This window comes from Rhizobium sp. L43 (assembly GCF_002531725.1).
Classification (GTDB): domain Bacteria; phylum Pseudomonadota; class Alphaproteobacteria; order Rhizobiales; family Rhizobiaceae; genus Rhizobium.
In genome coordinates this window covers 1-115,343 of record NZ_NWSQ01000006.1, presented here as the reverse complement: position 1 = coordinate 115,343, position 115,343 = coordinate 1, and the positions used below count along the sequence as shown (strand labels likewise).

Genomic DNA, 115,343 nt, shown 5'->3' with positions numbered 1-115,343 from the left:
GCCGCCATGAATCGCCGCCTCACCTGGCCGCTGATCCGTGAAGCGATGACATCGACCACGCACATCACCTCGATGGTGGTGATGATCCTGATCGGCTCCACCTGTTTCAGCCTGGTCTTCCAGGGCATGGACGGCTCGCGCTGGATCGAGCACATGCTGTCGGGCATACCCGGCGGCCCGGTCGGTTTCCTGATCTTCGTCAACATCTTCATCTTCGTGCTCGCCTTCTTCCTCGATTTCTTCGAGATCGCCTTCATCGTCATCCCGATGCTCGCCCCCGTCGCGTCCAGTCTCGGCATCGACCTGATCTGGTTCGGCGTGCTGATCTGCGTCAACATGCAGACGAGCTTCATGCACCCGCCCTTCGGCTTCGCGTTGTTCTACCTGCGTTCGATCGCCGGCAAGGACGTCAAGACCTCCGATATCTACATGGGCGCGCTCCCCTGGGTCGGCATGCAGCTGATCCTGGTGGCGATCGTGATCTTCTGGCCGCAATCGGTGACCTATTGGCTGGATCACGGCCCGAAGGTCGACCCGAACTCGATCAAGATCGAAATCCCCGCCTTCGGTGGCGGTCAGCTCGGCCTGCCGCCGCTGGGCGGTGGCAACAACGACTCACCGCAGATTCCCGGTCTGACCTTGCCGCCGCTGAATGGCCTGCCCGGCGCACCGCCGGCGCCCGCCAAATAGCGTGGAAACGAAAAACCCCCGGACCGAAGATCCGGGGGTTTTGACATCGGTTGAAATCAAGCGTCGGCGAAAGCTTAAAGCTTCCCGGCCCGCTGCTGGATCATCATGAACGTATCGAAGGTGTATTCCGAAAGCTGCATCCAGAGATAGGCGTCCCGCTTGAAGGCGGTCTGATCGTCGTAGATCTTCTTGAAATACTGGTTGGTGCCCGAGATTTCGGCGTAGATGCCGGTCGCCGCCTGGAAGCAGGCTTCCATGATTTCCTGGCTGAACGGGCGCAGCGTCGCGCCTTCCGCAACCAGCTGCTTCAGCGCCGTCGGGTTCTTCGTGTCGTACTTCGCCAGCATGTTGGTGTTGGCGAAGGCGCAGGCATCGGTCAGCGCTGCCTGATAGTGCTTGGGCAGGCTGCTCCATTTTTCGAGATTGAAGAACCCGTGCACCGTCGGGCCACCTTCCCACCAGCCCGGATAGTAGTAATACTTCGCCACCTTGTGGAAGCCGAGCTTCAGGTCGTCATAAGGACCGACGAATTCCGCCGCATCGATCGTGCCCTTTTCCAGCGCCGGATAGATGTCGCCGCCGGCGATCTGCTGCGGGATGACGCCGACTTTCTCCATGACGCGGCCGGCAAGGCCGGCAATGCGCATCTTGACACCCTTGAGGTCGTCGAGCGTGTTGATTTCCTTACGGAACCAGCCGCCCATCTGCGCACCGGTATTGCCGGCCGGCAGCGCATACATGCCCTGTGTGGCATAGAATTCGTTCATCAGCTTGTTGCCGTTGCCTTCATAATACCAGGCATTGGTCAGGCGGCTGTTCAGGCCGAACGGGATGGCCGTTCCGATGGCATAGGTCGGGTCCTTGCCGACGAAATAATAGGAGGTGGTGTGAGCTGCCTCGACCGTACCGGCCGCCACCGCGTCGACGGCTTGCAGGCCGGGTACGATTTCACCGGCCGCGAAGGGCTGGATCGTGAAATTGCCGTCCGTTGCGGCGGCGACATGCTTGGCGATATCCTCGGCACCGCCATAGATCGTGTCCAGGCTCTTCGGAAACGACGACGTCATGCGCCATGCGATCTTCGGATTTTCCTGCGCGATCGCAGGCGCGGCCAATGCCGTTGCGGCGACCGCACCGGCGCTGGCGGTCCCCGCCTTCTTGAAAAACGAACGACGATCCATCAAAAACCTCCCGTATAGATGGCACTGCGCGGCCGATCTTCACCCCTACCCGCAGCAAGGGCAAACCTAAGCATGGCAAAGGCCGCGATTCAAGCTTTAGTCTATTAGCCTTTGGCATCAAGACGACAATAAGACAATGCGAACGTGCCCATCAAAATCAGCGGCTTAGCAGCAAGCATGGCAGCCCCGGCGCCATTTCCGCCGCAATTTGGCCGCCTGATACAGCCAAGCGTTGACTTGACCACCGTTCTGGCGGCAGAAACGACAAGCATAAAGATTTGACCGGGGCTGATATGACGAAACCAATCGTTGCCATTCCTGCCGATATCCGCAGCTTCGACGGCGCGACCTGGCATGCCGTGCAGCATCAATATCTCAGCGCCGCATTGAACGCGGCCGGCGTCATGGCCTTCATCATTCCGGCCTTCGAAGAGGGTTACGACACCGACGCGATCCTCGACCGTGTCGACGGCCTCTTGGTTTCCGGCTCGGCCAGCAATGTGCATCCCTCCCTCTACGGCGCCGAGGTCAATGACAAGGACGGCCCCTTCGACCCCGCCCGTGACGCCACCAGCCTGCCGCTCATCCGCCGCGCCATCGACCGCGCCATCCCGCTGCTCGCCATCTGCCGCGGCATCCAGGAGCTGAACGTCGCGCTCGGCGGCTCGCTGGCAAGCGAGATCCAGGAGCAGCCCGGCATCTGGGACCACCGCCGGCCGGAAGGCGTCGACCGGGACGGCATGTACGCCATTCGCCAGAGCGTCCACGTCAAGGAGGGATCCTGCATCGCGGGCATTCTCGGCCCGGGCGAGGTCCGTGTGAACTCTCTGCATCGCCAGGCAATCGCCAGGACCGCGCCGCGCCTGCAAGTGGAAGCGATCGCCGAAGACGGCACGGTGGAAGCCGTCTCCGTCATCGACGCCAAGGCCTTCGCCGTCGGCGTGCAATGGCATCCGGAATATTGGGCCGAAACCGACAAGCCGTCGAACAAGCTGTTTGCCGCTTTCGGCGACGCCGTCCGCTCCCATGCCGCCGGCAAGCAGCCGGTCATCCCGGTGCAGGCGATCGCCTGACGGCACAGGCGCAGAACGCAGGCTAGCCCCTTTGCGGCGTCTCGGGCACCGGCGTCAGCGCCGACCCCTTCTCGAACCAGGCGATGAGATTGTCGGCGACGAGATCCGCCATCGCGTTGCGCGTCGGCACCGACGCGGAGGCGACGTGCGGCAGCAGCACGGCATTCTGAGGCGCGAGCAGATCCGCCGGCACGGTCGGCTCGTCATAGAAAACGTCCAGGCCGGCTGCCCCCAGCGCGCCGGAGGCAAGGGCGGCACTCAGCGCCTCTTCGTCCACGGTCCAGCCGCGGCCGACATTGACGAGAATGCCGTTTGGGCCGAGTGCGGCCAGAATATCGGCATCGATGGTCTTATGCGTCTGCGGCGTCTTCGGAACGATGGCGATTAGCGTATCCACCGCCTCCGCCAGCCCCCTCAGCGTCGGGTGATAATCATAGGGCGCATCGGCATGGCGCGAACGGGTGTGATAGCTGATCTTCACCTTGAACGGCTCCAGCCGCTTGGCGATTTCGAGCCCGATACGGCCAAGGCCGTAAAGCCCGACATGACGGCCCTTGAGCGAGAAGCGCGACAGCGGATAGGCCGTGCCCGGCTTCCAGTTGCCGGCGCGCAGCCAGGCTTCGGCCCGCGGCAGTTCGCGGATGGTATTCAGGAGCAGGCCGATCGCCGTATCGGCGACCTCGTCGTTCAGCACATCCGGCGTGTTGGTGACGACGATGCCCTTTTCGGCGGCACGTTTCACATCCATACCGTCATATCCGACGCCGAAGCTGGCGATCACCTCGACTCCAGGCAGTTGATCCATCCAGGCACCGGGAAAGGCGCCGGAAACGGCAACGCCGCGGATGCGGGCGGCGGTCTCACGGTCGAGCGCAAGCCTTTCCGCGCGCGGAACGGCGACAATCTCAAAACGATCCTTCAGGCTATCGAGAACACGATCGTGTATCTTCCCGGGAACGAGAATGGCGATGCGGGACACGGTTTTTCCTCTTGGGTGGCGGTCTGGTTCAGGCGCGGGGCCGATGGGGACTGGTGGACTGGCGAATGCGCATTTCCGGTTTGATCAGATGCATGCCGTCAGGCTCGTGGCTGCCGGCAAGGCGATCGAGCAGCGCCCGGGCCGCCAGGCGCCCGACCTCGGCCTGGCCGTTCCAGACAGTCGTCAGCGCCGGCGTGGCAATCGAGGCCTCCTCGAGATCGTCATAACCGGTGACGGAAATGTCGCGTCCCGGCATCAGGCCGGCGCGGGCAATGCCGTTCATCAGCCCGATCGCCACGAGATCGTTCCAGCAGACGGCGGCCGTCGGCTTCTGCGGCAGCGACAGGAAATGCACGGCGGCCTCGAAGCCGCCCTGTTTCGAGCGCGGGCCGGGAATGCGCAGGTTCGGATCGACCTCGATCCCGGCCTTGCGCAGCGCATTGACATAACCCTGGTAGCGGTCACGACCGGTGGAGGTCTGGTCCGTGCCGCCGATCATGGCGATCGAGCGGTGGCCGAGGCCGATCAGGTGGTTGGTGGCAAGCGAGATGCCGTAGCTGTCGTCGCCGCGATAGGTCGGCAGGTCCTGCCCTTCCATCGAGCGGGCGACCAGGATCGCCGGCATGCCGTTTTCTTCCGCTAGCTGCACATCTTCCGGCGGCGTGCCGATCGCCGGCGACATGATGACGCCGTCACCGCCGAGCTGCAGCAGCGTCTCGATAAAGGTGCGCTGCTTTTCGACATTGTCGTAGTGATTGGAAAGAATGAAGGTGTGGCGGCTGCGATCGAGCTCGCTTTCGATCGCCTTCAGGATCTCCCCGTAGAAGGGGTTCATGATGTCGTGCACGACGACGCCGATGATGCCGGAGCGCGAGGTGCGAAGACTGGCGGCGCGGCGATTGTAGATATAGCCGAGCGCGCGCGCCTGTTCCTTGATCTTCTCCCGCGTATTGCCGGCGACGAGCGGGCTGTCGCGTAAGGCAAGCGATACGGTCGCCGTTGAAATGCCGAGCGTTTCGGCAATCGTCGAAAGCTTGATCTTCTGGACCACGTGTCCTCCTCCAGGCAGCACGCAAGACAGCGAGACCCCGCCGGAAAACCGGCGCGGCCCTTAAAATGTTTAATTAAAAGATTTAATCGGCGGAGGCAATTCGTCTTTCAGGGAAATTTCAGTCTTCGTCCGGTTCTTCGATGTGAAGGGCCTCGGCCTGCAGATTGCCGTCGATCGCTTTCAGCAGCCGGACGAGATTGCGGATTTCCTTGTCGGAGAATTCCAGCGTCGCCAGCCTGTCGCAGGCAGACGCCGCCATCTCGATCGCCTGCACGCTGCCGCGGCCGAGTTCGGTGAGATAGACCTTGGTGAGGCGCGCATCCTCGGCATCGGGCTTGCGCTCGAGGAAACCCTGCGCCTCCATGCGGCCGATCGTGCGCGTCATCGTCGGCGCCTTGACGCCGAGCTTCTGGGCAAGGCCGCCGGCCGTCATGCCGTCGCTTTCGGCGAGCGAGAGAATGACGCCGTCCTGGCCGGCATAGAGGCCGCTTTCGAGAAGGTTGCGCGACAGCACCGTACGCATGGAACGAGCCGCCTGGGTCAGCGCCGGAGAGAGGTCGACGAGCGTATACTCGGTCTGGTCCTTCTTCTTGGACTTGTTCTTTTTGCCGTCCTTATGCTTCTTTCCCATAGCCATCCCTTTGATCTTTAAGCCCCGGCGCCGCTGCGATATGACATTGCCCAGGATCTCGTCATAAACAAGAGGCTACGACCGGATGATGACGCCTTCGCCGCGCTTCGAGGACAGCAACCCGGCCTTTGCTCCCGATGGAGGGCGGCTGATCGCCGTGCTGCCGCTCGGCGCCCATGAACAGCACGGCCCTCACCTGCCCTTCGATACCGACACGCTGATTGCCGAAGGCATCGCCGGACGATTGCAGATGGCCTTGCCCGCCGGCCTGCCGGTCACCTTCCTGCCCGCCGAATCCGTCGGCTACTCCATAGAGCATATGGATGTTGAAGGAACGAAGACGCTTGATTTCGACGAAGCGGTCACCCGCTGGCTCGGCATCGCCGAAGACCTGGCGAAGCAGGGCATCCGCAAATTCGTGATGCTGAATGCCCATGGCGGCAATTCGCCCGTCATGACGATCGTCGCCACCGAGGCGCGGGTCCGCTTTGCCATGCTGGCGGTGGCAACGAGCTGGACCCGCTTCGGCCTGCCGGATGGCGTGATCACCCCTGAGGAGAAGGCGATCGGCATCCATGGCGGCGATATCGAGACCTCGGTGATGCTGGCGCTTCATCCCGATAAGGTCGATATGGCGAAGGCGGCGGATTTTCCCTCGCGGCAGACGGAATTTTCCGAGCGCTTCAAACATCTGCGCGCCTACGGGCCGCATGCCTTCGGCTGGAAGATGTCGGATCTCAATACCACCGGCGCAGCAGGCAACGCCGCGGCTGCGACGGCTGAAAAGGGTGAGGCGCTGATTGCGCATGCGGTGAGGGGGCTGGTCGAATTGCTGGAAGATGTCGATGCCTTCGACGTCACGCAGCTCCGCTGAAGATGGAATCTGTACCGGCCAGACGATGTGATCTTATAACATTATAAAACCCTTTGAACTGCCACGCTCAAGCCATTATATGAGACCAACCGTTCAAGCAGCCGATCCCAAGCCGCTCGGCCGCACGCCTAATCCTAGAGGTTCTCATGACCGACGCGATCTCCACCCAGAAGCCTATTCCCGTTACCGTGCTCACCGGTTACCTCGGTGCCGGCAAGACGACCTTGCTCAACCGCATCCTTTCCGAAAATCACGGCAAGAAATATGCGGTCATCGTCAATGAGTTCGGCGAAATCGGCATCGACAACGACCTGATCGTCGAGTCGGACGAAGAAATCTACGAGATGAACAATGGCTGCGTCTGTTGCACGGTGCGCGGCGACCTGATCCGCGTCGTCGAAGGCCTGATGCGCCGCCCCGGCCGCTTCGACGGCATCATCGTCGAAACGACGGGCCTCGCCGATCCGGTGCCGGTCGCCCAGACCTTCTTCATGGATGACGACGTGCGTGCCAAGACCGAACTCGACGCCGTCATCGCGCTCGTCGACGCCAAGCACCTGCCGCTGCGGCTGAAGGATAGCCGCGAAGCCGAGGACCAGATTGCCTTCGCCGACGTCGTCGTCATCAACAAAAGCGACCTCGTCACCCCCGAAGAACTTGATGTGATCGACGACATCGTCCGCGCCATCAACCCGGCCGCCCGCGTCTACAAAACCAGCCGCTCCGGTGTCGACCTCGCCCGCGTGCTCGACCAGGGCGCCTTCAACCTCGAGCGCGCGCTGGAAAACGATCCGCATTTCCTCGAGCACGGCCATGACGATCATGTCTGCGGCCCCGATTGCGATCACGACCACCACCATCATGATCACGATCATCACGGTCATGACCATCATCATGATCACCACCATGGCGCCCACGGCGCAATGTCGGCGATCCACGATGTGACGGTGCAGTCGGTGTCGCTGCGCGGCGGCCAGATGAATCCGGAGCGCTTCTTCCCCTGGATCCAGAAGGTCACCCAGACACAGGGGCCGAATATTCTCCGTCTCAAGGGCATCATCGCCTTCAAGGACGATCCCGAGCGTTACGTCGTCCAAGGCGTTCACATGATCATCGAGGGCGATCACCAGCGGCCGTGGAAGGAAGGCGAGAAGCATGAAAGCCGTCTCGTCTTCATCGGCCGCGATCTCGACCGCGACAAACTCGAAGCCTCCTTCAAGGCCTGCGAGGCAGCCGCCTGATGCCGACAGTTGCACCGCTTGATCTCGACGGCCACGTTCTGGCCGTCGAATTTTTAGGTGATGTTCCCTTCTTCGCAAGCGCAGCCGGCACGTTTCACCGGCTGGACGGCGGCGACAGGGTCTCAGAAGCCCATCAGGGCATGCTCACCGTCATCCGCGATCCCTATAGCGAGAGCCTGATTTCGGGCGGTGAGGACGGTAAGGTGCTGCGCATTGCCGCCGACGGCAGCGTCAGCGAGATCGCCACGGCGCCGCGCAAGTGGATTTCGCAGGTCGCGGCCGGCCCGCAGGGCGCCGTTGCCTATTCCTACGGCAAGAGCTCGCTGGTGCGCCTTGCCGACGGCACGACCAAGGAATTTCCCGAGGAGCGCACGGTCGAAGGCCTTGCCTTCGCGCCGAAGGGCCTGCGCATCGCGGCCGCGCGTTACAACGGCGTGTCGCTGCACTGGATCGGCATGACCGCCAAGCCGGTCGATCTCGAATGGAAGGGCGCGCATACCGGCGTCACCTTCTCGCCTGATGGCAATTTCCTCGTCACCTCGATGCAGGAAAACGCGCTGCACGGCTGGAAGCTCGACATCAAACCCGGCGCCGAAGCCCGCCACATGCGCATGACGGGCTATCCCGCCAAGGTGAAATCGCTTTCCTGGTCGGTAAAGGGCAAATGGCTTGCCTCCTCAGGCGCACCGGCGGCGATCGTCTGGCCCTTCCAAGGCAAGGACGGGCCGATGGGCAAGGCGCCGCTCGAACTCGGCACTCGCGCCAATATCATGGCGACCGCGGTGAAATTCCATCCGCTGGAGGATATCCTCGCCATCGGCTTCATCGACGGCATGATTCTGGCCGTGCGCATCGCCGACAGCAAGGAGGCGCTGCTGCGGCGCCCCGGCAAGGGCGCAGTCACGGCGATGAGCTGGAGCAAGGACGGCAAGCTGCTCGCCTTCGCCTCCGAAGCCGGCGATTGCGGCGTCGTCGATATTTCGGCTTGAGCTATATCGGCGGCAATGGACGACGCCCTGACGGAAGCTGAGATCGTAGCGCTCTCGGCCGAGCACATGCAGGCGGCCGCAGCGATCAGGCGTGTCGCCCTGTGGCAGCGGCTCCCCTGGCTGCCGGATCTGCATACGCTTGGCGAAGATGAGCGGTACTGGCGTATGCACCTGCTGCCGAACTGCACCCTGTTAGGTGCCGCCATGGGCAACCGGCTGGTCGGCGTCATCGCCTATGGCGACAACTGGATAGAGCAGCTCTATATTCTCCCCGATTTTCAGGGCATCGGCATCGGCTCTCTGCTTCTCGGCTGCGCCAGGGAGGAAATGGACGAGATCAGGCTCTGGACGTTCCAGCGCAATATCGGCGCACGTGCTTTCTACGAACGCCACGGTTTTATCGCCGCGGAGGAGACCGATGGTGCCGACAACGAGGAAAGAGAGCCGGATGTGCTGTATCATTGGCGCCGGCTTCCGGAGTTGACCCCGGTCCTCCAGCCGTCAGGTGGCTAGACTATCGGGCTTGCCAAATGCCTTGCCCGGGCGAAACATGAACTGCACACAGCAGGCGCTTGCCCCGCCGCTGACAAAGGAAACGGGAATGGCGAAATCAACCGGCCTCGGTTTGGCCGAGCAACAGCCGCAGCCTTTGGGCAGCGCATCGGTCTGGGCCGTGATCCGCACCGAGGCGGCCGAGCTTGCCACGCGCGAGCCGATATTGCAGCGGCTGCTTGCCGCAGAGGTAACGGACGCCACCGACAACAAGGAGATCATCGCCCGTGTTCTGGCCGCGCGGCTTTGCGTGGCGCAGGTGGAAACGGGCAATCTGTTCGATCTCATCCTCTCCATACTGAACGACGATATCATGCGGAAGGTCGAGGCCGATCTCGCAGCCGTGCGCGAGCGCGATCCCGCCTGCACGACATTTCTGCACGCGCTTCTGAACCTCAAGGGCTTTCATGCGCTTGAGACGCATCGCATCGCCCATGCGCTCTGGAACGCCGGCCGGCCGGAGATCGCCAGCTGGCTCGCCAATCTCGCCTCGCTGGTCTTCGGCCCGGATATCCACCCCGCCGCTCGGATCGGCGCGTCGATCATGCTCGACCACGGCTCGGGCATCGTCATCGGCGAAACGGCTGTCATCGAGGATGAAGTCTCCATCCTGCAGAATGTCACGCTGGGCGGCACCGGCAAGGAAACCGGCGACCGCCACCCGAAGATACGCCACGGCGTGATGATCGGCGCGGGCGCCAAGATCCTCGGCAATATCGAGATCGGCGCCTTCAGCAAGATTGCCGCCGGCAGCGTCGTGCTAAAGCCGGTCCCCGAGCATTGCACGGTCGCCGGCGTGCCGGCAACACTCGTGCGCGTCCACCGCGCCGACGAAATCCCGGCCGAGACGATGGACCAGAATATCTAGGTGGCGTGGAGCGGCGGATGCAAGAATGCAGGCATCTCGACCCCCGCCGATAGATATAGCCGTGCCGTGTCCAGCGCCTCGCGGATGGTGACGTCCATGTCGAGATAGCGGTAAGTCCCCAGCCGACCGACAAAGGTGACAGAGGTCTCCCGCAAGGACCTTATCACATATTGGGCAAGCTGCTCCTTTTCCTCCATGAGGCGGATCGGATAGTAGGGAACGTCGTCGGGGCCACAGGCTCTGGAGAACTCTCGATAACAGACGGAGCCGGCAAGGTCTTCCCATGGGGAGAAATGCTTGTGTTCTGTCACACGGGTATAGGGTACGGAAACATCCCCGTAGTTCATGACCGCGCACCCCTGATAGTCACCCTCATAGGTAAAGCGCTCGAAATCCAGCGTACGATATCCCAAACGGCCATATTCGTAGTCGAAATAGCCGTCGAGCGGACCCGAATAGAATATGTGATCGAAGTCCTTGCAGAGAGCGCTGTGAAACCGCGTTTCCAGATGAACTGCTATATTTCTGTGATCGAGAATGCGTCCGACCATCTCGGTATAGCCGTTTTCCGGCATTCCCTGATGTTTATGAAAGAAATAGTTGTCGTCGTAGTTGAAACGGACGGGAAGTCGTTTCAGGATGGAAGCCGGAAGCTCGGCCGGAGAACATCCCCATTGCTTCTGGGTATAGCCTTTAAAGAACGCTTCGTAGAGATCCCTGCCGACGAAGCGCAGCGCCTGCTCCTCGAAAGTCTTCGGTTCCCTGATGGTTTTGTCTGCGCATTCATCAATGAACGCGCGCGCCTCGTCCGGCCTGAACGCCTTGCCAAAAAACTGATTGATCGTGTGCAGATTGATGGGCAGAGAATATATCTGTCCTGAACTCGTCGTCTTGACACGGTTCTTATAGGGCAGGAATGTCTGAAAGCGGTTCACATAATCCCAGACTTCCGTGTCGTCCGTGTGAAAAATGTGCGGCCCGTAGACATGAACCATGACGCCCGTGGCCGCGTCACGCTCCGTATGGCAATTTCCGGCAATATGACTTCGCGTGTCGAAAACATCGATCTCGTGACCCGCCAGGGCAAGTTCACGCGCGATGACCGCCCCTGAAAGCCCGGCACCGACAACGGCAATTTTTTCAATCCGCGGCATTCCCAATCAGCTCTTTCCGGTGCGCATATTGCCGTGACCCCTCCGCTAGCCCAATCGGCTGTCGTGCGGAAAAGGCGCATAATTGCGCCATTCGGTCAGCTTGTTGCGGTAAGCCTGCCTGTAAACCCGATCGTCCGAAAACGCGATATTGTCCTGAACGAGTTCCACCCCTATGTCGTAGTAAATGTCCAGATTGCTCAAGTCCGGCACCGGCGTTTCACCACGTTCGCATTCTGCCTGCATTTGCCAGAAAAGTTCTTCGAGACGGGAAGCGACAGCTGGGATGTCGCGCAATACACTGGTCTCCCGTTTTGCACGCAAGGATTCCCTGATCTTTCCCAGGCTCTCGGGGTCATTTGCAAAACCGATGGCCCTTTCGATGTAGCTTTGCGGTCCCGAGCAGATCAGTTCCGAAACGCCGGCGGCGGCAACGATGCTATGGCAGAAGCGTGCTGCAAAGCTCTTGCCGGGGAATGTCAGGACTGGCAGCCCGACGGTCAGGGCGTCGGCTGCGGTGGAGTGCGCTCCATAGGGGAACGTGTCGAGGAACAGATCGGCGAGCTGGATTCGGGCGAGATGTTTTGCATTCGGCGCCTTGGGTGCGAAAATGAGGCGTTCGGCTGCGACACCGGCATTTTCAGCCGCCTGGCGCAGACGTTGATCCACATCGTCGTTTCCAGCCAGCAGCCAGAGCACGCTGCCGGGCGCCGCAAGGAGAATTTTCATCCAGTGGGCAAACGTCTCTTGCGTGACTTTTTGCGAGCCGTTGAAGCAGGCAAAAACGAAACCGGCTTCCGGCAGCCCCGCTTCCGCGCGTGACGGCCTTTCGGCAATCACCCTCTTGCGATCGAGCGGCTGGCTGCAGGCGAGCCTCCGCACTTTTTCCGAATAGTAGATCTCGTTCTCGGGCGGGATTATGTGCTCGTCCGCGATGATGTAGTGGTGGAACGGGCTGCCCATCGTTCCGGGATAACCGCAAAAATTGACCACCACAGGCGCCGGTCGATAGGCAAGGATCTTTGTTCGCGCATGCTTGGTGTAACCGTTGACGTCGACAAGAATGTCGATGTCGTCGGCGGCGATCTGCCTTGCAGCGTCCGCATCATCGAGTGCTGCAATGTCGCGCCAGCAATCGACGGCAGCTTTCATACGCAGCTGGGTCGCATCGCCTTCCGCCGGCTCGCCACAATAATAGGCGTAGATTTCAACGCTCTTCTTGTCATGCAGCTCCAGCACCTCTCTGAGCGCAAAGCCGACCGCGTGGTCGCGCAGATCCGAGGAGAGATAGCCCACACGAAGGCGCTGACCGGTTCCCGTCTTCTGCTTCGCCACCTTGAGCGAGAAGCCGTCAGTATCCGGACGTCCCGCGAAAGACTTGTTGTAGCGGTAGGCTTTGGCGAGCTGGAACAACGGATCGTCGGAAAAGCAGGCGAGCGCCAGCGGCGACATGGCATCGAGCAGCTGACGCATGGAGACATGGTCCGACGGCACCAGCGTTGGCCACTTGCACTGGCGCTGGCGCAGCGCACTCCAATGTTGCCCGGCTTCGGTCTTGTCGGGCCGCAGTTCCATTGCTTGCCATAACGCAGTTTCAGCTTCTTCCAGAAGACCTGCATTTTCCATGACGCGCCCGACGTGCTGAAGCGCCAGCAGGCGATGCGTCAGCACGTCAGCCGTGATCTCCCCGGTCATCTCGACAAAATTCCGCCATTGCAGAATTGCCCCTGTGGCGATGCCGCTGTCTTCCAGCGCACGTCCGAGATTGATGTGTGCCGGCCCGAAGCGCGGCTCAAGTTTCAAGCATGCACGCAATGCGTGAATCGATCCCGCAACATCGCCCAATTGCCGCAGAGTGACGGAATAATTGAAATAGACGAGATGCAGGAACGGATGAGCATCGTTGAAAGCGATCCAGACTTTGTAGACCTCTGCCGCCTCGACCGTTGCTCCGGCAGCACTCCGGCTTTCCGCAAACTGAAACAGATCGGTAAAGGAAAGGCGTTGAGCGCGCGCAAGATCCAATATTCCCACGAGAGACGGAACAGGAATTTGAACTGAGGGATCATTGGTGACCATGGATACATCCCACGAATAGACGGCCGGCGTTGCAACCGTTTGCGAAAGCTGAGGGACGGTAACCGGGCTAGCTTGCTTTAAACATGTGTTGAGCGCTGCGGCAGACGGGTTTGGGACCATCGCTCGTTTCGAGTGGTGTCCCCTCGTCATTCACTTCCGGCAGCATTGCGCGGGGTGGACGCCACTCGATCGAGATTGCACTTACGCCGTAAGATAGGCCGAGATGACGGCCGCCATCTGATCCGAACTCAGATATGCCATCTGGGACTTCATCAGAGCATCCAACTGCTCGCTCGACAGGCTGGCAATGTCTTGCGTGGACAATCCCGCGACGCCGGTCGAGCTGAACGCGGCGATGTCCTTGGTCGAGAAGACCGCGACCTCCTGTGTCGTCAACGCCGCAACTTGCAGCGACGTCAGCCCGCTCACCTGGGCTGGTGTCAGAGCTTCGGCCTGTGCTGTCGTCAACGACGTGATGACGCTCGTGGTCAATCCCGCGATCGCTTTCGAACTCAGAGCGGCGATGTCATCCGTCGTGAAGACAGCCATGTCGTCAGCATCCAGCGCGGCGACCTGCAGCGCGTTCAAGGCGGTGATCTGCGCGGTGGACAGAGCAACGATTTGATCGGTGCTCATTGCCGCTATCTGGTTGTAGGTCAGCGAGGCAACCTGGCCTGTCGTCAAGGTCGCGACCTGATCGCTGGTAAGGGCTGCGACAGCGGCGGTGGACAAGCCTTGAATCGAGTTCGAGCTGATTGCCACAAGCTCGGTGGTGGAGAGGGTTTCCAGATCCGCCGTGGTCAATCCCGCAACTCCGGACGAGCTCAATGCGGCGATCTGGGTCGTCGAAAGCGCCTCGAACTGTTCGATGCCAAGCGCTCCGATCTGAGCGCTGCTGAGGCCGGCGATGCTGCCCGTTGCCAAGGCGGCGATCTGAACCGTGGATAGCGACGCAACGAAGTCCGTGGCCAGGCCCTGTATGGAACTGGAACCGATCGCCGCGATATCGGCGGCGGAGAACGTTGCCAGGTCGAGCGTGCTGAGGCCGGCGATGCCTGCCGAACTCAACGCGGCGATCTGAGTGCTCGAAAGCGCTGCGACCTGGTCCACGCTGAGGGCAGCAACCTGCGCGCTGCTCAAGCCGGCGATGCCGGCCGTGCTCAAGGCCGCGATCTTTGCTGTCGACAGAACCGTGAGATCGTCAGTGCTCAACGTGGCAACCTGCTTGGAGCCAAGTGCAGCGATCTGCGTGGCCGTTAGAGCCTCGACCTGGTCGGTGCTGAGCGCGGCAACCTGCGCCGTTGTCAATCCTGCAATACCCTTTGTTCCCAGGGCCGCGATCTGGACCGTCGTCAGCGCTGCGACAATAGCGGTCGACAGGCCCGATATGCCGGTCGCACTGATCGCCGCAATGTCGGCCGTCGATAGAGCTTCGAGGGCGCCGGTTCCGAGAGCCGCAATCTGGGCGGAACTGAGAGCTTCGACTTGGGTGGGCGTCAATGCCGCCGCCTGATCGGTGTCGAGCGCTCCGAGTTGATCGGTGGTCAAACCTGATATGCCGGCCGTGCTCAGCGCTGCAACCTGCGCTGTCGACAAGGCTGCGATCACAGCGGTTGATAAGCCCGATATGGAAAGCGAGCCAATTGCCGCGATATCGGCGGTCGAGAAGGTTTCGAGATCATCGGCCCCGAGGACCGCAATTTGCTTGGAAGTCAGGGTAGCGACCTGAACGGACGTCAGGGCCTGGGTCTGGTCGGCGCTGAGCGCGGCGAGCTGATCGGTGCTCAAGCCGGCAATGCCTGATGTGCTGAGCGCGGCGATCTGAGCGGTAGAGAGAGCCGTTATCCCGGTCGTCCCGATGATTGCGGTCTGCTTGGAACTGAGGGCTCCGATCTGAGCGGTGGTCAAGACTTCCAACTGGTCGGAATTCAACGCGGATATCTGCGCAGTGGTCAGGCCAGCGATGCCAGCCGTGCTCAATGCAGCAACCTGCTTCGTCGACAAGGCCGCGATCGTGTCCGTCGACAGACCCGATATCGCGCTTGTGATTGCCGCGATCTCAGCGGTCGAGAAGCTTTCCAGATCATCGGCTTTGAAAGCCGCTATCTGGGTCGAACTCAACGTGCCGACCTGGGCTGAGGTCAGGGCTTCTGCCTGGTCGGCGCTCAGCGTCGCGATCTGCGCAGTCGTCAGACCGGAAATGCCACCGGTATTGAGAGCCGCAATCTGTGCGGTCGACAGGGCGGCGATATCGTCGGCACTCAGGACCGAGACTTGTTTGGAGCCGAGAACGCCGATCTGGCTTGTCGTCAAGGCTGCCACCAGCGTGGTGCTCAGGGCAGCAATCTGCGCGGTGGTCAGGCTGGCGACGCTGGCCGTGCTGATCGCCGCAATCTGGTCCGTCGAGAAGGCGGCGAGCGTCGTCGTCGACAGACCGGAAATGGCGCTTGAACTGATGGCCGCGATATCCGCGGTCGAAAAGGCTTCCAGATTGGCGGCATCGAAGGCGGCAATCTGAGCTGAATTCAAAGAGGCGACCTGAACCGATGTCAGGGCCTCGGCCTGGCTGGTACCCAACGCCGCGATCTGAACCGTGGTGAGACCGGCAATGCCGACGCTGCCGAGGGCAGCAATCTGCTCGGTCGTCAGGGCCGCAATATCGGCGGTCGTCAGGGCGGCGACTTGCGCGGAGCCAAGAACCCTGATCTGCGCCGTCGTCAGGGCGTGCACCTGAGCAGTCGTCAGAGCGGAAATCTGCACACTGCTGAGACCGGCCGTCCCGGACGTGCTGAGCGCTGCGATCTGTGACGTCGACATCGCAGCGATATCGGCGCTGCCGAGTGCTTTAACCTGCGTGGAACTCAGCGCCGCAAGCTGCTTGCTCAGCAGGGCTTCGACCTGACCGGTGTTCAAGGCAGCGATCTGCCGGGTGGACAGACCAGAGATTCCCAGCGTGCTGAGCGCGGCAATTTGGGCGCTCGTCAATGCCGCGATCGCTTCGGTGGGCAGGCCTGAAATAGCACTGGAGCCGATGGCCGCGATGTCCTGGGTCGAGAAGGCCGCCATATCGGCGGTCGGCACGGCTGAAAGTTGCGTTGAACTGAGGACCGCGACCTGGGTGCTCGTCAATGCCTCGGCTTGATCGGTGCTCAAGGCGGCGATCTGCTTGGTGGTCAGGCCGGTAATGCCTGAAGCGCTGAGAGCTGCAATCTGATCCGTCGACAGGGCCGATACGGCTGCCGTGGACAGGCCGGATATGGCGCCGGAGCCGATTGCCGCGATGCTCCTGGTCGACAAAGCCGCGATATCGGCGGTCGTCAGCACCGAAAGCTGAGCCGAACTGAGGGAGGCGATCTGCGTTGTTGTCAGAGCCTGAAGCTGGCCTGAAGTCAACGAACTGATCTGCTGAGTGGTCAGTCCGGTCACGCCGGATGTGCTGAGGGCTGCGACCTGTGCCGTCGACAAGGCTGCAATAGCGTCCGTTGACAGGCCGGAAATGGCGGCCGAGCCGATGGCCGCGATGTCCTTGGTCGAGAAGGTGACGATATCGGCCGCGCTCAGGCTGTGAATTTGCTTGGAGCTCAGAGCCGCCACCTGAGCCGAGGTCAGAGCTTCGGCTTGGCCGGTGCTCAAGGCCGCGATCTGAGTTGTGGTCAATCCGGCAATACCAATGCTGCTCAGCGCCACAATCTGTGCGGTGGAAAGGGTTGCTGCGGCGCTCGGGCTCAAGACGGAGACCTGTGCCGAGCTCAAACCCGCCATCTGCTTGGTCGTCAGGGCGCTTATCTGGCTGCTGTTCAAAGCGAGAAGCTGATCGCTCGTTATGCCGATGATGCCGGCGGGACTGATGGCGGCGATCTGAGCCGTCGACAAGGCGGCAATAGCCGCGCTGGACAAGCCGGAAATGGCGCTCGAACCGATTGCTGCAACATCCGCGGTCGAGAATGCGGCGATGTCGTCGGTGGTCAGCACGCCGAGCTGCGTCGAGCTCAATGCCGTCACCTGGTTCGTCGCCAGTGCGGCGACTTGCGCACCGTCCAAGGCATTGACCTGATCCGTGCTCAAGCCGGAAATCCCGGCCGTACTGAGGGCCGCGATCTGGCCGGTGGCAAGCGACGCGATCGCTGTCGTGCTCAAGGCCGACACCTGGGCCGAACTCAGTGCCGCAATCCGGGTCGTCGCGAAGGCCGCAAGCTGCGCTGTGCCGAGCGCGGCAACCTGATCGGTCGACAAGGCCGCAATGCTGCTTGTGTTGAGGGCGGCGATCTGAGCGGGCGAGAGCGTGGCAATGACTGACGTGGCCAGGCCCGAAACCGCTTTGTTCGAAATCGCAGCGATATCGCCGGTCGAGAAGGTGGCGATGTCTTCCGTGCTGAACGCGGCAAGTTGGGTCGAATTGAGGGCCTTCACCTGCGAGCCGGTGAGGGCTTCGGCCTGCGCAGTGCCCAATGCGTCGATCTGGCTCGTTGTCAGGCCGGCAATGCCGGATGCGCTGAGGGCGGCAATTTGGGCCGTGGAGAGCGACGCGACGACATCCGCATCCATGGCGGCAATTTGCGCTGAGCTCAAGACCGCAATCTGGCTCGTCAGCAGGGCATCGACCTGAGCCGTACTCAATGCCTCAATCTGCCCGGTGCTCAGTCCGGCAACACCTCCCGCGCTCAAGGCGGCAATCTGGCTGGCCGACAGAGCTTCAATCGCACCCGTGGACAATCCCGACATCGCAGCTGAGCTGATCGCCGCGATTTCGGCGGCCGACATCGCGGCGATATCATCCGTTCCTAAAGCGGAGAGCTGAGCCGATTTCAGGGCCGCGACCTGGCTTGTCGTCAATGCGGCGATCTGCGTTGTATCAAGCGCGTTGACCTGATCGGCCGTCAAACCGGCAATGCCTGATGTGCTGATGGCGGCGACCTGAGCGGTAGACAGAGAATCGATGACGCCGATATCGAATGCAGCAATCTGGGTTGCGCTGAGCGCCGTCATCCATGCCGCGGGCACAGCGGCGATCTGCGTTGTGCTCAACGCGGTGATCTGGTTCGAGGTCAATCCGGCGATCCCGGCGGCGCTCAACGCTGCGATCTGGTTCGTCGAAAGGGCTGCGATGACGTTCGTGCCCAAACCCGTTACGGCCTTGCTTGAGAGCGCAGCGATTTCGGCGGTCGTGAAGGTTGCGATATCGTCCGTTCCGAGCGCGGAGAGCTGGGTGGAACTCAACTTGCCGATCTGGGCCGCCGTCAATGCCTGGGTCTGAACGGTGCTGAGAGCCGAAATCTGATCGGCGGTCAGGCCGCCGACGCCTGCCGTGCTGAGGGCGGCGATCTGTTCGGCGGAGAAGGATGCGATCACACTTGTGTCGAGAACTGCGACTTGGCTCGACGTCAGAAGCGCAATTTGCGTTGCGTTCAAGGCCGCGACCTGATCGGTTCTCAGGCTGGCGATCTGGCTGGTGGTCAGAGCTGGAAGGACACTCGTATTCAGGGCAGCAATCTGGTTGGTGGAAAGAGACGCGATAACGTCCGTGCTCAAACCTTTTATGGCATTGCTGGCAATTGCCGCCATATCGGCAGTCGAGAAAGCGGCAAGATCGTTCGCCGTCAGGGCTGCCATTTGAGTTGAACTCAATGCCGCGACCTGGCTGGTCGTCAGATTGGCCAGCTGAGCGGTGTTCAGAGTTGATATCTGATCGGTCGTCAGGCTGGTGATCGCACCGGTCGCCAGTGCGGCAACCTGAGCCGTGGAAAGCGACGCAATGACGCCGGTCGTCAAGCCACTGATCGCTTTGCTGGAAATCGCCGCGATTTCGTCGGCCGTAAAGGTCGCCAGGTCCTCCGAACTGAGGGCGGCGAATTGCGTCGAACCGAGCGCTTTGATCTGGGTCGACGACAGCGCCGCGATCTGTGCCGTGCTTGCGGCCGCGACTTGACCCGTGGTCAGGCTTGCAATCGCGCTTGTGGTGAGTGCGGCGATCTGCGCGCTTGAAAGGGCCGAAACCTCATCCGTACTCATGGCCGCAACCTGCGCTGCTTTCAAGGCGCTGATCTGGGTGGCCGTCAAAGCTGCAACCTGTACCGTGCTCAGGTTCGCGATCTGGTTTGTCGTCAGGCTGGCAACGGCACCCGAGCTGAGAACGGCGATTTGCGCGGTTGAAAGGGCTGCAACCTGGCTCGTCGTCAGGCTGGCGGCAGCGGTCGCATTTAGGGCGGCGATTTGATCACGTGAAAGAGATGCAATGACGCCGGTGCTCAAGCCGGGGATGGCGCTACTGGTGACGGCTGCCATTTCGGCGGTCGAGAACGTGGCGATGTCGTCCGTGGACAGGACGGAAAGCTGCGTCGAACTCAGCGCAGCAATCTGTGCGCTGGTGAGAGCTTCGGCCTGCTGCGTGCTCAACGCGACGATCTGGGCGGCCGTCAGCCCTTTAACGCCCTTCGCGCTCAAGGCGGCCACCTGCGCGGTCGAAAGCGTCGCGATGGCATCGGTTCCAAGCGCAGCAATCTGTAGGGAACTCAGCGCGGCGACCTGCGTCGTCGTCAAAACACCCGTCTTCGCCGGGGTCAGGACGGCAACCTGATCGGTGCTGAGGCCGGCAATTCCCCTCAAGCTCAAGGCGGCGACCTGAGCCGTCGAGAGAGCGGCGACCGCAGCCGTGCTCAGGCCCGATATCGCCGCGCTGCCAATCACCGCAATGTCGTCGGTCGAGAGGCTGGCGATCTTGTCCGTTCCCAACGCGGAAATCTGGGTCGAACTCAAAGCGGCGACCTGTGCTGTCGTCAGCGCCTCAACCTGGGCTGTTGTCAGTGTGCCGATTTGACCCGTGGCAAGGCCTGAGAGGCCACTGAGACTGAGGGCCGCGATTTGCGCGGTTGAAAGCGCCGCGATGTCATCAGCGCTCAAGATCTCTGTTTGGGTCGCTTTTAGCGCGGCAACCTGGCTTGTCGTCAAAGCAGAGATCTGCGTTGTGCTCAATGCGGCGATCTGGCCCGTCGTCAAGCCGGTGACCGCAGCCTTGCTCACGGCGGCAATCTGCGCGGTCGTCAGCATGGCGATATTGTTCGTGGCCATGACCGCAATCTGCGTCGCTTTAAGGGCTTCGATTTGCGTCGTGGTCAGGGCGCCGGTCTGTGTCGTGCTCAACGCCCCGATCTGAGCCGTCGTCAGGCCGGAGACCGCGGCGGCGCTCAGGGCCGCAACCTGGTCCGTCGAAAGAGAGGAAAGAACTGCCGTCGACAGGCCCGGAACGGCAGAAACGGTAATCGCCGCCATATCTGCAGTGGAAAAGGTCGCAAGGTCGTCGGCACCCAGGACGGAAAGCTGCGCCGAACTCAGTGCCTTCACTTGGTTGGAGCTGAGTGCCTCGGCTTGCGCAGTGCTCAAGGAGGCGACTTGCGCAGTGTTCATGCTGGCGGTGGCGCTCGTGCTCAAGGCGGCGATCTGCGCGGTTGAAAGCGCGGTGATGCCGCTCGTCCCCAAGCCAGCGATCTGGGTGGCTTTGAGTGCAGTGACCTGCGCGGTCGTGAGGGCGCCGATCTGTGCCGTTGTCATGGTCGCAATCTGGCTGGTCGTCAGATTGGAAATGGCGCCCGTACTGAGAGCAGCCACCTGGCCCGTCGAAAGAGCCGCAACCGCGGCTGTCGACAAGCCGGTTATCGCTTTGCTGACAATCGCCGCCATATCGGCGGTCGAAAACGTCGCCACATCCGCGGTGCTCAGGGCCGCAATCTGCAGCGAACTGAGGACGCCGATTTGAGATGACGTCAAAGCCTCTGCTTGCGCCGTCGTCAGCGCGCTGATCTGCTTGGTCGTGATTGCTGCGATCTGCAGCGAGGTTAAACTTTCGATAGCGGACGTCGTCAGTACGGCCAGCTGATCAAGAGTGAGGCCGGATACGGCACCTTGCGAAATTGCGCTCAACTGTTGAGAGCTGAGGACCTCAACGTCTTCGGTATCCAAGGCGGCGATTTGAGCCGACGAGAGGACACTGATCTGCTTGGTGGAAAGAGTTGCCACGTCTTCCGTCGTCCAGGCAGCGACAGCCGCCGTCGAAAGCGACCTGATCTGAGTGAGACTGTAGGAAGAAACGATCGAAGTCATAGGCAAGACTCTTTCAGCAGCCGATATGAACAGGATCGGAATGTCGCAGCCTGGCAAGGCGCGTCTTACCGATTCGCAGGAAATGAATGTCTCCAAAATTCCTAGCCAGCCTAGGTTGGCTGGCTTGCGTGAACCTGTGATTGTTCCTGCTGGAGTCCTGATCGCCGCTTAATATCAACCCAACCGTCTGCAGCTGGAAAGCGGCCATAAGCGAGCTGGAAACGGGCAATCGACCAGATGGGTGTCCGCGGCTCCGATGACGCTCTCCTCAAAACCCGGCTTGCCACGCGTCGCGTTATGGAAGCCGGCAAGACGCCCGATCATCGCAGATTTTTCGCCAGTGCGGATTGAGCGGACGGAGACGCAATGTCCACGCAAGCGATTCAATCTGGCAGAGATGGGGAGGGAATTTGGCTGCGCGGCGAAGGCGTAGCGCGGCGCGCCGACAAGGGCTACGACGCGGAAGGCTGGGGCAAGGCGAAGCCGGGCTGGCGCAGCGCAAGCTGCGCGGCCTGGATGGAAACGCGTCGCATCAAATTTGATTCATGCGACGCGCTTCAGCTGTTCGTTTTATGATGTCGTTATCCCGGAACCGCTGCACACGTCCCGGCGACACGCATTGGCTTCAGGCGGCGCGGCGAACCGGCGCGCTGGCCAGCATGCGTCCTGAAGGGACGATCATGCCGGCCGCGCCGTCAAGCCAGCCTTCCGTGAGCTCGAGCGCAAGGAAGCGCGAGCGTTCGAACGGGCCTGGCATGACAAGATGGCGAGCCTTCTCGGCAAAAAAGCCGAAACGCTCGTAATAGGCAGCATCGCCGACGAGCAGGACGGCGCCATGCCCGCGCTTCTTTGCTTCGAGGATCGCCGCGCGCATCAGCGCCGAGCCGATGCCCTTGCCGCCGCAATGCGGCGCAACGGCGAGCGGCCCCAGCAGCAGCGCATTGATCGGCGTACCTTCGTCGTTGACGCCGGCTTCGATGTTCCAGAGCCGCACCGAGCCGATGACATGGCCGTCGCGATCGCGCGCGACGAGCGCGAGGCCCTCGGCCGGCACGCGATTGCGGCGGATCTTCTCCGACGACTTCTTGCGGCGATCCGAGCCCATGACGCGGTCGAGCAGGTTTTCACGGGCAACGACATCCGAGGGATTCTCAGCGTCGATGGCGAAAGTGGTGGGCGCAAAGAATGCGCGGACAGAATCAAGAACAGCGGCCATCTTGGCCTCCCGTACCCAATACCGTTATCAGCGGCGATGAAGGAAAATTGTGAAGTTGCCGCCCCGGCTGGTTACGGGGCCGGCGGAAACGACCTTAGATGACGTAGGCCTTCAGCGGCTCGAAACCGTTGAAAGCGACCGCCGAATAGGTCGTCGTATAGGCGCCGGTGCCTTCGATCAGGACTTCGTCGCCGATCGAAAGGGAGATCGGCAGCGGATAGAGGTTCTTCTCGTAGAGCACATCGGCCGAATCGCAGGTCGGGCCGGCGATGACGCAGGGCTCCATCTCGTCGCCGTCGTGCTCCGTGCGGATCGGATAGCGGATGGCTTCGTCCATCGTCTCGGCGAGACCGCCGAACTTGCCGATGTCGAGGAAAACCCAGCGCGCATCGTCATTGTCCGACTTCTTCGAAATCAGCACGACTTCAGCCTTGATGACGCCGGCATTGCCGACCATGCCGCGGCCCGGCTCGATGATCGTCTGCGGGATCTGGTTGCCGAAATGCGTGCGCAGCGCCTGGTAGATCGACTTGCCGTAAGCTTCTGCGGACGGAACGTCGCGCAGGTACTTGGTCGGGAAGCCGCCGCCCATGTTGACCATCTGCAGGTGGATGCCCTGCTTGGCGAGCGAGACGAAGACGCGCTTGGCATCGGCGAGTGCCGAATCCCAGGCATCGACTTTGGTCATCTGCGAGCCGACATGGAACGAGACGCCGTAGGACTGCAGGCCGAGCTGATGGGCGTAGACGAGAACGTCGACAGCCATCTGCGGCACGCAGCCGAACTTGCGCGACAGCGGCCATTCGGCGCCTTCGCCATCGGTCAGCACGCGGCAGAAGACGCGGGCGCCGGGAGCGGCGCGCGAGATCTTCTCGACTTCTTCGTGGCTGTCGACGGCAAAGAGGCTGACGCCGAGCGCATGCGCACGGGCAACGTCGCGTTCCTTCTTGATCGTGTTGCCATAGGAGATGCGGGCGGCGGTCGCACCGGCTTCGAGCGCCATTTCGATTTCGGCAACGGATGCGCAATCGAAATTGGAGCCGAGGCTGGCGAGCAGCTTCAGCACTTCCGGGGCCGGGTTGGCCTTGACGGCGTAGTAGATGGCGCTGTCCGGCATGGCGTGACGGAAAGCGTGGAAATTGTCTCTGATGACGTCGAGGTCAACCACGAGGCAGGGACCGTCGGGACGTCGGGTTGCGAGAAAGTCGCGGATGCGCTGGGTGGTCATATCGATTCCCTCTTCCAATTCCAGAGCTCCGGCATGAACCGGAGGACAAAGGGCATACGGGAACTCGCATTGGAACCAGCCGGTGGAGACCCCGGAACCATAGCAAGCGCTCGATGCGCGGATAGTGAACCAACGCCGCGGATGCGGTGTAAGTTCGGCTTTGTCTGCCATGGATTGGAGGGAGAATCCCAACCGCACTTCCGGCAATGATGGTGTGCCTCTTCAGTAACCCCCGCTGATGGAAAGCAGGGAGAGAACAAAAAGGCCCGCACCGTCGTTGCTTCAGGCGTCCTCGCATTTTCCGGTTGGCCGGAATAGCGACTGGAGGGGTTAATTCCAGGTACCTTACCGATTTCCTCACCAATTCGAGGGTTCGGCGGACACCCATGGGCACGTGCGACTTTGGGCTGAGTGGGAAATAAGAATATTCGCATTCATAATCAAGCGTTTTTTTGACCTCGGGGCCAAAAAAATAATTGAACAAAACAAGCCAATTTGTTCAATATTCCGAAACAGCCTGGAGGGGTGCCATGGATACCTTGACCCGCATACGCGCCTTCATCGATGTCGTCGAGGCCGAAGGCTTTTCCGCCGCCGCCCGGCGCACCGGCCGCTCGAAGGCGCTGCTCTCCAAATATGTGCGCGAGTTGGAGGATGAGCTCGGCGCTTTGCTGCTCAATCGTACCACCCGGCAGTTCTCGATGACCGAGGCCGGCCATACCTATTACCGCACCGCTTCCGATATCCTCAAGGAGATCGACAACCTCGCCGATCTCGTGCGCGAAAACAATGCCCAGCTCAAGGGACGGCTGCGCATCTCGGTGCCGCGCACCTTCGTCGACGCCGATGTCGGCCAGTCGCTGATCGATTTTTCCAAGGAGAACCCCGATCTTTCGCTGGAGATCGCCGCCGACGACCGCTTCGTCGATCTGATCGAGGAAGGCTTCGACGTGGCGATCCGCGTCACCAAGCTTGAGGATTCCGGCATGATCGCCCGCAAGATCTCGGATTTCCGCGTCCATCTCTGCGCTACCCCGGAATTTCTCGAGCGCTATCCGAACATCGAGCATCCGACCGATATTTCCAACGTCCCCTTCATCATCGATACCAATGCGCGCAGCCAGGCGAGCATCCGCTTCCACAATCCCGACAACACCTCGTTCGCCGTCGCCGTTTCCGGACCGATCGAGGTCAACAGTCCGCATGCGACATTGCGCGCAGCCCTCGTCGGCATCGGCATCGCCCTCATTCCGGATTTCATCGCCCGCAAACCGATTGAGAGCGGCGAACTGGTAACTTTGTTCAACGACTACCTCCCGACCGACCGCGGCATCTACGCCGTCTATCCGCACCGGCGCTACCTGCCGGCCAAGGTGAGGATCTTCGTCGACTACCTGCACAACTGGTTCAAGAAGCATCCGTAATGCCACCCTTATGGAGCGATGCGACATTCCGTCCCGCTTCAGCCTCCGGTTCCGCGAATCCGATGCGGAGCCCGGTCCCAATTCCGTCCCAATTTCTGGCAAGAAGTCAGGGTCACCGAACAGGGCAGCGGGATAGATGAGATATTCGACGATACTGATGGCCGCGCTTCTTTCGCTGACGCCGGCCGCCGCCTTTGCCCATCCGCACATCTTCGTGGAGGCTCGCCTCGAGGTCGTGGCCGACAAGGACGGCAGCGTCGAAGAATTGCGCAATGTCTGGCGCTTCGACGAGGTCTTCTCCTCCTCGGTGGTCATGGATTTCGACAAGAACACCGACCTGAAGCTGGAGCCGAACGAACTCGCGGAGGTCGGGAAGACGGTGAAGCAGTCGCTTGCCGAATACGATTACTACATGAACCTGACGATCAACGGGAAGAATATCACCGTCCAGAAGCCCGATATCATCCATGTCGACTACAAGGACGGTCAGCTGCTGATGTTCTTTGCGGTGAAACCGGCGGAGAAGATGCCGCTCAAGGGCAGGCTCACCTTCGGCGTCTACGACCCGTCGCTCTATACCTCGATCGATTTTCCGACAGACAACGAACTTTCAATGGTCGGCGACGGCTTCAAGGCTTGCAAGCATCAGGTGGTAAGACCTGATGCCGACCAGGTGATCTCGCAGAACAAGCAGTCGCTGACCGACGCCTTCTTCAACGATCCCACCGGCACCAACATGTCCAAACTCTTCGCCACCCGGCTGGAGGTCACATGCTGACGAAACGCCTGCCCTTCGCCCTTTCCGCTGCAGTCCTCGCGCTCCTGACGGCGGCAAGTCTTGCCCATGCGCAGTCGCCGCTCGGCATCGGCACGGCGGAGCCGAGTTTCCAGCCGACCGGCGGGCCGCTCGCACCGCTCTTGCTCTATGTGAATTATGAACAGCAGGCCTTTTACCGGGCGCTGACCGATGCCTTGAAGGCGATGCGCCAGGATCCGTGGCAGCTGGCATCGCTGATCGGCCTCTCCTTCGCCTACGGCGTCTTCCATGCCGCCGGCCCCGGCCACGGCAAGGCGGTCATCTCCTCCTACATGATCGCCAACGAGATCGAGCTGAAGCGCGGCGTGGTGATTTCCTTCATTTCGGCTTTCATTCAGGGCGCAGTCGCCGTGGCGCTGGTCGGCGGCGCCTGGCTGGTGCTGCGCGGCACCGGCATCACCCTGACGGCGGCCACCCACGCGATGGAGATCGCAAGCTTCGTCATGGTCATCCTCTTCGGCGGCTGGCTGCTGTTGCGCAAACTGCGCTCGATGGTCGCCAACATGCCGCGCCGCCGGCTGATGGCCACCTCTGCCGGTCCGGTCAGCATGATGCTCGACTGGAAGGACAATGCCGCCGAACGCCAAACCTATGCCTTCAACGGCAAGGCGCAGGCCGTCGAAGCCGGCCACACCTTCGTTCCCGGCATGGCCTGCGAGACTTGCGGCAATGCCCATGCGCCAGATCCGGCCATGCTTTCCGGCGACAGGTTCAGTGCCCGCGAGGCCTGGTCGGCGATCGTTGCCGTCGGCCTTCGCCCCTGCTCCGGCGCGCTGCTGGTCATGACTTTCTCGCTGCTGAACGGACTTTATCTCGGCGGCGTGCTTTCCGTCGCGGCCATGTCGCTCGGCACGGCGATCACCGTTTCCCTGCTTGCCACCCTTGCCGTCACCGCCAAGAGTGCCGCCGTCCGCCTCTCCGGACGCGGCTCGACCGCCTCGGTCTGGATCGGCAACGCCATCGAAATCCTCGGCGCCGTGCTTGTCATAGCGATGGGCGCCCTGCTGCTCGGGGCCTCGCTGCAGGGCTAACAATTCCAGCAAAGGTGCGCAGCGGCTTTGCCAGGCAAAGCGTGAAACGCTTTTGCCGGGAATTGCGAACGCTCAATGCTGTCGGCCTATTTCTCCCGGCCGCGCTGGTAGCGCGCCCGCAGCCAGAAGACTGCAAAGAACGCCAGGATCAGGCAGACGCCGACGGCAATCGCCAGCGTCGGCGAGAAATTGCCGATCCACAGCACGATGGTCGGCAGGAAATAGATGACGAGGCTGGCGCCGAGCAAGATGATGCCGGCGGCAATCGCCTGCGAACGGCTTTCCGGGCTCATGCGAGCCTTTCCTTTTCGAGATCGGCGCGGATATCCTGCAGGCGGCGGATCTGGTTGCCCTCGGCGTCGAAATTCCCCGGCGAAAGCCAGGCCTCGAAGGCATCGTTGATCATCGGCCATTCGGCATCGATCATCGAGAACCAGGCGGTGTCGCGGTTGCGATGCTTGGAGATCATGTGCTGGCGGAAGACGCCCTCGAAGCTGAAGCCGTAACGCGCGGCCGTCGTCTTGCTCGCCTCGTTCTTATTGTCGCATTTCCATTCGTAGCGGCGGTAGCCGAGTTCCTCGAAGACGTGCTTGGCCATCAGATAATGCGCTTCGGTGGAAAGCGGCGACCGCTTCATCTCAGGACCATGCGCCACGCCGCCGATCTCGACGACGCCGTTTGCCGGGTCGGCGCGCATATAGTTCGCCATGCCGACAATCTTGCCGGTGGCGTTGTCGCGGAAGATATGGGTGAGCCAGCCGGACTTCGTGTAGACAGTTTCCAGCCAGTTGGCGAAATCGTCGATCCCGGAAAAATCGTCCTGCGCGAAATAGAGAAGCAGCGGGTTGATGCCCATGCCGCCGAGCCCGTCCCACAAGGCCTCAAGATGCTCCGCGCGCCGATAGGGTTCGACGGTGACGAAACGGCCCTTCAGCGTGACCGGCTTCGGCGCCGGGCAGCCTTTGAAATTTGCAAGATCGCGCATGTTCACTCCCCTGTTCGGAAGAGTGGATAGGCCAGCCGCCCGACAAAGGCAACCGGCCTAAAGCGCGCCGCAATCTTTCAGATTCGGTCCTCGCGCTTTAGGTCTTATTTCCAACGCATGCCGTTTTCGCAAAACCGCTGCACACTTTTGCGCGACATGCTTTCGATGTCACTGTGACAAGGTCACCTTGGCGGAGGAGACCGTCGCCTCGATATGGTCGACCAGTTGGTCGGCAAGGCCGAGCCGGCCGGCGAGCAGATCGAGATAACCGCGCTCGGCGCGCGAATCCGGCTCGATGGTGAGCCGCGAGGCGGTGTAGAGTTCGACGCGCTGTTCTTCCGTCCTTGCGGCGGCAACGAGTGCATCGAGATCCGTCGGCGAAGCGAGTTCGCGCTCGATGAAGGCCGCCGCCTCGCCGCTGACATCGGCGGCCTTGACCTTGTCCATGATGAGGGCGCGTTCGGCATCGTCGATATGACCGTCAGCCTTGGCGGCGGCGATCATCGCGCGGATCAGCACCAGCACGAATTCATTGCTGCCGGCAGGCGACGCCGGCCCGAAACCGGATTCGACAGGCGGCGGCAGCAGAACCGGATTGTTGGCCGAGGGCGCATCCGAAGGGGCTGCGGGCGCCTGCCCCGCCTGGTAATTCTTGTAGGCCTGGTAGCCGAGGCCGGCAATGGCGGCAAGACCGCCGATCGCCAGCGCATTACCGGCAATACCCCGGCCGGTCTTGGTGCCGAGAAGCGCGGCTGCAATCGCACCTGTCGCCAGCGGGTTGTTTTTAGCCGTCTGAACGGCGTCGCCCGCCCTGTCGCGGACCGAACCGCCAAGACCCGGCACCTGCGAACCCAAGAACTGGTCGAGAAGCTTCTTTGCGTCGAACATTCCTCGTCGTCTCCCTGTTTGAAGCTGGAGACGTACATAGGTTTGCGACGGAGGAAATACAAATTGAGGAGTGGGGTTTATGCCCGAAGGCCGACCCCACCCCTGCCGAAACTCAGGCCTTCAGTGCCGCCGCTTCTGCCGCGAGCCTGGTAATGCCAGCCCAGTCGCCGGCTGCGACCAGTTCCTTCGGCGCCACCCAGGAGCCGCCGACGCAGATGACGTTCGGCAGCGACAGATAATCATTGGCGTTCTTCAGCGAAATGCCGCCGGTCGGGCAAAACAGCGTGCCGGCGAGCGGCGAAGAGAGCGCCTTCAGCAAGGCCGCGCCACCGGCCTGCTCCGCCGGGAAGAATTTCAGCACCTGATAGCCTTCTTCGCGCAAAGCCATGACTTCACTGGCGGTCGCGGCCCCCGGAAGCAGCGGCACATCGGAATCGGCGGCGGCATCGAGCAGTTCCTGTGTCGTGCCCGGGCTGACGATGAACTTCGAGCCGGCCTCGACGGCGGCTTGCCAATGGGCGGCATTCAGGATCGTGCCGGCGCCGACTTCGGCACCCTCGACCTCGGCGGCGACGGCGCGCACGGCATCGAGTGCCGCCGGCGTGCGCATGGTGATCTCGATCGCCTTCAGGCCGCCCGCGACGAGCGCGCGGGCCAGCGATACCGCCGACTTCGCATCGTCGACGATCAAGACCGGAACGACAGGCTGGAGTTTCAGGATGGAAAGGAGCTTTTCTGTTTTCTCGCCCATGGTCGTGCGACTTCCTTGAAACGATTGAATTCGGATCCCGAATAACGCCCCCACCGACCCTTGTCGAGATAAAACCAGACCATTTGACAAGATGGGTATGAAATGCGTGGAAATTGGTCTACCGTGCCGCAATCGTCACAAAAGGTTCACCGATATGGCGAAAGAGATCGAGCGGAAGTTTCTTGTACGCAGCGATGGATGGCGTTCCGCCGTCGAGGCGAAGTCTGTCCTAAGGCAGGGTTACATCGCTTCGATGGACGACCGTTCCGTCCGGGTTCGTATCCTCGACGACAGGAAAGCCAAGCTGACGATCAAGATCGGCCGCAGCGCCATCACCCGCGACGAATTCGAGTACGACATCCCGATCGCCGATGCCAAAGAGCTGTTGCAGAACGCGATCGGCATCGTCATCGAGAAGACGCGCTACCGCGTCCCGCATCAGGGTTTCGTCTGGGAGGTCGACGTCTTTGCCGGCGAACATCGCGGGCTTGTCATCGCTGAGGTGGAGATGACGGCCGAAACCGATAATCCCGCCCTGCCCAGCTGGCTCGGCCGCGAAGTGACCGGCGATTTCCGCTATTCCAATCAGGCCCTTGCCACAGAATACGAGCACGACAGGCATGGCCTATCGCATTCGGCCTGACGCCGATTTCACCGACGAGTTCCGCAGTGTCGCGACGGAGCAATTGGAACGCGCCGCCGCGGTTCTCGAGGAACGGCCGAACGGCGCCCATGAAGCGATCCATGCCTTCCGCAAGAACCTGAAACGATTGCGTTCGCTCTACCGCCTCGTCGCCCGCGAGGTACCGGATTTCCAGGCCCAGGAAAACGCCAGGCTGCGCGATGCCGCGCAGTCGCTGTCAGCGATCCGCGATGCGGCCGCTCTCATCGGCACCGCGCAATATCTGCAGCAGTCGGCCCGTGGGCCGGAGGAGAGCGAGGCGCTCGCCCGCATCGTCACGATTCTTGAAGGACGCCGCGACTGGATGGCGGATGCCGAAAGCGACCTGGAACAGCGGCTGACGGAAACCTCCGGCATTCTGCAGGAGGCGATCGCTGCCCTGGATGGAGTCTATTTTGATGGCGGCCATCGCAAGAATGCCCGCAAGCTGGCGAAGAGCTGGCGCCGAACCGCGCGGAAGGCGAAGGCAGCACTGGCGGCCTGCCACGGCGAGGCATCGGCCGACGACTTCCACTCTCTGCGCAAGCGCACCTACGACTACCGGCTCTATCACGGCCTTTTGCGCGATGCCTGGCCTGGCGCGATGAAGGCCAAGCGCGATGCGGCCAAGGAACTCGTCGAGGATCTCGGCCATATCCACGATCTCGCCGTGCTCTCCGAACTCGTCGAGGCCGAACCGCAGCTCTTCACCCGCAACGACGACCTGGCCCATCTTCTCGATGCCATCATCTTCCGCCAGCAGGAAGACCGGCGGCAAGCGCTTGTCAAAGCCGAAACCGTCTTCACCGATGATCCAGACGAGGAAGCGCAGCGCATCGAACTTCTCTGGCTGACGGCCGGGAGTTAAGAGGCAGCGCTATCCGTCACGGCCGCCGCTGGCGAAGGCAATTGCGCGGCCGGCCGATTTTCTGTATTTCCGGGCACATGACCGACAGCCTCACACATACCAGCCCGTTCCTCGTGGCGGCACTCTACCATTTCGTTTCCGTGCCGCGCTTTGCCAGCCTGCAGGCATCGCTGCAGGCGCTTTGCGAAGAGAACGGCGTCAAGGGAACGCTGCTCCTGGCGCATGAAGGCATCAACGGCACGATCGCAGGCCCGGATGCCGGCATTCACGCCGTGCTTTCCTTCCTGCGCGCCCAGCCGGAATTTTCGGGCCTGGAGCACAAGGAAAGCCGCGCCTCGAAAATGCCCTTCCTGCGCATGAAGGTGAAGCTGAAGAAGGAAATCGTCACCATGGGCGTCGAAGATATCGACCCCAACAAGGTGGTCGGCACCTATGTGGCGGCCAAGGACTGGAACACTCTGATTTCCGATCCCGACACCATCGTCATCGACACCCGCAACGACTACGAGACGGCGATCGGAACCTTCCGCGGCGCGCTCGACCCGAAGACCAAGAGCTTCCGTGAGTTTCCGGAATGGGTGCGTCAGAATCCCGGTCTGCACAACAAGCCGAAGATCGCTATGTACTGCACCGGCGGCATACGCTGCGAGAAGGCCACCGCCTTCATGAAGGCTGAGGGCTTCGACGAGGTCTATCATCTGAAGGGTGGCATCCTGAAATATCTGGAGGACGTGCCGCAGGAGGAAAGTCTCTGGGACGGCGCCTGCTTCGTCTTCGACGAGCGCGTGTCGGTCGAGCACGGGCTGAAGGAAGGTGAACACCGGCTCTGCCATGCGTGCCGCAACCCGATCACCGCCGAAGAGATCACCTCGCCGCTCTACGAGGAAGGCGTTTCCTGCAGCCACTGTTATCCCAAGCGCACGGAAGAAGACCGGCTGCGCTACCGTCAGCGGCAGCACCAGATCGCCCTCGCCAAAAAGCGCGGCCAGCGGCATATCGGCAGCTGAGCCGAATTCCGTGTGGATCAAGCCTGCTGTCTGAAGATCAGGCAGCGCCGATGCGGCGCCAAGCCGCCGGCGGCGGCGTTGCACGCCGCTCGTTCAGCATCTCGGTGATCAGGTCTGATGTAACCGGCTTTCCGAACAAATAGCCCTGCAGGCAATCGCAGCCGAAGAGGCGCATGGCGATGGCCTGCTCCTCGGTCTCGATGCCTTCGGCCGTCACCGGAATGTCGAGCGAGCGGGCAAGCGCCACCGTCGCCTGCAGCATCTCGCGCTGGCGCTTGTCCTCGTTGACACCCATCACCAGCGAGCGGTCGATCTTGATCCGGTCGAAGCCGAACTGCCGGAGATAACCGATCGAGGAGAAGCCGGAGCCGAAATCGTCGAGCGCCACCTTGACCCCGAGCGCCTTCAGCCGTTCGATCGACTGGCGGGTGCGCTGCGGGTTCTGGATCATATAACCTTCGGTGATCTCAAGCGTAATGCGCCCGGTCTCGATCTCCGTCTGCTTCAGCACGTAGCGCACATAGTCGGCGAAGGCCGGATTGCGGAACTGGCCAGGCGAGACGTTGACCGAGACGTTGAGTTCCGGCCACTGCTTGGCCGTCTCGCAGGCCTTGCGCAGCACGAACAGGCCGAGCGATTCGATGAGGCCGCTGGTTTCGGCGATCGGGATGAACAGCTCTGGCGATACAGGGCCATGGCCCGGACGGTTCCAGCGCACCAGTGCCTCGACGCCGGTGATCGCATGTGTGCTTGCATCGATCAGCGGCTGGTAGGCGAGCGTCAAGTCGCCGCTTTCGATGGCGATCCTGAGATCGAGCTCCAGCGCATTCCGCTGCTCTCGATCCGCATCCATCGACGGATCGTAAAGCATCATGCGCGCGCGGCCGGCCTCCTTCGCCTTGTACATGGCAAGGTCGGAGCGGCGCACCAGTTCTTCCCGCCCGATCGTACCGAGAGACGACATGGCGATGCCGATGCTGGCCCCGACGACGACGACGCGGCGGCCGATCTCCAGCGGCTCGACAAGAAAATCAAGGATCTGCTCGGCAAGCTGCAGTGCGGCGGCATTCTCGCCGTCGGAGAGAAAGGCGATTGCAAATTCATCGCCGCCGATACGGGCGAGGACCGCCCCTTTCGGAATGAGCACGTCGAGCCCGGCCGCGACGGCGCGGATCAACTGGTCGCCGGTGCCGTGGCCATAACTGTCGTTAACTTCCTTGAAACCATCGAGATCGAGATAGAGGAGCAGCACGTTGCGCTTGGTCTGGCGCGCCTCGACGACAAACCGGTCGACGGCGAGCCCGAGACCATCGCGATTGGAAAGGCCGCTCAGCCGGTCGCGCAGCGCCTCTTCGCGGGCGTTGTTTTCCTCGCTTTTCAGCCTGCGGCCGGCAAGCCAACCGATGACCAGCAGCACCACGAAGAACAGCCCTACGAGACCGAGCGCCTGAATGACCATCGGCCGCACCTGTGCATAGCCGACATCACCAGGCGAACGCGAGGTCCAGACGAGCTTCTTGAGCGTCACCCCCGCCGGGTCGGCGATCGGCACGAAATAATCGGCCTCGAAGTTCGCCGGCGCCAGCCTCAGCCCGCCGATGACATAGGTCTGGCCGAGCGCCGCCACCCTGTCGTTATCGAGATGGCGGGCGAAAACCAGATAACGGTGCTGGCCGGCGGGCACGTCAAGCGCACCGGATTTTTTCCGCACCAATGCCACGCCGACAGCCGCAATACCCCTTCTGGTGGTGACGAAGCCAACCGCCTGCGGAGTACCGGTCGGGCCGGCGGCCTTCACCGTCTCGAAGAGGGTCCAGAGCGACGGCGTGAAGAAATCCGTGAGCGGCTCCTCCATCGGCTTGCCATCGCGATAGGCCATGATCGCCTTCTTCTCGTCATCGATGACGATGGCCATGTCAAACAGCGAGCTGTTGGCGGACATTTCGCCATAATTGCTCACGGTCCAGGCCCTACCATCAGGCGCGTAGACATTGAGGGCGGCATCGTCCCAGGCGGCGTAATCGTCGAGCGTCGCACCGAGCTGATCCTCGAAGGTCTTTACCGCGCCGATCGTCGTTTCGCGCGAGCGCTCGTCATCGAGGAGATTGGCATTTTCGGCCACCCGTTCGAGCGCCGTCAGCACCATGAAGGTGACGACGGCGACAATGACGGCGAAGGAGAAGAGCACGCCCGTGACGGTGATGTGACGGCCTATTCCCGATCCCTTGCTCTGCGATTTTCCGGCTGTCTGCATCACGGCTCCCTGACCGTCGGACTTTGCCAGTCAAGGGTTCAAAAACGTTTAAGCAACCGCTGCAGATCTTGGTGCCCGCTGCCTGAGGGCAACGATCAACCCGCCTTGTGATTGCCCTTCGGGAATTGCGCCGCGAGTTCGCTGTACCACCTGCCGCTGTTCTTCACCGTGCGCAGTTGCGTCTGATAATCGACATGGACGAGGCCGAAGCGCATGCGATAGCCTTCCGCCCATTCGAAATTGTCCATCAGGCTCCAGGCGAAATAGCCGCGCAGGGGATAACCGTCCTTGATCAGGTCGGCCACGATATCGAGATGGTCGCCGACATAATCGAGACGCATCGTATCATCGACCGCGCCGTCGACGACGCCGGTGTTGTCGCAGGCGCCGTTTTCGGTGATGTAGCATTCCGGCAGGTCGTAGCGGCGATAAAGGTCCTCGACCGAGAGCTTCAATGCCGGCGCATAGATTTCCCAGCCGATATCGGTCTTGACGTCGCTTGCCGGCGGCGCTTTCACCGTCCAGGGGAAATCGCCTTTTCGTTCGGCATCGTCGGTGACACGCTCGGGCGTATAGTAATTCAAACCCCACCAGTCGAGCTTCTGGCTGATCAGCTTCAAGTCGCCTTCCTCGATAACAGGCATGCGATCACCGAGCGCCTCGACGAACTCCTTCGGATATTCGCCCTTGAAGACCGGATCGAAGAAGGCACCGTTGTGGAACTGATGCGCACGTTCGGCGGCTGCCAGATCGGCCGGGCTGTCGGAGCCGGGAATGATCGAGGCGGCGTTGAGCACAAGGCCGACGGGCACGTTGGGCGCTTCGGCGCGGATCGCCTCGACGCCGAGGCCGTGGGCGAGGTTCATGTAATGCATGGCATGCAGGGCCGCCTGCATGTCGCGTTCGCCCGGAGCATGAATGCCGTAGAGGTGGCTCAGCCAGACGATGCACCAGGGCTCGTTGAAAGTCGCGACGGCGTCGAGGCGGTCTCCGAGGCGGTTCATCACCGTCTTCGCATAGCGCTGAAAAGCATAGGCGGTCGAGCGCGCCGTCCAGCCGCCGTCGCCGGCAAGCAGCAGCGGCAGATCCCAGTGGTAGAGCGTCGCGAAAGTCTTGATCCCGCGCGCCTTGCAGCCGTCGATAAGCCGGTCGTAGAAATCGAGGCCGGCCTCGTTCACCGGACCCGTACCGTCCGGGATAATGCGCGGCCAGGCAATCGAGAAGCGATAGGCTTCGACACCCATCTCCTTGATGAGATCGAGGTCCTGCTCCAGCCGGTTGTAGTGGTCGCAGGCAACGTCGCCGTTATCGCGATTATAGACGCGGCCGGGCATGTTGCAGAAGGCATCCCAGATGGATGGCTTGCGGCCATCGGCCTTGCTGGCGCCCTCGATCTGGAAGGCGGCGGTGGCAACGCCGAAGGTGAAATCGCCTGGAAGGCGGGCTGCAAGCATCTTCGCATCGATCATCTGGAAACCCCGTCCTTCACCTTGTTGGCTGACCGTTGGTCGGGATTTAGCCAAGCCGGAAAGCAAAGTACAGGCCCGGAAGAAGAAAAACTGCAACGTTACAGTTACGGCAACAGAGCAGCGGCAACTGCACCGTTCCGTCGCCCGGAGCTGCCGCACTTTCCGCATGTGACTGCTCTCATAACGCGAATGTCAGCAGTCGTGATTTGCTGTCGAGCCCGCGATTCCCGACACAGCCAAGATATCAAACATGAAAGGAATCCGATGCTGTCTTCGATCCATCTGCTGCAGCCCCACCTGCTGAGCCTGCTGCGCATCGTCTCGTCACTCGTGCTGTTCAGCTACGGAACGCAGAAGATCCTGCATTTTCCGGTTGCAGCAAGCGTACCGCCCGTCGGCTCGCTGTCCTGGGTTGCCGGTCTGATCGAACTCACCCTCGGCTTCCTGGTCCTGGTCGGATTCCAGACCCGGATCGCCGCCTTCGTGCTCTCAGGCCTCATGGCCTTTGCCTATTTCATCGGGCATGCGTCGAAAGGCATCTACCCCGCGCAGAATGGCGGCGTCGCGGCGATCCTGTTCTGCTTCGTGTTTCTTTGTCTGGTGGCGGCAGGCGCCGGACCATTGAGCGTCGACAACCTGCTGAAGCGCGGCCGCACGGCCGCGGCCTGATCGACCATAAACAAGAACACCGAGGCGATTTGAGGCCGCCTCGGCGTTTTTTCATTGGGCAACCGGGATCGATAGACTCAGACCTTGACCCATGCGCCGTTCTTCTTGGAAGACGCGACGCAAGCCTCGACGAAGGCCACGCCCTTCACGCCGTCATCCACCGTCGGGTAGACCACAGCCTTGTCGATGGCCTTGCCCTTCTTGCGGGCATTGATCGCATGAGCGGCTTCGGTATAGATCGTCGCAAAGGCCTCGAGATAACCTTCAGGATGCCCTGATGGCACGCGCGAGACGCGGCCGGCGGCCGCGCCTGACCCGGCCCCGCCCCGGGTGATCAGCCGCTTCGGTTCGCCGAATGGCGTGTACCAGAGATAGTTCGGGTCCTTCTGGGTCCATTCCAGCCCGCCCTTGCTGCCGTAGACGCGGACCATCAGGCCGTTTTCATGGCCAGGCGCCACCTGGCTGCACCAGAGCATGCCCTTGGCCGGCTTCTCCGAGCCCTTCGCCTTGAAACGCAGCATGACATGGGCATTGTCGTCAAGCCGCCGGCCGGGAACGAAGCTGTCGAGATCGGCGGCCAGGCTGTCGAGTTCCAGGCCTGATATGAAGGAGGCGAGATTATAGGCATGCGTGCCGATATCGCCTGTGGAGCCGCCGACGCCGGACTGCGCCGGATCGGTGCGCCAGGCCGCCTGTTTCTGGCCGGTCTGCTCGACGGCTTCCGTCAGCCAGTCCTGCGGATATTCGGCCTGGACGACTCTTATATCGCCGAGTTCGCCGTTCGCGATCATCTCGCGCGCCTGGCGGACCATCGGATAGCCGGTGTAATTATGCGTCAGCACGAAGAGCGCGCCGCTCTCGTCGGCGATCTTCTTCAGCTTCTTCGCATCGGCAAGGTTTGATGTCAGCGGCTTGTCGCAGATGACGTGGATGCCGCGCTTCAGGAATTCCTTGGCCGCATCGTAGTGCACATGGTTCGGCGTGACGATCGCCACCGCCTCGATGCCGTTCTTCAGCTTCGCCTCGCGGATCGCCATCTCGCGATAGCTGGAATAGGTCCGCGACGGATCGAGGCCGAGATCGCGGCCGGACTGCACCGCCTTTTCGGGCGTCGACGACAGCGCCCCGGCGATAAGATCGTACTGATCGTCGATGCGGGCCGCGATACGGTGCACCGCGCCGATAAACGCGCCCGCGCCGCCGCCCACCATGCCGAGCCGGATGCGCGGCTCGCGGGTCTGTTCGGATGATGCTTCGATTGCCATTCTGTCCTCCTGAAATTTAAACTTGGTGCGGATGCGTGCCCCTCATCCGGCTGCCGCCACCTTCTCCCCGTAAACGGGGCGAAGGGACTGTGGCGCACCCTCTCCGTTTGACCCACTCTCGCAAGGCACGTCCCCTCTCCCCGTCAGAACGGGGGTCCGAAGGACGGGTCGAGACGAGTGGCTCGACCCCGGTACGGTTAGGGTGAGGGGCAGCCTCGCGGTAAGACCTATATCTTAAAGCCCCAGCATCCGCCGGTTCGCCGCCTGGTCCGTGCCGCTGCCGGCGAAATCGTCGAAGGCCTTTTCCGTGACGCGGATGATGTGGGCGGCCACGAATTCGGCCCCTTCGCGGGCGCCATCCTCCGGATGTTTCAGCGCGCATTCCCATTCGACCACGGCCCAGCCGTCGAAATTATTGGCTGTCATCTTGGAAAAAACCGCGCCGAAATCGACCTGGCCGTCGCCGAGCGAGCGGAACCGGCCGGCGCGCTCCACCCAACCCTGGTAGCCGCCGTAGACACCCTGGCGCCCGGTCGGATTGAACTCCGCATCCTTGACGTGGAACATCTTGATGCGGTCCTTGTAGATGTCGATATTGTCGAGATAATCGAGGCACTGCAGGACGTAGTGCGACGGATCGTAGAGCATGTTGGCGCGCGGATGGTTCTTCACCCGCTCCAGGAACATCTCGAAGGTGATGCCGTCATGCAGGTCTTCGCCCGGGTGGATCTCGTAGCAGACGTCGATGCCGTTTTCATCGGCATGGTTGAGGATCGGCGTCCAGCGGCGGGCAAGTTCGTCGAAGGCCGTCTCGACCAGACCGGCAGGACGCTGCGGCCAGGGATAGATGAAGGGCCAGGCAAGCGCGCCGGAGAAGGTCGCATGCGCCTTGAGGCCGAGGTTTTTCGATGCCGTCAGCGCCAGTTTGACCTGCTCGACCGCCCATTCCTGGCGAGCTTTCGGATTGCCCCGCACCTCGGGTGCGGCGAAGCCGTCGAAAGCTTCGTCATAGGCCGGGTGAACGGCGACGAGCTGGCCTTGCAGATGGGTGGAGAGTTCGGTGATCTCGATGCCGTTTTCGCGGGCCTTGCCGGCGAATTCGTCGCAATAATCCTTGGATGTGGCAGCCTTTTTCAGATCGATCAGCTGGCTGGCCCAGGTCGGCACCTGGACGCCCTTGTAACCGATGTCGGCCGCCCATTTGGTGATGGCGTCCCAGGAATTGAAAGGAGCGGTATCGCCCGCGAACTGGCCAAGGAAAAGGCCGGGGCCCTTGATCGTCTTCATGTCAGATTCCTCCCTGAATATCGACCGTAAACGTTTCTGAAGTGTTGTAGCACGCAATTTGGCGGGCGCAAGGCGCCTCCTCGCCCTTGGCTCTCGATTTGGCGCGAAGCCAGATCCGATATGGCCGCGAGCTAATCATGATGGGCTTTGGCGAGCAAGAGGTACGTGCAGCATTTTCGGCGGGGCACGGTATGGACGCATAAAAAATGCGCCCATCCCTGACGAATGGGCGCATCTTTCCGATCGATGATCAGAACGGAGAATCGGGGAAATAGAAGTCCTTGGCATTCTCCTTGGTGACGAGCGTTGCATCGAGGATGTAGCTGCCGTGGACCGGCACCTGATCGTAGAGCGCCGCCGCCGTCAGTTCCATGGCCGTACCGACCATTGCCGGCGGATAGAGAACGTCGACCGGGATCAGCTTGTCGCCGTCCATGACTTTCTTGACCATGTCCTTGGAGCCAGCGCCGGCAACGACATACTGGATGTCGGTGCGCTTGGCCTGCTCGATCGCCTGCAGCACGCCGACTGCCATGTCGTCGTCCTGGCACCAGACGACATCGATCTTCGGGTATTTCGTCAGGTAGTCCTGCATGACCTTGAAAGCATCGTCGCGGTTCCAGTTGCCGTACTGACGGTCGAGAACCTTGACCTTGGAGCCGGCAATACCCTTGTCGAAACCGTCCTGGCGCTGCTGGTCGATCGGGATCGGCAGACCGCGGATGATAACGACCTCAGCTTCCGGGGTCTTTTCGGCAATGTACTTGCCCGCGACTTCGCCGAGCGCCGGGTTGTTGCCGGCGACATAGAGGTCGCGCACGGAATTGTCGTTGTTGCTCGGCGCACGGTCGACGAGGGCGACGAACTTGCCCTTGCCTTTGACTTCTTTGATGGCGTTGACGAGCGGATCCGGATCTGACGGCAGAATGACCAGGGCGTCGATGCCCTGCGTCTCGAGATCCTGCACGGCGTTTGCCTGGCTTGCGGCATCCGGCGAGGTCTTGACGATAACGTTGAGACCGGGATGTTCGGCCATCAGCAGTTTGGCGACGCGTTCGGCATGGAAGACAACGCCCGAGGTCCAGCCGTGGTCGGCGGCCGGGATGGAGACGCCGATCGTGAATTTCTTGTCCTGGGCGTAAGCGGTGCCGGCGAACGTCACCGCCGCAACCGCGAGACCCAACATCAATTTCCGCATGTTATTTCCTCCCAATGATTTCAGGGACTTTTCCATACCGGACCGGACGCCCTGTAAACCCGGTCAAAGGCAAGCGGTCAGATCATGATTTGCGCACCAGCGAGCGCTGGACGAACATGGCGATGATGATGATCGCACCCTGGATGGCGCCGATCAGATATTCGCTGATGAAATTCGAAAGCAGCATGATGTTGCCGACGAGCTCGAGAATGAACGCGCCGCAGATCGTGCCCCAGACCCTGCCGGCGCCGCCCTTCAGCGCCGTGCCGCCGACCACGACAGCGGTGATCGCCTGCAGCTCCCACAGGATGCCTGTCGTCGCCGACGTCGAGCCGAGACGGGGCACGTAGAGCAGCACGGCGATGGCGACGCAGAGCCCCTGGATGACGAAGGCGATCGTCCGCACACGGTTGACCGCGATACCCGAATAGCGGGCGACATCGCTGTTCGATCCCACAGCGACGACGTGGCGCCCATAGCGGGTGCGATAGAGGATGAAGGCCGCAACCGCCGTCACCGCCAGGATCACCACGATCGGCACCGGCACGCCGGCGATATTGCCGAAATAGGCAGGACGATAGAGCGTCTGGATATCGGCGGAGCGAAGGGTGATCGCGCCGCCCTGCGACAGCCATGTCGTCAGACCGCGATAGATGCCCATCGTGCCGAGCGTCGCGATGAAAGGCTCGATCTTGCCCACCGTGGTAATCAGGCCGTTCGCCAGACCGCAAAGCGAACCGGCGACCATCGTGAAGACCACCGCAACCGTCAGCATCAGGGCCGGGTTTTCGATGGCGCCCGAATTCATCAGCAGGATCATCAGGCTGGCGACAAAGGCCACCATCGAGCCCACCGACAGGTCGAGATCACCGGCCGAAATCACGAAGGTCGCGCCGACCGCGATGATGGCGATGAAGGCGCTGCGCGTCGCGACATTGGCAAGGTTGGTGATGCCGATGAAATTGGGATTGACCAGGGCTCCGACGATCAGAAGCAGCGCCAGGGCGACGAAAGGCGCCACCGCACGCAGGTCGACATCCCGCCAGGACCGGCGCCGGATTTCCCTGGTCTCCTCGTTGACACTCATTTCCAAAACCAACCTCCCGTCCCGTATTTTCCGGGCATCTTTTCTCTAGTCCTGATCGGCGAAGCCCTGCTATCGCCCTCAGGCGGCCGCCTTCTTCTTGAGCCCGGCGGCGTAACGCATGATCTCCTGCTCGGAAATCTCGTCTCCCTCGAGCATGCCGACGATACGCCCTTCGCGCATCACCGCTACTCTGGTGCAAAGGCCGATGACCTCCGGCATCTCCGACGAAACGACGATGATCGACCGGCCGTCCCGGGCGAGTGCCGAGATGAAATGATAGATCTGCTGCTTGGTGCCGACGTCGATGCCGCGCGTCGGCTCGTCGATGATGATAATCTCAGGCTCGGTCTCCATCACCTTGGCGAGCAGCAGCTTCTGCTGATTCCCCCCTGACATCCGGCCGGCGACAATATTGCCGTCGCGAACCCTGATATCGAAGCGGCGCTTGGCCTTTGCCATCGCGGCCGCCTCGCTGCCCGGGCTGAGATAGCCGTGACGAGCATGCCTTCCGAGCGATTGCAGTGTCAGATTGGTCACCATGCCGGAGCGCAGCAGCAGGCCTTTCGACTTGCGGTCCTTGGTCATATAGGCGAGCCCGCAGCGATTGGCGGCATGCACGTCGCCGGAGGGAACCGTTTCCCCCTTGATGATCACCTCGCCCTCGAGACGGGTCCGCAACCCGGCGATCGCTTCCATCAGCTCGGTGCGACCAGAGCCGATCATGCCTGAAAAACCGATGATCTCGCCCTTGCGCACCTCGAAGCTTGCATCCCTGACATAGCCCGTCGACACCGAGGCAACGCGGAGAACGACCTCCTCGTCGACATCAGGCTCGACCTTGGCGGGATAGAGGCTGGAAAGTTCGCGGCCGACCATCAGCTGCGCGATCGATTCCCCGTCCAGAATGGAGGTCGGCGATGTTTTGATCCACTGGCCGTCGCGCAGCACCGTGACCCGGTCGGTCAATTCCATGACCTCGTCGAGCTTGTGGGACACGAAGACGAAGCTCGTCCCCTGATCGCGAAGCTTGCGGACCTGCTTGAAGAGCATATTGGTCTCTTCCCGCGACAAGACGGCGGTCGGCTCATCCATGAACACGACCCGCGCATCGCGGCTGATTGCCTTGGCGATTTCGACCATCTGTTTGTCGGCGATGGAAAGCGTGCTGATCAGCGCATTCTCGTCGACATGCGAACCAAGCACATCGAGAACCTTGCGCGTTTCCGACCGCATATATTTGCGGTCGAGGACACCGAAACGCGTCACTTCTCGCCCGAGAAACAGGCTCTCCGTCACGGTTAGATGGTCGGCCAGGTTGAATTCCTGGTGAATAATGACGATGCCAAGCGCCTCGGCAGCGCCGTTGGGCGGCAGCACCACGGGCTTGCCGTCGAGCAGGATCTCGCCGGAACTTGCCTGTTCGAAACCGGACAATACCTTGACGAGAGTGGATTTGCCGGCGCCGTTTTCACCCATCAGCGCATGGATTTCGCCGGCACGGAGATCGAAGTTCACGCTGAAGAGGACCTGCACCCCACTGAAGGACTTGCATATGCGCCTGGCGGACAGCACCACGGGTGCGGTGTCGGCGGCTTCCACGGTCATCTGATCCTCCCCAAAGCGGCTCTCCATCCGCGCCGGACCTTATGTAAACCTTTACATACATCGTGTAAAGGTTTACATCGTTGATTTACACAGATCAGTTGAAGCCTGCCTTTGACCTCTCGACAAGTCTGTGTAGTGTCGCGGCGAAGACAGCCCAAGGCAGAGCTCAGTGTCGAATTCCACGCCCGCAACAATCGAAGACGTCGCCCGGATCGCCGAGGTCTCCATTGCGACGGTGTCCCGGGCGATCCACATGCCCGAGAAGGTTGCCAATTCCACCCGCCTCAAGGTCAACCAGGCGATCGCCATCACCGGTTATACGACCAATGCCATGGCCCGCAGCCTGAGGCTCGGCCGCTCCAACATGATCCTGGTCGTGGCGCCCGATATCGGCGACCCCAATTTCTCCAATATTCTCGTCGGGCTGGAGAACGAGGCGCGCGCGCACGGCTACGGCATCCTGATCGGCCACACCCAGAACGACGCCCAGCGCGGGCTGGAATATCTGAAATTCTTGAATTCCAACCAGGCTGCCGGGCTGATCCTGTTCACCGGCATCCTGCCCTTCGGCCATCAGACGATGACGGCGCGGCTGCCGCCGAGCGTCGGCGTTTTCGAGCCCGTCTTTAATGGCGGCATTCCCTATGTCGGCGTCGACGACACCGAGGGTGCTCGCAAAGCCGTGGACCTGCTCCTGGCCGAAGGCCATCGCAAGATTGCCTTTATCGGCGATTCCCGTACCCGGCTTGCCTATACCAGACGCCGCATGGGTTATGAGGCCGGCCTCGACGCCGCCGGTATCCCGCCCGACTTGAGGATCGTGCTCGAAGGCGACGGCACGATCGAAAGCGGGCGGCATGCGGTCGAACAGCTTTTCATGCGCGACACGCTTCCCACAGCCTTCATGTGCGTCAACGACCAGACGGCGATCGGCGTCATGGTCGGGCTCGGCGCGCGAGGTTACGATATTCCGCGGGATTTCTCGGTGACCGGTTTCGACGACGTGCCGCAGGCCGTCTTCATATCCCCGCCGCTGACCACGATCCGCCAGCCGAGAACGGCAATCGGCAAGCAGGCGATGGCGCTGCTGCTGGAGCTCCTGTCCGATGGCCGGCCGACCGAAACGGAAATCCTGCTGAGGCCGGATCTGGTGGTTCGAAACTCCGTCTCCGCGCCGTCGCGCAACTGGTCGAAGCGTTGAACCAATTAGCCTGAGAGCTTCCCGCCGCACCCGGTCGGAAAGGGTTTGCGCCGGCGGCGGGTGACCGCCGGCGCGTTTTATCAGACGTAACGGTTGACGACGTTCTCGAGCAGTTCCTGCTTGCCCGATCTCGGCTGCGGGTTGACGTCCTTGCTCTCGACCCAATGGGCGATCTCATCAAGCGAATATTCGCCGCGGAAGAGCTTCTGACTTTCAGCCGAATCCCATCCGGCATAGCGGTCCGCGAGCGGCTGGGAGAGCGCCTTGTCCTCGATCATCTTGGCAGCGGCCTTGAGGCCGCGGGCGCAGCAATCCATGCCGCCGATATGGCCGATCAGCAGATCGGCCGGGTCGAGCGACTGGCGGCGCAGCTTCGAATCGAAGTTGGTGCCGCCGGTCTTGAAGCCGCCGCCTGCCAGGACGTGATAGTAGGCAAGCGCCATTTCCGGAACATTGTTCGGGAACTGGTCGGTATCCCAGCCGGACTGGTAGTCGTTGCGGTTCATGTCGATCGAGCCGAAGATGCCGAGCGCATTGGCAAGCGCCAGTTCGTGCTCGAAGGAGTGACCGGCAAGGATCGCGTGACCCTGCTCGATATTGAGCTTCACCTCATTTTCAAGACCGTGCTTCTTGAGGAAGCCATAGACGGTCGCAACGTCGTAATCATACTGGTGCTTGGTCGGCTCCTGCGGCTTCGGCTCGATCAGGATCGTGCCCTTGTAGCCGATCTTATGCTTGTATTCGACGACGAGGTTGAGGAACCGTCCGAGCTGGTCGAGCTCGCGGCCGATATCGGTGTTGAGCAGCGTCTCGTAACCTTCGCGGCCGCCCCAGAGCACGTAGTTCTCACCGCCGAGCTTCTGCGTGGCGTCGATGCAGGTCTTGACCGTCGCCGCAGCGAAGGCAAACACATCCGGATCCGGATTGGTGGCTGCACCCGACATATAGCGGCGGTGCGAAAACAGGTTCGCCGTGCCCCAGAGCAGTTTGGTGCCGGTAGCGGCCTGCTTTTCGGCGAAATAATCGACGATCTCGTTGAGGTTCCTGGTGTTTTCGGCGAAATTCTTGCCCTCCGGACGCACGTCGGCGTCATGGAAGCAGTAGTAGGGCGCGCCGAGCAGCGAGAAGAATTCGAAGGCGACGTCGGCCTTCAGCTTGGCGGCCTTCATCGTGTCCTCGAACCAGGGACGCAGGAAGGTCTGGCCGCCGAAGGGGTCGCCGCCAGGCCAAGTGAAGGTGTGCCAGTAGGCCACCGCAAAGCGCAGATGGTCTTCCATGCGTTTGCCCATGACAATCTCGTCCGGCTGGTAGGAGCGGAAGGCCAGCGGATTGGTGCTGTCGGGGCCTTCGTATTTTACTTTCTGGATATCGCCGAAAAATCCGGTGCTCATGTTGGGGTCTCCTTGGGTTCGTATCTCTTAGCAGTTCTGAATTGTTGGTCTGCGCCGTAGGCCCCCTCATCCGACCCTTCGGGCCACCTTCTCCCCGAGGGGGTCCGAAGGACGGGTCGAGACACGTGGCTCGACCCCGGTCGGTGCCGGCAGGCGGATGAGGGGGCCGCTGGCTCCAGTTCTCAATGCACCAGCGATTTGATCGCCGGGTAGAGCGCGCGGTAGCGCTTGTAGGCGTCCTCATAAGCGCCGCTCAGCGCCGACACCGGCTCGATCGTGCCTGACGTCACCGGCGGCGTGCAGACGGCGATCGGGTCTGCCCCTGTTGCAGCGATCAGGCCGAGACGGGCGGCGCCGAAGGCCGCTCCGAAATCGCCGTCGGCAGGCAGGTCGACGGGAACGCCGAGGGCGGTCGCGATCGATGCAAGCCAGTAGCGCGAGCGCGAACCGCCGCCGATCGCCGTGACGCGGGATATGCCGGTACCGGCCGAACGCAGCGCTTCGAGATTGTCGCGAATGGCAAAGGCGACACCTTCGAGCACCGCCTGGGTGAGAACGACACGGCTGCTTTCATGTTCGAGGCCGATGAAGGCGCCGCGGATGACGGCATCATTGTGCGGCGTGCGTTCGCCGGAGAGATAGGGCAGGAAGGTGACGCCGGTGGGCGCCTTCAGCGTCTCGCCGAGTTCGCCGGTGAGATCGGCGGCCGACTTGCCGGTCACGCCGGAATGCCAGTTGAGCGCATCGGTGGCCGACAGGATGACGCCCATCTGGTGCCAGGTGTTCGGCAGCGCGTGGCAGAAAGCATGCACGGCGCTTTCCGGCTTCGGCAGATAGGAGCCGTTGGCGGCAAAAAGCACGCCCGAGGTGCCGAGCGAGACGAAGGCGGCGCCATCGCTGACCGTGCCCATGCCGCAGGCCGAGGCCGCATTGTCGCCGGCGCCGCCGGCAACGATGACATCGGCTGATATGCCCCATTGCGCCGCCAGCTCAGACCGCAGCTTGCCGGCCTGTTCGGTGCCTTCGACGAGCGCCGGCATCTGCTCCTCTGAAAGATTGGTGGCGGCCAGCAGCTCGGACGACCAGGCGCGCTTGCCGGTGTCGAGCCAGGAAGTGCCGGCCGAATCCGACATTTCCGAGATATATTCGCCGGTCAGCCAAAGACGCAGATAGTCCTTCGGCAACAGCACCTTGGCGATCTTGGCGAAGACATCGGGCTCGTGCTTCGCGACCCAGGCGAGCTTCGGCGCCGTGAAGCCGGGGAAGACGATGTTGCCGGTGAGCGCGCGGAAGCGCGGATCGGCATCGAGGGCCGCGGCCTCGACGTAGCTGCGCGTGTCGTTCCAGAGGATGCACGGGCGCAGGACCTTGTCGCTGGCATCGATGAGCGTCGCGCCGTGCATCTGGCCGGAAAGGCCGATACCCTTGACTGCCGCAAGTTCGTTCGGATGTTTCGCCTTTAGGCCCGCGACAGCCTCCTGCGTGGCGCGCACCCAGTGAGCCGGCTCCTGCTCCGACCAGCCGGAATGCGGACGCGAAACGTCGAGCGAACCATTGGCCGAGCCGACGATCTTCTGATCGCCGTCGATCAGCATCGCCTTGACGCCGGAGGTTCCGAGATCGAGACCGAGATACATGGGGTATTCTCCTTTGCCGTTACGGCAGATTGTCTTTCAGGAATATGTCGAGGCGGATGCGCTCCTGCGCTTCGATGACGGCAAGCCCGTCCGCCTTGGCTTTCAGCACACGGATCGCGCTGCGTACCTCATGGCCGGCGTCCTGGTTGAGGATCGCATCGATCGTGTTGTCGAGGAGTGCTGCGCGGGTGTGGGGGGTCAGCTCGTGGGCGATCACGGTCAGCGTCCGATCGACGGACTTCTCCTTCAACGCCCGGATCAGACCGCGATTGCCGGCGCCGAGGCTGTAGACGCCGACGATGCCGGCATTCCCGAGCGCGTCGGTAACGAGCCGATGGGCGACCTCCGGGTCGTCGCGACCTTCGAGAACCGGCAGGATCGCCAGATCAGGAAATTCTTCGGCCAGAACAGAGGTGAAGCCCTCCAGCCGCTCGCGATGGTCGCGCACCAGCATGGAGCCGGCGAGCACCGCAATCTCGCCTTTTCGCGGCCCGAGAAATCGCCCGAGCAGCCGGGCGGCCGTGCGGCCGGCGGCGATATTGTCGACGCCGGCATAATGATGGCGCAGCGACCCGGTGAGATCGGAAACCAGGGTGACGATCGGAAAGCGCTCGCGCACCAGCCTGTCGACAGCGGCGCGCACGTCGGGCGCATCGGTCGCCACCATCGCGATGCCGCATGGTTTTTCCCGGGAAAGCTCTTCAAGCACGGAGACGAGGGCCGTGGGATCGAAGGCCGGCACTTCGATGGTGCGGATATCGGTACGCTCGGCCGGCGAGCGGAGGACCGCCTGCCGGATTTCGGCATTGAGCCCATGCATGAAGGAATTGTCGCTGGCCGGAAGGATGAAGACCAGGGGATAGGTGCGCCCCTTGGCGAGATTGGCGGCGGCGACATCTCTGATATAACCGAGCTCGCGGATCGCGTTCTCGACCTTCTCCCGCGTGACGTGACGCACACCGGGACGCTGGTTGAGAACCCGGTCGACGGTCGCGAGACTGACACCGGCGGCGGCAGCGATATCGTGAACAGTTGGCCTCATCATTCCTCCTGACGAGACCATTAGCGCCAAATTTGATGTACGTAAATCAAAAAATCGAACGAGCCAATTTCCTCGTCGATTTTCCAGCATGGATGGGCTGAGATGGGCTGATCCGCCAGCAATCATCCACCTGATGGCACGGAAGCCGGAAAACCGCAACAAAAAGGCCCTCCGGAGAGGGCCTTTTCAAGCGGCGGCAGGCCGGAGGTCAGTGGCCGCCACCGCCTCCCCCGCCTTGCGGCGCGGGTTTCTTGATCATGGCGACACCGAAGATCATCGCGACAAAAAGCGCGGTCAGGATCAGGAATATATCGCTGAAAGAGAGGATGACCGCCTGCCTGGTGGCAAGGCCGACCATCTGCTTGACCGCGACCGAGGCGCCATCCATGCCGTAGGTGTTGAAATTGGCGGCCATGTTGTTCATCTGGTCGACCGCCGCCGGATTGCCCCAGTCCATATTCTCCCGCAGCCGCTCGTAGTGCACGTCCTGCCGGTTGGTAAGCACAGTGTTGATGACGGCAAGGCCGACGGCGCCGCCGAGATTTCTGGTCAAATTGAACAGGCCGGACGCACCGCGAATGCGCGAAGGCGGCATCGTACCAAGCGCGATGTTGTTGATCGGCACCATGCACATCATCAGCCCGAATCCGCGCAGGATCTGCGGGATGAAGAGTTCGTAGAAATCCCAATCCGCCGTCAGGTGGATCATGATGTATGTGCCGGCGGCGAAGCTGGTGAAGCCGATCACCATCATCAGGCGCAGGTCCATCTTCGTCGACAGCCGACCGGCGATCGGCGCGGTGAAGAACATCGCAAGCCCGGAGACGAACATCGTCTCGCCGATCATCAGCGAATCATAGCCGCGGATACGGCCGAGATAGACCGGGTAAATATAGGTGAGACCATAGAGGCCGATCCCCATGACGAAGGAGAAGATCGAGCCGAAGGAGAAATTCCGGTTCGAAAAGGCCTTGAGGTCGACGACGGGGAAATCCACCGTGAAGGCGCGGTAGAAGAACACAATGGCGGCAACGCCGGAAGCGACGGCAGCAATCACGATCGAACTGTCGTTGAACCAGTCGTTCGAATTGCCCTCTTCGAGCACATATTCCATCGCGCCGAGGAAGATGCCCATCGAGAACAGCCCCCACCAATCGAACTTCTTGAAAAGCGACAGTTCCGGCTTGTCGAAATCGATGAAGTTCCAGGTGACGATCGTGACGATGATGCCGGGAACGATATTGACGAGGAACAGCCAGTGCCACGAAAACGCATGGCTGAGATAACCGCCAACGGTCGGGCCGATGGTCGGCGCCAGCGTCGCGATCAGGCCGATGATCGGCGAGACGATGCTGCGCTTCGACGGCGGAAAAATGGTGAAGGCGGCCGCAAACACCGACGGGATCATGCCGCCGCCGATGAAGCCCTGGATGGCGCGGTAGACGATCATCTGGTCGATATTCGTCGCCGTCGCTGCAAGCGCGCTGGCCATGGTGAAGCCGGCGGCCGAGATCGCAAAGAGATAACGCGTCGAGATGATGCGCGCCAGCGTGCCCGACAGCGGGATCATGATCACTTCGGCGATCAGATAGGCGGTCTGCACCCAGCCGACCTCGTCGCTGCCGGCCGAAAGGCCGGCCTGGATTTCGGCAAGCGAGGCCGAGACGATCTGAATGTCGAGGATCGACATGAACATGCCGAGCACCATCGCGAAGAAGGCGATGAGCTTTCTCGGATCCATGCGATCCTCGGCATGGGCAGGCGCCGGAATCGCTCCCGCTGTAGCTGTTGCGCTCCCGGCCATCAGACCACCTCCGCCTTTCCGAAAGGCTTACTTGCTCGGCGCCGTGCGGGTATCGACGTCGACGACGACGCTGAGGCCCGCGCGCAGACGCCCGCTGTCGAGCGCATCCTGCGGCAGCGCGATGCGCACCGGCACCCGCTGGATCACCTTGGTGAAATTACCCGTCGCATTTTCCGGCGGCAGCAGCGAGAAGACCGAGCCGGAAGCCGGCGAGATCGATTCGACGGTGCCGACCACAGGATGGTCGCTATAGGCGTCGACATGGACGTTGACCTTCGAGCCGGCAACCAGATGCTGGATCTGCGTTTCCTTGAAGTTGGCGTCGATATAGAGCTGACGCACCGGAACGAGCGCCATCAAGCGCTGGCCGGGCGAGACGAGATCGCCTTCCTGGACCGAGCGGTTGCCGACAATGCCGTCATAAGGCGCCTTGAGCACGGTGAAGGAGAGGTCGCGGGCGGCTTTGTCGCGCGAGATCTCGAGCGAACGGACCGAGCCTTCCGCCTCCCTGCGTTGGGACTGGAGAATGGTGACGTTGGCATGCGCAACCGCGATGTTGGCGTCGCCGCCGGCAAGATTGGCTTTCGCCTGGTCGAGGGCGATGTTGGCGTTGTCGAGATCGGCAGCCGTGCCGACCGACTTCGCCTGAAGCTCGCTCTGGCGCTTCTGGGTGATCTCGGCGCCGCGAACGGCCGCTTCGAGCGCCACCTTCTGCGCCTGCGCCTGCACGAGGCTGGCATTGGCGCCTTCGATCTGCGCGTCGATGCGCTGCAGCGAAAGCTGTTCGGTGGCAATCTGGGCCTGGGCCAGGTCGAGGGCGTTCTGATAGTCGCCGTTATCAAGCGTGGCGAGTACGTCGCCCGCTTTGACTTCCTGGTTGGCGACCACATTCACCTTCGCGACGTAGCCCGTGACCTTCGGCGAAATCGTTGCGATATCGCCCTCGATGTAGGCGTCGTCGGTCGACACCATGAAGCGGCCGTTCGTCCACCATTCGTAACCATACCAGCCGCAGCCGGCGAGAAGAGCAAGCACGACGATCGGCAGCACCGGGCTGCGGCGCTTCTTGGCAGCCGCGGGCGCGGCAACCGAAGCCGGCGCCGACTGCGCCGGAGCAGACGGCTTTTCCAGGGCTTCCGCCGTCGGCACCTCAACGGTCACGACCTCGGCCTTTGCCTCTTCGGCTCCGGCGTTTTCGCTGACGATCCGCGCGACGTTGCTTTTCTGGTTGCTCGACATGGCCACTTTACCGATCTGGAGTAAATAATCGAACTGAACGGTTCGGTTCAGTTGACTTAAACCTGTTTTACCGTCATATCAAGGTGTACAGAACCAATCGGTTCGATTTCTTTAAAGAAAATATGAAACCGTGAACACGGTTAAGGAGACATGACGCTGAAACCCGACCATGCCGCCGTCTTCAGCCCCCCCGTCGGTGGAGGCCGATTTGCCGCGGGCGAAGATCCGGCCAAACGCCAGCAAATTCTCGCCGGCGCCAAGCGCGTCTTCATGAAAATGGGTTTCGACGCCGCCAGCATGAACGACGTGACGCGCGAGGCCGGTGTCTCCAAGGGCACGCTCTACGTCTATTTCACCAACAAGGAAGAACTATTTTCGGCGATGATCGAGGCCGAGCGCGCCGCCTTCGTGGCGGCCGTGCGCACGGCCCTTGCCGAACATGACGATCCCGAAACCGGCCTGTACGAATTCGGGATAAGCTTCGTCACCCATATGACCGACGAAAAGGTCATCAATGCGATGCGCACCGTTCTCGGCGTGCGCGACCGCATGCCGGCGCTCTCTCAGCGCTTCTTCAAGGGTCCGGAAAACCTGCGCACCATCATGCGCGACTTCCTGGAACGGCACGTTGCCGAAGGCCGGCTCGAGATCGACGACATCGACCTGGCCGCCGGCCAGTTTCTCGATCTCGCCAGCGGCAGTTTTTTCAAGCTCCGCCTGTTCGGAAGCATGGAAGGGCCGCCGTCCCGCGAGGAAATCGACCGTGTCATCCGCGGTGCGATCCGGGTTTTCATGGCCGCCTACGGCGCGCGCCGGCACGAGACCACCTGACCGCATCCTTGACCGCCGCGCTCTATCGGCCAAAACTCCGCAAGAACGATCAAATCCGGCTGCCGGCTTTTCTTTAAGGAAGAGGTCGCAACCAGGAGAGTGAGGATGAGCGCCGTCGGACGGGCGATCTGGTTCATAGAGAGCCATTTCGAAAACGATCTATCGCTGGAAGAGATATCGGAAGCCGCCGGATTGTCGCGCTACCATCTGTCGCGCGTCTTCGGGCTCGTCACCGGCCACTCGATCAGCGGTTATATAAGAGGGCGGCGTCTCAGCCGCGCCGTACCCGCGCTCGTCGGCGGCTCATCCACCATTCTCGAGGTTGCGCTTTGCGCGGGCTACGGCTCGCACGAGGCTTTCACCCGTGCCTTCCGCGACCAGTTCGGCATGACGCCGGACGCGGTGCGCAGACAGGGGCACGCCCGTAACCTTATCTTGCTGGAGCCGATCAGAATGGACCCCGCCCACCTCAACGACCTCGAACCACCCCGCTTCGAAACCCTGCAGCCAATGCTCCTTGCCGGTCTGCAGGAGATCTATCCCTATGGCGGCAACGCCGCCATCCCCTCTCTCTGGCAGAAGTTCAATGCCCATTTCGGCCATATCTCCGGCCAGAAAGGCAACGTCGCCTATGGCGTCTGCACCCATATTACAGGCGAAGCGGAGAAATTCCGCTATATGGCCGCAGTCGAAGTCTCCGATGCCGGCGATCTGCCGGCGGATTTTGCGACGCTCAAGCTTCCCGGCCAGCGCTACGTCGTCTTCACCCATCGCGGCCATGTCTCCGGCATTTCGGCGACCATGAACCGGATTTTTGGTGCATGGTGGCCGACTTCAGGCCTGGAGCACGGCGACACACCCGACATGTTCGAACGCTACGACGAGCGCTTCGACCCCTATACCGGCATGGGCGTCACCGAAATCTGGTTGCCGATTAAGGAATAAAAGTCACATCGATTTCGTATACCCCCTTGCGGCGCTTGCGTGGCGGGCCGCCGACACTACATTGCGCGCGTCATCCAATCATGTGACGCAAGAGGGATATAAGCTGATGCAGGAAATCATGACGCTCATTCAGGATCCGGCCGCCTGGGTGGCGCTCATCACGTTGGTGGTGATGGAAGTCGTTCTCGGGATCGACAACCTGATCTTCATTTCCATTCTCACCAACAAACTGCCGCCTGAGCACCGGGAGAGAGCCCGCAAGATCGGCATCGGTCTTGCCCTCGTCATGCGCCTGGCGCTGCTCGGCACCATCGCCTGGATCGTGCAGCTGACCGAACCGCTGTTCGAGGCCTTCGGCCATGGCTTCTCCTGGAAAGATCTGATCCTGATCGCCGGCGGCTTGTTCCTCGTCTGGAAAGCCACCAAGGAAATTCACCACACCGTCGACCCCTTGGACCACCAGGAGGATTTCATCGCAACGTCGGCAACGACAGGCTTTGCATCGGCGATCGGCCAGATCCTGCTGCTCGACCTCGTCTTCTCGGTCGACAGCATCATCACCGCTGTCGGCATGACGCCGCATCTGCCGATCATGGTCATTGCCGTTGTCGCCGCCGTCACCGTCATGCTGGTCGCCGCCAACCCGCTTGCTAACTTCATCGAGAGGAACCCGACGATCGTCATGCTGGCGCTCGCCTTCCTGCTGATGATCGGCACGACGCTGATCGCCGACGGCATGGGCTTCCATGTGCCGAAGGGCTACGTCTACGCCGCCATGGCCTTCTCGGCGCTGGTCGAGGTGCTGAACATGTTCGCCCGCAATGCCCGCAAGCGGAAGCGCGAAGGCGCGCATTGAGGCTGAAGCGGGAGGCGCGGCGAAACCGGCGCGCCTCCCCTCGCCGCCATTGGGCCTTTGCAGACGTGGTTTTTCTTGACGCGCCCGGTTGAATATGGCCTAAGGCCAGCCGAACGGACGATCGGCGAATGGTGCGGGCGAATGCCCTTTTTTGGCCGGTTTGCCGATGAAGATATCTGCATCCTTCCGGCCGAACATCGCTTTCCCGCGAATACCGTCCGGCATTCATTGACGGGCACACACAATGACAGTTTCCGGGACAGCTACCGGCGTCCGCGTCCGCATCGCTCCCTCGCCGACCGGCGAGCCGCATGTCGGCACCGCTTATATCGCTCTCTTCAACTACCTCTTTGCCAAGAAGCACGGCGGCGAGTTCATCCTGCGCATCGAGGATACCGATGCGACGCGCTCGACCCCGGAATTCGAGACGAAGGTGCTGGATGCCCTGAAATGGTGCGGGCTGGAATGGAAGGAAGGCCCCGATATCGGCGGCCCCTACGGCCCCTATCGCCAGTCCGACCGCAAGCCGCTGTACCAGCCCTACGCACAGGAGTTGCTGGACAAGGGGCATGCCTTCCGCTGTTTCTGCACGCCTGAGCGCCTCGAACAGATGCGCGAGGGCCAGCGCGCCGCCGGCAAGCCGCCGAAATATGACGGTCTCTGCCTCAGCCTGACGGCCGAGGAAGTCACCTCGCGCATGGCCGCCGGCGAAACGACCGTTATCCGCATGAAGATCCCGGCCGAAGGCTCGTGCGACTTCACCGACGGCGTCTATGGCGATGTCTCGATCCCGTGGGATTCCGTCGACATGCAGGTGCTGATCAAGGCCGACGGCATGCCGACCTATCACATGGCCAACGTCATCGACGACCATCTGATGAAGATCACTCATGTGGCGCGCGGCGAAGAGTGGCTGGCTTCGGTGCCGAAGCACATTCTGCTCTATCGCTATTTCGGCTGGGACCAGCCGGTCTTCATGCATCTGTCGCTGATGCGCAATGCCGACAAGTCGAAGCTGTCGAAGCGCAAGAACCCGACCTCGATCTCCTATTACTCGGCGCTCGGCTATATCCCGGAAGCGCTGATGAACTTCCTCGGCCTGTTCTTCATCCAGATCGCCGAAGGCGAAGAGCTGTTGACGATGGATGAGCTCTCCGAGAAGTTCGATCCGGACAACCTCTCCAAAGCCGGCGCGATCTTCGACATCCAGAAGCTCGACTGGCTGAACGGCCGCTGGATCCGCGAGAAGCTGTCCGAGGAAGAATTCCAGGCGCGCGTGCTTGCCTGGGCGATGGAAAACGACCGCCTGAAGGAGGGTCTGCGGCTGTCGCAGACGCGCATTTCCAAGCTCGGCGAACTGCCCGATCTCGCCGGCTTCCTGCTGAAGTCCGATCTCGGCCTGCAGCCGTCCGACTTCGCCAAGATCAAGTCGCCGCCGGAAGAGATCCTGGAGATCCTCAACACCGTTCAGCCGGATCTCGAAAAGATTCTGGAATGGAATGTCGAGACGATCGAAGCCGAGCTGCGCGCCATCGCCGACCGCATGGGCAAGAAGCTGAAGGTCGTGGTCTCGCCGCTCTTCGTCGCCGTGTCCGGCTCGTCGCGCTCGCTGCCGCTCTTCGATTCCATGGCGATCCTCGGTCGCTCCGTGGTGCGCCAGCGCCTGAAGCTTGCCGCGCAGGCCGTCGCCGCCCTCGTCGGCTCGAAGTAAGAACAGTCAGAGGATTTCGACAATGGCTGACAACAAGACCGAAAACACCCTCTCCTCCGACGCAACTGAGGTGCGCGCCCAGAAGCTGAAGCTGCTGCGCGAGCAGATCGGCGACGTCTATCCGGCGCATTTCCACCGGACGATGACCAATGCCGAGCTGGCTGCGAAATACGACGGGCTGGAGCCCGACACAGAGACGCAGGATGTCGTCACCGTTGCCGGCCGTGTCTATTCCTCGCGCAACTCCGGCATGTTCATGGACATCCACGATGCGGGCGGCAAGATCCAGATCTTCAGCCACAAGGACACGACGTCGGAAGAGGCCCGCGGCCTGCTGCCGATGATCGACATCGGCGACATCATCGGCGTCACCGGCATCGTGCGCCGCACCAAGCGCGGCGAACTGACCATCAACGCCCAGAAGATCGAAATGCTGACCAAGTCGCTGCTGCCGATGCCCGAGAAGTGGCACGGCCTCTCCGACATCGAGCTGCGTTATCGCAAGCGCCATCTCGACATCATGACCAATGAGGATTCGAAACTTCGCTTCCAGCAGCGCTCGAAGATCGTCTCCGGCATCCGCCGCTTCATGGAGAATGACGGCTTCATGGAAGTCGAAACGCCGATGCTGCAATCGATCTATGGCGGAGCCACCGCCGAGCCGTTCAAGACGCATCACAACACGCTGAAGCTCGACATGTATCTGCGCATCGCGCCGGAACTGTTCTTGAAGCGCACGCTGGTCTCGGGCCTCACCGACAAGGTCTTCGAGATCAACCGGAACTTCCGCAACGAAGGCGTCTCCACCCGGCACAATCCCGAATTCACGATGATGGAATGTTACTGGGCCTATGCCGATTACGAGGACATGATGGACCTCGTCGAGCGGCTGTTCGAAGGCCTGGCGCTCTCTATTCACGGCACGACGGAATTCGATTTCGGCGACAAGCGCTTATCCTTCAAGGGGCCATTCAAGCGCGTGCCGATGCCCGATGCCGTCAAGGAAGCAACCGGCATCGATTTCCTCGCCATCAAGACCGACGAGGAGGCGCGCGCCGCCGCCAAGTCTGCCGGCTTCGCGGTCGAGAAGGATTGGACCTGGGGCGAATGCCTCGCCTTCATCTTCGAGGAAAAGGTTGAAGCCACGCTGATCCAGCCGTCTCATGTCACGCATTTCCCGAAGGACATCTCGCCCTTCGCCAAGGAAGTGCCGGGCGAGCCGCGCCTGGTCGAACGCTTCGAGACCTATTGCAACGCCTGGGAACTCGGCAACGCCTTCTCGGAACTCAACGACCCCGAAGAGCAGCGCCGCCGCATGGTCGAGCAGCTCGAACAGGCGCATGCCCGCGGCGAAAAGGAAAAGCAGCTGGACGAGGAATTCCTCGACGCGATCGACCAGGGCATGCCGCCGGCAGGCGGCCTCGGCATCGGCGTCGACCGCCTGATCATGCTTTTGACCAACGCGCCGTCGATCCGCGACGTCATCCTCTTCCCGGCCCGCCGCAACAAGGCCGACTGATAGAAGAAAACATGAGAAGAACGAAGCGGAGTGCTAGCCGGCGCTCCGCTTTTTTCATGCCATCCGTTCAATGGGTCTTGGCCGGCGCGGTTTCCGGCGGCTCTTCGGCCGGTGCCTCCGCCACGACATCGGCGCCGGCGCCCTCATGGGCAGGTGCCTCTTCGCCTTTGGCTTCGGGAGCTGCGCCGTGGCTGCCGCCCTCAGCCTTCTTTTCCTTGCCCTTTTCCCCGCTCTTCGTCGAGCCGACCGCAACCGGATCGACGCAATCCTCGGGGTCCTTGAAGGCGGCGCTGATCATGGCGATCTCGTCGGACGGCATGTCTATCCGCTCGCCGAAGAACAGCCCGTTTTCGCTGGCCTTGCCGTCATAGTAGCGCGCCGTATAGGGCTTGTCGTCGAGGCCGGGAACGGCCTTGTCGGGATGCGGGATATAGACGACGTCGGCGCCGATCGCCCGGCCGCGAATGTCGGCGCGCAGGGTGGGGCCGTTCCCGTCGAGCACCACCACCTGCACCAGATCCGGCTTCTGCGCGGCATAAACGGCCTGGGCGACACGAAGTGCCGTGGTGACGCGGGTCATTCCGTCGGTCGGTTCCGTCTTGATGTATTTGCGCACCCAGACGTGATCCTGCTTCCGGATCGTCACCAGGTTGACGTCGCTGCATTCGAGCCCGTAGCCACCACCGGCAGCACCGATCAGCCTGTCCTTGCCGACATAGATGGCCGCACCGCCGGAAACGCCCGCCAGAAGAGCGACTCCACCGATGATGATTGCCAATTTCCGGGAAGGCCGGAAGATGCGCAGTAAGGCCTTCACGCCAACTGCTCCGCCATCTGAAACTCCAACGCAGGACAAGTGCTGAGAACGTTAAGGAAATCACGTTTCCGAAAGTTTAAGTGGGCGCGTGAAGCCTGCGCCATTTAAAGAAAACACCAAAAAAGGTCCGCTTTTCCAGGCCGCTTGCCACGGCCTATTCCACCATGCTCTAAACGCTGATGGCCTTCACGCTTCGTCAGGTTCAATATTTTGTCGCCGTCGCCGAACAGGGTTCGGTGACACGCGCCGCACAGAACCTTTCGATCTCGCAATCCTCGGTGACGGAAGCGCTGAAGGAACTCGAAACCGACCTCGGCGTCGCGCTGTTCGAGCGCCATCCGCGCGGCCTGACGATCACCCATAACGGCCACCAGTTCCTACGTCACGCGACGAAGATCCTGGCCTCCGTCTCCGATGCCCGGACCAGTTTCTCCGGCCAGCAAAGCGCCCTCTCCGGCACGCTGAATATCGGCGTCACCTCGCTTGTCGCCGGCTACGTGCTCTCCGACCTCCTGGCGCGATACCGGCGTGCCTGTCCGGGCATCGAGGTCAGCGCCATCGAGGACAATGGCGGCTATCTCGAACACCTCCTGGTCGGCGGCGAACTGGATGTCGCCGTCATGGTGATCTCAAATCTGCGCGACCGCATGGCGCTGCAGGCGGAGATCCTCGAAACCTCGCCCTACCGTCTATGGCTGCCGATGGGCCATCCACTGGTATCGGCCGACATCATCTCGGTCGCCGACATCGCCCGCGAACCGCTGATCATGCTGACGGTCGACGAAATCGAGGAAAACACCGGCAAGCTGCTCTCAGCACTTGGCGCCCGCCCACATGTCGCCTTCCGCACCCGCTCGGTAGAAGCCGTGCGCAGCCTGGTGGCAACAGGCGCCGGCGTGGCGCTGCTTCCCGATCTCGTCTACCGACCATGGTCGCTCGAAGGCGACCGTATCGAAAGCCGCGACGTCTCCGGTTCGCTGCCGGTCGTCCAGGTCGGCATGGTCTGGCGCAAGGGTTCCAGCCTGCCGCAGGCGGCACGCGATTTCGTCGGCATCGCCGAAAGTCTGCGCTCCGGCCGCATTCGCTGATATCGGAATTTCCGATATCGGCTTTCTGATAAATGAATTTGCGAAAGCGGCTTTTTCGCGTCACCTTTTCATCCGGGAACAAACCGCCACGGAAAGTGGCACCAGACCGGGAGACGGATGATGACCAATCTGTTGAAATCCTGCACGGCGGCACTCGCCTGCCTGAGCTTTGCCACGCAGGGGATCGCCGCCGAACCGCTGAAGGCGCTCGGCAAAGGCGAAGGCGCGGTCAGCATCGTCGCCTGGGCCGGTTATATCGAGCGCGGCGAAACCGACAAGAACTACGACTGGGTCACCGATTTCGAAAAGGAGACCGGCTGCAAGGTTTCCGTCAAGACCGCCGCCACTTCGGATGAAATGGTCTCGCTGATGAACGAGGGCGGCTTCGACCTCGTCACGGCATCGGGTGACGCGTCACTCCGCCTCATCGCCGGCAAGCGCGTCCAGCCGATCAACACCGATCTGATCCCGAGCTTCAAGACCGTCGACGAGCGCCTGCAGAACGGCCCGTGGTACACGGTCGGCGGCGTGCATTACGGCGTGCCCTATCTCTGGGGGCCGAACGTGCTGATGTATAATACCGATGCCTTCAAGGACAAGGCGCCGACCAGCTGGAACGTTGTCTTCGAGGAGCAGACGCTGCCCGACGGCAAGTCGAACAAGGGCCGCGTCCAGGCCTATGACGGCGCGATCTATATTGCCGACGCCGCCATATATCTGATGGCCCACAAGCCGGATCTCGGCATCAAGGATCCCTACGAACTGACCGAGGACCAGTACAAGGCCGCCCTCGACCTTTTGCGCGGCCAGCGCAAGCTGGTCTCCCGTTACTGGCACGACGCGATGATCCAGATCGACGACTTCAAGAATGAAGGCGTCGTCGCCTCCGGCTCCTGGCCCTTCCAGGTGAACCTGCTGCAGGCCGACAAACAGAAGATCGCCTCCACCTTCCCGGAGGAAGGCGTCACCGGCTGGGCCGACACGACCATGCTGCACGCCGACAGCGAACATCCGAACTGCGCCTATATGTGGATGGAACATTCGCTGAAGGCCAAGGTCCAGGGCGACGCCGCCGCCTGGTTCGGCGCCGTGCCCTCCGTTCCCGGCGCCTGCAAGGGCAACGAACTGATGGGTGAAGCCGGCTGCGCCACCAACGGCTTCGATCACTTCGACAAGATCAAGTTCTGGAAGACCCCGGTCGCCAAATGCACGACCCAGAGCGAATGCGTGCCCTATCATCGCTGGGTGTCGGATTATATCGGCGTGATCGGCGGGCGATGAACCGGGCCGGCCCGCGGGGGTAAAGTCCCCTCCCCAACCCCTCCCCACAAGCGGGAGGGGCTGCGAGTGGCACCGCCCAATCCTGCCGAAACACCAAGGTATTTGCGAAAGGGTACGGCAGGTTAAGCCCCTCCCCCTTGTGGGGAGGGGTTTGGGGCGGGGTCTTCAATAACCAAGACCGAGCCCTCTCTAAACATGCAAGATCTGGAGCCCTCAAATGACGTCAGCCGTCCGTTTCCAGCAGGTATCGCGCCATTTCGGCCAGGTTCGCGCCGTCGACGGCGTCGATCTCGAAATCGCGCCGGGCGAATTCTTCGCCATGCTCGGACCCTCCGGCTCCGGCAAGACGACGTGCCTCCGATTGATCGCCGGCTTTGAGCAGCCGACATCGGGACATATCCAGATCTTCGGCGAGACGGCAGACGGCGTTCCCCCCTATCGCCGCAACGTCAACACCGTGTTCCAGGACTACGCGCTCTTCCCGCATCTCAACATTCTCGACAACGTCGCCTATGGGCTGATGGTCAAGGGCGTCGGCAAGGCGGAGCGGATGAAGGCTGCCGGCGATGCCCTCGAGCTCGTCAAGCTGCCGGGCTACGGCGCCCGCCGCCCCGGCCAGCTGTCCGGCGGCCAGCGCCAGCGCGTGGCGCTTGCCCGCGCGCTGGTCAACAAACCGAAGGTGCTGCTGCTCGACGAGCCGCTCGGCGCGCTCGACCTGAAACTGCGCGAACAGATGCAGGAGGAATTGAAGAGCCTGCAGCGCGCCCTCGGCATCACCTTCGTCTTCGTCACCCACGATCAGGGCGAGGCGCTGTCCATGGCCGATCGCGTCGCCGTCTTCAACGACGGCAACATCGTCCAGCAAGGCACCCCCCAGGATATTTACCGCTGCCCGAAGACCCGCTTCGTCGCCGATTTCGTCGGCTCCTCCAACGTCATCGCCCCTGATCTGATGGCCTTGCTCGGCGGCGAGAAACGCTGGGCAAGCCTGCGTCCCGAGGCGATCCGGCTGGCAAGCGACGGCATCGAGGCGAAAGTCGAAAATGCAAGCTTCCTCGGCGCAGCCACCCGTCTCAGCGTCGACCTCAAGGGCAGCCGGCTGCATGTCATGCTGCCGGCAGGCGCGCCTGTGCCGGATGTCGGCGCCGGCATCCGTCTCGCCTGGCAGCCGGCCGATATCCACTACATGGACGATGCAGCATGACGACGCTCACCATGTCAGGCGGCAAGACATCGATCCTTCCGGGACGCGGCGGCTTCTTCGGCCAATTGTCGGATGCCTTCTGGCGGCGTCCGAAGCTCTTACTTTTCCTGATGCTGACGCCGCCGCTGCTCTGGCTGGGGATCATCTATATCGGCTCGCTGATCGCCCTGCTTCTGCAGAGCTTCTTTTCGATCGACGATTTTTCCGGGCTGGTGAATTACGAATTCACCCTCTCGACCTATGCCCAGCTTCTCAGCCCGACGAATTTCGACATCATCATCCGCACCGTCGTCATGGCCGCGCTTGTCACCGTCGCTTCCGCCCTGATCGCTTTCCCGATCGCCTATTACGCGGCGCGTTATGCGCAGGGCAAATGGAAGGCGCTCTTCTATCTCGGCGTCATGCTGCCGCTCTGGTCGAGCTATCTCGTCAAGATCTATGCCTGGAAGCTGATCCTCGCCAAAGAAGGCATCCTCACCTGGATCTTCGAAAAGCTCCATCTCTCCTGGCTGCTCGACGGTATCCTGAATCTGCCCGTCATCGGCGGCAACTCGCTGTCGGTCAGCTATCTCGGCACCTTCATCGTCTTCGTCTATATCTGGCTCCCCTATATGATCCTGCCGACGCAGGCAGCCCTCGAGCGCGTGCCCGGCAACCTGATCGAGGCCTCCGCCGATCTCGGCGCCACCCCGCGCCAGACCTTCCGCACCGTGCTGCTGCCCTTGGCACTCCCCGGCATCGTCGCCGGTTCGATCTTCACCTTCTCGCTGACATTGGGCGATTACATCATCCCGCAGATCATCGGCTCGTCCAGGCTGTTCATCGGCCAGGCGGTCTATGCCCAGCAGGGAACGGCCGGCAACGTGCCGCTGGCGGCCGCCTTCTCGGTCGTGCCGATCGTCATCATGGCGCTCTATCTCTCGCTCGCCAAGAAGCTGGGGGCTTTCGATGCGCTCTGATCTCAAGACCTCGCCGCTGCCTTTGAAGATCGCCGCTGCCGTCGGGCTGCTCTTCCTGCACCTGCCGATCCTGCTGATCTTCGTCTATGCCTTCACCACCGAGGAAAAGAGTTATCAATGGCCGCCGCCCGGTCTGACGCTGCAATGGTTCACTGTAGCGTGGAACCGGTCGGATGTCTGGTCGGCGCTCGGGCTTTCCGTGCAGGTCGCCGTCATCGCCACCGCGATCGCGCTGATCCTCGGCACGCTCTGTGCGGCAGCCGTCAGCCAGACGAAGTTCTTCGGCCGCGAGGCGATCTCGCTGCTGGTCATCCTGCCGATCGCCCTTCCCGGCATCATCACCGGCATTGCGCTGCGCTCCGCCTTCAGCCTGTTCGACATCCCGTTTTCAGTCTGGACCATCGTGCTCGGCCACGCCACCTTTTGCGTGGTCGTCGTCTACAACAATGCCGTCGCCCGCTTCCGCCGCACCTCCGGCTCGCTGATCGAGGCGTCGATGGATCTCGGCGCCGACGGCTTCCAGACTTTCCGCCACGTCATCCTGCCGAATATCGGCACCGCCCTTCTTGCCGGCGGCATGCTTGCCTTCGCGCTGTCCTTCGACGAGGTCATCGTCACCACCTTCACCGGCGGCCAGCAATCGACCTTGCCGATCTGGATGCTCGAAGAACTCATCCGCCCGCGCCAGCGCCCCGTCACCAATGTGGTCGCCATGGTCGTGGTGCTCGTCACCTTCCTGCCGATCCTGGCAGCCTACTACCTCACCCGCGACGGCGACCAGATCGCCGGCGCCGGCAAATAACAGGGAGAACATCATGGATATCCAAATGCTGATCGGGTCCCGCTTCGAAAAAGGCACGGAGACGGAAGAACACATCCTGAACCCGAAGACCGGCGAGACGGTGATCGACCTTCCCGAGGCTTCGCTTTCCCAAATCGACGCCGCCGTCGATGCCGCCGAAAAAGCCTTCGCAAGCTGGTCGCAGACGACGCCGGGCGAGCGTTCCGGCTACCTCTTGAAGATCGCCGACGCGATCGAGAAGGATGCCGCGGGCTTCGCGACGCTGGAGGCTTTGAATTGCGGCAAGCCGATCAATTCCGTGCTGAACGACGAAATCCCGGCGATCGTCGATTGTTATCGCTTCTTCGCCGGCGCGGTGCGCAACCTGCACGGCCCGGCCGCCGGCGAATACCTGCCCGGCCACACCTCGATGATCCGCCGCGATCCGATCGGCATCGTCGGCTCGATCGCGCCGTGGAACTATCCGCTGATGATGATGGCCTGGAAGCTGGCGCCGGCGATCGCCGGCGGCAACACCGTCGTCTTCAAGCCTTCGGAGCAGACGCCGCTGACGGCGCTGAAAATGGCGAAATTGCTCTCGGAAATCCTTCCCGAAGGCGTCGTCAATGTCATCCTCGGCCGCGGCGAAAGCGTCGGCAACGCGCTGATCAATCATGCCAAGATCGGCATGATCTCGATCACCGGCGATGTCGCCACCGGCAAGAAGGTGCTGCAGGCCGCCGCCAAGACGGTCAAGCGCACCCATCTCGAACTCGGCGGCAAGGCCCCGGTCATCGTCTTCGACGATGCCGATATCGATGCCGTCGTGTCCGGCATCCGCACCTTCGGCTATTACAATGCCGGCCAGGATTGCACCGCCGCCTGCCGGATCTATGCCGATGCCAAGGTCTACGACAATTTCGTCGCCGACCTCTCCTCAGCCGTCGCGAGCATCCGCTTCAACCAGGCCGACGATACCGAAAACGAAATCGGCCCGCTGATCTCCAGGCGCCAGCGCGACCGCGTCGAAAGCTTCGTCGCCCGTGCCTCCGAACACAAGCATATGGAGATCACCACCGGCGGCAAGGTCTCCGGCGACAAGGGTTTCTTCTTCGCCCCGACCGTCATAGCAGGCGCCCTGCAGGACGACGAGATCGTCCGCCGCGAGGTCTTCGGCCCGGTCGTCTCGGTCACCCGCTTTTCCCAGGCCGATGATGCCATCGCCTGGGCAAACGACAGCGACTACGGCCTGGCCTCCTCCGTCTGGACCAAGGATATCGGCCGCGGCATGAAGACCGCCGCCCGCCTGCAATATGGCTGCACCTGGATCAACACGCATTTCATGCTGGCCAACGAGATGCCGCATGGCGGCCTCAAACAGTCGGGCTACGGCAAGGACATGTCGGTCTACGCGCTGGAGGACTACACCGCCGTGCGCCACGTGATGATCAATCACGGCTGAGCGGGGGAAGGCAGGGAGACGAAATTCGACGCAACCCCCATCAGCAGCACTGGGAGGGGCGGGCGGAGATCAGTGCTTCCATTCCATCGATCTGGAACATTTTCCCGGTTACCGCGTCTTCCCAGGCAAAAGCAAAGGATGACGCCATGCTGAAATGGGCTCTGATATTTTTCGTGATTTCGATCATCGCCGGCTTCTTCGGCTTCTCCGGCGTTTCCGCGACCACCGCGACCATTGCCCGCGTTCTCTTCGGCATCGCGCTGGTGATCTTCCTGATCTTCCTTGTCCTTGCGCTGTTGGCCGGCCAGGCGATCTTGTGAGCGGAAACGGAGCGGCGGTGAGCGTGGACGTAGAACATGTCCACGCTCTTTGACTCCGCCGGCTATTTCAACTCCGCAAGGAGCGCATCGGCGCCTTTCCGGACGCCGACCATCGAGGCATCCATCGCCGTGAAGCTTGCACCGATATTCATCGCATTCGGATATTGCTTGGTGACATAGGAAGACAGGAGACGATTGCTCGCAGCATCATAGATTTCCACGGCAGAATTCACCGAGCCGGTCATCGAACCTTCGCGGCCCCGCGCCGCCTGGACGGTGTTGTACAATCCGCCGGCAACGTCGATGCGCGTGACCGTTCCGAGCACCGCCGTCGTCGACTTCGCGCCCGTCAGCGTCAGATGCAGTCTCAGCGTTGCCGGAGCAGGGGTGCTGACGACGGCAAAGCGCGTCTTCAATTGTTCCGCGAATTGCTCCTGCATGTAATTGGCGAGGAAGATCCTGTCCTTTTCGGAGACCTTGCCGAACTGATTGTCAGGGCCGCGATAGACGGTGACCGGATCGACGATGATCCTGTTGTACTGGCTCCAGTTGACATTCGTCCGATAGCGATACGGCACGCGGCCGGTTTTGTCCTCGGTGTTCGGTTGAAGCTGTGATGCCGAAGCAAGCCCGGCATACACCGTGGGGTCAGGGGTCGTGCATGAGGCAAGGCTCAAGCAGGCGAGCATCGGTGCGGCGCCGATTTTCAAATTTTTGATCAATGACTTGGCTCCAGCTTTGGAAATGCCGAACGGCATCTGCTGGCACCGGTTTTATGCAATTCGAATGTTGCTGTGTTTGTCATGATATGCGGAAATGTTCGCAAGCCGTCTTTGCGGCGAAGCAGCGCAGCGTGACGTGTGATCGCGCCTCGTCCGGCCGGCAGTCAATGAGGGACGGGAAGATCGATCACCACGACCAGGCCGCGTGGGTTCCCGTCCACCAATGTCAATTGTCCATTATGCGCTTTGGTGATGATCCCTTGGGCGATCGGAAGACCAAGCCCGAGCCCCGAACCGCCTTTGGCGCCGATCTGTCGCGATTTGTCGGCTTTGAAGAATGGGTCCAAAACCTTCGCCTTGAGCTCATCCGTCAAGCCGGGACCATTGTCCCTCACCTCTATCCTGATCCCGCCATCCTCACGGCATTGCAAATCGATGTCGACTTGCGTTGCGTAGCGGGACGCGTTTTCGACCAGATTGGTAATCGCGCGGGTCAGCGCCTGAGGTTTGCAGACAAACGCCAGTCGCCGCGGACCGGTGAACCGCACATCGACGCCGGTGTCGGAGAAATCGGTCGCAATCGTCTGCAGCAGGCTTGAGATATCGACCTTTCGATCGACCGCCCTCACCGATGGATCTTTGAAATAGGCCAGACACTCGTCGATCATGAAACTCAAGGTGGCGACATCGGCCAGCATCAGGCTGCGCAGTTCCGGCTCCGAGGAACGCTCGGCACGCATCCGCAATCTCGTCAGTGGTGTCCTGAGATCGTGACCAACGCCGCTCAGTATTCGTGTTCGATCCTCCGCCATGCTCTGGATGCGATCACTCATGACGTTGAGCGATTCCGCCAGGCTGCGGATTTCGGCTGCGCCATCCGGTTCGAAAGGTTTTTCCAGGCTGCCTTCCCTCGCGCGTTTGGCAGCGGCAGCAAAGCGCCTCAGCGGTTCGGTAATGAGCCGGCTGCTGAAATATGCGAGCAGCACCAACGGAATGACGATTTTCAAAAATCCGCTGGCAGCGGCCGGAACGAACCACAGATAGCTCGGAAAAACCGGCAGCTGAAAGCTGAGAGCACGCTTGTCGTCAATTCCGACAGTCAGCACATCGGGATGCGATTGACCCATGACGAAACGATGAAACGCCGTCAAAACATTGTCGGCGAGCATCGCGTCGATGCGCGCCACGAGGTCGCCGGGAGATAGGCGTTGTTCCCCTGCGCGAGCGCGATCCGGGGACGTCCTTTCGACCGCAACGCCGAGTGCCGCAGCTCTCTCGAGGACGGCGTTTTCGTCTTGCGCTGAACCTGCCTGGGCAAATTGCTCCGCAATCATCGCCGCTCTCGCAGCAAACAGGCCGTTTTGAAACCCGCGATCATGACGGCCGTAGATATAGGGCTCCATCGCGGTCGCCGCGACGGAAACCAGCACGACAAGAAAGGTCGCCAAGATGAGGATCTGGTTTTGGATCGAAGCGCGCCGAAAATTTCTCAAGTGAGACGCTCTACTTTGGATGCGAAAAGATAGCCGCCCAGCCGCACCGTTTTTATGAATGTCGGATCTTTGAGATTAGGCTCTATCTTTTGCCTGACCCGGCTGATGTGGGCGTCGATGCTGCGCTCCACCGGCCCGGCCGATCCGGCATGCGTCATCGACAGGAGCTGTTCGCGCGTCAGAACCTTGTTCGGATTGCAGCAGAACGCCAGGAGGATATCGAACTCCGCCGTTGTCATCGAAACCTGCGCTCCGTCCGCATCGAGGAGTTGACGGCTTTTGGGATCGATGCGCCATCCCGAGAAGGTCATGGGCCCAAGCGTTTCCTCATGATGGTGAGCATGTGACGATCTGCGGAGAATGCTCTTGATCCGAGCCAAGAGCTCGCGGGAGTTGAATGGTTTCGTGACATAGTCGTCAGCACCGAGCTCCAGGCCGAGAATGCGGTCGATATCCTCCTGGAGCGCCGTCAGCATCAGGATCGGCACCGAGCCCGAGGCACGAAGCCGCCTGCAGATGCTGAAGCCATCCTCCCCAGGCAACATCGCATCGAGGACGATGAGGTCGAATTGCTGCCGCGCCATCATCCGATCCATAGCCGCGCCGCTCTCCACCGACGAGGCCTCGAAGCCGCTGGTCCGGACAAGATCCACCAGCATGTCGGCGATCGCGGGATCGTCTTCGACGATGAGGATGTGAGCCTGATTGGGAACTGCCATTTCATATGCCATCGTCATTCGTTCTCTTGCCGGCAGATGTTCTTCGGCGCGAAATTATCACGTTCACTATGTCTACGTCAGAGATCTCCGAGCCGGACATCACACGATATCAGTCGCCGCTGAGACGCGGGCTCCGCCTCCAGCATACCAAGCACCGTGCAAAGCTGTGTTCGATAATGTTGAGAAATGTTGCGGGATTTCCGACACCAAGTCCGGCGTCAAAACTGGCTTTCGAGATCGCCGCTGACTTCCACCTTGTCACCTTGGATTGCGCTATCGATGATGACGGTGACGATGAAACACATCCGAATGACCAGCAGGCAAAAGAACATCAAAGAGACGGCCGCCATCGTATAATGCTTCAACGCTGAGCGCTTCGGGAGCCGTGCGGTGAACTTATGGAGACCGCTTCTGGCGAGGCGACCGATCGCCACGAGCAGAAACAATGCCGTGATGATATATCCGCTTGCCGACGCAGCTCCCAGCAACTGAAACATGAGAAGACACCCACACCACGTAAAAAGCTCCGGTCTGGGAATGACGCCTTCGAGCCGGCGAAATCCGCTGGAAAGAACGAGGCGCAGCGTGGCCGGGCGGAGAGACTGGGCCGGATCATCGCGATCTGAATCGGGCGAAGGCCGGTCCGTCGGCGATGAGAATTCGGCCACGTCTAATCGGCCCTTTTTGCGCTTGATGTGGCGCGGCGGCTTAAAAGCAGAGATGTGGCGGCACGCCACCGGGATGCCTTCGCCGCGGCTGCAATCACCGTCTCGTTTGCAGCCGGGGGTCTTTGGGCTGCAACAATCCTGCCGGTCTTTGTCTCCCTGAGCGCCGCGATCCTTCTCAGAAAGGCATCGCTGTCGAATTCTTTCGAGGAGGGAACGGACTTTGCTGCCGGCTGGATGGCATGGAAAAACACCTCCAGATTGATGACCGGTATCGGCTTGATGTTTCGGACCATATCGATGTCCGACCGCATCGTTACAGCAAGGCAATATCGGTCCGAACGCAAAGCGTCGAAGAGCTCCGGTATGGAAGACACAGCCGTTGCGGCATATCCGTTCTCATTCAACTGCGAGACGATCCCGCAGGCAGCATCTTTGCCGAGAAAGACGAGAATGGGTTTTTGCTGATTGCTTTGCGCTGATGACATCACTGGCACACTCCTGACCTGTCGCCAAAAGTGTAGCCCGCATCGACGCTGCTGTTTGTTCGGTTTTATTCGGTTTTATTGTGCCGGCGGGCGCTCGCGAAATTCATCACGTTCAGCCCCGAGGGCCTTGGGATTTCGGCGGACTTCACGACAAAGCCGCCCTGAGCCAGGGATGCATTCTGTGTGTTCGCTTTCTCAGCAGCCTGTCGATCGATATCGATCCCGCACCTGAAGCCGAAAGCACGAACATGCCGCCGGCAATCGCCAGGTCTTTCTCGAAATGCAGCAGCTCGTTCTGGCTCGCAAAATTCGTATGGAAGAGCAAGGCGGTCGCCAGGCAGAAGAGCGCCAGTGCCAGTGCACCGAGCCGGGTGAGAAAGCCTGTCGCAAGGGAAAGGCCGGCGCCGATCTGAAGGGCGATGACGGCAACCGCCACCGGCGCCGACAGTCCCAGTTTTGCGAAAGTGTCGACCGTCGCGGTGATATCCGATGCGAGTACCGAGCCTTCGTGCAGGAAGATCAGCGATAAGAGCAGCCTGCCCAGGAGAAGAATGAGATCGGCCGGTCGGAGCCGGCTTGAGGCGCTGTCCATCATACCCTCCGGTTTGACGAGCAGGTGATTGGCCACCCGCTCCGGCAAGGCCGCATTATAGCAGGCTTGCCCCGACATTGATCGCCAGCGCCAGGATCGTCGTGTTGAACAGGAACGACAGCACGGCATGCAGCAGCGTCAGCTTGCGCATGCTGGTCGAACTGACCGCGACATCCGCCGTCTGCGCGGCAACGCCGATGGTGAAGGAGAAATAGAGGAAGTCCCAGTAGCCGGGCTCTTCGATCCCGTCGGGAAATTTGAGGCCGCCCTCCTCGTCCGCCCCGCCGTAGAAATAATGGGCATAGTGGATGGTGAAAAGCGTATGCAGGAAGATCCAGGAGATCAGGATCGTCAAAATCGCCGCACCTGCCCGTGCCAGCGCGACGTCGGGTGCCGCCTCCTTGATCGAATGAAGCTCGATGCCGATGCCGGCGATGCTGGCAAGCGCTGCTCCGATCGAAAGAGCCAGGAGGACGGTGTCGGAGAAATCGAGATCCGCGGAGCGTTTGCGGATGCTTTCGACCGTCGCCCGCAGCATCTTGCGCCAGCTGAGCGCGACAAAAACGCCGGCGCTGACATTCCAGCCGAACAGAATATTGCCGGCGCTGACCTCGCGCGAGGTTACGGCCAGGAAGACGGCCAGTCCGGCAAGAGCGGCGATGATGAAGCTCGCATGCTTATAGGCAAATGCCGCAAGCGAGTTTGCCCGTTCCTCATCCGCCATATCGGTCTCCGACAGCATATGCCCTTGATAACAGCATGAAAAAGGCGCGCCTGCCAGCCGGCAGCCGCGCCTTTAGAGCCTTTCCGGGTTAGATTGCAGCATTCTGCCGGAGCAGGTTTTCGTCAGGGCAAAGGCGATTGGCGAAGGGCATACCCCTTGGTACGTCCGAGCCGATCGCCTTTGATCCTGGTGGAAAGATGCCCGGCCCTTCGGGTTGGCTGAAACGGGCCGCCTGATCGACCGGCCGGCTTGGCCGTAGAACTGGGCTACGACGCGCGCCGGCCGGTCGACCATCCGACTCCGTTTGAGCCAACAGAATGCTGCAATCTAACCCGGAAAGGCTCTAATTGTATGCCGTGCCTTATCAGGCGGCGGCGAGCTGTAGTTCCTTCTGCACCATGCTGCGCAACGTTCCCAGATCCTTGGCGAAGGCGCGGATGCCTTCGGCGAGTTTTTCCGTCGCCATCGCGTCTTCGTTCATCAGCCAGCGGAAAGTCTTCTCGTCGACCGAGACCTTCGGATCCGGCTTGCGACTATCAGGCGAGAGCTTGCGCTCCAGCTTGCCCTCATCCTTGGCGAGCTCGTCGAGCAGGTTCGGGCTGATCGTCAGGCGGTCGCAGCCGGCAAGGGCTTCGATTTCGCCGGCGCTGCGGAAGGAGGCGCCCATGACGATCGTCTTGATGTCGTTCGCCTTGTAGTAGTTGTAGATTTCACGGACGGAGATGACGCCCGGATCTTCCTCGGCCGTGAAGTCCTTGCCGGTCGATTTCTTGTACCAGTCGAGGATGCGGCCGACGAAGGGCGAGATCAGGAACACCTTGGCGTCGGCGCAGGCGATCGCCTGGGCCTTGCTGAAAAGAAGCGTCAGGTTGCAGTCGATGCCTTCCTTCTGCAGCACTTCCGCTGCGCGGATGCCTTCCCAAGTGGAGGCGAGTTTGATGAGGATGCGGTCCTGATCGATGCCGCGATCCTTGTAGGCGGCGATGATCGCGCGCGCCTTGGCAAGCGAAGCCTCGGTATCGAAGGAAAGATCGGCATCGACTTCGGTCGAGACGCGGCCCGGGACAAGCTTCACCAGGGCGGCGCCGACTGATATGGCGAGGCGATCGGCAACAGCGGATGAAACGGCTTCGGGATTGCCGCCCTGTTTCTTGCCCCAGGCGACGGCTTCCTTGATGGCGTCGGCAAACATCGGCGTGCCGAGCGCCTTCAGCACGATGCTCGGGTTGGTCGTGCAATCCACCGGCTTCAGCCGGGCAACGGCCTCGATGTCGCCGGTATCGGCGACGACGGTGGTAATCTCGCGAAGTTGGTCAAGCTTGGATGTCATGGTTAATAATCCTTGTTGAACTTGGGCTGCGACCGGCGCGCGTTCCGCCCGGCAAAGGTGATCTACCGACAGGTTGTTTGCAAGCTGCAGGCGAAAATGCGCGCATCCGTCACGGATGATTCACAAACGTAAAGGACAGTCGCCATGTTCCGTCCGTCAACGAATGGCGGCTCGGACGCAAGCGATGCCGCCTGCGGCTGGAAGGCCGGTCGTGACTTTCGGCATGCCCGCACTATGTCCTCCTCGACGGACAAGAACGACTTGTGTCGTCAGGACTATCGCCATTCGCCCAGGGAAAAGTCAAGGACATTTGTGCATTTCAATTGACATAAGTGTCACACCCGTCATTATCCCTCCAACAAAACGACGTTACGCCTTTCATCCCAAGGGGGATCTGGGGTGAATTCGTGCGGAGGCAATGTGGTCAAGCTCAAACGCGGCACACACACGGCTTATTCCGAGGCATCCTCGCTGCGGCTCAGGGCGGCATGGCTCTATTATAACGAGGGCCTGACCCAGAAAGACGTCGCCGAACAGCTCGGCATCAGCCGCACCACCGTCATCCGCCTGCTCGACGAGGCGATGAAGCGCAGCGAAGTCCAGATCTGGATCAACGATTCGATCGGCGACTGCGTTGAACTTTCGGTGAAGCTGGAGCGCGCCTACGGCCTCGACGAGGCGATCGTCGTGCCCGCGCCGGTCAATAGCGACGTCAATGCGCTGGCGAAAAATGTCGGCCTGGCCCTGGGCCAGTTCCTCTCCGAAGCCATCCCCGACGACTACACCATCGGCGTCGGCTGGGGCCGCACCATGACCGCCTCGCTGTCGAGCTTCCGGCCGCCGCGCCGCGCCAATTGCAAGGTCGTCTCGCTCTTGGGCGGCATCGTCGCCGTGCACCAGACCAACCCGATCGATTACACATGGCGGCTGGCAAATCAGCTCGGCGCCGAATGTTACATGTTCCTGGCGCCGCTTCTCGTCGACTCCATCGAAACCAAACGCAATCTGATCGAGAAATGCGGGCTGGACACGATTTATCGTCTGGCCGAGAACCTCGATCTGGCGATCGTCAGCTGCGGCGATATCGGCCCGCATTCGACCTCGCTGTCGGAGGGCTGGATCTCCAAGGCCGAGCTGCAGGAACTGATCGATGCCGGCTGCGTCTGCGACACCATGTTCAACTTCCTCGACAAGGACGGCAATTCGGTCGACCACTCGATCAATCGTCGAGTCATGTCCGTCGATCTAGACACGCTGAAGGAGGCCAAACATATCGTGCTCTCCTCCGGCGGCGCCCACCGGGCCGTGGCGATCCGCGCCACGATCAAGCGCATCGGCTGCAACACGCTGATCACCGATGAAAGTGCCGCACGGGCGCTGCTCGAACTGGCGGAGACGTTGCCGCCCGTCTCTACGCCCCAGCGGGAAGAAGCGTCAGAGCGATAGCGAACGACGCAAGTAGAAAACGACGGCCGCTGCCCCCGGGAAACCCTATCAGGCGTGCGCCGATTCCCAGCCGAGCATCGCCCGTTTGCGGGTAAGGCCCCAATGGTAGCCCGTCAGTGCGCCGTTCTTGCCGAGCGCCCGATGGCAGGGCACCACGAACGAAATCGGGTTTGCCCCGACCGCCGCTCCGACGGCGCGCTGCGCCGTCGGGCGGCCGATATCGTTGGCGATATCGGAATAGGTGACGGCCTTGCCGAACGGGATCTTCAGCAGGCTCTGCCAGACGCGCACCTGGAAATCGGTGCCGATCAGCACGACGCGCAGCGGCTGCTCGGACGACCATCTGCCGGGCTCGAAGATGCGGGCGGCATAGGGCACCGTCGCCTGCAGGTCTTCGACATAAGAGGCGTTCGGCCAGCGGCAGGTCATATCCTCGAGGCAGGCCCTCTCGTCGCCGGAATCGCTGAAGGCGAGGCCGGCAAGACCGCGGTCGGTCACCATAATCAGCGCCATGCCGAAAGGGCAGATGTGGAAACCGTAGCGGATGGTGAGACCGCCGCCCTTGGCCTTCCATTCGCCGGGCGACATTGCCTCATGCGTGACGAAAAGGTCGTGCAGCCGGCTCGGCCCGGAGAGACCGACCTCGATCGACGTCTCGAGCAACGGCATGTCTTCGCTACGCAGCAGCCGCTTGGCGTGGTCGAGCGTCACCGCCTGCAGAAAACCCTTGGGCGACAGGCCGGCCCAGCGGGTGAAGGTCTTCTGCAGTTGCGTCGGCGACTGGTTGAGCCGCGCGGCGATCGCCTCCAGCGAAGGCTGGTCGCGGTAGTCCTCGGTGATGAGTTCGATGACCCGACGGACGATATCATAATCAGGGCCGTCAGGCGTGATGTCTGTCTGCAGGTTCGCAATCATATCCATGGTCTTTCTCCTTGTCACAAGGAGATAATCAATAGGGGGTGAGCAAACCACCCGATTCTTGCACATCCGCCAGATAGGCTCAGATCCGCTGCTTGACCGTCGCGAGCGCCCCCTTGAAGGCCTTGGCGAAGCTTTCGCGATCGTCGGGATTAAGGAAGGAGCCGATATCCGTACGCCGGCCCTCGCCGAAAATATGCATGGAGAGGATGCCGATCTCCTGGTGGCGACGAACGCGGAAGCGCGCCCAGAACGGATTGAAATGATGCTCCACCATCCGCCCCGACGGCGCAAACTTGCGCACCGAAACATCCGTGCGCGACACCGTGACCTCCTCGCGTGCCCTTCCGGAGCGGTAGCTCAACCAGAAGGCGCCATAGAGAAGCACGAAGTCCAGACCGAAGAAGAAGCCGATCGGCCAGGCGCCGGTGGCGACGAAGAACATGCCGTAGAGCAAGCAGACGGCACCCGACGAGCCAAGCAGCACCTTGAAGCCCCGACGGCCGAGTGACCGGTGGGGAAAGAGTTCGGCGGCGAAAACAGGCTGCTCGTTGGAGCTGTGGGCGTTGCTTTCCATCATAGCCGGTGAGTATAGATTCCCCATGGCGAATCCGAAACTTAAATCCGTTAGCAAACCGTCGCAAAACTCGAATGTGATCGCCCGCCGCAAACCGGCGGCGGCGGTGAAGACCGCCTATTCGCTGGCCGAGCGTGAGGAGATCTTCCGCCGCTTCTCGGTGCAGCGGCCGGAACCGAAGGGCGAACTCGAGCATAGCAATCCCTTCACCCTCGTCGTCGCCGTCGCACTGTCGGCGCAGGCGACCGATGTCGGCGTCAACAAGGCGACACGCGCCCTCTTCAAGGTTGCCGATACGCCGCAAAAGATGCTCGAGCTCGGCGAGGAGCGGCTGCGCGACTATATCAGGACGATCGGCCTTTATCGCAACAAGGCGAAAAACGTCATCGCGCTCTCGCAAATGCTGGTCGATGAGTTCGGCGGCACGGTGCCGGAGACGCGCGACGAACTGGTGAAATTGCCGGGCGTCGGCCGCAAGACCGCCAATGTCGTGCTGTCCATGGCCTTCGGCCAGGCGACGATGGCCGTCGACACCCATATCTTCCGCATTGCCAACCGCATCCGGCTTGCCCCTGGCAAGACGCCTGACGATGTCGAGGCGCGGCTGATGAAGGTGATCCCGAAACACTACCTCTACCACGCCCATCACTGGCTGATCCTGCACGGACGCTATACCTGCAAGGCACGCCGCCCGGAATGTGAGCGCTGCGTCATCGCCGATATCTGCAAATCACCGGAGAAGAGCTGGGATGTGGCGGCGCCACTCATCGAGCTACCGTCGCAGGTTATCGGCGAGGCCGTCGAGTAGAACAGCGATCGCCTGCTCGTAATCCCGCCTTTCCGCGCCCGCCTCGATCGCGATCGCCGCGCGGTCGAAGGCCGCCGATAGCAGCGACGTCAGCGGGTCGAGCATAGCGCCGGCCTCCGGAAGCATGGCGGCAAGCCCTGCCTGCAGCGTCGCTTCCGCATTCTCCGCATCGATCGCCGCGGTCGCCAGCGGGCCGAGAACGGCAGGGGCCTCGATCAGCAGCAGCCGCGTGCGCCCTTGTGCCCTCATCGCATCGAAATAGGCCGAGGCACCGGCGATCAGTGTGGCACGCGGCGCGTCGGATGACGCCGTATGCACCTCGATCGCTTCGGCCACCGCTTGCGCCTCGCATTCGATCACCGCGCGAAAAAGCGCCTTCTTGTCTTCAAAATGATGGTAGAGCGCGCCACGCGTCACACCCGCCGCGGCGACGATCTCCGGCGTTGCGGTTTCGGCATAACCCTTCTCGACGAAGAGACGCCGGCCGGCATCGATCAGCGCCTGCCTCGTCTGTTCCGTTCTCTCGCGATTGCTGCGGCTCATGCATTCTCTTTACATACAAACAGAATGTATGTTAATGGCCAAAAACATACAGCTTGTATGTAAATAAAAGAGGAGGAAAGAGATGAAATCGACGAGCTATTATCCCGTCATCATGACCGACGACGTCGCCGGCACCGCCAGCTTCTATTGCACGCATTTCGGCTTCAAGGCGCTGTTCGAGAGCGACTGGTACGTTCATCTGCAATCGGCAGAGACGGAGTATATTGCGCTTGCCATCCTCGATGGCAGCCACGAGACCATCCCGGCCACCGCCCACGGCAAGATCTCCGGCCTGCTGCTCAATTTCGAGGTCGCCGATGTCGACGCGATCTATGCGGCCTGCCGAAACGCCGGCCTGCCGATTGTGCGGGAGATCCGCGATGAGGATTTCGGCCAGCGGCATTTCATCACCGCCGATCCGAACGGCGTGCTGATCGACATCATCAAGCCGATCCCGCCGAGCGCCGAATTCGCAGCGATGTACGCCGCCGCCGCCCTGCCCGGCTGAGCCTTAGGGTTGCAACCCGGCATCTTTAGCAGAAATCAGCTTGTGCAGATGCACCATCATGCCGGCGGCAAACAGCGGCGTCAGAAGATTGACGAACGGGATCGCCAGGAAAAGGGCGATCACCAGCCCGCCGAGAAAGACGGTGGAAGCATGCCTGGCGCGGAAGAGCCGCGCCTCGTCAGGCGAACGGAAGCGCATGGCGGCGAATTCGAAGAATTCCCGTCCGAGCAGATAGCCGTTCACCAGAAAGAAGGCGATCAGATTGACGCCGGGGATGAACAGCAGCAGCAAGGCGACGATATTGCCGAGGATCACCACGCCGAGGAACTTGATCGAGCTTGCCATCGCCGGACCGATGGGCATGGCGGTGCCCGGCGCGTCTCCGGCATAGTCGCGTTTTTCGATGACATCGGCGACATCGTCGAGAAACAGGCCGGCGATCAGCGCCGTGACCGGCGAAAGCAGCAGGGCCAGCATCAGCGCAAGGCCGATACCGGCAAGGATCGCGAAGATGAAAGCGAGCCATCCCGCCCAATCCGGCACATCGGGAAAGAAGCTCGTCAGCCAGGGAAACAGGAAAGCCATGAAGGCGCCACGCAGCGCGAACCACAGGCCGACCAGCACGAGGACTGTCAGGCCGAGCACTTTCCAGAAGACTGCGCGTGTTTCCGGCGCGAACAAATTGGCTAGGGATAGTCGAGCGGCGGCAAGGATCATGTCTCAGGCGTCTCCGGTTGCGCCGAAGATGTAGGAAAGATGGAGAGCGCCTACAAGAGAGAATAAAATTGCAGGTGATAATAGAAAACTTGTCGAAAACTAAATGCTAATATAGTATTGTCACGCATCTAAATATGCATGAGCCTGAGAAGCAGCTTCCGAAATAGTTGCAAAGACGAGGGGTCGCAACAGCGCGTCCACGGAACGCCTCTGAGGAAAAACGGGGGAGGCTGATGTGGAAGACTTTGTGCAAAAACTCAGGCAATACGCAAAAACCGGCACACCGGCCGAACGCCGTATCGCGAAATATTTTACCGAACACCTGAACGACCTGCCGTTCGAGACAGCGGCGTCCGTCGCCGACCGGCTGGATCTGTCGCCGATGACCGTCGGGCGCTTCCTGCGCGCGCTCGGCTATCAGGGATTGGACAGCGTCAAAGTAGAGATTCGCGAGACGGTGACGACATCGCCGGCGCAATTGCAAAGCGCCATGAGCGAGCTGCATCACGACGCCGCGGAGGGCAAACCGCTCGCCGTGCTGGTTGCCGAACAGATCCAGGCGCTCCACCATATCTACCATCTGACGGCGCAGCCGCACTGGTCCGAAGCCGTCAGCTTGATCAGCACGGCCCGCGAAGTGTCGATCGCCACGCATGCCCGGCTGGCGAGCCTTGCCCATCATTTCTGCCAGCGGCTGACGCAGGCCCGTGACGGCGTGCGCACGCTCGACGGCGCCGACAACCGTTTTGCCGAACTCTTCGCCCGGCTGGCGGTCGACGACGCGCTGCTCGTCATCATCGACTGTCGCCGCTTCGCCAAGGCGCGCCTGCTTGCCCGAACCGCACGGCGCTACGGCTATAAGGTCGTGCTCATTTCACCGCAGCAAGCGGACTGGATGGCGGACCAGTCGAACGTGATGCTGCCCTTGCCGCCCGCGCGCGCCCCCGATCTCGACAATCTTCCGCCGCTGATCGCGTTGCTCGACTGCCTGTCGGAGTCGGTCATCCTCCAAGTCGGAGAAGAGGCCGCCCTTCGCCGCCGCCGCATGATGGAATTCGCGACCGTGCTCGGCGAGACGGCGAACCATTGAGCAGCAGATTCAAGGTGATAAAGCGTCCTTGGCACGTCTGAACAGACGCGGCTGCGCTCTATTCCATCGTTTCCAGCTCGGCGCGGTGCCGGTGCATGGCGAGAAGACGGCGGTAGTCGCGGTCGTAGAGCGCCTGTTTCGCCTGATCGGGAAGCCGTTCGTCGCCGCCCGGATACATCGCCTCGCCGGCTGCCGCCAGATCCCTATGCAAGCCGCAGGCGACAGATGCCGCGATCGCCGTGCCGAGCAGCACCGCCTCGTTCATCTTCGGCACCACGACCTTGCAGCCGGTGGCGTCGCTGTAGAGCTCCATCAACACCGGGTTCTTCACATGCCCGCCGGCAATATGCAGCGTATCGGGCACGTAGCCGTATTCCTTCATCTTCTCCAGGATGTGGCGGATCCCGAGCGCAATCGCCACGGCGGTGCGCCAATAGAGCGTGCAGAGACCGTCGAAGGAGCTATCGAGCGTCAGCCCGCTGACGACGCCGACGGCATGCGGATCGGCGAGCGGCGAGCGGTTGCCGTGAAAATCCGGCAACACGAAAATCCGCGCGCCGAAGGCATCGCCCTCCTCGGCCCGCAATTCGGCAATGCGCGCGACGATCTTCTGGTGCAGGGCCGCCGTCGGCTCGCCGCCGGCCGCATGCATGCGCACGATGTGGTCGAGCAGTGCCCCGGTTGCCGATTGCCCGGCCTCGACCAGCCAGGATTGCGGGAAGACCGCCTCGTAATAGGGACCCCACATGCCATGGCTCGGCTTGCGTTCCCGGGAGAAGGCAACGATGCAGCTCGACGTGCCGGCAATCAGCGCCAGCTGGCGCTCGCGTTCTACAGGATCGGCAGCGTAGCCGCCGAGCGCACCGAGCGCACCGGCAAAGGCGTCGATCATGCTGGCCGAAACGCAGCAGTCCGTCGTCAGCCCGAGCGCCTCGGCCGCTTCCGCTGTCAGCCGGCCGACGCTGCCTCCGACAGGCGTGGTCTCATCCGGCAGGTGGCCGCGCGCCTGAAGGTCCTCGAGGCCGATCCGCTCCAGGAAATCGTGCTGCCAGCCTTTTTCGAGATGGGCAAGATAGTTCCACTTCGCCGTCAGCGTGCAGCGTGAACGGGCAAGCGACCCGGTCGACTTCCACGTCATGAAGTCGGCGAGATCGAAGAAATAGCCGGCCTTTTCCCAGGTGGCGGGCAGCTTTTTCTTCAGCCACATCAGCTTCGGCATTTCCATCTCGGGCGACATCACATGCCCGGAATGTTCGAGCACCCGGTGTTCCGTCGCGGTGCAGAAATCGGCTTCCTTAAGCGCTCGGTGATCGAGCCAGACGATCGTGTCAAAACGGCTCTCGCCGCCTGTGGAAACACTGATCTGCCGGGCCTCGACGTCACGCACGACGAGCGAGCATGTGGCGTCGAAGCCGATCGCTCCGACCGCGGCCGCGGCAATACCGGATTGCTCGATCGCCCGGCGTACCGCCGTGCAGGCGGCGGACCAGATATCCTCGGAATCGTGCTCGGCATGGTTTTCGCGCGGCCGGTTCATCACGATCGGATGTTCGGCCTTGGCAAGCAGGCGGCCGCGTGCATCGAAGACGCCGGCGCGCGCACTGCCCGTGCCGATATCCACCGCAACCACATGATCACGCATCAAATCTTGGTCCCGTCCAGCTTATGGTTGCGGACAAGGTGTATCAAATCCGGCATGGCGTCAAACACCACGTCAGGCGAAAGACGATCGAGTTCGGCGCGATATCCGGCGAAGTTGGCGTGCGATCCGCCGGTGAAGGCAAACACCGTCATGCCGGCCGCCTTGGCGGCGGCAATGCCGGCCGGGCTGTCCTCGACGACGAGACAATGCACCGGCTCGATCTGCATTTCACGCGCCGCATGCAGGAAGAGATCTGGCGCCGGTTTGCCGCGCTTGACCATCGTCGCGCTGAAGATGTCCGGCAGCCTGTCGAGAAGCCCGGTGACGGACAGCGACAGCCGAATCCGCTCCATCTGACTGGACGAGGCGACGCAGCAGGGAACGCCGAGCCCGTCGATCGTCGCGGCGATACCGTCGATCGGCTTCAGTTCGGTGCGAAAACGGGCGTAAAGATCGGTGCGAATGCGCTCGAGAAATTCCTCGCCGGCGTGGACGTTGAATTCGGCTTCCAGCGTATCGATGAGCGTCGAAAGGCTGCGGCCGAGAAAGCGCTCATAGGCCTGGTCTTCGGTGATCGAGACGCCGAGATCGTTCATCGCCGCGACCAGCACGCTGATCGAGATCGGCTCGCTATCGACGAGCACGCCGTCGCAATCGAAGATGACCAGCCGTGGTTCAGCATCAGCCATGAAAGACCCACCTGAGTTCAATTCGCACGCAACCGTCCCGCTTCGCTCGCAAGGCCGGACGGATGACGGCAGCGGATGCCGCCATCCGGATTCCCTTACACTGCGAGCTCGCCGTCGAGATAGAGTTGCAGCGTCTCCCGCGTGCCTTTTTCCCACAGGGTTTTGAGCGCATGGGCAAAACGCTTGCGGAAAAGTTCTGATTTCGCCACTTCGCCGAAAATATCGTCGACGAGGAAGGCTGACGGATCGTCCTTGGCTTTCAGCGCCGCCGCATGCAGGCGATCGGCGCTGGCGTCGTTGAAGACGATATCCTTGCCGCTGTCGGTCTTGCCGGCGAAATAACGGCACCAGAGTGCAGAAACCAGCGCCAGGCCGACGACATCCTTGCCCTGGCGCAGATTGTCGAGCGTCGACGGCAGGATGAATTTCGGCTGGCGGTTCGAACCGTCCTGCGCCAGCCGCGGAATGGTGTCGGCAATCTTCGGATTGAGCAGGCGATGTTCGATCAGGGCGAAATACTCGGTCAGCGACGTGTTCGGCACCGGCGGCACGATCGGAATGATCTCGTCGTTTTCGAGCTTGGCAAGGAAAGCGCGAATGAGCGGATCCTCCATGGAATCATGGACGAAATGAATATCCATCAGCGCCGCCGGATAGGCGATCGCGGCATGCCCGCCATTGAGGATGCGGATCTTCATATGCTCGTAGGGCGTGACATCGGCAACGAAGGTGACGCCGACCTTTTCCAGCGCCGGGCGGCCGGCGGTGAACTTGTCCTCCAGCACCCACTGCTTGAATTCCTCGCAATAAACCGGCCAATTGTCCTCGATCTCAAAATTGTCCCTGAGGAAATCGATCTCCCGCTGACCGGTCGCCGGCGTGATGCGGTCGACCATCGCATTCGGGAAGGCGACATTTGCCCGGATCCAGTCGGCAAAACCAGGATCCGAAAGGGCGGCCGTGCCGACCACGGCATTGGCGGTGACGATGCCGTTATGGGGAATATTGTCGCAGGACATGACGGTGAAGGGACCGATACCCCTGGTCTTGCGTGCCTTCAGGCCGGCAACGATCAGGCCGAACACCGTCTTCGGCGCGTCGGGATTCTGCCCGTCGGCGGCAATCGCCGGATGGGCCGGATTGAATCGGCCCGATGCATCGATGAAATAACCGCCCTCGGTGATCGTCAGCGAAACGATGCGGATCTCGGGATCGGCGAGCCTGGCGATGATCGCGGCGGGATCGCCGACCGGCAGGATGTCGATCATCGGCGCAGTGACGCGCGCCGCGGTTTTGTTGTTGTCCTGCTCGACCACCGTCGTCAGGAAATCCTGTGCCGCAAGCTTTTCGCGCATGGCGGCATCCGACGGCAGCACGCCGGCGCCGACGATCGCCCAGTCGTGATCCGTGCCCGCATTGAAAAGATCGTCGAGATAGATCGCCTGATGGGCACGGTGGAAGTTGCCGACGCCGAAGTGCACGATGCCGGCTTTCAGCGACGCCCTGTCGTATCCAGGGATGGCCGCCGTGCGCGCCACATCCGAAAGCGTTGCCAGCGATAATTTGCACGTCATGTTCCAGTCCTCTTGAAGGTCTTGCCGAGACGGCCGGGCGCCATCGTCCGGCTCACATGCCTGCCCCCAGCCCGGCAGTCCGCCTCAGATGGCAAGACCGCCCTCGTTGAATTTGTGAATACGCGAACGGTCGGGCGTCAGATAGACCGTATCACCGGCCTTTGCGGCGAAATCGCCGCTGCCGCGCGCCGTCACCATGCCGATGCCATCGGCATCGATATGCAGGAAAGTGTCGGAACCGAGATGTTCGGCGACCACGACCCTGCCCTTCCAGTCACCGCTCTCCATCGACAGCAGCATATGTTCGGGACGGATGCCGATTGTATGCGCCCCAAGCTGGGTGGCGTTCTGGCCCTTGATGAAATTCATCTTCGGCGAGCCGATGAAGCCGGCGACGAAGAGGTTGCGCGGGCGGCTATAGAGTTCGAGCGGCGAGCCGACCTGCTCGATATTGCCTCTGTTCAACACGACGATCTTGTCGGCCATGGTCATCGCCTCGACCTGGTCGTGGGTGACGTAGACCATCGTCGTCTTCAGCTGCTGGTGCAACTCGCTGATTTCGAGGCGCATGTTGACGCGCAGCGCCGCATCGAGGTTCGACAACGGTTCGTCGAACAGGAAGGCCGAAGGCTGACGCACGATGGCGCGGCCGATCGCCACGCGCTGGCGCTGACCGCCGGACAGCTGGCGTGGCTTGCGTTCGAGATAGTCGGTAAGGTTCAGCACCCGGGCGGCATCCGTCACCTTGCGGTCGATCTCCGCCTTGTCGACGCCCGCCATCTTCAGCGGGAAGGCGATGTTGTTGCGCACGCTCATATGCGGATAGAGCGCGTAAGACTGGAACACCATGGCAAGGCCGCGCTCCGAGGGCGCCTTTTCGGTGGCGTCCCGGCCGTCGATGACGATCTTGCCGCCGGAGACGTCCTCGAGCCCGGCAATCAGCCTGAGCAGTGTGGATTTGCCGCAGCCGGACGGGCCAACGAAGACGACGAACTCGCCGTCCTTGATGTCGAGATCGATCGACGGGATGACCTTGGCTTCGCCGAAGACCTTGGAAACCTTCTGAAGGGTAATGCTGCCCATGTTTCTCTCCCTTTATCTTATTTCACAGCGCCGAAGGTCAGGCCGCGGACGAGTTGTTTCTGGCTGAACCAGCCAAGGATCAGGATCGGCGCGATCGCCATCGTCGATGCAGCCGAGAGCTTGGCATAGAACAGGCCCTCCGGGCTGGAATAGGAGGCGATGAAGGCCGTCAGCGGCGCCGCCTTCGAGGCGGTGAGGTTGAGCGTCCAGAACGCCTCGTTCCAGGCAAGGATGATGTTCAAAAGCAGCGTCGAGGCAATGCCGGGCACCGCCATCGGCGTCAGCACATAAACGATCTCCTTCATCAGCGATGCCCCGTCCATGCGTGCCGCTTCGAGGATTTCGCCGGGGATTTCCTTGAAATAGGTGTAGAGCATCCAGACGATGATCGGCAGATTGATCAGCGTCAGCACAATCACCAGGCCGATGCGCGTATCGAGCAGGCCCGAATTGCGAAACAGCAGATAGATCGGGATCAGCGCACCCACAGGCGGCATCATCTTGGTCGACAGCATCCACATCAGCACGTCCTTGGTCCGCTTGGTCGGCGAAAACGCCATCGCCCAGGCGGCCGGAATGGCGATGATCAGGCCGATCAGCGTCGAGCCGAAGGAGATGATCACCGAGTTCATGAAGTGGCTGAGATAATTCGACCGGCTCTGAACCTCGGCGTAGTTCTCCGTCGTCCAATGGAACAACAGGAACTGCGGCGGCGAGGCGATGGCGTCGGCCTCCGACTTGAAGCTGGTGAGAAAGGTCCACAGAATCGGAAAGAAGATCAGGATGCCGAGCGTCCAGGCGATCGCGGTGACGATGAGCTTGCGCTTCGTTGTGACTTTTCTGGCCATCTCAAGCCTCCAGATTCTTGCCGACGAGGCGGACAAGGAAGATCGCAACGATATTGGCGAGGATAACAGCCACGATGCCGCCGGCCGAAGCGCCGCCGATATCGAACTGCAGCAGGGCCTGGGCATAGACGAGATAGGTGAGATTGGTGCTGTCGGTGCCCGGCCCGCCATTGGTGGTGACGAGGATTTCGGCGAAGACCGAAAGCAGGAAGATCGTCTGGATCAGGATCACCACGGTGATGGCGCGGGCCATGTGCGGCAGGATGATATAGATGAATTTCGAGATCGGCCCGGCGCCGTCCATTTCGGAGGCTTCCTTCTGCTCCTCATCGAGCGACTGCAGCGCCGTCAGCATGATGAGGGTGGCAAAGGGCAGCCATTGCCAGGCGACGATGAGAATGACGGAAAACAGCGGCGCATTGGCCAGCCAGTCGATCGGCTGCAGGCCGAGCGCCTTGGCAAGATGCGCAAACAAGCCGTTGACCGGATTCATGAACATATTCTTCCAGACCAGTGCTGCCACCGTCGGCATGACGAAGAACGGCGCAATCACCAGGATGCGCACGATGCCCTGGCCGTACATCGGCTGGTCGAGCAGCAGCGCAAAGGCGATGCCGCCGATGACGGTGATCAACAGAACGCCGGCGACGAGCAGCAGCGTATTGATCAGCGCCGCGAAGAAGGCCGGGTCGGACAGGAAATATTCGTAGTTCAGGAAACCGACGAAGCTCTCCATGCCCGGGCTGAGCAGATTGTAGTTTAGCAGCGAGAAATAGATCGTCATCACAAGCGGGACGATCATCCACGCAAAGAGCAGCAGCACGGAGGGCGCAATCATCAGGCGCGCAGCGGAGCGGGTATGTAAGGTTGCCATGGCAATCACCGATCTGGACTGAAGCGGGGAGCGGCCGCAGGAAAGCTTGGTCTGAAAAAGAGGCCGCCGATGCAGTTCGGGCAATCGGCGGCCCAGAGGGGCGGAGTGTCAAGAATCCGCCCCTTGCTCGGGAGGTGTTATTTGATGTAGCCGGCCTTGGTCATTTCGCGGGTTGCCAGCTGCTGTGCGCTCTGCAGAGCCTGTTCGACCGAAATCTGGCCGGCAAGCGCTGCCGAGAACTGCTGACCCACCGCCGTGCCGATACCCTGGAATTCCGGGATCGCCACGAACTGGACGCCGACATAGGGGACCGGCTTGACGGTCGGCTTACTCGGGTCGGCCGAGTTGATCGAGTCGAGCGTCGTCTTGGCGAAGGGAGCGGCCTTCTGGTACTCCGCATTCGCATAGAGCGAGCTGCGGGTGCCAGGAGGTGCATTCAGCCAGCCTTCCTTCTCGGCAACGAGGTTGGTGTAATCCTTGCTCGTGGCCCAGGCGACGAACTTCTCGGCCGCTTCGGCCTTCTGCGAACCCGCCGGGATGGCGAGGCTCCAGGCCCACAGCCAGTTACCGCGCTTGCCGAGGCCCTTGTCCGGAGCGAGCGCGAAGCCGACCTTGTCGGCGACGGTCGATTCCTTCGGGTTGCTGACGAAGGAAGCCGCGACGGTCGCATCGATCCACATGCCGCACTTGCCGGTCTGGAAGAGCGCCAGGTTCTCGTTGAAGCCGTTGGAGGAAGCGCCCGGAGGACCGGCATCCTTCATCAGCTTGACGTAGAAGTCGGGCGTGTCCTTCCACTCGGGCTGATCGAACTGCGGCTTCCACTTTTCATCGAACCAGCGCGCGCCGAAGGAGTTGGACATGGCCGTCAGGAAGGCCATGTTCTCGCCCCAGCCGGCCTTGCCGCGCAGGCAGATGCCGTAGACTTCCTTGTCCTTGTTGGTGATCTTGCGGGCAGCGTCCGCAATGAAGTCCCAGGTCGGAGCGTCGGGCATCTTCAGGCCGGCGGCGTCGAACAGGTCCTTGCGGTACATGACCATCGAGCTTTCGCCGTAGAACGGGGCCGCATAGAGCTTGCCGTCCAGGGTCAGGCCGCTGCGGATCGCCGGCAGCAGGTCGTCGACGTCGTAGTTGGCGCCGAGATTGTCGAGCGGCACCAGCCAGCCCTGTTTTGCCCAGATCGGAACCTCATAAGTGCCGATGGTCAGAACGTCGTACTGGCCGCCCTTGGTCGCGATGTCAGTCGTGACCTTCTGGCGCAGCACGTTTTCTTCGAGGGTTACCCATTCAAGGTCGATGCCGGGATTCTTCGCCTTGAAATCATCCGTCAGCTTCTGCATCCGGATCATGTCACCGTTGTTCACGGTTGCGATTGTCAGCGTCTCGGCCGAAGCCATGCCGGCAAACGCCAGCGCTGAGCAGGCGCCCAGCAGAAAAGTTCTCAATGTCATATCTTCCTCCCAGAAGATGGGGTGTGAGCATTCGCTTCGCTCATGAGCAATTACTCACCATACGGCGCAAAATGTCAATCGGCAATCGTTGCTGCAATGCCGAAGGACACATTTATGCTGTTGATTTTAAATAAGAATTTTTTGCTCAGTTCTTGAGCAAAAACTCAGCAGTGTCTTCATCGGTGATGAGCCCGTTGATCTGATGGCCGACCACGGCCGCCCTGATCGCCTTGAATTTCCGCTTCCCCTTGGCCAGTCCGACGACCATCGACGCATCGCGGGACGGGATCGGCGCCGATGCGACGCGCTCGTTGATCGGGTTATCGAGCAACCTGCCGTCGACATCGAAGATCCAGCCGCAGATCTCGCCGACGGCGCCGCCGCGCATCAGCTCCATCATCTCGTCCTTCTCGAGAAAGCCGTCGACGCAGAGCGGACCGTCGATGCCAAGCTCGCCGATGCCGACGAAGGTGACGTCGGCCTGGGCGCTCATGTCGAGCGTCGAGCGCACCAGCTGCTGGCCGTGCAGCAGCTCCCGCTCCTCGGCCGAGGTGACGAGCACCGGCAGCGGCATCGGAAAGTGCCGCGCCTTCACCGCATCCGCCATGCTGAAGATGACGTTGTAATAGGCCGCCGATCCGTCCGGTGCGATATTGCCGGTCAGCGAAACGATGCGGTGATTGGGACATTCGATCACCGGAAGCTGGTCGACAGCCGCCTTCAGCGTGCGGCCGGTGCCGACCGCAAGCACGATCGGCTCCGGTCGCTTCAGCCAGCGCTCGATCTCGGCTGCCGCCGCCTCGGCGATTCCGACGGTGGTCGACGACGAACCCGGATCACTCGGCACCACCTCCACATGTTTCAGTCCGAATTTTCGCCGCAACTGTTCGGCGAGTTCAAGACAGGCAGCAATGGGATGATCGAGCCGCACCTTGATCAGACGCTCGGCGACCGCAAGCGACACCAGCCGCTGCGCCGATTGCCGCGAGATACCCATCGAGGCGGCAATTTCGTCCTGGGTGCGCCCGGCGACGTAATAGAGCCAGCCGGCCCGCGCCGCATCGTCGAGCCGTGCAGGAGTCTCGGATCTTTTTGCCATCTAATGCCTACCGCGCAAAGTGAGCCGGCTTGTCGCCGCCGAACATGATTTCGAGTCTCTATCGCGCCAGATCAAAACAAAAATCCGGCAAATGTCGAGCCTGTTGAAAAGAGCGCCGCCAAATAACCGCGGTCGCTGATGCAAATCAGGCAAACCATTGCACGATGAGATAGATCGCCGCCTTCACCAGACCGTAGATCACGCCGCCGGCGATGACGAGCGACACCGCGGTCATCACGAAACCGACGAGCGCAAAGAGCCCGTCACGGCCCAATATGCCGAAAGCGAAGACCGAAATGGTGATCGCCGGCAGGATGTTGCCGAGCGGGACCGGCAGCAGCAGCACGACCGACAGCAGCAGGCATGCGGCCCCGGCGAGATATTCCGCCGGCGGCTCGGCGAAGATCGCCAGCCTCGGCTTCAACATGCGCTCCGCCCAGGCGAGCCAGCGGTGAATGCGGCCGACGATAGTCTCGAAATCCTCCCGCAGCATCGAACGGTTGGCAATCACCTTAGGCAGCCAGGGTTTCATCCCGAAGGTCAGTTGCGCTGCCAGGAACACCAATGGCGCGCCGAGGACGGCCGACGTGCCCGGCGGAGTGGGAAAGGCGTTCGGCAGCGCAAAGATCAGCATCAACGCGCCGATCGCCCTGTCACCCATCGTGTCGAACAGATCGCCGATCGAGATCCGCTCACGGCTCTGATCGGCGGCCATCTGCCGTAAAATGGATGAGAGGCGGCGGCCTTTGGGACGTGGTCTTCGGATGGTACTGTTTTCTCTCGTATCGATGGTTGTGGGTCCGGCAGTTTGTGAAAGTGTAGGGTCGGATTTTGGCGATGCAATATGCCAATTGAATGACTTGCGGGGTTAGAAATTGCGGATGCGATCGAAGCCGATCCCGACCATCCGATCTTCCCACCTGTGGGCGACATGTCTGGCAGAACGGAAGGGCGCCGCGCGGCACGACCACAGACGACGCCGCTGCCGAATGAGCACTTGAAATTCCCCGCCAACAATGCAAGCAGACGCGGGAGACCAAAGAAACGGCGGAGTGGCAATGATCATTTCATTCGATATCGGTGGCTCCGCCATCAAGGGCGGCATCGCCCGCTCCGAGACAGATATCGTTCCCCTCGGCCGCCGCCCGACGCCCAAGGATGATTTCGCCGCTTTCGTCGAGACCCTGCGCGCCATCATCGCCGAGACCGGCGAAGAGCCGAGCCGCATCGCGCTTTCCATCGCCGGCGTCGTCGATCCCGATACGCAGCGGCTGATCTGCGCCAACATTCCCTGCATCCACGAACGTACGCTCGCAGCCGATCTCGAAGCCGAACTCGGCTTGGCCGTACTGGTCGCCAACGATGCCGACTGTTTTGCCATGGCCGAAGCCGGTCTCGGCGCCGGCCGCGGCCACCGCATCGTCTTCGGCGCCATCCTCGGCACCGGCGTCGGCGGCGGCCTGGTTGCCGACGGACGCCTCGTCAACGAGGCCGGCGGTTTTGCCGGCGAATGGGGTCACGGGCCGATCATCGCATCTGCAGCCGGCAATCCGCCTGTGGCCATACCGGCCTATGCCTGCGGCTGCGGCCAGAAGGGCTGCGTCGACACCGTCGGCGGCGCCCGCGGCCTGGAGCGGCTGCACCGGACGCTGCACGATGTCGACCTTTCCAGCGAGGAGATCATCGCTCAATGGCAACATGGCGAGGAGAAGGCGACACGCACGATCGACGTCTATGTCGATCTCGTCGCCTCACCCCTGGCGCTGACCATCAACATCACAGGCGCGACCATCGTGCCGGTCGGCGGCGGGCTTTCCAATGTCGAGCCGCTGCTTACCGAGCTCGACCACGCCGTGCGCGCCCGCATCCTGCGCAAATTCGACCGCCCGCTGGTGGTATCAAGCGAATGCCGCATCGAACCCGGCCTGATCGGCGCCGCACTGCTGGGACTGAAGGCCGAGGCGGCCTAAACCACGGGCTTCTCTAAAGAACAGGCCACATCCGCACGATCGCCGCGAAGCGATCCCAGTCCTTGCGCGCCGAAGGCGTCCAGGCAGCCTCGGCAACAGCCGAAAGGCGCGGAAAAACCAGCCGGTTGAAATAGGCGCGTGACAGGAAGTTCTCGGTCCAGATGCAGGCCTGGATGCCGCGCATCTTCTGCCGCAGCGCCTCCGGCAACTCGCCCTCGGCCTCGTAAGCATAGGTGTGTTCCGGCGGGCTGAAGCCCGCCCATGCCGCGCCGGGCTCGGCCCAGGCTTCGGCCTGCGCCATGTCGAGATAATAGGCCTGGCCCGGCGTCATCACCACCTCATAGCCTTCCTCAGCCAGCTCGATGCCCACGGCGGGCTTTTCCCAAGCCATCAGCAGCGTGCCGTCGCGCTCGACGCCGCCGCCATGCGAAACCTCGTTCCAGCCGGCAAGCTTCCTGCCGCGTTCCGACAGCATGGCTTTGATCCGTTTCAGGAAATAGGATTGCAGCTCGGCGGTGCCGGAAAGTTTCTCCCGCTCCATCAGCGCCTTGCAGAGCGGCGAGGAAAGCCAGGAGCCCCGCGCCACTTCGTCGCCGCCGATATGAAGATATTCGCTGGGAAACAGCGTCACCATCTCGTCGAACACCTTGCCGAGGAATTCATAGGTGAAGTCGACCGCCGGATTGAGGGCGTTGTTGGGATAACCCTGCACCGCGCGGTAGCTGTCGGGCGCCTCCTGCCCGTCGACGAGCGCAGGCAGCGAAAGCAGCGTCGCGCTGCTGTGGCCGGGAATATCGATTTCCGGCACCACCTCGATATGCAGCGAGGCGGCATGCGCAACGATCCGGCTGACATCGTCCTGCGTGTAATGGCCGGAGCGCGGTTCCGCCCCGTCGCCGAGCTGCGGCACGAGCACTTCATCCGGCCCGCGCCGGGCGCCGATCTCCGTCAGGGCGGGATAGGCCTTGATCTCCAGCCGCCAGGCTTCGTCGTCGGTCAGATGCCAATGGAAGATGCTGAGCTTGTTCCAGGCGAGGATGTCGATCAGCCGCTCGACGTCGGCCACCGGATAGAACTGCCTGGACACATCGAGATGGCAGCCGCGCCAATCGTAACGCGGCTGGTCGGCGATCGCGCCGAAATTCGGGAACTTGAAACTCTCCCGATCGGCCCGGGCACCGTGCAGCAGTTGCGCCAGGCTGATCAGCCCATATTGCCGCCCGGCCGCATCCGCACTCGAAAGCACGATTTCATGCGAGGAGAAACGCAGTTCGTAAGCGAAGGCGGCAATCGACGATTCGGTGACGAAACGAATGGCTCGCCCGCCCTTGAGTGCAGCCAGCGAAAACGGCGCGTTTTCGGCAGGATAGAGCCGCTGGTAAAGCGCCAGAACCAGGGAGAGCGCCTTGCCCGCATCGGGCCGGCTCCTTTCCACGGGATAAAGCACATCAGGCAGATCTCCCGCCTTCAGCCCGAGCGCCAGCGGCCAGGGCAGCAGCGCATAGGGCTCCTCGACCCGGCCCGGCGGCAGAAGCGGCGGCGCCACGCCGCCATCCCGGCCTTCGAGCATGAGAGCGCCGAAACCGACAGGAACATGGCGCCCGTCGCCAAGTGTCAGATAGGCCGATTTGATGCCCGATGTCGCATGTTTCGGCTCTCTGCTCAGCCCCTCGATGGTGAACCGCCAGCGGCCGGCCGGCGACACGCTCAGGCCGTCGGGCGGCAGGAATTCGTGGAAATGCGCGAGCCTCCGCTTGAGGCTGCCGCCATCGCAGACATGTTTGTCGGCAACGCGCGTCTCCGACGTGTAGGCGAGCGAGAAGCCGGACAGCGGCTCGGTCGAAAGATTGAACAGCGTGAAGGTCAAGCGCCCAAAGCTGCCCTCGATCGGGCGCCAGCTTGCTTCCAGATGGTAATCGGCCATGGTCGTGCCCCGCCCGTTCGATGAGTGGCCGGGATCGCGACTGGCCTCCCGGCTTGCTTTCCCAGCTTAGCTTTTTTGAGGTGGCAATGGAAACGGCGCGCAGGTTCGGGCGGCGGTAGTGACAGCCCGTTGAGAGGCTGCCTGCCAGGCCCCGCCGGTTCAGCAGCGGCGCGTTTGATGGGGACCTGCGAGCCCGCAAAGGAAAACGGCGCGGCTTTCGCCGCGCCGCCCTCACTCTGCTGCCAACGCCGGCGGATGTCTGTCATCCGCCTCTTCCTGGATGGCGTCGGCATCCCTGCCTGGCTCGTCCTTCGCCTTCGGCTCCCGGCCGAAGAAAAGGGCGTAGCCGGCGGGCAGAACCAGAATGGTCAGCACGGTTGCAACCAGGATGCCGCCCATCATCGCGTAGGCGAGCGGACCCCAGAAGACCCCGCGCGAGATCGGGATCAGCGCCAGCACGGCGGTCAGCGCCGTCAGCATGATCGGCCGGAAACGCCGCACGGCCGCGCCGACGATCGCCTCCTGCCGGTGCATGCCGGCCTTGATATCCTGGTCGATCTGGTCGACCAGAATGATCGAGTTGCGCATGATGATACCGAGCAGCGCGATGACGCCGAGGATCGCCACGAAGCCGAAGGGCGCGCCGCTGATCAGCAATGCGGCGGCCGCACCGATGATCCCGAGCGGCCCGGTGGCAAGCACCAGCATCGCCTTGCCGAAGTGCTGCAGCTGTATCATCAGCAGCACAATGATGACGGCGAGCATGATCGGCGCCTTGGCGGCGATCGACATCTGGCTTTCCGCCGCATCCTCGGCGCCGCCCTGGATCTCGACCTTGTAGCCGGCCGGCAGGCTGTCGCGCATATCCTTCATGTCGGCATACATCTTCATGACGACGTCGTTCGGCTGCACACCATCAGGCAGCGTCGCACGTATGGTGATCGTCGGCAGGCGGTTGCGCCGCCATTCGATGCCCTGCTCCATAACAGGCACGACCTTGGCGACCTGCGAGACCGGCACGAAGCCGCCGAAATCCGTGGGCACATAGACGGAATTGACCGCCGACAGCAGCGAACGGCTGGCATCCGGCTCGCGGGCGATGATCGAGACCGTCTCCTCGCCGTCGCGGAAATCGTCGAGTGCCGCACCCGACATGGCGGTCTGCAGCATCTGCCGCACGCGCTGCGAGGTGACGCCGAGCGCCCGGGCGCGGTCCTGATCGATCACCAGCTTCATCGCCGGCACCGGCTCCAGCCAGTCGTCATGGATGGCGCCAAGCATCGGATTGGCCTGGAAGCGCGCCTTCACCTGATCGGCAATCGCCCTGACTTCCCCGCGGTCCGGTCCCATGACGCGCATCTGCACCGGCCAGCCTGTGGGCGGGCCGAGGAAGAGGCGGTCGACCTTGCCGCGAATGTCGGGGAAATCTTCCGCAAGGATTGTCCGCAGCTTGACGATCAGCCGCTCGCGCGCCGGTTCGTCCTTGGCCATGACGAGCAGCTGGGCGAAGTTCGGATTGCGCAGTTGCTGGTCGAGCGGCAGGAAGAAACGCGGCGCGCCTTCGCCGATATAGGTGGCGATGAACTTCTTGTCGGGATCGTCCATCATCTTGGCTTCGAGCGCCTTTGCCTGGACCTCGACCTCCTTGATGCTGGTGCCCTCGGGCAGCCAGAGATCGACGAGGATTTCCGGCCGCGAGGATTGCGGGAAGAAATTCTGCGGAATGAACTGGAAGGCCCAGAGGCTGGTGACGAAGGTGCCGAGCGTCAGAAGCAGCACGATGACCCGGTGGCGCACCGCCCAGCCGACCGTGCCGCGCAGCCGGCGATAAAAACCGGTGTCGAAGGCATCGTGATGCTCGCCGGCGTGGTGGCGCTGCTTGAGGATCATATAGCCGAGCCACGGCGTGAAATAGACGGCGACGAACCACGAGGTCACCAGCGCGATGCCGACGACGTAGAACAGCGAGCGCACATATTCGCCGGCTGTCGATGCGGCAAAGCCGACCGGAATAAAGCCGGCCGTGGTGATCAGCGTACCCGTCAGCATCGGGAAGGCGGTCGAGGAATAGGCGAAACTTGCCGCCTCGATCTTGACCAGCCCCTCCTCCAGCTTTCGCTCCATCATCTCGACGACGATCATCGCATCGTCGACGAGCAGGCCGAGCGCGATGATCAGTGCCCCGAGCGAGATGCGCTGCAAGTCGATGCCGAGTTCGTACATCAGTGCGAAGGTGGCGGCGAGCACCAGTGGAATGGCGATGGCGATGACAAGGCCCGAGCGCCAGCCGATCGACAGGAACGAAACGACAAGGACGATGACGAGGGCTTCGCCGAGCGCATGCATGAATTCGCTGACCGCATCCGTCACCACGTCGGGCTGGTTGGCGATCTGATCGACGGCGACGCCGTAAGGCAGCGCCTCCTCGAAGCGCTGATAGGTCGCCTCCACACCCTTGCCGACATCGGTGACGTTGAAGCCCTTGGCCATGACGACGCCGACCTGGACGCTGTCGTAACCGTTGAAGCGGTACTTGCGCTGATAGGGATCTTCGAGCCCGGAACTGACGGTGGCGATATCGCCGAGCCGCGTCACCTGGCCGCCGGCGCGCAGGCGCAGCTCGCGGATATCGACCGCCTTCTTCACGTCGCCTTCGACGGAGATGCGCACCGAGCGCAGGCCGGTATCGACGGAGCCCGCCGCATCGACATTGTTCTGGCCCTTGATGGCGTTCTGCAGATCGAGGATCGTCAGGCCGCGCTCGGCGAGCGCCTTGGACGAGACGTCGATATAGATCTTCTCAGGCTGGTCACCGATGATCATGGCCTTCTCGACGCCTGGCGTCGTCAGCAGCATGTCGCGCGCCTGGATCGCGAATTTCTTCAGCTCCGGATAGGAATAGCCGTCGCCGCTGATCGAATGCAGCGTGATGAACGTGTCGCCGAACTCGTCGTTGAAATAGGGGCCGAGCAGGCCCTGCGGCAGCTCGTTGGAGATGTCGCCGACCTTCTTGCGCACCTGGTAGAAGGCATCCGCCACATCCTTCGAATTCGTATCGCCCTTGACCTGCAGGGTGATGATCGCGCTGCCTGCCCGCGTATAGGACTTGACCCAGTCGATATGCGGCGTTTCCTGCAGCTTGCGCTCGATCTTGTTGACGACCTGATCCTCCATTTCCTGGATGGAAGCACCTGGCCAGATCGCCTGAACGACCATGACGCGGAAGGTGAATTCGGGGTCCTCGCGCTGGCCCATGCGCATCAGGCCGAGCACACCGGTGATGATGATCAGCCCGAAGAGGAAGCGGGCGATGCTCGGATGGCCGATCGCCCAGCGCGACAGATTGAAGGGGCGCTTCTCGGTGGTGGTGGCGTCCATGGTCTTGTTCCCTATCTGTGGCGCGATCAACGAACCGTTTGGTCCGTGGCGGCCAGGGCCGACTGCTGATCCGGCACCTTCACCTTCAGGTTTTCGCTCATGAACTGCGTGCCGGCGGAAACGACGAGATCGCCGGTATCGAGGCCTTCGGTTACATGCACGCCGTCGCCGGTGAAATCGGCGACCTTGATATCGCGGCCATGCACGGTCGCCGTGTCGCGGTCGACGGTCCAGACCATCTGCTTGCCGTCTTTCTCGGCGAGTGCGCTGAGCGGGATCGAGACATAGCTGTTGCCGTTGCTGACATCGGCCTCGATCGTCGCCGTCATGCCGAGCAGCACCTGCGGATCGTTTGGCAGGCTCACCCGAACCGCAAAGGTACGCGACTGCTGGTCGGCGCTGCCGGAAACCTCACGCACCTTGCCGTCAAGCACCAGCCGGTCATCGGCCCAGAAGCTGGCCTTGACTGTCTTGCCCGGCTTGAATTCGGCAATGTCGTTTTCCGGAACGGCGATCTGCACTTCCTTTTCACCGTCGACGGCAACGGTGACGACTGGGGTGCCCGACGCAACGACCTGGCCGACATCGGCATTGATCGTCGTGACAATCCCGTTGTAATCGGCCTTCAGCTCCGCATAACTCACCTGGTTCTTCGCCTGATCGAGCGCCGAGGCGGCGGCATCGCGGCTTGAAACGGCCTGATCGTAGCTGAGCGACGCCTGCTCGAGCTGGGATTTCGGCGAAACGTTCTTGTCGAAGAGCTGCTGATTGCGCTTGTTGACGAGATCGGCGGTTTCGACGCCTTTTTCAGCGGCTGCGAGATTGGCTTCCGCCGTCTTGACCGCGAGTTGGTAATCGGTGGAGTCCATCAGAGCGAGCACATCGCCCGGCTTCACCTTGTCGCCGATATCGACGAGACGTTCGGTGATCTTGCCCGCGACACGAAAGCCGAGGTTCATCTCCGTGCGCGCCTTGACCGAGCCGGAATAATCGAGCTTGCGCGTATCACCGGCCTTGGCGATCTCGACGACCTTCACCGGCCGGATGACTTGCTTGACCTCAGCCTTCTCTTCCGAACAGGCGGAAACGCCGATGCCGATGACGCTGACGAGCACGAGGCTGGCTGCGAACGGCATGCGGTGGCTGAGGGTCTTGAGCGAAAACATCTTCCGCACTCCTGGATCGTTTCGGGGGGGTCCGACGGCGGCTGCCGTCCATTATTTCTTCAGCGCCCTGATGACGTAGTCGATCAGTTCGTCGACGCTTGCGCGGTTGGTTTTGGCAAGGCATTGCGCCACCATTTGCGGATGGCAGAGATTGATCGTCGCCGCGCCGAAGCAGCGCGAGGCAACGACCGGGTCCTGCTCGGCGAACTCGCCGGCGGCAATGCCTTCGGCGATGATTTCGGCAATGAGATCATGGACGCGGTCGATATGTTTTTCGATGACGTGCCAGTCGCGCTCGATCGCGACGATGATCATCTCATGCACCTTCATCTCATCGAGCATCAGATCCAGCGTCAATTGATGCTGGGTCTCGACATAGCGGCGCAGCCGTTCGCTGGCGCTGATCGGCTGATGGCGGATGTCGTAGGCGATTTGATAAGCGGTGGCGAGCATGCGTCCGCAAAGCGCCTGGTGGATTTCCACCTTCGATGCGAAGAAACGATAAATATTGGCCGGCGACATACCGAGATCGCGGGCGATATCCGCCACCGTCGTCTTGCTGTAACCATAGTGCCGAAACAGCCGCTCGGCCGCATCGAGAATGCGTGTGACATTCTCCTGCCGGGTGACGTCGAGCGTGTTTTCCGCGATCTCGTCCATGACTTCAGATGCCTCGAATTACGACTGACGAATTTTGAATTTCGTCAGTCGTAAAATATCAGGCGTCATTTGTCAACATGCAATGACAAGGGTCGCGCACCGGCGCGGCCGATGAGCGTCTGTTTGCTGGATGTGGGGAACATCGAACGCAATTGAAGTGCCGCGACGCGAAACGCTCGCGGCACCGCGTCGGCGGCAGCCGGAAATCAGCCGAGCTTGACGTCGAGCGTGATCGGGACGGAGGCGAGCGCCTTGGAAACCGGGCAGCCGGCCTTCGCCTTGTTAGCGAGCTCGGTGAAGGTCGCCTCATCGGCGCCGGGAATACGGCCGGAGAGCGAAAGATGGATGGCGGTGATGGCAAAACCGCCCTCGACGCTTTCGAGCGTCACCTTGGCGGAGGTTTCCATGTGCTCGGCGGTAAAGCCGGCTTCGCCGAGGATCAACGACAGTGCCATGGTGAAGCAGCCGGCATGGGCGGCACCGATCAGCTCTTCCGGGTTGGTGCCGGGAATGCCTTCGAAGCGGCTGGCAAAGCCATAGGGATAATCCTTCAGGGCGCCGCTCTGCGTCGAGATCAGGCCTTTGCCGTCCTTGAGGCCACCGGTCCAATGGGCCGAAGCCGTACGATTGATCTGCATGCCGTCCTCCTGTTTTCGATTGGGTCTTCAGGAAGCGGCAGGGCGCCGCTCCAGGCCTGCGGGAGATCAGATTGCCCCCCGATGAGCAATATAATGCTCTATCTTCAGAAGACGACAGGCTTGTAAAAATCAGCGGCCAAAGCGCCTCAGACTGGATGCTGCAGCACGCTGAGGCCACCGTCGATCGTCAGGCAGGTGGCATTCATGAACGGGCACTCGTCTGAAATCATGAACACGGCCGCCATGGCGATCTCCTCCGGCGTCGCGATGCGCCCGCCGGGATGCAGCCTCATCGTCTCGGCCTTTGCCGCCTCCGGATCGGGGAAGCTGTTCCAATAATCGATCACCTTCTGCGTCGAGACATAACCCGGCGCCAGCGCGTTCACCCGGATATTGCGGGCTGCATATTCGAGACCCAGCGATTTCGTCATCCCGAGCAGCGCGTGTTTTGCCAGCGGATAGGGAAATGTGTGCGGGACGATGGTGAAGGCATGCGTCGAAGCGATGTTGAGGATGACGCCGCCGCCTTGTTCGATCAGGCCCGGCAGCACCGCCTTGCAGCAGTTCCATGCGCCCTTCAGATTGATGTCGAAGCAGCGGTTCCATTCCTCGTCCGTCGTCTCGAGCGGTTCGGCGAAAACATTCACCCCGGCATTGTTGACCAGCGCGTTCAGCTGTCCGATCTCTTCATTCGCCTGGGCCACCAACGTCGTGATGGTGCCGGCATCGGTAATGTCGGCCGGCAGATAACCGAGCCGGCCGCCGCTGCTCTCAAGCTCTTTCGCCACCTTCGCCAGCAGCGCGGCGTCACGATCGACGAGAAAGACGGCGGCATCCTCCCGCATGAAAGCCTTTGCGATCGCAAGACCGATACCCTGCGCGGCACCGGTGATCAGGATATTCTTGCCCTGCAGGCGGCTGCCCATCTATCTCGCCTCCGGCTGAATCGGCAGCGCCGACATCTGGATCGTCACCGTGCCGGCAAGGGCCTCCCCCGGCGCAAGCGGTCTGAGCCCGCCGAAATCAGGCAGGTGGTGGCCGTTCGGCAGGTGGCTCATCGGCTCGAGGCAGAAGAAGTCGCTCCGGTTGGTCGGCATATAGAGCATGAAGCGGTCGAGTGCCCCATCGGCTTTCAGCGCCGCCTGAATACCAAGCTCCGGCCAGCCGATAACCGCCCGCCCATTCCAGCCCTCGAAGGCATTGTTCATCCATTTCTGCGGCAACAGCCTGCCGGAGCTGAAATCGAAATCATCGGGCAAATGGCCGGGCATATCGGGAAGATGGTCCGGCCGCTCGTTCCAGTAGCGGTCGGCCGCAATCGTCAGCCGCGTCTCCGGCGTCCGCACAAAGAAGGGATGCTGACCGAGCCCGAAGGGAAGAGCCGCTTCGCCGCGGTTTTCCACCGACAGCGTCAGCACCAGCGCATCGCCGGCGAGACGGATTTCCTGCCGGGTCAGATAGGCATAGGGTGAAACCTTGTCGGTGCCACGGGAAAAGGAGAACTGCGCGTGCTCCGGGCTGGCGTCTTCAAGCTGCCAGAGGCTGAGCCAGCCGTCGCCGTGCCGATAGAGCGGATCGGAAGTATTCGGGTGGAAGGCATAGTCGCGTCCGGCAAAGGACATGATATTGCCTTCCACGCGGTTGCCGAACGGCACCATCGCGAAATTCGCCATCGTTCCTTCAAGGCCGCCGGCCGCAACGAGAAAGGGCACGCCCCGATATGTTGCGGCGGTGAGGGCCGCACCCCGACGGCTGACCCGGACGGCGAGATGGCCGCGCCTCAGTTCGATGTCATCGCAGGCTTGTCCCTGGTTCATCCGCGCCGTCCCGCAGCCGAAGACCTCAAATTGTCGAGCAACACTGCGATCAGCAGGATCAGCCCGCGGACCACATACTGATAGAATGCCTGGATATTCAGGAGATTCATAACGTTTTCGGCAATGCCCATGATCAGCACGCCGACGATGACGCCGCTCATGACAGCTCGGCCGCCGGCCAGCGAAACACCGCCGAGAACGCAGGCCGAAATCACCGAAAGCTCGAGCCCCGTCGCCGCATTCGGCTGACCGGAGGTGATGCGCGAGGCAAGCAGGATGCCGGCAATGCCGCAGACGAAACCCTGCAGCGCAAAGATCCAGATGCGCATGTTGACGACGTTGACGCCCGCAAGCCGCGAAGCCTCCGGATTGCCGCCGATCGCCAGCGTGTTCTTGCCGAAGACGGTGCGGTTGAGCACGAAACCGAAGAGGATGAAAAGCATCAGCATGATCCAGATCGGCGTCGGCACAGTGAGGAAACGCGACAAGGCAAGCTGGTAGAAGGCGGGATCGTTGATGCCGACGGCGCGGCCATCCGAAGCGATCAGCGCCAGCCCGCGCACGATCTGCATGGTCGCAAGCGTGGTGATCAGCGCATTGATGCGAAAGCGCGCAATGACGATACCATTGACGAAACCGACGATGGCGCCGCACAGCAGGGCGGCGAGCAGCCCGAGCGGAATGGAACCCGTCGCATTCGAGACCATCACGGCGATCATGCCGGAAAAGGCGACGATTGATCCGACCGAAAGGTCGAAATCGCGCGATGCCAGGCAGAACATCATGGTGCACGCGACGATGCCGATCGTGACGACCGACTGCAGCAGCCCCAGCATGTTTCGCTCGGTCAGGAAGTTCGGAACGAAGAGCGAGATGATCACGAAGGCGGCAGCGAAGATCACCACCAGCCCCTGTTCGCCGAGAAGAATTTTTTTCAACGAATGCATCGTTCGTGTTCCCAGTCTTAAATGGTGCCTGCGGCATTCTTGTCGGGGAGCGCTGCCGTCAGGATGCTGCGCTCGTCGAAATCCCGGCGGGCGACATTGGCTGCCACCCTGCCCTGGCACATCACCATGATGCGATCTGAGATGCCCATGACTTCGGGCAGCTCGCTTGAAATCACCACGATCGCCATACCGTCGGCAGCAAGCTCGTAAAGGATTTCGTAAATTTCCGATTTCGCCCCGACATCGATGCCGCGTGTCGGCTCGTCGATGACCAGAACCTTGATGCCCTGTTCCGAAAGCCAGCGGCCGAGAATGACCTTTTGCTGGTTGCCGCCGGAGAGATTGATGATGTCCTGTTTGCGCGACGGCGTTCGCACCCGAAGCTTGGCGATGAACTGGTCCGCCAGCGCCGCCTCTTGCCTCGGGCTCAGAATGCCGAAGGGCGAAAAATGCCGACGCGACGAGATCGCAATATTCTCCTCGATCGACCGTCCCTGGACGATGCCGTCGAATTTGCGGTCCTCGGGGCAAAGCACCATGCCGGCATTGATCGCCGCTTTCGGATTGTTCGGCGAGACGGCGACGCCGTCGATCGTGACCTGGCCCTGATGCCTGGCATCGGCGCCGTAAAGCAGCCGCGCCATCTCGCTGCGGCCGGCGCCGATCAGGCCGAAGAAACCGAGAATCTCGCCCTGGCGGACGGAAAAACTGATCGGGTGGCGCAGCCTCGGCCCCGACAGGCCCTTGACCTCCAGCCGGACGTCGCCGAGCGGACGTTCGCGCCATCCCCAGACATTGCTGATCTCGCGTCCGACCATTTCCGAGATGATCTGTTCGCGCGTCGTTTCGCCAATTTGAGGATGGTGCGCGGCGAGCTTGCCGTCGCGCAACACCGTCAGGCTGTCGCAAAGCCTGAAGATCTCGTCGAGACGATGCGAGACGTAGAGAATGACCGTTCCCTTCGCCTTCAACCTGTCGATGAGGGAAAACAGGATTTCGCTTTCGCGGGAGGACAGCGAGGAAGTCGGCTCGTCGAGCGCAATCACCCGCGCATCGAGCATGACGGCCTTGGCGATCTCGACCATCTGCCGCGCCCCGATCGAAAGCGAGGCGACCTTGGCCGACGGATCGACATCGATACCGATCTCCTCGAGCTTCGACCGCACCGTCTCGATCAGCGCCTTCGAACGGATGACGCCGCCCCTGGCCGGAAAGCGCCCAAGCCAGAGATTTTCGGCGACCGTCAACTCCGGAACGAGCTGCAGTTCCTGATGGATGACGATGACGCCGGCATGGAAGGCGTCACGGACGGATCCGTATTTCTGCTCCTCGCCGGCGATGAGGATGTTGCCGCCATCGGCGGCCTGATCGCCTGACAGTATGCGGATCAGCGTCGATTTACCCGCGCCGTTTTCGCCCATCAGGCCGTGGACGGCGCCCTTCTCGACAGGGAAGGAAACATTCGCCAGCGCCTGCACGCCGGGATAACCCTTGGAAATGTTGTTGAATTCGAGGAAAGCCATCATCGCTCCGTCGAGAAAGACCCGGCGGCGCTGAGCGACCGCCGGGCATATGTCATCCTCAAAGGACGATCACTCGATGCCAAGATCCTTGCGGACCTTGTCGTAATCGCCGCGCAGCGCCAGCGAGCCGGAGGTCAACGTCAGTTTTGCCGGCTCCTTGTCGTTGGCGATCCAGTCATACATATTGAGCGCCGTCTCATAGCCGTGACGCTTCGGAGAGATGATGACGGTGCCGAAGAAGCCCGTCGCCGCCGGCTTCTTGAATTCGTTGATCGCAGACTCCGCGCCGCCGATGCCGACGCCAATGACGTTGGCCGCCGGAATGCCGACCGATTCGGAGGCACGGACGGCGCCGAGAACGGCTTCGTCGTTGAGGCCGAAGGCGACCCAGTATTTGACGTCGGCATGTTTGTTGAGAACGGTGGTTGCCGCGTTGAGCGCCGCTTCCGTGTCGGTCTTTGCCTGCGGCGCGTCATAGATGTTTTCGGCCGGGAAGCCGGCGGACTTCAGCACCGAGATCGCCCCTTCGACGCGGTCGACGGCGGTGGGCAGCTGGTCGTAGGAGACCCGCACCGCGCCGACATTCTTCATGTCCCAGCCGCGCTTCTTGATTTCGTCGACGATGGCCTGGCCGACGGTCTCGCCGATCTTGGTGGCAGAAATACCCATATGCGGCACGTCTTCCAACGGCTTGCCGTCGGCGCTGACGAGGCGGTCGTCGACCGTCATCAGCTTCAGCTGGTTGGCTTGCGCCTTCGCGACGATGCCGGGGCCGAGTTTGACGTCGGGCGTGCAGATGATGAAGCCCTGCGCACCCTGGGCGCCGAGATTGTCGATCGCCGACTGGACCTTCTCGCCGTCTTCGGCGCCGATCTTGACGACGGTGAAGCCTTTTTCCTTGGCGGCCTGGTCGGCGAATTTCCATTCGTCCTGGAACCAGGGCTCCTCGGGCTGCTTGACGATGAACCCAATCTTGACGTCTGCGGAAAATGCCGAACCGGCTGCCAGGATGGCGAAAGTGCCAGCCAGGATGGCTGCTTTGAACAAGCGCATATCTCTCTCCCTGAACTCTGAAAACGAGCGGCTGCCTCCCAGGCAGTGTCCCATGAATTATGATAAATCATCATACCAGTCAATTGCCAATGTATGATGATTGGAATAATAGGATTATTGACGAGGCGCCGGGAGCAAGCGTCGCAAAGCGGGTCGAATTCGGATAATGAGGTTCGATTGCCTGGCGCCACAGATAGAGCGGAGAGGTGACTTGGAAACAATCGAGCGACAGGACCAGGCCGAAAAGCGCCGTCCGCGTGTCCGCCGCAACGTCACGGCGGCGATCGCTCAGGATATCTGCGCGGACCGCTATCCCTCGGGCTCGCCGCTGCCGCGCGAGAACGACCTTTGCGAACTCTACGGCGTCAGCCGCACCGTCATTCGCGAATCGCTGAAAGTGCTGGAATCCAAAGGTCTCGTCCGCGGCAAACCGCGGGTCGGAACCACCGTCTGCGATAGAGACGACTGGAATATCCTCGACGCCGACGTCCTCGAATGGATCGGCCCTTACATCAAGGATTTCGACCTGCTCGGCTGCATTCTCGAAGCCCGCCGCACCATCGAGCCGGCCGCCGCCGAATATGCCGCCGAGCGGGCCAGCGCCCAGGAGATCGCCGATCTCGACAAGGCCTGGCGGCAGATGCGCGACAGTGCAGGCGACCCGGAGAGCTTCACCGAGGCTGATGTCATGTTCCATACGGTACTGCTCACCGCCAGCCACAACCAGGTCTTCCGCCGCCTGTTGAGCGCCATTCAGGCGGCGCTGAAATATGCGCTGCACGCCTCCAACATCGCCGTCGAGAATCGTGAGGATGCGGTGCTCGTTCACGGAGAGCTGGTCGAAGCCCTGCGCATGCGCGACAAGACTGCCGCCCGTGAATGCGCCAATCGCATGCTCGACCTTGCGGTGCGCGACCTTGCCGCCGCCGAAAAGGCGATCGGCAGAACGAAATGATGGATCACCAGAAACCTGCGGACATGCCGCCGATCGCAAACCCGGGAAGAGACTGAAAGACAGCGATGAAGATCACCAAACTCACCACCTATATCGTTCCGCCGCGCTGGCTGTTTCTGAAGGTCGAGACCGACGAGGGCATCGTCGGCTGGGGCGAACCGGTCGTCGAAGGCCGGGCGCTCACCGTTCAAGCCGCCGTCCATGAGCTGGAAGACTATCTGATCGGCAAGGATCCCTTCCTGATCGAGGACCACTGGACCGTGATGTATCGCGGCGGCTTCTATCGCGGCGGCGCCGTCCACATGAGCGCCATCTCGGGCATCGACCAGGCGCTGTGGGACATCAAGGGCAAGGCCCTCGGCCAGCCGATTCATTCGCTGCTCGGCGGCCAGCTCCGTGATCGTATCAAGGTCTACTCCTGGATTGGCGGCGACCGTCCCTCGGATGTCGCCAACAATGCCAGGGAGGTGGTTGCCCGCGGCTTCAAGGCGATTAAGCTCAATGGCTGCGAGGAGATGCAGATCGTCGACACCAACGAGAAGGTGGAGAAGGCGGTCGAGACCATCGCCGCCATCCGCGAGGCGATCGGCCCGCATATCGGCATCGGCGTCGATTTCCACGGCCGTGTGCACAAACCGATGGCCAAGGTTCTCGCCAAGGAGCTCGACCCCTACAAGCTGATGTTCATCGAGGAACCGGTGCTTTCGGAAAACAAGGAAGCGTTGCGCGATATCGTCAACCATACCTCGACACCGATCGCGCTCGGCGAACGGCTGTTTTCGCGCTGGGACTTCAAGCAGGTTCTGTCCGACGGCTATGTCGACATCATCCAGCCGGATCTCTCCCACGCCGGCGGCATCACCGAATGCCGCAAGATCGCGGCGATGGCCGAAGCCTATGACGTGGCGCTGGCGCCGCATTGCCCGCTCGGCCCGATCGCGCTCGCCGCCTGCCTGCAGGTCGATGCCGTCAGCTACAACGCCTTCATCCAGGAACAGAGCCTCGGCATCCATTACAACAAGGGCAACGACATCCTCGATTACATCTCCAACAAGGAGGTGTTCCATTATGCCGATGGTTTCGTCTCGATCCCGCAAGGCCCGGGCCTCGGCATCGAGGTCGACGAAGCCTATGTCATCGAGCGCGCGAAGGAAGGTCACCGCTGGCGCAACCCAATCTGGCGGCATGCCGATGGCAGCTTCGCCGAATGGTGAAAGTGGAGGGTCGCGCAAGCGGCCCTTTTTCATTCCCCGTGTAGGATATCGAGGGTCTCCTCCGTCATAGTGGAAACTCAAAGAGGAGATTTCAAAATGACCAGAGCAATCGCAATCATCGTCGCCCGCATCATCTTCAGCTTCATCTTTTTCATGGCGGCCGGCTTCAAGTTCGCCGATATCGGTGCGACGGCGGGCTATATCACCGCCGCCGGCTTTCCGATGGCGACATTCCTTACCTGGGTCGCCGCCTTCTTCGAGATCGCGCTGGCGCTCGCTTTCATATCAGGGGCGTTCTTCACCGAAGCCAGCCTGCTCGCCGGCATTTATGTGATCTTCCTGGCTTTCGCCTTCCACGGCCCATCCCATTGGCAGCAGAATCAGGCCGAGTTCGGCTTCTTCGTCGATCACTTCACCTTCCTCGCCGGTCTGCTCTTTGCCGCTGTTCACGGGCCGGAGAAATGGGCGTTGAGGCACAGCCTCCTCAGATAGATCGAACGAGCCGCTCTCCTATCGGAACCAACAGCTGTGCCGAACATTGGCCTACCGGCAAAACGGCAAGGAGAGCCGCTCATGGAGCTGAAGGGAAAGATCGCATTAGTCACAGGCGCTGGTTCCGGCATCGGCAAAGCGGCTGCATTGCGGCTCGCCGCCGAGGGAGCAGGGGTAGCGGCGCTGAGCCGCACCGCCAAAGAGGTTGAAAAGACCTGCGCCGAGATCAAGGCGGCAGGCGGCCAGTCGCTCGCGCTGGTGGCCGATACCGGCGACGAAGCTCAAATGCGAGCCGCCGTGACGCAGCTGATCAACAGTTTCGACGGCCTCGACATCGTCGTCGCCAATGCCGGGATCAACGGCGTCTGGGCGCCGATCGATGATCTCAAGCCGGATGAATGGGACAAGACCATCGCCGTCAATCTGCGCGGCACCTATCTGACCCTGCATCTGACGGTTCCGTATCTGAAACATCGTGGCGGTTCGATCGTTGTCGTCTCGTCCATCAACGGCACCCGTACCTTCACCACACCAGGCGCCACCGCCTACACGGCAACCAAAGCCGGCCAGGTCGCCATGGTCCAGCAGCTCGCCCTCGAACTCGGCCGTCATGGCATCCGCGTCAATGCCGTCTGCCCCGGCGAGATCGACACCAATATCGGCGAGAATACCAACAGCCGCCACCGCGAGGAGACGGAGGTTCCGGTCATCTGGCCGGAAGGCGATATTCCGATCGCCGGCGGCAGGGCAGGCAAGAGCGAGGATGTCGCCGAAACCATACTGTTCCTTGCCTCCGACCGCGCCCGGCACATCACCGGCACGCCGATCTGGATCGACGGCGGTCAGGGCCTGCTGCGATAGCCCTTCCCAGATTCTGTTACGGTCAGCCGTTCAGCCGGGCGCTTTCCAGCGTGTAGAGCTGCTGGGCGCGCTGCACGCCGCGCAATGCGTAACGCCCGATGCAGGCGAGTGTCGCGCGCTCCTCCCCCGGGATCGCCGAGGCGAAATCGGAGGACATCAAGACGTTGAGATCGACCGAGCGGCAGATCGAGGCGATGCGGCTGACCTCGTTGACGGCAGGGCCGATGACGGTGAAGTCCAGCCGGTCCTGGCTGCCGATGTTGCCGTAGAAGACGTCGCCGATATGCAGGCCGATATAGACGTCGGTCGCGGCCTGGCCGGCGGCCCGGCGTTCACCGTTCAACGTGCCGAGCTTTTCCCGCAGAAGGGCTTCGGCGCGTAGCGCCGCGGAACAAGCCTCCGCCGGAACCTCACTCTTGAAGATCGCCAGCACGCCGTCGCCGATCAGCTTCAACACGTTGCCGCCGGACGCGTGGATCGCCGTGATCACAGCCTCGCTGTAGTCGTTGAGCAGCGGGATGATCTCCTCCGGCGGCACGCTGTCGGAGATCTTGGTATAGTTCAGCAGATCGGAAAACCAGAGTGCCGCGGAAATCCGCTCCGATTTGCCGCGGCTGATCTTGCCTTCCATCACCTGCCGCGCCGCGTCCTCGCCGAGATAGACCTCGGCGATGGTGCGGGCGATACGCCCAAGCGCGGTGCATTTGATCGCCAGCCCCAGCACTGGCACCAGCTTGCGCAGGATGGCAAGGTCGTGATCGGAAAAGCCCTCGGGATGTTTGGTCGCGAAATGCGAGAAGAAGCAATCCATTTCACCGATCGTGCCGACCTCGCTGAAACGATGCATCATCGCCACGAAATCCGTGTGGCCGGCTTCCGCGATCTTGTCCAGCATGGTGAAATCAATCGGATCGCCGAAGGCCAGGCGTCGGCGCACCTCCCGCTCGTTGCCCGACCAAAGATAGTAGAAGGCCGAGCGCTGCCAGCTTGACGCCGCTTCGCCCGAGCTCGTCGGACCATACTCGAATTCGGTTTCGATCTCCTCCATGCTGTCCCAGCGGAAGGCGCGGCCTTCATGCACGGGGTGCAGCGTATCCATCAGAGCCATGCCGCGGTCGAGCGGCAGGCCGGCATTGCGGCAGGCCGCGCAGAAACCGGTCATGAGCTCGGCTTCGGAAACACCTTTCAGTCCCTGCTCGGTCACCCAGGCTGCAATCGTGCTGACGTCGCTGTAATCCATGGCGCTCACCTTCACTCGTGTCTCAGCTGTAGCGCGAATTCGGCATTGAAGGAAACTCAATCGCCCGCCGGCATATTGTAGGGCGTGACGATTTCGACGGAGGAAAGCGAGGCCGCCACCGCCCGTCCCGGAACTTGTACCCGGCTCATGATCGCCCTGAAGGCTGAACGCGCATCGGTTCTGAGATCGTGATGCAGCACGAAGCCGATCCGGCGCGCGGCGAGCAAGGCGCGATTATCCGCATCGAGATCATGGGCGACGAAGACGCGGACAGGGCGCTCTGCCGCATCGAAGGCCGAAAGCACCGCCCGGTTGCCGCCGCCGATCGAATAGACGGCGTTGATGGCCGGATCGGCGGCAAGCGCTGCCGCCGCAAGCGTTCCCGTCGCGGCATCGGTGCCGTGCCCCTCGCTGATTTCGGTAACGCCGATGTTGGGATAATGAGTGCGAATGCTGCGGCGAAAGCCGATTTCGCGCTCCTCCTCGCCGCGGAACCGGCCGCTCGACAACGTCACCAGCACCTTGCCGCCATGGTCCCCAAGGAATTCGCCGATCAGATAGGCGGCGGTCTCTCCCGCCGCCCGGTTGTCGGCGCCGGCATAGGCGATGCGCGCCGAATTCGGCAGGTCGGTCACCAGCGTCACCACGGGAATGCCGGCCGCATCCGCCCGGGCAACGGCCGCCGCCACCTCGGCAACGTCAGGCGCTTTGAGCACGATGCCGTGCGTGCCGCGCAGCCGGATGCGATCGAGAAGCTGCACCAGTTCGGCCGGCTTCATCACCTCGGCGAAATGGAACCGGCAGCGGAAGACGCCGGGCAGAAAGGTCGCCATCTCCGCTTCGAAGGCGGCGCGCACCGCGTCGCTGAATCGCTGCGGCGTCTCCATGACGATATCGATCGTCAGCACCCGCCCGCTGCCCATCGCCCCGGCCTGCTGCTTCTCCAGCTCGGCGATCGCTGCCCTCACCCGCATTTCGGTCTGCCGGCGCACGCCCGGCCTGCCGTTCAGCACCCGGTCGACGGTCGCGGTGCTGAGGCCCGCCTGGAAGGCGATGTCCTTGACGAGAAAGAGATGTGCCATCGGCTCGATCTGATGGTTTTTTGATGGATTCCTGATCTATATCACCTGGCATCGCGGCGTATAGTGCCTCCATCGGAAAGAGGGAGGAGCCCGCCATGAAAACCGACAACCCGCAGAAACTGCGCGCCGACCGCGTCTGGCTGAGCGAAGACGCCTGCGATCTCGACGATTTCCGCAGCCTTGCGGAAAAAACGACTGTGCTTGCCGATTACCCCTCGGCATCTGCGGTCGAAAAAAACGTGTTGATCTATGACAGCCGTAAGGTCATGGCGGCGGCCGCAACGCCGGAAGGCCGGCGCGCCGTGCTGGCTGAAATCTGCGAAGCCTTCGGCGAAGGTCCCGGTGTCGTCGTCTTCAAGCACGCTTACGAAGATCCCGGCATCATCGATCGCGCCAGCGCCATCTTCGATGCAATCATCGAGGAGCAGCGCCGCACCGCGACCGGCGGCGGCGATCATTTCGCCAAGCCTGGCGCCAACGACCGCATCTGGAACTCGCTGGAGAAACATTGCCTCGCCGATCCTGCGAATTTCGCCGAGTATTACGGCAACGCCATAATCGCGCTGGCAAGCGAAGCCTGGCTCGGCCCGAGCTACCAGATGACGGCGCAGGTCAATCGCGTCAATCCGGGCGGCGCGGCGCAGTCGGCCCATCGCGACTATCATCTCGGCTTTCAATCGTCTGAGGTGATTGAGCGGTTCCCGGCGCATGTGCATCGGCTCTCGCCGGTGCTGACGCTGCAGGGTGCGGTCGCCCATTGCGACATGCCGCTCGAAAGCGGTCCGACGCTCTTCCTGCCGCACAGCCAGACCTATGTGCCGGGCTATCTCGCGCTCAAGCGGCAGGAGTTCCGCGATTATTTCGAGAAGAACCATGTCCAGCTGCCGCTCGAAAAAGGCGACGTCGTCTTCTTCAATCCCGCGCTCTTCCATGCCGCCGGCACCAACCGCTCGGCCGACATCAAGCGTGTCGCCAACCTCCTGCAGGTCTCCTCCGCCTTCGGCCGGGCAATGGAAACCGTCAATCGCGAGAGGATGAGCGCCAGACTGTTTCCCGCACTAAAGACGTTGCGGGGCAGGCTCTCACCAGCCGAAATCGCCAACGCCGTCGCCGCCTGCGCCGAGGGCTACTCCTTCCCGACCAATCTCGACCGCGACCCGCCGCTCGGCGGACTGGCGCCGAAGACCCAGGCGCAACTGATGCACGAGGCGCTGAAGGAAGGCTGGAGCGACGAGGCCTTTACGGCAGCACTTGCGGAGCAGGCGCAGAAGAAGCTGAGCTGATTGGAAGCGTAAGTCTTCTCGTATCCGCACTGACACAAGCCTCCCGCACCCGCGGGAGGCCATTCGCACATCACCAAGGAGGAACCACATGAGCACAGACCACGGCCGCCTCGACGGCAAGATCGCCATCGTCACCGGCGGCACGCAAGGATTGGGCGCCACCATCGCCCGTCTCTTCGCCGAGCGCGGCGCAAAGGGCATCGTCATCTGCGGCCGCAACGAAGCCAAGGGTAAGGCGAAGGCCGCGGAGATTTCGGACGTGACCGGCGCCAGGGTCGTTTATGTGAAGGCCGACCTCGGCAAGGTCGAGGAGGCGCAGAATGTCGTGCGCGCCTGCGACGAGGCCTTCGGCCGCGTCGACGCGCTGGTCAATGCCGCCGCCATCACCGATCGCGGCACCATTCTCGATACCAGCCCGGAGCTCTTCGACGCCATGTTCGCCGTCAATGTGCGCGCGCCGTTTTTCCTGATGCAGGAGGCGGTGAAGATCATGCGCCGCGAAAAGATCGAGGGCACCATCGTCAATATCGGTTCGATGTCGGCCAAAGCCGGTCAGCCCTTCATCGCCGCCTATTGCGCCTCCAAGGGCGCGCTGGAAACGCTGACAAAGAACACCGCTTATGCGCTGTTGCGCAACCGCATCCGCGTCAATGGCCTCAACATCGGCTGGATGGCCTCCGAAGGCGAGGACCGGATCCAGCGCGAATATCACGAGGCACCCGCCGACTGGCTGGAGAAGGCGGCGGCAAGCCAGCCCTTCAGCCGCCTCGTCGATCCGCACGAGGTGGCGCGCGCCTGCGCCTACCTGTCCTCTTCCGAATCCGGCCTGATGACCGGCTCGGTCATCTGCTTCGATCAGTCGATCTGGGGCGCCTACGACGGCTCACCGCACCCTGTCGCAGCCCTCTGAAAGGCGGAGCCCGGCAATTCCTTCGCCGGGCTCTGGCACCTCCAGGTTTTTGCCGCTAGGAAAAGAACGGCAGCATTCAGGGAGGAAACTGGCATGGGCGACAATCCGATTTATGAGATCCGCGACGAACGCTTCGGTGCAATGATCATCGGCAGCGCCGCCCTCGAGGAGCTTCATTCCGGCTGCCGCTGGACGGAAGGGCCGGTCTGGTTTTCCGATCTGAACTGCCTTCTCTGGAGCGATATCCCGAATGAACGCATGATGCGCTGGACGCCCGATGGGACGGTCTCCGTCTTCCGCTCACCCTCCAACTACGTCAACGGCAACACCCGTGACCGCCAGGGTCGGCTGGTCTCCTGCGAACATGGCGGCCGCCGCGTCACCCGCACCGAGACGGACGGCACGATCACCGTTCTCGCCGACAGCTATAGGGGCAAGCGGCTGAACTCGCCAAACGACGTCGTTGTGCACTCCGACGGCGGAGTCTGGTTCACCGATCCGACCTACGGCATCCTGTCGGATTACGAGGGCCACAAGGCCGAGCCCGAGCAGCCCAGCCGCAACGTCTATCGGATCGATCCGGCAAGCGGCGCGATCGAGGCCGTCGTCGAAGATTTCATCCAGCCGAACGGCCTTGCCTTCTCGCCCGATGAGACGAAGCTTTATATTGCTGATTCCGGCTCCGCAAAACACGACGTGCCGCGCCATATCCGCGTCTTCGACGTCATCAACGGCAGGGCGCTTGCCAACAGCCGCTATTTCTGCAGCCTCGATGTCGGCCATCCCGATGGTTTCCGTTTCGATGTCGCCGGCAATCTCTGGACGAGTGCCTCCGACGGCGTGCACTGCTTTTCGCCTGAGGGAACTTTGCTCGGCAAGATCAGGGTGCCGCAGACGGTGTCCAACCTCACCTTCGGCGGCCCCAAGAAAAACCGGCTCTTCATCACCGCGACGCGTTCGGTCTATTCGATTTATATCAAGACGACCGGCGCGCAATATCCCTAAGATTTGGGAGGCGGCGCTCGGTGCTCGACAGGCACAGCTGACGACATAGTCGTCATCGGCCAGACCGCATTGCTCCAACACATGTCGCTCGAAAAAGTGTGAAGTGGTGCCGGATGACGACATGCATGAAAAAAGCTAAAGCGCGTCGCATGAATCAATTCGATGGGACGCTTTGCGCGGCTCGCATCTTTATTGCATCAAGGAGGAATACCCGATGACCCGATCTTCACGCGCCGAGCGCCGCCGCACCGCTCCTGATGCCATGAACAGGAGAGCCTGAGATGCGTTCCGTCGTTTCCTTCAACGAAGGCTGGAGTTTCCACGAGGGCTTCGGCGAGCGTCTGCTCGAAAGCTTCGATGCCGCCAAGTCGGTCAGCCTGCCGCATACCGCCGTCGAACTGCCCTTCAACTATTTCGACGAGACCAGCTATCAGCGCGCCTTCACCTATCAGAAGGTACTGCGCTGGCTGCCGGAATTCGAGGGCCGCGAGGTCTCGCTGGTGTTCGACGCCGCCATGGCCGACAGCGTCGTCTACCTGAACGGCGAAGAAATCAGCGCCCATAAGGACGGCTACACCCCTTTCGAGGCCCGCCTCACCGGCAGGCTCGTCAAGGGCGAGAACCTCGTGACCGTCAAGATCGACGGCAGCGAAAACCCCGCCATTCCGCCCTTCGGCGGCCGCATCGATTATCTCACCTATGCCGGCATCTACCGCGACGTCTGGCTGAAGGTCACCGACCCGGTCTCGATCCGCAACCTCAAGATCGAAACCTCAGACATTCTTCGTCCGGAAAAATCGGCGAGCGTGCGCGTCGACATCGCCAATCCCGAGAGTCGTAGCTTCTCGGCGACCGTCACCGCCACGCTGAAGCAGGCAGACGGCACGGTGGTGGCCACCGCCGCCACCGAAACGATCGGCAGCCGCACGACGCTCTCCTTCGGCAGCCTGACCGGCATTGCCCTCTGGGACATCACCGATCCCACGCTCTACGAGGTTACCGTCGAACTCAGGACCGAGCACGGCTCGGACCGTCTCTCCACCCGCTTCGGCTTCCGCACCGCCGAATTCACGCCGGAAGGTTTCCTCTTGAACGGCAAGCCGCTGAAGCTGCGCGGCCTCAATCGTCACCAGGCCTTCCCCTATGTCGGTTATGCCGCCGGCCGCTCCGCCCAGGAGCGCGACGCCGACATCATGAAGACGGTGCTGAAGTGCAATATCGTCCGCACCTCGCACTATCCGCAGTCGAAATGGTTCCTCGACCGCTGCGACGCGATCGGTCTGCTGGTTTTCGAGGAGATTCCCGGCTGGCAGCATATCGGCGATGCCGACTGGCAGAAGGAATCGATCGAAAACGTCCGCCGCATGATTGAGCGCGACTGGAACCATCCCTCGATCATCATCTGGGGCGTGCGCATCAACGAGTCCCAGGACAGCCACGATTTCTACGTCGAGACCAACCGGCTGGCCCGTGAACTCGACAGCACCCGCCAGACCGGCGGCGTGCGTTATATCACCGAGAGCGAACTGCTCGAAGACGTCTACACGATGAACGACTTCATCCTCGGCAATGAAGAACTGCCGGGCGCCAACCGCCCGCGCACCGTCCTTCGCGCCCAGCAGGAAAACACCGGGCTTTCCGCCAAAGTGCCGTACCTCATCACCGAGTTCAACGGCCACATGCACCCGACCAAGATCTACGACCAGGAACAGCGCCAGGCCGAGCATGTGCGCCGGCACTTGGATGTGCTGAACGCCGCCTATGGCGACCCCGATATCTCGGGCGCCATCGGCTGGTGCATGTTCGATTACAACACCCATAAGGATTTCGGCTCGGGCGATCGCATCTGCTATCACGGTGTCATGGACATGTTCCGCGAGCCGAAATTCGCAGCCTATGCCTACATCAGCCAGTGTGACCCTTCCGACGAAATCGTCATGAAGCCGGCAACCTTCTGGGCGCGCGGCGAACGCAATATCGGCGGCGTGCTGCCGCTGATCATCCTGACCAACTGCGACGAGGTGGAGCTGCAATATGGCGCGCTTTCGAAGCGCATCGGTCCGGACCGCGAGAATTATCCGCATTTGCCGCATCCGCCCGTCGTGCTCGATCATCGGCACTTCACCGCCGACGAACTCGGCACCTGGGGTCTCGAATGGATCGACGGCACCTTGACCGGCTATATCGACGGCCAGCCGGTGGCAAGCCTGACGCTGGCGGCCGATCCCTTGCCGACGACGCTGGAAATCGTTGCCGACAGCCAGACGCTGAAAGCCCGCGAACGCGACAGCACGCGCGTCATCATCCGCGCCCTCGATCAGTGCGGCCAGCGGCTGCCGTTCATGAATGACAGCATTTCGCTGAAGGTGCATGGCCCGGCGAAAGTCGTCGGCCCGACCAATGTACCCTTGCAGGGTGGCACAGCCGGCTTCTGGCTGGAAGCGACGGGGTTCACTGGCGAGATCACCGTCGAAGCGGTCTCCTCGCGTTTCCCTCCGGTGACAACAATCGTGACGGCCGCCTAACGGCCGTCACCCGATCCGCGCCTGGCTCTCTGGATCGAAGAAGACGGCCTTGTCGAGATTGAATGCGAGGCGGGTGTTTTGTCCGGGAGCGATGCCGGTATCGGCGCGCAGGCGGGCGACGACGGATTTGCCGCCGAGCTTGGTGACGGCGAAGGTGTCGGAGCCGGCCGGTTCGACGACTTCGATCAGGCAATCGCCCTCGCTGAGCATCCGCGCCTTGCGGTCGGCGCCATCGGGATCGGTCAGTGCTTCGGGACGGATGCCGAAGATCACCTGCCTGCCGGTATAGGTGGTCAGGCCATTGTTGCCCGATATGACGGGGAGCCTCAGCGGGGCGGCATTCGGCCGTTCCAGCGAGACTTCGAGCCCGCCGGCGCCGTTTTCGACGGTGGCGGTCAAGAGGTTCATCGCCGGCGATCCCATGAAGTCGGCGACGAAGATATTGGATGGGCTGTTATAGATCTCGGCCGGCGTGCCGAACTGCTGCAGCACCCCGTCCTTCAGCACGGCGATCTTGGTCGCCAGCGTCATCGCCTCGATCTGGTCATGGGTGACATAGACGAAGGTGGTGCCCATGCGCTGATGCAGCCGCTTGATCTCGGTGCGCATGTCGACGCGCAGCTTGGCATCGAGATTGGAGAGCGGCTCGTCGAACAGGAAGACCTGCGGATTGCGCACCAAGGCTCTCCCCATGGCGACACGCTGACGCTGGCCGCCGGACAGCTGGCTCGGCTTGCGGTCGAGCAGATGGCCGATCTGCAGCATGTCGGAGACTTGTTTGATCGCCTTTTCCCGTTCGTCCTTGGGCACGCCGCGGATCTCCATGCCGAAGGCGATGTTGCCTGATACCGT

Annotated in this window: 101 protein-coding genes (1 of these 101 running past the window's edge); 41 read left to right on the top strand and 60 right to left on the bottom strand. The window is 61.8% G+C overall.

All coding sequences use genetic code 11. The features are described from left to right. On the top strand, positions 1–690 hold the 3' portion of the coding sequence (locus CO667_RS09825) for a TRAP transporter large permease subunit (RefSeq protein WP_097618203.1). 807 nt of this gene lie to the left of the window's left edge; the window shows 690 of its 1,497 coding nt (coding positions 808–1,497); its start codon lies beyond the left edge, outside the window; its stop codon occupies positions 688–690. Between the two features lie 74 nt (positions 691–764). Here CO667_RS09825 and CO667_RS09820 read toward each other — a convergent pair whose 3' ends face one another. Continuing rightward, a complete protein-coding gene (locus tag CO667_RS09820) occupies positions 765–1,871 on the bottom strand; it encodes a TRAP transporter substrate-binding protein (protein ID WP_097618202.1) in 1,107 nt (368 codons plus the stop codon). Positions 1,872–2,164: 293 nt separating this feature from the next. Between CO667_RS09820 and CO667_RS09815 the strand changes: the two genes are divergently transcribed. Further along, on the top strand, positions 2,165–2,944 hold the full coding sequence (locus CO667_RS09815) for a gamma-glutamyl-gamma-aminobutyrate hydrolase family protein (RefSeq protein ID WP_097618201.1): 780 nt from the start codon (positions 2,165–2,167) through the stop codon (positions 2,942–2,944). A gap of 22 nt (positions 2,945–2,966) precedes the next feature. On the opposite strand, the gene CO667_RS09810 is transcribed toward CO667_RS09815, so the two are convergent. The 3 genes from CO667_RS09810 to CO667_RS09800 all read right to left on the bottom strand — a co-directional run bounded on the left by CO667_RS09810 (position 2,967) and on the right by CO667_RS09800 (position 5,605). Next, entirely contained in the window at positions 2,967–3,923 is a 957-nt protein-coding gene (locus tag CO667_RS09810; RefSeq protein WP_097618200.1) for a 2-hydroxyacid dehydrogenase, read from the bottom strand. 28 nt (positions 3,924–3,951) lie between these two features. Continuing rightward, positions 3,952–4,974 (bottom strand): LacI family DNA-binding transcriptional regulator, encoded by a 1,023-nt coding sequence (locus CO667_RS09805; RefSeq protein WP_003566610.1) that lies wholly within the window; start codon positions 4,972–4,974, stop codon positions 3,952–3,954. Positions 4,975–5,092: 118 nt separating this feature from the next. Further along, the gene (locus tag CO667_RS09800) at positions 5,093–5,605 is read right to left on the bottom strand and encodes a MarR family transcriptional regulator (protein ID WP_085739052.1); all 513 of its coding nucleotides are present in this window, start codon (positions 5,603–5,605) and stop codon (positions 5,093–5,095) included. Positions 5,606–5,690: 85 nt separating this feature from the next. Between CO667_RS09800 and CO667_RS09795 the strand changes: the two genes are divergently transcribed. From CO667_RS09795 to cysE, 5 genes are all read left to right on the top strand, one after another. After that, positions 5,691–6,479: a creatininase family protein gene (locus CO667_RS09795; protein ID WP_097618199.1), complete on the top strand. Its 789-nt coding sequence runs from the start codon at positions 5,691–5,693 to the stop codon at positions 6,477–6,479. A 146-nt stretch (positions 6,480–6,625) separates the two neighbouring features. Then, entirely contained in the window at positions 6,626–7,720 is a 1,095-nt protein-coding gene (locus CO667_RS09790) for a GTP-binding protein (protein WP_097618198.1), read from the top strand. Further along, on the top strand, positions 7,720–8,709 hold the full coding sequence (locus CO667_RS09785; protein ID WP_097618197.1) for a WD40 repeat domain-containing protein: 990 nt from the start codon (positions 7,720–7,722) through the stop codon (positions 8,707–8,709). The genes CO667_RS09790 and CO667_RS09785 overlap by 1 nt, the downstream gene beginning before the upstream one ends. Before the next feature lie 15 nt (positions 8,710–8,724). Beyond that, positions 8,725–9,222, top strand: a complete 498-nt coding sequence (locus CO667_RS09780; RefSeq protein WP_097618196.1) for a GNAT family N-acetyltransferase — start codon at positions 8,725–8,727, stop codon at positions 9,220–9,222. An 88-nt stretch (positions 9,223–9,310) separates the two neighbouring features. Next, positions 9,311–10,129, top strand: a complete 819-nt coding sequence (gene cysE, locus CO667_RS09775) for a serine O-acetyltransferase (protein ID WP_097618336.1) — start codon at positions 9,311–9,313, stop codon at positions 10,127–10,129. Here cysE and CO667_RS09770 read toward each other — a convergent pair. The 3 genes from CO667_RS09770 to CO667_RS09760 all read right to left on the bottom strand — a co-directional run bounded on the left by CO667_RS09770 (position 10,126) and on the right by CO667_RS09760 (position 21,453). After that, positions 10,126–11,283 (bottom strand): UDP-galactopyranose mutase, encoded by a 1,158-nt coding sequence (locus CO667_RS09770; protein ID WP_097618195.1) that lies wholly within the window; start codon positions 11,281–11,283, stop codon positions 10,126–10,128. The two genes, cysE and CO667_RS09770, sit on opposite strands and share 4 nt — an antisense overlap. A gap of 45 nt (positions 11,284–11,328) precedes the next feature. Further along, on the bottom strand, positions 11,329–13,359 hold the full coding sequence (locus CO667_RS09765; protein WP_097618194.1) for a glycosyl transferase: 2,031 nt from the start codon (positions 13,357–13,359) through the stop codon (positions 11,329–11,331). 201 nt (positions 13,360–13,560) lie between these two features. Beyond that, positions 13,561–21,453 carry a hypothetical protein gene (locus tag CO667_RS09760; RefSeq protein ID WP_097618193.1) on the bottom strand — a complete coding sequence of 2,631 codons (7,893 nt, stop codon included), beginning with the start codon at positions 21,451–21,453 and terminating at the stop codon, positions 13,561–13,563. A 366-nt stretch (positions 21,454–21,819) separates the two neighbouring features. Here CO667_RS09760 and CO667_RS09755 point away from each other — a divergent pair, with 366 nt between their 5' ends. Then, positions 21,820–22,029 (top strand): hypothetical protein, encoded by a 210-nt coding sequence (locus tag CO667_RS09755; protein WP_097618192.1) that lies wholly within the window; start codon positions 21,820–21,822, stop codon positions 22,027–22,029. A 49-nt stretch (positions 22,030–22,078) separates the two neighbouring features. Here the strand turns inward: CO667_RS09755 and CO667_RS09750 are convergent, their stop codons facing one another. Further along, on the bottom strand, positions 22,079–22,669 hold the full coding sequence (locus CO667_RS09750) for an N-acetyltransferase (RefSeq protein WP_097618191.1): 591 nt from the start codon (positions 22,667–22,669) through the stop codon (positions 22,079–22,081). Positions 22,670–22,763: 94 nt separating this feature from the next. After that, on the bottom strand, positions 22,764–23,897 hold the full coding sequence (gene odc2, locus CO667_RS09745) for an ornithine/lysine decarboxylase (RefSeq protein WP_097618190.1): 1,134 nt from the start codon (positions 23,895–23,897) through the stop codon (positions 22,764–22,766). 530 nt (positions 23,898–24,427) lie between these two features. Here odc2 and CO667_RS09740 point away from each other — a divergent pair. From CO667_RS09740 to CO667_RS09730, 3 genes are all read left to right on the top strand, one after another. Then, positions 24,428–25,321, top strand: a complete 894-nt coding sequence (locus tag CO667_RS09740) for a LysR family transcriptional regulator (protein WP_097618189.1) — start codon at positions 24,428–24,430, stop codon at positions 25,319–25,321. Between the two features lie 136 nt (positions 25,322–25,457). Next, positions 25,458–26,099, top strand: coding sequence for a DUF1007 family protein (locus tag CO667_RS09735; protein ID WP_097618188.1), 642 nt, complete (start codon positions 25,458–25,460; stop codon positions 26,097–26,099). Continuing rightward, entirely contained in the window at positions 26,093–27,169 is a 1,077-nt protein-coding gene (locus CO667_RS09730) for a nickel/cobalt transporter (protein WP_097618187.1), read from the top strand. The genes CO667_RS09735 and CO667_RS09730 overlap by 7 nt, the downstream gene beginning before the upstream one ends. An 86-nt stretch (positions 27,170–27,255) precedes the next feature. On the opposite strand, the gene CO667_RS09725 is transcribed toward CO667_RS09730, so the two are convergent. The 4 genes from CO667_RS09725 to CO667_RS09710 all read right to left on the bottom strand — a co-directional run bounded on the left by CO667_RS09725 (position 27,256) and on the right by CO667_RS09710 (position 29,793). After that, positions 27,256–27,462, bottom strand: a complete 207-nt coding sequence (locus CO667_RS09725; protein ID WP_097618186.1) for a hypothetical protein — start codon at positions 27,460–27,462, stop codon at positions 27,256–27,258. After that, a complete protein-coding gene (locus tag CO667_RS09720) occupies positions 27,459–28,154 on the bottom strand; it encodes a GNAT family protein (RefSeq protein ID WP_097618185.1) in 696 nt (231 codons plus the stop codon). Before CO667_RS09720 ends, CO667_RS09725 begins: the two co-directional genes overlap by 4 nt. Positions 28,155–28,322: 168 nt before the next feature. Next, positions 28,323–29,042: a tellurite resistance TerB family protein gene (locus CO667_RS09715; protein ID WP_097618184.1), complete on the bottom strand. Its 720-nt coding sequence runs from the start codon at positions 29,040–29,042 to the stop codon at positions 28,323–28,325. Between the two features lie 112 nt (positions 29,043–29,154). After that, positions 29,155–29,793: a 2-dehydro-3-deoxy-phosphogluconate aldolase gene (locus CO667_RS09710; RefSeq protein ID WP_047616308.1), complete on the bottom strand. Its 639-nt coding sequence runs from the start codon at positions 29,791–29,793 to the stop codon at positions 29,155–29,157. A 154-nt stretch (positions 29,794–29,947) separates the two neighbouring features. Here CO667_RS09710 and CO667_RS09705 point away from each other — a divergent pair, with 154 nt between their 5' ends. The 3 genes from CO667_RS09705 (at position 29,948) to CO667_RS09695 (ending at position 32,329) form a co-directional block, all read left to right on the top strand. Then, complete coding sequence (locus CO667_RS09705) at positions 29,948–30,436, top strand: CYTH domain-containing protein (protein WP_097618183.1); 489 nt, start codon at positions 29,948–29,950, stop codon at positions 30,434–30,436. Further along, a complete protein-coding gene (locus tag CO667_RS09700; RefSeq protein ID WP_097618182.1) occupies positions 30,414–31,322 on the top strand; it encodes a CHAD domain-containing protein in 909 nt (302 codons plus the stop codon). Before CO667_RS09705 ends, CO667_RS09700 begins: the two co-directional genes overlap by 23 nt. 77 nt (positions 31,323–31,399) lie before the next feature. Further along, complete coding sequence (locus tag CO667_RS09695) at positions 31,400–32,329, top strand: rhodanese-related sulfurtransferase (protein ID WP_097618335.1); 930 nt, start codon at positions 31,400–31,402, stop codon at positions 32,327–32,329. Positions 32,330–32,366: 37 nt separating this feature from the next. On the opposite strand, the gene CO667_RS09690 is transcribed toward CO667_RS09695, so the two are convergent. Then, the gene (locus CO667_RS09690; RefSeq protein WP_097618181.1) at positions 32,367–34,583 is read right to left on the bottom strand and encodes an EAL domain-containing protein; all 2,217 of its coding nucleotides are present in this window, start codon (positions 34,581–34,583) and stop codon (positions 32,367–32,369) included. A 95-nt stretch (positions 34,584–34,678) separates the two neighbouring features. Continuing rightward, a complete protein-coding gene (locus CO667_RS09685) occupies positions 34,679–36,052 on the bottom strand; it encodes a GH1 family beta-glucosidase (protein WP_097618180.1) in 1,374 nt (457 codons plus the stop codon). Between the two features lie 264 nt (positions 36,053–36,316). Between CO667_RS09685 and CO667_RS09680 the strand changes: the two genes are divergently transcribed. Continuing rightward, entirely contained in the window at positions 36,317–36,721 is a 405-nt protein-coding gene (locus tag CO667_RS09680) for a DoxX family protein (RefSeq protein ID WP_097618179.1), read from the top strand. Positions 36,722–36,798: 77 nt separating this feature from the next. On the opposite strand, the gene CO667_RS09675 is transcribed toward CO667_RS09680, so the two are convergent. The 5 genes from CO667_RS09675 to CO667_RS09655 all read right to left on the bottom strand — a co-directional run bounded on the left by CO667_RS09675 (position 36,799) and on the right by CO667_RS09655 (position 43,163). Next, entirely contained in the window at positions 36,799–37,986 is a 1,188-nt protein-coding gene (locus CO667_RS09675; protein ID WP_097618178.1) for a Gfo/Idh/MocA family oxidoreductase, read from the bottom strand. Between the two features lie 234 nt (positions 37,987–38,220). Beyond that, entirely contained in the window at positions 38,221–39,273 is a 1,053-nt protein-coding gene (locus CO667_RS09670) for a sugar phosphate isomerase/epimerase (protein WP_097618177.1), read from the bottom strand. Between the two features lie 250 nt (positions 39,274–39,523). Further along, a complete protein-coding gene (locus CO667_RS09665; protein WP_097618176.1) occupies positions 39,524–40,471 on the bottom strand; it encodes a substrate-binding domain-containing protein in 948 nt (315 codons plus the stop codon). A gap of 82 nt (positions 40,472–40,553) precedes the next feature. Beyond that, positions 40,554–41,558: an ABC transporter permease gene (locus CO667_RS09660; protein ID WP_097618175.1), complete on the bottom strand. Its 1,005-nt coding sequence runs from the start codon at positions 41,556–41,558 to the stop codon at positions 40,554–40,556. Between the two features lie 78 nt (positions 41,559–41,636). After that, on the bottom strand, positions 41,637–43,163 hold the full coding sequence (locus CO667_RS09655) for a sugar ABC transporter ATP-binding protein (RefSeq protein WP_097618174.1): 1,527 nt from the start codon (positions 43,161–43,163) through the stop codon (positions 41,637–41,639). A 169-nt stretch (positions 43,164–43,332) separates the two neighbouring features. Here CO667_RS09655 and CO667_RS09650 point away from each other — a divergent pair, with 169 nt between their 5' ends. Next, complete coding sequence (locus CO667_RS09650; protein WP_097618173.1) at positions 43,333–44,364, top strand: LacI family DNA-binding transcriptional regulator; 1,032 nt, start codon at positions 43,333–43,335, stop codon at positions 44,362–44,364. Positions 44,365–44,444: 80 nt separating this feature from the next. On the opposite strand, the gene xylA is transcribed toward CO667_RS09650, so the two are convergent. The 5 genes from xylA to CO667_RS09625 form a co-directional block, all read right to left on the bottom strand. Beyond that, positions 44,445–45,755: a xylose isomerase gene (gene xylA / locus CO667_RS09645; RefSeq protein WP_097618172.1), complete on the bottom strand. Its 1,311-nt coding sequence runs from the start codon at positions 45,753–45,755 to the stop codon at positions 44,445–44,447. A 182-nt stretch (positions 45,756–45,937) separates the two neighbouring features. After that, complete coding sequence (gene xylB / locus CO667_RS09640; protein WP_097618171.1) at positions 45,938–47,392, bottom strand: xylulokinase; 1,455 nt, start codon at positions 47,390–47,392, stop codon at positions 45,938–45,940. Positions 47,393–47,411: 19 nt separating this feature from the next. Beyond that, the gene (locus CO667_RS09635) at positions 47,412–48,434 is read right to left on the bottom strand and encodes a LacI family DNA-binding transcriptional regulator (protein ID WP_097618170.1); all 1,023 of its coding nucleotides are present in this window, start codon (positions 48,432–48,434) and stop codon (positions 47,412–47,414) included. 208 nt (positions 48,435–48,642) lie between these two features. Then, positions 48,643–50,238, bottom strand: coding sequence for a DHA2 family efflux MFS transporter permease subunit (locus tag CO667_RS09630; RefSeq protein WP_097618169.1), 1,596 nt, complete (start codon positions 50,236–50,238; stop codon positions 48,643–48,645). A gap of 27 nt (positions 50,239–50,265) precedes the next feature. Then, positions 50,266–51,477, bottom strand: coding sequence for an HlyD family secretion protein (locus CO667_RS09625; protein WP_097618168.1), 1,212 nt, complete (start codon positions 51,475–51,477; stop codon positions 50,266–50,268). A gap of 150 nt (positions 51,478–51,627) precedes the next feature. Here CO667_RS09625 and CO667_RS09620 point away from each other — a divergent pair, with 150 nt between their 5' ends. The 5 genes from CO667_RS09620 to lysS all read left to right on the top strand — a co-directional run bounded on the left by CO667_RS09620 (position 51,628) and on the right by lysS (position 57,339). Next, entirely contained in the window at positions 51,628–52,308 is a 681-nt protein-coding gene (locus CO667_RS09620) for a TetR/AcrR family transcriptional regulator (protein WP_097618167.1), read from the top strand. 105 nt (positions 52,309–52,413) lie between these two features. Further along, a complete protein-coding gene (locus tag CO667_RS09615) occupies positions 52,414–53,253 on the top strand; it encodes an AraC family transcriptional regulator (RefSeq protein ID WP_097618166.1) in 840 nt (279 codons plus the stop codon). Between the two features lie 106 nt (positions 53,254–53,359). After that, positions 53,360–54,109 carry a TerC family protein gene (locus CO667_RS09610; RefSeq protein WP_097618165.1) on the top strand — a complete coding sequence of 250 codons (750 nt, stop codon included), beginning with the start codon at positions 53,360–53,362 and terminating at the stop codon, positions 54,107–54,109. Between the two features lie 244 nt (positions 54,110–54,353). Continuing rightward, on the top strand, positions 54,354–55,820 hold the full coding sequence (gene gltX, locus CO667_RS09605) for a glutamate--tRNA ligase (protein ID WP_097618164.1): 1,467 nt from the start codon (positions 54,354–54,356) through the stop codon (positions 55,818–55,820). A gap of 22 nt (positions 55,821–55,842) precedes the next feature. Further along, complete coding sequence (gene lysS / locus CO667_RS09600) at positions 55,843–57,339, top strand: lysine--tRNA ligase (protein ID WP_097618163.1); 1,497 nt, start codon at positions 55,843–55,845, stop codon at positions 57,337–57,339. Positions 57,340–57,406: 67 nt separating this feature from the next. Here lysS and CO667_RS09595 read toward each other — a convergent pair whose 3' ends face one another. Further along, the gene (locus tag CO667_RS09595) at positions 57,407–58,156 is read right to left on the bottom strand and encodes a hypothetical protein (protein WP_097618162.1); all 750 of its coding nucleotides are present in this window, start codon (positions 58,154–58,156) and stop codon (positions 57,407–57,409) included. Between the two features lie 179 nt (positions 58,157–58,335). On the opposite strand from CO667_RS09595, the gene CO667_RS09590 reads away from it, so the two are divergent. From CO667_RS09590 to CO667_RS09560, 7 genes are all read left to right on the top strand, one after another. After that, entirely contained in the window at positions 58,336–59,244 is a 909-nt protein-coding gene (locus tag CO667_RS09590) for a LysR family transcriptional regulator (RefSeq protein WP_017995223.1), read from the top strand. Positions 59,245–59,364: 120 nt separating this feature from the next. After that, positions 59,365–60,525 (top strand): ABC transporter substrate-binding protein, encoded by a 1,161-nt coding sequence (locus tag CO667_RS09585; protein ID WP_097618161.1) that lies wholly within the window; start codon positions 59,365–59,367, stop codon positions 60,523–60,525. A 217-nt stretch (positions 60,526–60,742) separates the two neighbouring features. Further along, the gene (locus CO667_RS09580; RefSeq protein ID WP_097618160.1) at positions 60,743–61,729 is read left to right on the top strand and encodes an ABC transporter ATP-binding protein; all 987 of its coding nucleotides are present in this window, start codon (positions 60,743–60,745) and stop codon (positions 61,727–61,729) included. After that, positions 61,726–62,688, top strand: a complete 963-nt coding sequence (locus tag CO667_RS09575; RefSeq protein ID WP_097618159.1) for an ABC transporter permease — start codon at positions 61,726–61,728, stop codon at positions 62,686–62,688. Before CO667_RS09580 ends, CO667_RS09575 begins: the two co-directional genes overlap by 4 nt. Continuing rightward, positions 62,678–63,490, top strand: coding sequence for an ABC transporter permease (locus CO667_RS09570; protein WP_097618158.1), 813 nt, complete (start codon positions 62,678–62,680; stop codon positions 63,488–63,490). The genes CO667_RS09575 and CO667_RS09570 overlap by 11 nt, the downstream gene beginning before the upstream one ends. 13 nt (positions 63,491–63,503) lie before the next feature. After that, positions 63,504–64,931, top strand: coding sequence for a gamma-aminobutyraldehyde dehydrogenase (locus CO667_RS09565; protein WP_097618157.1), 1,428 nt, complete (start codon positions 63,504–63,506; stop codon positions 64,929–64,931). 146 nt (positions 64,932–65,077) lie between these two features. Beyond that, on the top strand, positions 65,078–65,251 hold the full coding sequence (locus CO667_RS09560) for a DUF1328 domain-containing protein (RefSeq protein ID WP_097618156.1): 174 nt from the start codon (positions 65,078–65,080) through the stop codon (positions 65,249–65,251). Positions 65,252–65,313: 62 nt separating this feature from the next. Here the strand turns inward: CO667_RS09560 and CO667_RS09555 are convergent, their stop codons facing one another. The 8 genes from CO667_RS09555 to tal form a co-directional block, all read right to left on the bottom strand. Beyond that, complete coding sequence (locus tag CO667_RS09555) at positions 65,314–65,973, bottom strand: DUF3313 domain-containing protein (protein WP_179874105.1); 660 nt, start codon at positions 65,971–65,973, stop codon at positions 65,314–65,316. A 164-nt stretch (positions 65,974–66,137) separates the two neighbouring features. Beyond that, entirely contained in the window at positions 66,138–67,466 is a 1,329-nt protein-coding gene (locus tag CO667_RS09550; RefSeq protein ID WP_097618155.1) for a HAMP domain-containing sensor histidine kinase, read from the bottom strand. Further along, positions 67,463–68,203, bottom strand: a complete 741-nt coding sequence (locus CO667_RS09545; RefSeq protein WP_097618154.1) for a response regulator transcription factor — start codon at positions 68,201–68,203, stop codon at positions 67,463–67,465. Before CO667_RS09545 ends, CO667_RS09550 begins: the two co-directional genes overlap by 4 nt. A 200-nt stretch (positions 68,204–68,403) precedes the next feature. Beyond that, entirely contained in the window at positions 68,404–68,682 is a 279-nt protein-coding gene (locus CO667_RS36345) for a hypothetical protein (protein ID WP_097618153.1), read from the bottom strand. 173 nt (positions 68,683–68,855) lie between these two features. After that, positions 68,856–69,347: a hypothetical protein gene (locus tag CO667_RS35785; RefSeq protein ID WP_097618152.1), complete on the bottom strand. Its 492-nt coding sequence runs from the start codon at positions 69,345–69,347 to the stop codon at positions 68,856–68,858. Positions 69,348–69,483: 136 nt separating this feature from the next. Next, entirely contained in the window at positions 69,484–69,933 is a 450-nt protein-coding gene (locus tag CO667_RS09530; protein ID WP_097618333.1) for a DoxX family protein, read from the bottom strand. Positions 69,934–69,985: 52 nt separating this feature from the next. Then, positions 69,986–70,654, bottom strand: coding sequence for a DUF1345 domain-containing protein (locus CO667_RS09525; protein ID WP_097618151.1), 669 nt, complete (start codon positions 70,652–70,654; stop codon positions 69,986–69,988). 364 nt (positions 70,655–71,018) lie between these two features. Next, complete coding sequence (gene tal / locus CO667_RS09510; RefSeq protein WP_097618150.1) at positions 71,019–71,984, bottom strand: transaldolase; 966 nt, start codon at positions 71,982–71,984, stop codon at positions 71,019–71,021. Between the two features lie 420 nt (positions 71,985–72,404). Between tal and CO667_RS09505 the strand changes: the two genes are divergently transcribed. After that, positions 72,405–73,430: a sugar-binding transcriptional regulator gene (locus CO667_RS09505; protein WP_097618149.1), complete on the top strand. Its 1,026-nt coding sequence runs from the start codon at positions 72,405–72,407 to the stop codon at positions 73,428–73,430. 48 nt (positions 73,431–73,478) lie between these two features. Here CO667_RS09505 and CO667_RS09500 read toward each other — a convergent pair whose 3' ends face one another. Both CO667_RS09500 and CO667_RS09495 read right to left on the bottom strand, forming a co-directional pair. Next, positions 73,479–74,351, bottom strand: coding sequence for a bifunctional helix-turn-helix domain-containing protein/methylated-DNA--[protein]-cysteine S-methyltransferase (locus CO667_RS09500; RefSeq protein ID WP_097618148.1), 873 nt, complete (start codon positions 74,349–74,351; stop codon positions 73,479–73,481). Positions 74,352–74,430: 79 nt separating this feature from the next. Continuing rightward, the gene (locus CO667_RS09495; RefSeq protein WP_097618147.1) at positions 74,431–74,928 is read right to left on the bottom strand and encodes a DUF2244 domain-containing protein; all 498 of its coding nucleotides are present in this window, start codon (positions 74,926–74,928) and stop codon (positions 74,431–74,433) included. A gap of 22 nt (positions 74,929–74,950) precedes the next feature. Between CO667_RS09495 and nth the strand changes: the two genes are divergently transcribed. Further along, on the top strand, positions 74,951–75,733 hold the full coding sequence (nth, locus tag CO667_RS09490; RefSeq protein ID WP_097618146.1) for an endonuclease III: 783 nt from the start codon (positions 74,951–74,953) through the stop codon (positions 75,731–75,733). Here the strand turns inward: nth and CO667_RS09485 are convergent. Continuing rightward, entirely contained in the window at positions 75,698–76,276 is a 579-nt protein-coding gene (locus CO667_RS09485; protein WP_097618145.1) for a TetR family transcriptional regulator, read from the bottom strand. The genes nth and CO667_RS09485 overlap by 36 nt on opposite strands. Positions 76,277–76,358: 82 nt before the next feature. On the opposite strand from CO667_RS09485, the gene CO667_RS09480 reads away from it, so the two are divergent. Then, positions 76,359–76,784 (top strand): VOC family protein, encoded by a 426-nt coding sequence (locus tag CO667_RS09480; RefSeq protein WP_097618144.1) that lies wholly within the window; start codon positions 76,359–76,361, stop codon positions 76,782–76,784. 3 nt (positions 76,785–76,787) lie between these two features. Here CO667_RS09480 and CO667_RS09475 read toward each other — a convergent pair whose 3' ends face one another. After that, positions 76,788–77,501 (bottom strand): sulfate transporter family protein, encoded by a 714-nt coding sequence (locus CO667_RS09475; RefSeq protein WP_097618143.1) that lies wholly within the window; start codon positions 77,499–77,501, stop codon positions 76,788–76,790. 235 nt (positions 77,502–77,736) lie between these two features. Here CO667_RS09475 and CO667_RS09470 point away from each other — a divergent pair, with 235 nt between their 5' ends. After that, on the top strand, positions 77,737–78,591 hold the full coding sequence (locus CO667_RS09470; protein WP_097618142.1) for a MurR/RpiR family transcriptional regulator: 855 nt from the start codon (positions 77,737–77,739) through the stop codon (positions 78,589–78,591). Positions 78,592–78,649: 58 nt separating this feature from the next. On the opposite strand, the gene CO667_RS09465 is transcribed toward CO667_RS09470, so the two are convergent. From CO667_RS09465 to CO667_RS09425, 9 genes are all read right to left on the bottom strand, one after another. Beyond that, on the bottom strand, positions 78,650–80,233 hold the full coding sequence (locus CO667_RS09465) for an FGGY-family carbohydrate kinase (RefSeq protein WP_097618141.1): 1,584 nt from the start codon (positions 80,231–80,233) through the stop codon (positions 78,650–78,652). Further along, a complete protein-coding gene (locus CO667_RS09460; RefSeq protein ID WP_097618140.1) occupies positions 80,233–80,922 on the bottom strand; it encodes an HAD family hydrolase in 690 nt (229 codons plus the stop codon). Before CO667_RS09460 ends, CO667_RS09465 begins: the two co-directional genes overlap by 1 nt. A gap of 95 nt (positions 80,923–81,017) precedes the next feature. Then, positions 81,018–82,496: a mannitol dehydrogenase family protein gene (locus CO667_RS09455; protein ID WP_097618139.1), complete on the bottom strand. Its 1,479-nt coding sequence runs from the start codon at positions 82,494–82,496 to the stop codon at positions 81,018–81,020. 84 nt (positions 82,497–82,580) lie between these two features. Next, positions 82,581–83,579 (bottom strand): ABC transporter ATP-binding protein, encoded by a 999-nt coding sequence (locus CO667_RS09450; protein ID WP_097618138.1) that lies wholly within the window; start codon positions 83,577–83,579, stop codon positions 82,581–82,583. 17 nt (positions 83,580–83,596) lie between these two features. Further along, the gene (locus CO667_RS09445) at positions 83,597–84,427 is read right to left on the bottom strand and encodes a carbohydrate ABC transporter permease (protein WP_097618137.1); all 831 of its coding nucleotides are present in this window, start codon (positions 84,425–84,427) and stop codon (positions 83,597–83,599) included. Position 84,428: 1 nt separating this feature from the next. Beyond that, a complete protein-coding gene (locus CO667_RS09440; protein WP_018243661.1) occupies positions 84,429–85,301 on the bottom strand; it encodes a sugar ABC transporter permease in 873 nt (290 codons plus the stop codon). Positions 85,302–85,438: 137 nt separating this feature from the next. Then, positions 85,439–86,749, bottom strand: a complete 1,311-nt coding sequence (locus CO667_RS09435) for a sugar ABC transporter substrate-binding protein (protein WP_097618136.1) — start codon at positions 86,747–86,749, stop codon at positions 85,439–85,441. Positions 86,750–86,894: 145 nt separating this feature from the next. Beyond that, on the bottom strand, positions 86,895–87,848 hold the full coding sequence (locus CO667_RS09430; RefSeq protein WP_097618135.1) for a sugar-binding transcriptional regulator: 954 nt from the start codon (positions 87,846–87,848) through the stop codon (positions 86,895–86,897). A gap of 145 nt (positions 87,849–87,993) precedes the next feature. Next, positions 87,994–88,614, bottom strand: a complete 621-nt coding sequence (locus CO667_RS09425) for an exopolysaccharide biosynthesis protein (protein ID WP_280953214.1) — start codon at positions 88,612–88,614, stop codon at positions 87,994–87,996. Positions 88,615–88,906: 292 nt separating this feature from the next. Between CO667_RS09425 and CO667_RS09420 the strand changes: the two genes are divergently transcribed. Then, the gene (locus CO667_RS09420) at positions 88,907–89,818 is read left to right on the top strand and encodes an ROK family protein (protein WP_097618133.1); all 912 of its coding nucleotides are present in this window, start codon (positions 88,907–88,909) and stop codon (positions 89,816–89,818) included. A 13-nt stretch (positions 89,819–89,831) separates the two neighbouring features. Here CO667_RS09420 and CO667_RS09415 read toward each other — a convergent pair whose 3' ends face one another. From CO667_RS09415 to CO667_RS09370, 10 genes are all read right to left on the bottom strand, one after another. After that, positions 89,832–91,742 carry a family 20 glycosylhydrolase gene (locus tag CO667_RS09415; RefSeq protein WP_097618132.1) on the bottom strand — a complete coding sequence of 637 codons (1,911 nt, stop codon included), beginning with the start codon at positions 91,740–91,742 and terminating at the stop codon, positions 89,832–89,834. 231 nt (positions 91,743–91,973) lie between these two features. Next, on the bottom strand, positions 91,974–95,120 hold the full coding sequence (locus CO667_RS09410; RefSeq protein ID WP_097618131.1) for an efflux RND transporter permease subunit: 3,147 nt from the start codon (positions 95,118–95,120) through the stop codon (positions 91,974–91,976). A gap of 26 nt (positions 95,121–95,146) precedes the next feature. Then, the gene (locus CO667_RS09405) at positions 95,147–96,286 is read right to left on the bottom strand and encodes an efflux RND transporter periplasmic adaptor subunit (protein WP_097618130.1); all 1,140 of its coding nucleotides are present in this window, start codon (positions 96,284–96,286) and stop codon (positions 95,147–95,149) included. 51 nt (positions 96,287–96,337) lie between these two features. Then, positions 96,338–96,946 carry a TetR family transcriptional regulator gene (locus tag CO667_RS09400; protein ID WP_018447050.1) on the bottom strand — a complete coding sequence of 203 codons (609 nt, stop codon included), beginning with the start codon at positions 96,944–96,946 and terminating at the stop codon, positions 96,338–96,340. A gap of 206 nt (positions 96,947–97,152) precedes the next feature. After that, complete coding sequence (locus CO667_RS09395) at positions 97,153–97,584, bottom strand: OsmC family protein (RefSeq protein ID WP_097618129.1); 432 nt, start codon at positions 97,582–97,584, stop codon at positions 97,153–97,155. Between the two features lie 146 nt (positions 97,585–97,730). After that, on the bottom strand, positions 97,731–98,510 hold the full coding sequence (locus CO667_RS09390) for an SDR family oxidoreductase (protein WP_097618128.1): 780 nt from the start codon (positions 98,508–98,510) through the stop codon (positions 97,731–97,733). Next, positions 98,511–99,401 carry an aldose 1-epimerase gene (locus CO667_RS09385; RefSeq protein WP_097618127.1) on the bottom strand — a complete coding sequence of 297 codons (891 nt, stop codon included), beginning with the start codon at positions 99,399–99,401 and terminating at the stop codon, positions 98,511–98,513. It abuts the gene before it with no gap. Then, entirely contained in the window at positions 99,398–100,348 is a 951-nt protein-coding gene (araH, locus tag CO667_RS09380) for an L-arabinose ABC transporter permease AraH (protein WP_097618126.1), read from the bottom strand. The genes CO667_RS09385 and araH overlap by 4 nt, the downstream gene beginning before the upstream one ends. A gap of 17 nt (positions 100,349–100,365) precedes the next feature. Further along, positions 100,366–101,871: an L-arabinose ABC transporter ATP-binding protein AraG gene (gene araG, locus CO667_RS09375; protein ID WP_097618125.1), complete on the bottom strand. Its 1,506-nt coding sequence runs from the start codon at positions 101,869–101,871 to the stop codon at positions 100,366–100,368. 69 nt (positions 101,872–101,940) lie between these two features. After that, complete coding sequence (locus CO667_RS09370) at positions 101,941–102,924, bottom strand: arabinose ABC transporter substrate-binding protein (RefSeq protein ID WP_097618124.1); 984 nt, start codon at positions 102,922–102,924, stop codon at positions 101,941–101,943. A gap of 211 nt (positions 102,925–103,135) precedes the next feature. Between CO667_RS09370 and CO667_RS09365 the strand changes: the two genes are divergently transcribed. From CO667_RS09365 to CO667_RS09350, 4 genes are all read left to right on the top strand, one after another. Continuing rightward, positions 103,136–103,879, top strand: a complete 744-nt coding sequence (locus CO667_RS09365) for a FadR/GntR family transcriptional regulator (RefSeq protein WP_097618123.1) — start codon at positions 103,136–103,138, stop codon at positions 103,877–103,879. A 65-nt stretch (positions 103,880–103,944) separates the two neighbouring features. Beyond that, positions 103,945–105,093 (top strand): galactonate dehydratase, encoded by a 1,149-nt coding sequence (dgoD, locus tag CO667_RS09360; RefSeq protein WP_047616194.1) that lies wholly within the window; start codon positions 103,945–103,947, stop codon positions 105,091–105,093. Between the two features lie 96 nt (positions 105,094–105,189). Further along, positions 105,190–105,585, top strand: a complete 396-nt coding sequence (locus tag CO667_RS09355; RefSeq protein WP_097618122.1) for a DoxX family protein — start codon at positions 105,190–105,192, stop codon at positions 105,583–105,585. 81 nt (positions 105,586–105,666) lie between these two features. Continuing rightward, entirely contained in the window at positions 105,667–106,446 is a 780-nt protein-coding gene (locus CO667_RS09350) for an SDR family NAD(P)-dependent oxidoreductase (RefSeq protein ID WP_097618121.1), read from the top strand. Positions 106,447–106,468: 22 nt separating this feature from the next. On the opposite strand, the gene CO667_RS09345 is transcribed toward CO667_RS09350, so the two are convergent. Both CO667_RS09345 and CO667_RS09340 read right to left on the bottom strand, forming a co-directional pair. Further along, entirely contained in the window at positions 106,469–107,686 is a 1,218-nt protein-coding gene (locus CO667_RS09345; RefSeq protein WP_097618120.1) for an adenylate/guanylate cyclase domain-containing protein, read from the bottom strand. 56 nt (positions 107,687–107,742) lie between these two features. Next, positions 107,743–108,768 carry a LacI family DNA-binding transcriptional regulator gene (locus CO667_RS09340; RefSeq protein ID WP_097618119.1) on the bottom strand — a complete coding sequence of 342 codons (1,026 nt, stop codon included), beginning with the start codon at positions 108,766–108,768 and terminating at the stop codon, positions 107,743–107,745. 95 nt (positions 108,769–108,863) lie between these two features. Between CO667_RS09340 and CO667_RS09335 the strand changes: the two genes are divergently transcribed. The 4 genes from CO667_RS09335 (at position 108,864) to CO667_RS09320 (ending at position 114,491) form a co-directional block, all read left to right on the top strand. After that, complete coding sequence (locus tag CO667_RS09335; RefSeq protein WP_097618118.1) at positions 108,864–110,051, top strand: phytanoyl-CoA dioxygenase family protein; 1,188 nt, start codon at positions 108,864–108,866, stop codon at positions 110,049–110,051. An 88-nt stretch (positions 110,052–110,139) separates the two neighbouring features. Further along, positions 110,140–110,961: an SDR family oxidoreductase gene (locus CO667_RS09330; protein ID WP_097618117.1), complete on the top strand. Its 822-nt coding sequence runs from the start codon at positions 110,140–110,142 to the stop codon at positions 110,959–110,961. Between the two features lie 93 nt (positions 110,962–111,054). Continuing rightward, the gene (locus CO667_RS09325; protein WP_097618116.1) at positions 111,055–111,966 is read left to right on the top strand and encodes an SMP-30/gluconolactonase/LRE family protein; all 912 of its coding nucleotides are present in this window, start codon (positions 111,055–111,057) and stop codon (positions 111,964–111,966) included. Between the two features lie 281 nt (positions 111,967–112,247). Next, positions 112,248–114,491 carry a glycoside hydrolase family 2 TIM barrel-domain containing protein gene (locus CO667_RS09320; RefSeq protein WP_097618115.1) on the top strand — a complete coding sequence of 748 codons (2,244 nt, stop codon included), beginning with the start codon at positions 112,248–112,250 and terminating at the stop codon, positions 114,489–114,491. A 6-nt stretch (positions 114,492–114,497) separates the two neighbouring features. Here the strand turns inward: CO667_RS09320 and CO667_RS09315 are convergent. After that, on the bottom strand, positions 114,498–115,343 hold an 846-nt coding region (locus tag CO667_RS09315; RefSeq protein WP_097618114.1), incomplete at its 5' end, for an ATP-binding cassette domain-containing protein.

Excerpts from the sequence above, each read along its gene's own strand:
- CO667_RS09820 (WP_097618202.1), bottom strand. The coding sequence starts at position 1,871 with ATGGATCGTCGTTCGTTTTTCAAGAAGGCGGGGACCGCCAGCGCCGGT.
- CO667_RS09815 (WP_097618201.1), top strand. The coding sequence starts at position 2,165 with ATGACGAAACCAATCGTTGCCATTCCTGCCGATATCCGCAGCTTCGAC.
- CO667_RS09800 (WP_085739052.1), bottom strand. The coding sequence starts at position 5,605 with ATGGGAAAGAAGCATAAGGACGGCAAAAAGAACAAGTCCAAGAAGAAG.
- CO667_RS09795 (WP_097618199.1), top strand. The coding sequence starts at position 5,691 with ATGATGACGCCTTCGCCGCGCTTCGAGGACAGCAACCCGGCCTTTGCT.
- CO667_RS09790 (WP_097618198.1), top strand. The coding sequence starts at position 6,626 with ATGACCGACGCGATCTCCACCCAGAAGCCTATTCCCGTTACCGTGCTC.
- CO667_RS09785 (WP_097618197.1), top strand. The coding sequence starts at position 7,720 with ATGCCGACAGTTGCACCGCTTGATCTCGACGGCCACGTTCTGGCCGTC.
- CO667_RS09780 (WP_097618196.1), top strand. The coding sequence starts at position 8,725 with ATGGACGACGCCCTGACGGAAGCTGAGATCGTAGCGCTCTCGGCCGAG.
- cysE (WP_097618336.1), top strand. The coding sequence starts at position 9,311 with ATGGCGAAATCAACCGGCCTCGGTTTGGCCGAGCAACAGCCGCAGCCT.
- CO667_RS09770 (WP_097618195.1), bottom strand. The coding sequence starts at position 11,283 with ATGCCGCGGATTGAAAAAATTGCCGTTGTCGGTGCCGGGCTTTCAGGG.
- CO667_RS09765 (WP_097618194.1), bottom strand. The coding sequence starts at position 13,359 with ATGGTCACCAATGATCCCTCAGTTCAAATTCCTGTTCCGTCTCTCGTG.
- CO667_RS09760 (WP_097618193.1), bottom strand. The coding sequence starts at position 21,453 with ATGACTTCGATCGTTTCTTCCTACAGTCTCACTCAGATCAGGTCGCTT.
- CO667_RS09755 (WP_097618192.1), top strand. The coding sequence starts at position 21,820 with ATGTCCACGCAAGCGATTCAATCTGGCAGAGATGGGGAGGGAATTTGG.
- CO667_RS09750 (WP_097618191.1), bottom strand. The coding sequence starts at position 22,669 with ATGGCCGCTGTTCTTGATTCTGTCCGCGCATTCTTTGCGCCCACCACT.
- odc2 (WP_097618190.1), bottom strand. The coding sequence starts at position 23,897 with ATGACCACCCAGCGCATCCGCGACTTTCTCGCAACCCGACGTCCCGAC.
- CO667_RS09740 (WP_097618189.1), top strand. The coding sequence starts at position 24,428 with ATGGATACCTTGACCCGCATACGCGCCTTCATCGATGTCGTCGAGGCC.
- CO667_RS09735 (WP_097618188.1), top strand. The coding sequence starts at position 25,458 with ATGAGATATTCGACGATACTGATGGCCGCGCTTCTTTCGCTGACGCCG.
- CO667_RS09730 (WP_097618187.1), top strand. The coding sequence starts at position 26,093 with ATGCTGACGAAACGCCTGCCCTTCGCCCTTTCCGCTGCAGTCCTCGCG.
- CO667_RS09725 (WP_097618186.1), bottom strand. The coding sequence starts at position 27,462 with ATGAGCCCGGAAAGCCGTTCGCAGGCGATTGCCGCCGGCATCATCTTG.
- CO667_RS09720 (WP_097618185.1), bottom strand. The coding sequence starts at position 28,154 with ATGCGCGATCTTGCAAATTTCAAAGGCTGCCCGGCGCCGAAGCCGGTC.
- CO667_RS09715 (WP_097618184.1), bottom strand. The coding sequence starts at position 29,042 with ATGTTCGACGCAAAGAAGCTTCTCGACCAGTTCTTGGGTTCGCAGGTG.
- CO667_RS09710 (WP_047616308.1), bottom strand. The coding sequence starts at position 29,793 with ATGGGCGAGAAAACAGAAAAGCTCCTTTCCATCCTGAAACTCCAGCCT.
- CO667_RS09705 (WP_097618183.1), top strand. The coding sequence starts at position 29,948 with ATGGCGAAAGAGATCGAGCGGAAGTTTCTTGTACGCAGCGATGGATGG.
- CO667_RS09700 (WP_097618182.1), top strand. The coding sequence starts at position 30,414 with ATGGCCTATCGCATTCGGCCTGACGCCGATTTCACCGACGAGTTCCGC.
- CO667_RS09695 (WP_097618335.1), top strand. The coding sequence starts at position 31,400 with ATGACCGACAGCCTCACACATACCAGCCCGTTCCTCGTGGCGGCACTC.
- CO667_RS09690 (WP_097618181.1), bottom strand. The coding sequence starts at position 34,583 with ATGCAGACAGCCGGAAAATCGCAGAGCAAGGGATCGGGAATAGGCCGT.
- CO667_RS09685 (WP_097618180.1), bottom strand. The coding sequence starts at position 36,052 with ATGATCGATGCGAAGATGCTTGCAGCCCGCCTTCCAGGCGATTTCACC.
- CO667_RS09680 (WP_097618179.1), top strand. The coding sequence starts at position 36,317 with ATGCTGTCTTCGATCCATCTGCTGCAGCCCCACCTGCTGAGCCTGCTG.
- CO667_RS09675 (WP_097618178.1), bottom strand. The coding sequence starts at position 37,986 with ATGGCAATCGAAGCATCATCCGAACAGACCCGCGAGCCGCGCATCCGG.
- CO667_RS09670 (WP_097618177.1), bottom strand. The coding sequence starts at position 39,273 with ATGAAGACGATCAAGGGCCCCGGCCTTTTCCTTGGCCAGTTCGCGGGC.
- CO667_RS09665 (WP_097618176.1), bottom strand. The coding sequence starts at position 40,471 with ATGCGGAAATTGATGTTGGGTCTCGCGGTTGCGGCGGTGACGTTCGCC.
- CO667_RS09660 (WP_097618175.1), bottom strand. The coding sequence starts at position 41,558 with ATGAGTGTCAACGAGGAGACCAGGGAAATCCGGCGCCGGTCCTGGCGG.
- CO667_RS09655 (WP_097618174.1), bottom strand. The coding sequence starts at position 43,163 with ATGACCGTGGAAGCCGCCGACACCGCACCCGTGGTGCTGTCCGCCAGG.
- xylA (WP_097618172.1), bottom strand. The coding sequence starts at position 45,755 with ATGAGCACCGGATTTTTCGGCGATATCCAGAAAGTAAAATACGAAGGC.
- xylB (WP_097618171.1), bottom strand. The coding sequence starts at position 47,392 with ATGTATCTCGGTCTCGATCTCGGAACCTCCGGCGTCAAGGCGATGCTG.
- CO667_RS09635 (WP_097618170.1), bottom strand. The coding sequence starts at position 48,434 with ATGAGGCCAACTGTTCACGATATCGCTGCCGCCGCCGGTGTCAGTCTC.
- CO667_RS09630 (WP_097618169.1), bottom strand. The coding sequence starts at position 50,238 with ATGGCCGGGAGCGCAACAGCTACAGCGGGAGCGATTCCGGCGCCTGCC.
- CO667_RS09625 (WP_097618168.1), bottom strand. The coding sequence starts at position 51,477 with ATGTCGAGCAACCAGAAAAGCAACGTCGCGCGGATCGTCAGCGAAAAC.
- CO667_RS09620 (WP_097618167.1), top strand. The coding sequence starts at position 51,628 with ATGACGCTGAAACCCGACCATGCCGCCGTCTTCAGCCCCCCCGTCGGT.
- CO667_RS09615 (WP_097618166.1), top strand. The coding sequence starts at position 52,414 with ATGAGCGCCGTCGGACGGGCGATCTGGTTCATAGAGAGCCATTTCGAA.
- CO667_RS09610 (WP_097618165.1), top strand. The coding sequence starts at position 53,360 with ATGCAGGAAATCATGACGCTCATTCAGGATCCGGCCGCCTGGGTGGCG.
- gltX (WP_097618164.1), top strand. The coding sequence starts at position 54,354 with ATGACAGTTTCCGGGACAGCTACCGGCGTCCGCGTCCGCATCGCTCCC.
- lysS (WP_097618163.1), top strand. The coding sequence starts at position 55,843 with ATGGCTGACAACAAGACCGAAAACACCCTCTCCTCCGACGCAACTGAG.
- CO667_RS09590 (WP_017995223.1), top strand. The coding sequence starts at position 58,336 with ATGGCCTTCACGCTTCGTCAGGTTCAATATTTTGTCGCCGTCGCCGAA.
- CO667_RS09585 (WP_097618161.1), top strand. The coding sequence starts at position 59,365 with ATGACCAATCTGTTGAAATCCTGCACGGCGGCACTCGCCTGCCTGAGC.
- CO667_RS09580 (WP_097618160.1), top strand. The coding sequence starts at position 60,743 with ATGACGTCAGCCGTCCGTTTCCAGCAGGTATCGCGCCATTTCGGCCAG.
- CO667_RS09575 (WP_097618159.1), top strand. The coding sequence starts at position 61,726 with ATGACGACGCTCACCATGTCAGGCGGCAAGACATCGATCCTTCCGGGA.
- CO667_RS09570 (WP_097618158.1), top strand. The coding sequence starts at position 62,678 with ATGCGCTCTGATCTCAAGACCTCGCCGCTGCCTTTGAAGATCGCCGCT.
- CO667_RS09565 (WP_097618157.1), top strand. The coding sequence starts at position 63,504 with ATGGATATCCAAATGCTGATCGGGTCCCGCTTCGAAAAAGGCACGGAG.
- CO667_RS09560 (WP_097618156.1), top strand. The coding sequence starts at position 65,078 with ATGCTGAAATGGGCTCTGATATTTTTCGTGATTTCGATCATCGCCGGC.
- CO667_RS09545 (WP_097618154.1), bottom strand. The coding sequence starts at position 68,203 with ATGACGATGGCATATGAAATGGCAGTTCCCAATCAGGCTCACATCCTC.
- CO667_RS36345 (WP_097618153.1), bottom strand. The coding sequence starts at position 68,682 with ATGTTTCAGTTGCTGGGAGCTGCGTCGGCAAGCGGATATATCATCACG.
- CO667_RS09530 (WP_097618333.1), bottom strand. The coding sequence starts at position 69,933 with ATGATGGACAGCGCCTCAAGCCGGCTCCGACCGGCCGATCTCATTCTT.
- CO667_RS09525 (WP_097618151.1), bottom strand. The coding sequence starts at position 70,654 with ATGGCGGATGAGGAACGGGCAAACTCGCTTGCGGCATTTGCCTATAAG.
- tal (WP_097618150.1), bottom strand. The coding sequence starts at position 71,984 with ATGACATCCAAGCTTGACCAACTTCGCGAGATTACCACCGTCGTCGCC.
- CO667_RS09500 (WP_097618148.1), bottom strand. The coding sequence starts at position 74,351 with ATGGATATGATTGCGAACCTGCAGACAGACATCACGCCTGACGGCCCT.
- CO667_RS09495 (WP_097618147.1), bottom strand. The coding sequence starts at position 74,928 with ATGATGGAAAGCAACGCCCACAGCTCCAACGAGCAGCCTGTTTTCGCC.
- nth (WP_097618146.1), top strand. The coding sequence starts at position 74,951 with ATGGCGAATCCGAAACTTAAATCCGTTAGCAAACCGTCGCAAAACTCG.
- CO667_RS09485 (WP_097618145.1), bottom strand. The coding sequence starts at position 76,276 with ATGAGCCGCAGCAATCGCGAGAGAACGGAACAGACGAGGCAGGCGCTG.
- CO667_RS09480 (WP_097618144.1), top strand. The coding sequence starts at position 76,359 with ATGAAATCGACGAGCTATTATCCCGTCATCATGACCGACGACGTCGCC.
- CO667_RS09475 (WP_097618143.1), bottom strand. The coding sequence starts at position 77,501 with ATGATCCTTGCCGCCGCTCGACTATCCCTAGCCAATTTGTTCGCGCCG.
- CO667_RS09465 (WP_097618141.1), bottom strand. The coding sequence starts at position 80,233 with ATGCGTGATCATGTGGTTGCGGTGGATATCGGCACGGGCAGTGCGCGC.
- CO667_RS09460 (WP_097618140.1), bottom strand. The coding sequence starts at position 80,922 with ATGGCTGATGCTGAACCACGGCTGGTCATCTTCGATTGCGACGGCGTG.
- CO667_RS09455 (WP_097618139.1), bottom strand. The coding sequence starts at position 82,496 with ATGACGTGCAAATTATCGCTGGCAACGCTTTCGGATGTGGCGCGCACG.
- CO667_RS09450 (WP_097618138.1), bottom strand. The coding sequence starts at position 83,579 with ATGGGCAGCATTACCCTTCAGAAGGTTTCCAAGGTCTTCGGCGAAGCC.
- CO667_RS09445 (WP_097618137.1), bottom strand. The coding sequence starts at position 84,427 with ATGGCCAGAAAAGTCACAACGAAGCGCAAGCTCATCGTCACCGCGATC.
- CO667_RS09440 (WP_018243661.1), bottom strand. The coding sequence starts at position 85,301 with ATGGCAACCTTACATACCCGCTCCGCTGCGCGCCTGATGATTGCGCCC.
- CO667_RS09435 (WP_097618136.1), bottom strand. The coding sequence starts at position 86,749 with ATGACATTGAGAACTTTTCTGCTGGGCGCCTGCTCAGCGCTGGCGTTT.
- CO667_RS09430 (WP_097618135.1), bottom strand. The coding sequence starts at position 87,848 with ATGGCAAAAAGATCCGAGACTCCTGCACGGCTCGACGATGCGGCGCGG.
- CO667_RS09420 (WP_097618133.1), top strand. The coding sequence starts at position 88,907 with ATGATCATTTCATTCGATATCGGTGGCTCCGCCATCAAGGGCGGCATC.
- CO667_RS09415 (WP_097618132.1), bottom strand. The coding sequence starts at position 91,742 with ATGGCCGATTACCATCTGGAAGCAAGCTGGCGCCCGATCGAGGGCAGC.
- CO667_RS09410 (WP_097618131.1), bottom strand. The coding sequence starts at position 95,120 with ATGGACGCCACCACCACCGAGAAGCGCCCCTTCAATCTGTCGCGCTGG.
- CO667_RS09405 (WP_097618130.1), bottom strand. The coding sequence starts at position 96,286 with ATGTTTTCGCTCAAGACCCTCAGCCACCGCATGCCGTTCGCAGCCAGC.
- CO667_RS09400 (WP_018447050.1), bottom strand. The coding sequence starts at position 96,946 with ATGGACGAGATCGCGGAAAACACGCTCGACGTCACCCGGCAGGAGAAT.
- CO667_RS09395 (WP_097618129.1), bottom strand. The coding sequence starts at position 97,584 with ATGCAGATCAATCGTACGGCTTCGGCCCATTGGACCGGTGGCCTCAAG.
- CO667_RS09390 (WP_097618128.1), bottom strand. The coding sequence starts at position 98,510 with ATGGGCAGCCGCCTGCAGGGCAAGAATATCCTGATCACCGGTGCCGCG.
- CO667_RS09385 (WP_097618127.1), bottom strand. The coding sequence starts at position 99,401 with ATGAACCAGGGACAAGCCTGCGATGACATCGAACTGAGGCGCGGCCAT.
- araH (WP_097618126.1), bottom strand. The coding sequence starts at position 100,348 with ATGCATTCGTTGAAAAAAATTCTTCTCGGCGAACAGGGGCTGGTGGTG.
- araG (WP_097618125.1), bottom strand. The coding sequence starts at position 101,871 with ATGGCTTTCCTCGAATTCAACAACATTTCCAAGGGTTATCCCGGCGTG.
- CO667_RS09370 (WP_097618124.1), bottom strand. The coding sequence starts at position 102,924 with ATGCGCTTGTTCAAAGCAGCCATCCTGGCTGGCACTTTCGCCATCCTG.
- dgoD (WP_047616194.1), top strand. The coding sequence starts at position 103,945 with ATGAAGATCACCAAACTCACCACCTATATCGTTCCGCCGCGCTGGCTG.
- CO667_RS09355 (WP_097618122.1), top strand. The coding sequence starts at position 105,190 with ATGACCAGAGCAATCGCAATCATCGTCGCCCGCATCATCTTCAGCTTC.
- CO667_RS09350 (WP_097618121.1), top strand. The coding sequence starts at position 105,667 with ATGGAGCTGAAGGGAAAGATCGCATTAGTCACAGGCGCTGGTTCCGGC.
- CO667_RS09345 (WP_097618120.1), bottom strand. The coding sequence starts at position 107,686 with ATGGATTACAGCGACGTCAGCACGATTGCAGCCTGGGTGACCGAGCAG.
- CO667_RS09340 (WP_097618119.1), bottom strand. The coding sequence starts at position 108,768 with ATGGCACATCTCTTTCTCGTCAAGGACATCGCCTTCCAGGCGGGCCTC.
- CO667_RS09335 (WP_097618118.1), top strand. The coding sequence starts at position 108,864 with ATGAAAACCGACAACCCGCAGAAACTGCGCGCCGACCGCGTCTGGCTG.
- CO667_RS09330 (WP_097618117.1), top strand. The coding sequence starts at position 110,140 with ATGAGCACAGACCACGGCCGCCTCGACGGCAAGATCGCCATCGTCACC.
- CO667_RS09325 (WP_097618116.1), top strand. The coding sequence starts at position 111,055 with ATGGGCGACAATCCGATTTATGAGATCCGCGACGAACGCTTCGGTGCA.
- CO667_RS09320 (WP_097618115.1), top strand. The coding sequence starts at position 112,248 with ATGCGTTCCGTCGTTTCCTTCAACGAAGGCTGGAGTTTCCACGAGGGC.